Source organism: Bacillus cereus group sp. MYBK5-2, assembly GCF_051915685.1.
Taxonomy (GTDB): Bacteria; Bacillota; Bacilli; order Bacillales; family Bacillaceae_G; genus Bacillus_A; species Bacillus_A cereus.
Genome location: NZ_JBQAFE010000009.1, coordinates 115343 through 214481 on the forward strand (window position 1 = coordinate 115343; position 99139 = coordinate 214481).

Consider the following 99139-nt stretch of genomic DNA (forward strand, 5'->3'; position numbering starts at 1 on the left):
ACCAAACTCATCCATAATATCTTGATAATCACTAATATCATAACCATTATCATCATTAGGTGACTTATACATTGGACAAATCCAAATTACATCTATACCTAAATCTTTTAAATAATCCAGTTTTGCAATAATACCTTGTAAATCTCCAATACCATCACCATTTGAATCCATAAAGCTTCGTGGATAAATTTGATAAGCAACCGCTTCTTTCCACCATGTCTTATTCATAGTCATTCTCTCCTTTTGCATCCCATCGGAATTTTATGCAAACGTTTTCGTAACACTATCATAACAAAATATGAACAGTTTGCAACTGTTTTCATTGAACTCTATGTAGATTCTTTATTCTTATGCTTTATTTATTTCTCACAAAGGTAAATCTCATTCTCCACCTCTCCTTGTCCACGCGTATTACAGACATTTTTCATATATTAATAAAAAGCTCTGATTATTTTAGAAAGGAGTAATAAATTGAAACAAACAAAATTAACAGGTCGTATCGTTGTTCCCACAGATCCTGACTACGACGTAGCCCGAATGAATTTAAATTTAAGTATTCCAAAACTCCCTTGTATTATTGTTTTTTGTCAAAATAACAAGGATATCTGTAACGCCTTAAAATGGGCACGTGAACGTCATATACCATTTCGGTTAAGAAGTGGACGTCATAGCTATGAAAATTTTTCTCTTTTAAATAGAGGACTTATTATTGATGTGAGTGAAATGCATCGCATTACTGTTAATACAGAGAAATTAACAGCAACAATTGAGGCTGGTGCAAATCTTGGCACTGTTTATAAAGAACTTTGGAATTACGGTGTTACAATTCCTGCTGGTACAAGTGCAAGCGTTGGAATTGTTGGATTAGCACTTGGCGGTGGTATTGGTATGCTTTCACGCTTATTTGGATTAACATGTGATCAATTAATGGAAGTGGAAATGGTACAAGCATGTGGAAAATTTGGTGCAAAACTCATTCGTGCAAATGAACAAGAAAACTCTAACCTTTTTTGGGCATGCCGTGGTGGCGGTGGTGGAAACTTCGGAATTATCACTTCCTTAACTTTTCGAGTCCACCCCGTAAAAAATGTATCAATTTTCTCAATTACATGGGAATGGGAAGACTTTATTGCTGCATTTCAAGCGTGGCAAAACTGGGCACCTTATATAGATGAACGTCTCACTTCATCGATCGAATTATTCGCCAAGCAACGAAATAAAATCGAAGCACAAGGCGAGTTTGTCGGTTCTCCCTCTGAACTCCATTCCCTATTATCCCCTCTTCTTGAAACTGGTAGCCCCTCTCTCTTTATAGAAGAAGTTCCTTATATAAAGGCTGTCGAATTTTTTAATGGCGGTAACATCCCTGAAAATTTCAAGCGCTCTGGTTCCTATGTCTATAAACCTATTCCCCTTAAAGGCATTCAACTCATGCAATCCTTTCTTTCTCATGCCCCAAATAAAGATGCTAGTATTTGGCATCAATCGCTCATAGGTGCTGTTGAAAATATTTCGCCGAATGAAACGGCTTATTTTCATCGTAAAGCAATTATTGCCCAAGAATACATTACCTCTTGGAAATGCGATGATGAAGAAAATCGAAATATACGCTGGGTTAAAGATTTACGAGAAAGCTTAGATCCTTATACACTAGGTGACTATGTGAACTGGCCCGATATCGACATTAAAAATTGGCAAACTAGTTATTATGGCTCTAACTTTCACAGATTGCGTAAAGTAAAAACTATGTATGATCCTTGTGATGTTTTTCATTTCCAACAAAGTATTCCTCCTTTTCATACGTGAAAAAAGGGGATAACATAAAAAAATCATCCAATATACCGTTACCTCGCAGTATGTTGGATGATTCAAGTTGATTTTCTATATCGTTTCAAATTCTTGCTCCTACTCATAAACTTTTACTTACAGATTAATTGTATTTCGTATCATTTTCATGCAATGAATGTAATTTAATATTTGGTACTTTATCTTTTTCAATACCTCTATTATAAGAAACAGGAACTTGAAATTCGAATTGCTTTGTCTCATGTTTTTGTAAATAGACTGGTTTCGGTACTGGATAGCTTTTTGAATTCTCGTTTGCATTATCATATAAAACAACTTTTAATGCTTGTGAATGATTACGATAATTTTTTAAAGTAACAATGCACTTCGGTTGGATATTATCTCCATTTTTCTCCATTCTACACTGGCTGTCTTCTTTTTTATATTCTATTGCTTCTACCCCTGTTTTTCCTGCGTAATACCATGTTTTATTCAATGTTTGAAGGATTGTATTTAAAATAAACGGCATCATTACAATCAAAATACTAGTACCTACTACTTTTATCTTATTCATTTTTCTAAATGTACTAGACTCCTTTTTTCCTAGCCATTTTAAAAATAATATAAATGCAATTACATGTAGTATGAAAGAAACAATCAATATATTTGAGACTTTATAATCCATATAAACATACGTATGTATCGGAACCTTATAGACATTGAATAGTTTTTCCCCAATTAATTCATTATCATTTGGAATTTTTAATAATAACAAAACCCCTATACTGTAACAAATAGCTACTAATCGATCATACTCAATACGAATCATTCTTTCTCCCCTTCACTTTGTATTTTATTATCGATTTTAGCTATTATTACCATACTATACAATCTTTTTATAGAGGATAACGTAAAAAAGTTCCTTATAAATATATAAAGAACCTTATTAATATACACTATGAATTAAAAAATCAATATACAATTTTCACATAGAGATTTCTTCAAAATATGTTGGATCATGTATTGTAATTTTTTTATCTAAAATTGTAACAATGCTATCATTTTTTAATTGTTTTAATACGCTGCTAACTGTCTCTCGAGATGTTCCAGATATTTTGGATATTTCAATTGTTGTAAGTGGACATGAAATTACAATCTTTTCTCCACTCTGTTCTCCTAAATCCTGCATTAAATAATTTAACGTTTGGATAACACGATCTTGTGCATTAGGAATTGTAATATTTTGCACTCGATTTTCGTTCAATTTTAATATAGATGATAATTGCTGAACAACGTACATCAATTGCGTTCTGCTGGACTTTACCATATCTTCAAAGATTACCGTTGGAATATAATATACCTCCACATCCGTCATTGCTTCTGCTGTATAGTTATATCCTCTGTCTGTAAACATACCACCATAAGGAAAAATAGAATACCGCTTTACATAGTCATCGTATAATAAGTTCCCATTTTGATTAACCCGCTCTAACTTTACAAAACCATCTAACATGAAGTAAATTCTTTCCCTTGAATCCCCTTCTAAAAATAAAAATTGACCTTTTTTATAAGTTCGCCAATAAACAAACTCTGTTAAGCCTTTCAATTTTTTTTCTGTTAAATGAGCAAATAATTCGAACTGCTTTAAGTCTTTCACTACGTTCCGTCTATTCATAAAATTCCCTCTCTCTTGCTGTATGTTGGAGCGAAAAATCAAGAAAGCGTATTCAATTTGAATTTTATCATAATTAACTTGTATATTCAGATTTCATCATGAAAACTTTATGAACAATGAATACAAAAAATATTAATAAATAAAAAGAATGAAGTTACTAACTCCATTCTTTTTTACTACTAAGTAGCGTACACAATAATTTTAAACACACATGCATACATTCTGTTTTGAAATAATAGTACCGGCTTTTTCTTCTAGTGCTTCATATACTTTTTCTAAAGACGTAATAATTGTTTTTCTTTTTGGATTTGTATTAACAAAATTAATAGCAGCTTCGATTTTTGGAAGCATGCTTCCCGCAGCAAATTGTTGTTCTTCAATATATTTTTCTAATTGATTCACTGTGACATGCTCTAATTTTTTTTGATTCGGTTGATTATAATTTACATACACATAATCAACTGCAGTTAAAATAACGAGCGTATCGGCATCTACTAATTCTGCTAATTTCTGCGCAGCGAAATCTTTATCGATAACCGCTTCAGTTCCTTTTAACCCTTCTTCAGAATCAATTACTGGAATTCCACCTCCGCCAACAGCTATCACTATGTTTCCATCTTCGACCAAAGAATTAATCACTTTATGTTCATGAATACTTACAGGCTTCGGTGATGGAACAACACGTCTCCATCCTCTACCAGCATCTTCTTTAAACACTGCTTTTGTTTCATCCATTAATTTTCTGGCCTCTTCTTCTGTATAAAAAGGACCAATTGGTTTAGTTGGATTTTTAAATGCCTCATCTTTTTTATCCACAACAACACGTGTTATAACCGTTGCTACATCTTTGTTTATATTCCGTTTTTTCAATGCCTTTTCAATTGCATTTTCCATCCAATATCCAATCATCCCTTGGCTCATTGCCCCACAAGTATCTAATGGCATTGCAGGTGTCTTTTCCGTTTCTGCAGCTTTTTGCTGTAATAAAATATTCCCCACTTGTGGGCCATTTCCATGCGCAATTACTATATCCACATCATTTTCCATTATTTTCACAAGTTGTTCTGCCGTTTTTTCCAACGCTTCTTGCTGCGCTCCCGCAGTAGCTTCTCCAGACTGTATCGCATTTCCCCCTAGTGCAACTACAATTTTTCTTCGTGCCATATTCCAGCCCTCCAGTTGATTTCGCTTTCACAGCGCTTTATAAAGTAATACTGCCTGTAATTAATCCATAAATCGCAAAGAATGCTAAAGCACCAATTGCTACGGATGATGCTAATTCCACTCGAGTAAATATTTGCTTCGAACTCTTTTGCTTTTGAACATTGTAAAAAATAAAAATACCTGGCGCATATAAAGTCATTGTTAATAATAAATACTCTAAACCGGCTGCATAAACTAACCACACGCCATAAATACTTGCGAGCAAGCCAATTATTATATTTTTATTTCGATCTGCTTCTTCAGACTTTAAGCTATGCTTCAGTTGATAAAATGCTGAAAAAGCATATGGGATTAAAATAGCTGAAGATGCTAAAGAGAATGCAAAGTTATACGCCTGATCAGAAACGACGAATGTTAACAAGAATATTTGTATTAAACCATTTGTTATCCATAATGAATTTACTGGAGCCTTATTTTTATTTTCTTTTGCGAACCATTTTGGAAATACTCCATCTTTAGCCGCTAAATATGGAATTTCAGAAGCGAGCAAAGTCCAACCTAACCAAGCACCTAATACAGAGATGACTAAACCTAAATTAATAAAGATAGCACCCCATTTTCCAACAACACTTTCAAATAAATAAGCCATAGCCGGATTTTTCAAACCTGCAATGTCTGCTTGCTGCATAAGTCCAAGAGACAATAATGTGATTAAAATGTAAATGATGAGTGTACCAATTAAGCCAATAACGGTTGCTTTCCCTACATCACTTCTATTTTTTGCTCGACTGGATAAAACAACAGCCCCTTCTACCCCAATAAATACCCATAAAGTTACAAGCATTGTACTTTTAACTTGGCTGCCAACTGCTCCCCATGAAAAAGAACCAGTTTGCCCCCAAAATCCATCTAAGAACGTATCAATATGAAACGCAAAGATTCCTATGACAATAAATACAAATACAGGTACTAATTTTGCGATTGTAGTTACTAAATTCACAAGGGCTGCTGATTGAACTCCACGTAAAATTAACATGTGAACACACCATAATAATACGCTTGCACCAATAATGGATTCTACATTTTGACCGCCTTCAAAGATCGGGAAGAAATATCCTAATGAAGAAAACAATAATGTACCGTAAGCTACATTCCCAAGCCAAGCAGATAGCCAGTATCCCCACGCACTATTAAACCCCATAAAATTACCAAACCCTGCTTTTGCATAGCTAAAAATACCACCATCTAAATCTGGCCGTTTTACAGTTAGATTTTGAAAAGATAATCCGAGTGCAATCATCCCAATTCCTGTTATAACCCAGCCAATAATAATGGCTCCAGCACCAGCACCTTTTGCCATATCACTCGCTAAATTAAAGGCTCCACCGCCAATCATAGACCCAACTACAAGAGCCGTTAGTGTAAACAACCCTAATTTCTTATCTTCACCCATTCCACTCACCTCTCTTAAATTGCAATAACAATACAAAAGCAATAGTGAATGATCGTGTCTAAAGGAGGAGAAAGAAGAAAGGAAGACTCCCTTTCTTCTTTACTCCATGTTTCCTAAAGTAGCTGCCATAACCGCTTTAATTGTATGCATTCTATTTTCAGCTTGATCAAATACTTTTGAATGTTTACTGCGGAATACTTCGTCAGTTACCTCCATTTCTTTCAACCCATATTTCTCATAAACTTCTTCGCCATACATCGTTTCAACATCATGAAATGCAGGTAAACAATGTAAGAAAATCACGTTTTCATTCCCTGTTGCTTTAATCATTTTCATATTTACTTGATAAGGTTTCAATAACTCGACACGTTCAGCAAATTTTTCTTCTTCCCCCATAGACACCCATACATCTGTATAAATTACATCTGCACTTGCAACAGCTTCTTCCACATTACTTGTTATCATTACTTGTTCATTATATTTTTTTGCTAAATCAATTACTTCTTGTGCAGGCCATAAAGATTCCGGTGTACAAATACGTACATCCATTCCAACGATTGCTCCACCAACTAGTAAGCTATTAGCAACATTATTTCGCCCATCGCCAACGTAAACGAGCTTCACATTTTTCAATTTCCCTATATGTTCTCTAATTGTTAATAAATCTGCTAGTGTTTGTGTTGGATGCCACATATCTGTTAATCCATTCCAAACTGGCACACCAGAATTTTGTGCTAAAGATTCTACGGTTTCATGATTAAATCCACGAAACTCAATTCCGTCAAACATACGCCCTAACACTTTTGCTGTATCCTCTACAGATTCTTTTTTCCCAAGTTGAATATCACCTTTCCCTAAATATTCAGGATTTGCCCCTAAATCTGTACATGCTACTGTAAATGCACAACGCGTACGAGTAGAAGTTTTTTCAAATAAGAGCGCTACATTTTTACCTTCTAAATAATGATGCGGGATACCATTTTTCTTTTTCTCTTTTAATTCTGCTGCCAAATCTAGAAAATATAACAATTCTTCTTGTGTAAAATCTTTTTCTGCTAGAAAGCTTCTTCCTTTTAAATTTGGTCTAGTCATTAACATAATTCATCCCTACTTTCTCCGTTATTTATACTAAATATCTTTACGAACAATTGGCATACTCATGCAACGTGGACCCCCACGACCACGAGATAATTCCGAACTTAGCACCTCAATCACTTCTATACCGTGTTCACGTAATAACGTATTAGATACATAGTTGCGATCATATGTAACAACTACACCTGGCGCAATTGCTAATGTGTTCGAGCCATCATTCCATTGTTCACGAGCAGAAGCAATTACATCTCCTCCTCCACATGGAATAAGAACTAATTCACTTAAGCCTAATACCTCTTTTAATGCTTCCATTAAAGAAGTACGATGTGTAATTTTAAGAGTTTCCTCATCTGATCTTTTTTCTAAAATATAAATATTCATATTCCCTTTTGGCCCTTGAATGGCTGGGTGAATTGTAAACTTGTCATAATCAACCATTGTAAATACTGTATCTAAATGCATAAATGCTCGACATTTTGGAATTTCTATTGCTAACACTTTCTTAATTTTATTTTGTCGGCTAAAGAGATTTTTAGCTAAACGTTCAATTGCTTTAGCTGAAGTACGAGCAGATACTCCAATCGCAATTGTTTCTTCATTTAAAATTAGCTCGTCGCCACCTTCAATTGGAAATTTATAATCACGATCTAACCAGATTGGTACATTATGCTTTGCAAATCTTGGATGATATTTAATGATGTACTCCATGAATAATGATTCACGTCTACGCGCTGGTTCTCTCATCTTATTTATCGTTAAGCCATCGCCCACGCTAGCTGCTGGATCACGAGTAAAATATAAATTAGGCATTGGATCTAAGTAAAACGGATAGTGATCTTCCATTAATTCATATAAATGTGTCTTCTTACTTGTTTCAATTTCGTTTTTCCGTACACCGCCCATAATTTTTTGAATTAATTCTTCATTTGAAAAGGAAAGTAAATATTCTTTTAAAGTTTGATGTGCAACATTTACGTCGGCCTGTCCTTCTTTTAAAATACGATCAACAAATTCTTCTCGAAGTTTTTTATCTACTAACGCCTCAGCGGCTAGTTTTTCTAAATAAAGAACTTCAACACCCCGATTGCGTAACGTTTGTGCAAAATAATCATGCTCTTTTTGAATAATTGGTAAGTATGGAATATCGTCAAATAATAATTGCTGCAAATAATCTGGCGTCAAGTTTTCCACTTCTTTACCCGGTCGTTTTAATAAAACCGTTTGTAATTCCCCAATTTCTGAAGTAACATGTATCGGATGTTTCATTTGTTGTACCTCCTTTTAAATATGTTTGATGTCTTACAAGTACATAATAAATGCTCTGTACTTTCATCTTTGTGAAAGCATCCACATTATCATTGTGAAATATTAAACAAGTTATTTTTTTAAAATCATACGAATATGTATTTTTATAACAAACTATCTTGCTTTCTCAATAAAAAATACATATATTACGCATATATGTTGAATATTTAACTTCCGTATTTAAACAAAAATCCTGTTTTTACTTTTATTAAAAACAGGATTTTTGCATCTAAATAATTAAATTTAATCTTTCTTCTATAATCTCCCTATCTGATTTCGACTGTGAAATTATAAGGCATGTATCATTTCCACATATACATCCTATTTTTTCTTTCCAATCTAACTCATCAAATAAAACACCAATAACATGTGCATTACCAGGTAATGTTTTAATAACCATTAATTGATCTACACAATCAATTTTTACAACAACTTCTCGTAATTTTTTCTTTAACTTTATATCAGTTTGTAAATGCTCTTCTGAGAAAACTTTATATATCATTAATCCTTCTTGAGAAGGTACCTTCGTTAAGTTTAACTCACGAATATCGCGAGAAACCGTAGCTTGTGTTACTAATACATCTTTTTTTGCTAACAATTCTACTAATCTTTCTTGCTTATCTATTTCATACTCCTTTACAAATTGTTTAATTAACCGTTGTCTTTTTTCTTTTTTCATAAAAGACACCCCTTTTAATATTATAGCTCGCTATAATTTTCATCCGAAAGGGACAGAAAAGAATGTTGCGGAAACGTTCATAGTTTAACTGTAAATATTAAATCAAGCTAAATAAAAAAGAGAAGAACAATATTCTGTTCTTCCTTTTACATTGAAAATCGTTCAATTGTTTGTTTCAAATCAGTTGCTTGCTTCTCTAAATCCTTTAATAATTGATCGATTACTATCATATTTTTAGACTGTTGTAGCGTCACACGTGCCACTTCTTGCGAACCAGCTGACGTTTCTTCAGCAATTGCTGCTACAGCTTTTGTTTGTGCTCCTGTTTGATGAATGTGGCTCACTTGTTCATTCATATAACTACTAATTTGCTGAGTTGCATCGGCTACTTCCATAACACTTGATGACATTTCTTTTAAAATTAATTCCGTAGCTTCCCCACGTTTCGCCTCTTCTTTAGCTATTTTCACTTGTTCTGTCATTTTCATTGCAACTTGTTGTACTTCATCTTGCATATTCCGTAATAACTGCGATATGTTTCTTGCAGAATGATCACTTTCATCAGCAAGTTTACGTACTTCTTCCGCAACAACCGCAAAGCCTCTTCCATGCTCTCCTGCACGAGCTGCCTCAATAGAAGCATTTAGTGCTAATAAATTCGTTTGGCTAGCAATCGCACTCACAACAGACACAATATGCTCTACTTGTTTCATTCGTTCTTCTAACTTCTGTACATTTTGCATTGAATCTTCATTTTCTTTTGCCAATGTTTGAATACCTTGAATTAAAGACGTAAAGACACGAGTACTATGCCCTAAAGCTTGAACCATTTCTGAAGACAACGTATCAGACTGCTTCGCTTTTTCTTCTACTTCACTTGCAATAGAAGTCGTTGTATCAACAGCAGAAACAATTGCTTGAATTGATGCCGCTGATTGCTCAGCGCCTGAAGAAATCTCTGCAAGTGTCTCAGATACACCTTGCGCTTGTCTCGTTGCTTCGCCTGTTTGTTTTCTAATCTGCTGTACTTGATTATTTGTATACGAAAATGTTGTATCAATATTTTTTACCATGCCCCTTAAGTTTCCTAACATCATATTAAATGCAACACTTAAAGATTTAATTTCATCATCTGTCTTCGGTAATGGAACATCTTCACGAATATCACCCTCAGCTGCTTTTCTTGCCGCTTCCTCTAACTTGCGAAGCGGTTTAATTAAAAATACGGCTGCTCCATATGCTAAAATTCCAGACCATACTACCCCTAATAACATAACGATAATATTATATACAGTTTGACTTACATAACTTTGAAAATAATCGTATATCACGTAAATAAAAAATATACTTGTTGAATATGTAATGAAAGCTAAAACTGTAGTGAATAGCATAAGTTGTGTACGTAATCCAAAAGAAAATGTTTTTCTTTCTTTTTCCATCTTCCCTTTCCCCCTTTTTATAAGCAATATAAATACTACCTATATATTATTATCCATATTTTCATTATAGAAGGATATAGAGATTTTAAAAAATATTATTTCTTTGAATATCAAATTGCACGAAAAAAATAAAGGATTCTGACAATTTATGACTAATAACAGAAATACGGGGCAACATTTGTAAAATATATTTTTAACTGGGGGTTTTGTATGATTCAAGTTCGAAATCTAGTAAAATCATTCGGTTCACTTGATGTGTTAAAAGGAATTGATTTAGAAGTAAAAGAAAAAGAAGTTGTTGTTTTAATTGGTGCCAGTGGTTCTGGTAAAAGTACATTACTTCGCTGTCTTAACTTTTTAGAAATGTACGATGAAGGCGAAATTCACTTACAAGGTGAGCGAATTGACCCAAAGCATTCAAATTTAAATAAAGTCCGTGAAAATGTCGGTATGGTTTTTCAGCACTTTAACCTCTTTCCTCATATGACCTCACTAGAAAACATCATAGAAGCACCTATTCACGTAAAAAAATTAGAGAAAGCAAATGCAAAGGATATTGGAACTCAACTTCTCCAAAAAGTCGGCCTTCAAGATAAAGCGGATGTAACTCCTCATCTTCTTTCAGGTGGTCAAAAACAGCGCATTGCCATTGCACGAGCTCTTGCAATGAGCCCTAAGATTATGCTATTTGATGAGCCTACCTCAGCTTTAGACCCTGAACTTGTTGGAGAAGTATTGCAAGTTATGAAAGAACTTGCTGAAGAAGGGATGACAATGGTTATTGTTACTCATGAAATGAATTTCGCAAAAGATGTAGCTGATCGCGTCATCTTTATGGATGATGGAAAGATTGTAGAAGATGCTCCGCCAGCACAATTCTTTTCAGCTCCATCACATGAACGGGCAAAACAATTTTTACGCAACGTTTTATAATGTAACTTTTGTTTCAAACGAAAAGGAATACATTCATACGGTGCACAACCAATCATCCAAATAAAATATTTCAATAACATACTAAAAAACCATCCGTATGATCAATATATAGGAGGGGTTTTATGAAAAGAAAACTATTAACCATTGTTGCTAGCATTACACTATGTACATCTTTCATACTAGGAGCTTGTAGCAAAGAAAGCTCTACTACTTCATCAAATGGTGAAAAAGAATTTCGCTATGCGATGAGTGGATTATACAAACCTTTTAACTATAAAGAAAATGACGGCAAACTTGTCGGCTTTGATGTAGAAATCGGTGAAGCTCTTGCTAAAAAGATGAACATGAAGGCTACGCCCGTTACAAACCCATGGGAAACGCTGATTCAAGGTCTTCAAGCGAAGAAATATGATGTAATACTGGGTAGTATGGCAATTACAGAGGAGCGCTTAAAAGCTGTTAGTTTCTCAAATCCGTACTATCGCTCTGGCGCCCAAATTTTTGTAGCTAAAAAGAATAACGCTATCTCTTCTCCAGAAGATTTAAAAGGTAAGAAAATTGGTGTTGTAAAAGCTAGTACCTTTAAAAATCTTGTTGCAAAATATACAGATCAAATCACAGAATATGACAGCGATATTACTGCTCTTATGGATTTAGAGCCTGGGCGTGTTGACGCAGTAATTACGGATCAAATGGTTGGTCTACGTATGATAAAAGAAGGAAAATCGAATATAAAAGAAGCCGGAAAACCATTAAATCTTGATGAAATGGGAATTGCTATTCGCAAAGATGATAAAGAAATGGTTGAGAAAGTAAATAAAGCGTTAGATGAAATCATTAAAGATGGTACGTATGAAAAGATCAGTAAAAAATGGTTCGGGCGTAATATTCTCGGTGAAGAGGAAAAAACGAAGTAAGTTAGCCATTCAAAAGATTCATAAACAATGCCCCACTGATTAAATGTTCATTTTATGTGGGGCATTTCATTCTCTACTAAAATCTATACAATATGAGGTGAAACGCATGTTTGAAATTTTTATCTCTTCCTATCCCACACTCTTAAAGGCTACTATTGTCACATTACAATTAACATTAACTTCCCTAGTACTCGGTTCATTAATTGGATTATTATTCGCTTTCTTTCGAATCTCTAACAATAAAGTTTTAAATAGTATCGCTCATGTCTACATTGCTATTATTCGTGGTACACCTTTAATTGTTCAAATTGCCATTCTATATTTTGGAATTACATCCGTTGTTGTTTTCACCCCTTTTTGGGCAGGTGCAATCGCTTTAGCAATTCATAACGGTGCATATATTACGGAAATTTTCCGTGGATCTATTCAATCCGTTGACCGGGGACAATTAGAAGCAGCTCGCTCTTTAGGCATGCCTTATCCTTTAGCTATGCGACGAATTATATTACCACAAGCATTTCGTCTGTCTCTTCCTCCTCTAGGAAACCAATTTATTATCGGATTAAAAGATTCTTCACTTGTTGCTTATGTAGGAATGTCCGAATTATGGGGTTCAGGTTTATCAATTGCAGCAGGTAACTTCCAACAATTAGATACTTACATAATCGTTGGTGCATACTATCTCGTACTTGTTCTTCTATTTACTTATTTTGTTAATCTTTTAGAAAAACGATTACAACGAAAAGAAACTAACTCCGTCCAAGTCCGTAAAAGGAACAAAAAGGAAGTTTCTTTATAAGAAAAAGCAAGCCTGAGATGGCTTGCTTTTTCATTGCAAAAATATATTAATTTTTACTGATTTACTTTTTTAATACTCTTTTCTTCTTCTATATGTTCCTCACGATATGAAATATTATGAGGATCTAGTCCATTTCCTAAAGAACCATAGAAATGCTCTCTATGCGGATCCACTAATTCACTTCCTTGATAATACACACGTGGTGTATTCCATAGCGCTGCCAAAGCTTTTGTCATCGGCATCTCATGATAGCGTTCCGGCCACATTTCTTTAATCTTCTCTTTTACTAACGGATAGTATTTAGAACTCATAGCAGGAAACAGATGATGTTCTGTATGATATGAGAAATTGAAATGTAAAACGTCTACCCAGCGCGGCACTGTTACTGACAAACAGTTTGCTAACGGATCATTTACTGGAACAATTGGATTTAAGCGGTGATTTGTTGCGATATATGCCATTACAATAAAGTTAGCAATTAACAACGGAATGACATATGCAAATAACCATTTTCCAGGTCCCATAATAAACAATAAACTAATCCAAACTGTCCAAGGCAAAAGAAGTTGAAGCCATACAGATTTTTGATTGGATGACTTGAACTCTTTTATAAAATGAAAGAACATTCGAGTCGAATGCAATGTAAATTGAATTGTTAGTGACAGAAAACTAAAGAATGAACGTACATGTAAAGGCATACGATATACCCAACTCAAAAACTTACTCTTCTTAAGTTTCTCAAGTGTCGGCCATGCATCTGGATCATTCTCTTCATGCTGTGTATGAACATGATGCGTTGCATTATGCCACTTTCTCCAAAGCTTTGGCCCTGTTGATAATGGCATAAATGCAATCGCGCCTAAGAAGTCACGAAGCCATGCCTTTCTTACAACAGTTCCATGTAAAATTTCATGCCCTAAAAATCCTAGTGAAGCAAAACATAATCCAAGAACAATCGCAATTCCTAGATTCGCCCACACATTCAATTCAAATACACCAATCGATATTAACCCCGCCAATGCCACAAGCAAATAAGCCAGTCCACCAAATAAACGAGTAGGCACTGGTTTAAATGCTTTTTTCGGCAAATGTGGTGATACACGTGCTGCATACCACCCAAACGTATGAAGCTCCTTCATCCTTTTGCTCCTTTCTTATGCCGCGCCTTGCGCAACTTACATATATCAATTCTTGCTTCCAGATTGATTTTACTAGATGATCCAAAAAGCATCTATTATAAGGAAAATATACTCACTCTATCGTCACTTATTTTTCGCTTTTATTATCAATGAAAAACATTTCTCTTTTTACTCTCTATCAACCTTTCCACATGATGAATCATAACAATAGAATTTCTATATTGTCAACACCTTTTATGACCTAGTAATAAAAGGTGGTTATATTTTTATAATCATACTTTATTTCACTAAAGAAAATGTATAGATTCCATAAGGATTTACCCACTATATATAGACATTTTCTTAAACGCCATAGACTCTATCCCATTCAATAACTCCCTATGTAATCAACAAACAGAATCCCTTGAATTTAGTTTTATATAAATCCTACCACTTCATAATGCCCCATCTAATTAATTATATTAAAATAATTTATAACCTCTTTTAATAAAAATAGACTACTTCTAAAACAACACACATGAATTTCATATAATATGGAAATATTAAAAGGAAAATTGTTCTAAAATCAGGAGGTTTCCGCAATGACAAGTGATACATTTCCACAACTGCCGCTATCTTATTGGATTGAATCTACTCAGTTTCCTACTTTCCCTCGTTTATCCGAAAATATAAAGACGAAAGTTGCTATTATCGGTGCTGGTATTACAGGTATTACTACCGCCTATTTACTTGCAAAAGAAGGCATCGATGTTGTTTTAATTGATTCTGGTCTTATTTTAAATGGAACAACTGGGCATACAACAGCGAAAGTAACAGCACAACATGATCTTATTTATGATGAATTAATAAATCATTTCGGTGTAGAAAAGGCCGGGCTTTACTATGAATCAAATAATCAGGCTCTACAATTCATAAATGAAACTGTTCAAACATATAAAATCGACTGTAATTTCTCAAATGAAGATTCATATTTATATACAACTACCGATAACGGATTAAAAAATTTAACGAAAGAATATGAAGCTTATCAAAAATTAAATATACCTTGTGACTATGTTCAATCTCTATCGATTCCTATTCCAGTACAATCTGCACTTGTAATGAAAAATCAAGCACAATTCCATCCCCTTCTTTATTTAAAAACACTTTTAGAAAAGTTTGTGGAGATGGGCGGAAAGCTCTACGAACAAACAACAGCTATGGATGTGGAAAAGGGAGATTATCCACAAATAATTACAAAAGAGGGCCATCATATCACTTGTGAATATGTCGTCTCTTGTTCACATTTTCCTTTTTATGATGCGAATAGCTTTTTCTTTACGCGAATGTACGCAGAACGCTCCTACGCTCTTGCAATAAAAGCAAAAACAGATTATCCAGGTGGCATGTATTTAAGTATTGATGATCCAAAGCGCTCCTTACGCTATATAACAAACAATGGAGAAAAATTAATTTTGATTGGCGGAGAGAGTCATAAAACAGGACAAGGAATAAATACGATGCTTCATTATGAAGCACTCTATTCTTTTGCTGAAGCAACTTTTGGAATAGACGAAGTTCCTTATAGATGGTCAGCACAAGATTTAATCACTCTAGATAAGCTTCCTTATATCGGACATATTAACGAAAGAAATCCAAATATATTTGTTGCAACTGGATATCGCAAATGGGGAATGACAACTGGAACTGCTGCCGCTCACCTACTGAAGGACTCCATCCTAAAAGTTCACAGTCCCTATAAAGAACTGTATGCACCATCACGCTTCCATGCAAATCCAGATATAAAAACGTTCCTCTCCCAAAACATTGATGTTGCGAAACATTTAATTGCAGGAAAGATTGAAACCGCATTACGTAAGCCAGAAGATCTCGAAGTTGGTGAAGGATCTGTCGTACATGTTAACGGTAAACGAGCAGGTGCTTATAAGGACAAAGAAGGAAAATTACATATCGTCGATACAACTTGTACACATCTCGGCTGTGAAGTTGAATGGAATAATGGTGATTGTACTTGGGATTGCCCTTGCCATGGTTCTCGTTTTTCAATTGAGGGAGACGTTCTTGAAGGCCCAGCAGATCAACCGTTAAAACGAGTTGATAATGAGTAAACAAATAAAGAAGTTCAACAAAATTACTGTTGAACTTCTTTATTTGTTATAAACCCTTTTCAGATAAAATTCGACACAAGGAGGAAAATATTAACATTAAATAAAATAATATATTCATCTACAAATTAAAAGGGGTGAATATTATGCAACCTTCAGCTCCACCTCATCTAGAATCTACAGAAACTATCTTTCCAAGCTCTATTACAAAACTTGTTGTTTTTATTTGTTGGCTAGCCATTTTAGCTGATGGATATGATTTAGGTATTTACGGTGCCGTTCTACCAAAGCTCCTAGAAGACAAAAGCTGGGCGCTATCACCAGCGCATGCTGGTACAATTGCAAGCTATGCTTTATTTGGGATGTTTATTGGAGCTATTCTAGTTGGAACGATTACAGATCTAATTGGGCGTAAATGGACGCTTATATGCTGTTTAGCACTTTTTTCTATCACAATGGGTTTAGCGGCTATCGCTCCTTCTCCTGAGTTATTTGGATTATCTCGATTTATAGGAGGAATCGGATTAGGCGGTGTTATCCCTACGGCTTCAGCACTCACTGTTGAATATTCACCCAAAAAAAGGCAATCTTTTATTTATGCTCTTATGTTTACTGGCTATCCTTTAGGTATCGTGTTAGGTGCTATTTTGTCCATGCTTATGTTAGAAGATTTCGGATGGAGAATTATGTTTGGTATCGGAATGATTCCACTACTCCTCATTCCTTTCATTATTCGCTATTTACCCGAGTCCATTCAATTTTTATTATCACGTAATCGCCAAGAAGAAGTGAACCAAATTCTTAATCGTTTTCAAATTGAATTTCATATAAAAAATAAAACTCATCAAGCTCCATCTACTATACGAAAGAAAAATGGATTTTTCACTTTATTCTCAAAAGAATATATAAAAGCAACACTACTTTTTTGGATCACTTATATAATGGGAATGTTTTTAATATATGGTTTAAACACTTGGTTACCACAGATGATGCGCCAGGCGGGATATCCTCTTGGATCTAGTCTGTCTTTTCTACTTATGCTAAATATTACCGCAGCTATCGGCGCATTATTTGCTGGAGCAATTGCTGATCGTATAGGCGCAAAAATTGTTATTAGCATCTCTTATCTTATGGCAGCCATATGTATCGGACTATTAACAATCAAACCATCTGTTACAATCATTTATCTTTTAATTGGCCTTGCTGGTATTGGATCAGTCGGTATTACTCAAATATTAAATGCATATGTAACACAATACTTCCCATCACATATCCGAGCTACCTCCTTAGGCTGGGGACTGGGGCTTGGCCGAGTTGGTGCAATTGCTGGCCCAATTCTCGTCGGTATTATTATGACAATGCAATATGACTTAGCATGGAATTTTTACTTATTCTCCTTTGCAGGTCTTATCGCAGCTATATCTGTTTTCTTCATTCCTACAAAATAAAAAGAGCACAAACTTACTTGTGCTCTTTTTCATATGCTTCAAACAACATATCTCGAAACAATGTATTTAAACTCTCAATATCGATTCCTGATCCCTTTTCAATTCCTTTTACATATTGCTGATAGTAATGAATTTGTTCTTCTAAAAATTGATTTAGCACCTTAATTTTCAATCCAACATCTAATTCAGTACCTGCTTTTTTCTTTATTAACAACTTTTCAATTTCATCTAATACGCTACGTTCTAATGATAATTCTGTAATTAATCGGTCAAACTCTACAGGAGGTAAAGTCGTTTTCTCTTCTAGCCACTTACAAGCTAAAATGGGACGTAATACATAAAAGTACTTTTTCAGCTTTACATTCTCACCTTGCAAAAATTCACGATAATTTTTCGACGCCATATGTAAATAATGATATATCGTTGCTTTTGGATCAAAATTCTTCTCACTCATCTGTTGAAGTAGTTCTGGAAAATTAGAGTTTTTCGAATAAAAAATTGGTGATCGAATCCACTCAAGTAAAGCTGGGTTCGACTTCGCGAATAGTTGCAACGCCTTTTTAATATCCCAACCACTTATATCTAAATCATCACTAATTGGATATTCAATTACATCTCGTTTGTCATGAATTGATAAATACCATTCTACCGGATGTATATAAACAAACCTAACATCATAATCGCTATCTTTCGATGGAAACCCCCAAGCACGACTCCCTGATTCCACCGCAAATAAAATTTTTACATCATTCTCTTTTTCAATTCTTTCTAACTCCAACTCGATTTTCTCTCTCATTTCATAACATCTCCATTTTTTGATTATTTCCTTGGAAATTCGACAATACACTATTAATTTTACTACATACTAAAAAAACTGTCAGAAATTACTGACAGCCTAATGAAACGCCTATTGTTGCTTTTCAATTACAGTAGCAGCAATTCGTTCAAACTCTTTTTGAATCTCCTCTTTATATGCATCTACTATTGAAAAATCCATAGCAGCAATATAAATTCGTTCTAATTTATCACGAATCGATTTTGCTTTCGCTAAGAAAGACATCGCCTCATTCATTTTTGCTTTATATTGAATGGAAACATCACGAATTTCCTTCGCATATTTCTCATCCGTCCCTGGCGTAACAATAAGGGCATACATATCAATAATTTCATCACCCTCGCGACTTGGAAAATATTCATGTGGTGCGGTGCTATCAAAAATTGCAAAACCTAATTCTCTTACGATAACCATATCAAGACTATTCGGGTCAAATCCGCAATGATATACTTCAACTTCAAACCCTTTTTCTTCAGCTGCCTTAGCTAACTTTTTGAGCATCGTCGATTTTCCAGAGCCTGGGCGCCCTTTTATAAAATAACGATGTGGTAACCCTTCTGTTAAATTAGGAACAAAATCAACTGCTCCTTTCGGTGTAGCAGCTCCTAAAAAACGATGTTTTACAAGCGATTGTCTCCCGCTTTTATCTGCAAATAATTTCTGGATTAGCTGATTGGTTAGTTCATTTGCTTTATTAAAATCTATATTATCAATATATATCTTCTCCCACTCATCATGTATAACCAATGCCTCTTTAAAACGTGCGTAAGCAGACTGAAAAGCTTTGCTTGCTTCTGAAACAAATCTTTCAATTTCTAACTTCTGCTTTCTTAGTTTATCTGAGTCCCAAGCAATTCCTAAATTTATATACTCTTCAACAACTCCTGGCATTTTTGGCTCAATAACATGCGGCGATGTCCCATCAACAATTCCTACTTTTAATTGTGGGATAATTACACCATCAACCGATTTATTATCAGAAGAACAATGTAAAAATTCAATATCATATCCTTTTTCAATCCATTCACGACCTATTGCCTTTATTAAAGAAGATTTTCCCGTTCCTGGGCCACCCTTTAAGATAAATAATCTGTCTAATCCTTTTAAATTCTCTTCGTATAAATTGTGAAATCCCCTAGCTGTATTACCACCAGCATAATAATTTAATACATTTCCTGTCACTGCACTCACTCCTTCGCAGCATTCTATTTACATAAGCTACAATATGCGAGCAGCTTTATTTGGGTGAATACCTATTTTGTATTGCACGCAAAAAGGAAATGAATTACAATTTAACTATCGGAAAATTCCGATTTTAAAAACTGAATACTTCTTTATCAAGAGAGGCAGAGGGACCGGCCCTTTGAAGCCCAGCAACCTCAGTTTATACAAACTGAATAGGTGCTAATTCCTGCAAAATGCAATGCATTTTGGAAGATAAAACTCAACTAGCATGTAAAGCTCATCTTTCTTGATACTGAAGGATGAGCTTTTTATTATTTGAAAAACATATATTGGAGGTATGTAAAATGAAAGTAATTGATTTATCACAAACATTTGAAAATAATATGTCTCAATTTCCTGGAACACCTAAAATACAACTAGAAGCTGTTACAAGTGTTGAAGAATCAGGATATCAAGTTACAGATTTTCATTCTGTCGTTCATGTTGGCACGCATTGTGATGCTCCTGCGCATTTTATTTCAGGCGCAACGACCATCGATCAATTACCGCTGGATCGATTTGTAGGTGAAGCTGTTCTTATAGATGTAACACATATTCAAGAGCGAAAATTACCTAAGACAGTATTGCATAATACTGACATAAAAGAAGGTGATATTGTTATTTTTCATTCTAATCTATCCACAAAATGGAATACAGAAGCTTATGAGAAGGAAGCATTTTATCTTTCTGAAGAATTAGCTAAAGAACTAGTGCGATTAAAAGTAAAATCTATCGGTTTAGATTTCATTTCTCCTGATGAAGTCACAACAGAAACATCACCGATTCATCACATATTACTAGGGAATGATATTTACTTAATTGAAAACTTAACAAATCTAGATGCTATCGAAGCAAAACGTTTCTTTTTCTCAGCAGCACCTTTAAAAATTAAAAATAGTGACGGTGCTTTCGCAAGAGCATTTGCTGTTATTTTTTAAACACAGCCTATAAAAAAAAAGCAAAGGCCACTACTGGTCTTTGCTTCTATATTTTCTATTTAAATTAAGAAAGAATTGTTCCACACGAGGACGCACCCAAGCTAAACAATCTATCTCTTTCTTCTTTGTGCAAGCTATCTCTTCTCCATCTACCATTTCAACAAGTTCTAGTTCTAACAGTTGCCTCGTGAATGCTAACATATTCACTTCTTCGGATGGATACTCTTCTTTTAATTTCTCTTCAATTTCCCCCAATAAAAAACCGTCACGCATCATTGCCAATGCATCAATCCAAAGTGGCGGCATTTCATATTTTTCTCCTGTAATTGTATCTTTTACAATATAATTCTTTTGCTCTTTTCGAAATTGAATCGTGTGTAAACATACAGTCGAATTTAATGTTAATTCCATCATACCACCTCTTTCATAATATCTGCATAGAAAAAAGGATGCGTGTGCACCCCTTCTTATCTTTTCATAACACTACTGAACCGCTACATGAGCAATCAATCTCATGTCGATATTTTCCTCCATTATAAACGAAGTATTTTATAAAAAAAACCCTTCTTGAAACATTTTATAAAATGTTTATATTTACACAACAAGAACACTTTTCTGAAAAATCTTTTCTCCCAATACATTAAAAGGTAGGCAAAAAAATTTCTACTTTCGTTCCTACTCCTACACTACTTTGGATCGTGATACTCCCTTGATGTTCCTTAATAATTTTATATGTAATCATTAATCCAAGTCCTGTACCAGTCTCCTTTGTTGTGTAAAACGCCTTGCCGATTTTTTCTAACTTCTCATTCTCTATACCAAATCCTTGGTCTTCAACAGAAATACACAAATGTCCTTGCGTTTTTTGATATGCACGGATATGAATTTCTCCACCCTCTGGCATTGATTCTATTCCATTTTTAATGATATTTAATAACACTTGTTTTAATTGCTTATCATCACCGTTTATAGCCGGTAAATTCCCATCTACTTGTAAATGACATTTAACTCTATATTGCGTTGCATAACTTTCCATTAGATGCACAACATATAGAAGGATGTCTCGTATATTACACCTTTCATAATTTGTTGGCTTTGGTTTTCCTAACAACATCAATTCACTAACAAATCCATTGACTCTTTCAATTTCTTGTAGCATAATGTCGTAGCTCATCGTATCAGTTGGGTTTCTTTCTTTTTGCATTTGCGTAAACCCTTTTAACGCTGTTAACGGATTTCGAATTTCATGGGCAATTGTTGTAGACATAGTCCCAATCACAGCTAAATTTTCCGTCTCTTTCATATTGTTCATCATTTCAACCACTGTTCTTACATAAGATTGAAATCGTTTTAATAAAGAATGTGAAATAATGAAATAAAATACACATAAAACAAGTGGAATTATCACTTTTAAATCTTGTAATAGCAATGTGAAAAATACGTACTTTCCAATTACACTAAAGGACACTAAATAAAAGTATTTTTTATTCACGAAAACTGGGGCAAATAAAATTAATAACATTTCTACCATACTGCCATGTTCAAAAGGTCTATCCGTTCGCAAATAAATCATTAAATTATTCACAAGATTGATAAACATGTACCCAAATAAAAATAAATATTTTACAGAATATACATACCCTCTTTTTTGAAGATATATAGAAATAGGAAATAATGCTATTACAAATATAGGCACACCTACCCCAAGACCACCTTCTGGCCACCCTACCGCTGTTCCACTAATATTCATAGCAGGATATACAAAATAATATATAGCGTCATATAAAAAGAATATAATATAAAATAATAATATAAATACCTTTAAGGCTCTTCTTTCTTCATAAATCAAGCTCTTGTATTTATTCATATAAAAACTCCCCTTGATCGATACAAAAAACTTTCATTGTTATCTCCTTAAAGTATAAATATGAAATTGCTTTCAGGGCAATATTTAACCTTATAATACTGAAAGGAAGGAGATTTCTCCTTCCTTTTGGTAACAACTTACATCCATCTTACCCTGTCATGTAACAATCCATCCGTAAAATTATTATGCCCCATTACAAAATCCTTCATATATAAATTTAAATACTCACCGTACTTACTTTCTGTATTTAATAACAACTCCTCGACGTAATAAGCACCTTGTTCGAATTGATCTAAAAGTAAACTGGACAAGCCCGCATAAATCCCGCACCCTACCTGAAAATACGTTGCATTCGTTTTATATTTACGAAAAACTTGGCTACTATTCATCACATTATACATATATGTCTCACTATTTTCATAAACGAGTAACACACCGACCAAGTCCTCTCCAGCAACCTCTTCTTCCGCTGGATTAAACACTTTACGATTCCAGTTCCATAAATCTTCTACTTGATCTAAGTTCTGTCTAATTATATTTGTTGTATACTCATTAATTCGATAAAGAAAACCAACTTCCATATTGAAGTTTTTCCCTAAAATTAATACTTCCTCATGTGGCATTAAACAACCATAGAATTCTTTTTCTCCTAACTTCACTTTATACTCTGAAGAATATACATCTTCATAAAAGTAAAGAGGACGATGATGACTCATATACATCGGATAGCTCCAGATCGCTTCATCTAAAAATCGCTCTACTGCCCATGAAGCATACAGTGTATGTGGCTTTATAAGTGCTGTATCATTCAAAAATGATGTGTCATGTTCTACAATATAACATGCTCTTGGCCTTTCATTTGGTCGTTCCTTCATAAGCTCAACAACCATCCATTGAACAACACCTGGATTCATACCTGAACCTATAATCGCTTTTGTATTTGTAAATTTCTCTTTCTCCTTCTCAAACCTTGTATATCTTTCCGTAAGCTGAAAACCGATTAAGCTATCGTCCTGATCTACTGCCTCATTTTCCAAGGCTGAATTAATATAACAAATTCCTAGTTCATTACAGCAGCTTAATACTCTAATTGTATCTGCCCCTGAAACATCAATCACAACACTCGTTCTTTTTTCTTTTAAATGTTTTTTAAATTCCACTACATTTTGAAGGTTTATTTCATATAAATATAATTGATCTTTCAAATTCGAAAACAACTCATCGTAATAATTCCTATCTTTTTGTTTTATATCCACCAAATGAAATTTAGCATTCTTTAATACTTCATAAATTGGATCTTTTTCATTTGCTATCGCTTGATTTAAAATTGCTAAAACTGCTTTTGCTGCTCCACCAGCACTACCAAGCAATGTAATTGATAACGAATTCGGAAACTGCTCCACAAACAAAACCCCTTTAATAAATTAGTTGAGCAGCTCCTCCTCAAAAAATAAATTGAATATATAATAAGATAGCTCGTACACAATGTTTATAAGTTAGTGCAAAGTTACCTTTTAAAAAATCACACTATACTATGCTTATATTCAATTCATTTTCCCCTCATCTCCAAATTAAACTAAAACAAATAGGCTCGACCTTTTCTTCTGCATATAAAAGAAAAAGCCAGCCCTTTCAACTAGCTTACGGACAATGGACAGATTTTACATGTTGAATATTTACATACATTTTCGCATCACGTGCTTTTGATATTTCAATATGACCTTCATCAATTTTCGCCATTTTTCCAATTTTATTGGACTCCTCACCTAAATCGAACACCATAATTTTCCCAGCCATTTTAATAAGCTGTTCTTCAAACGTTCGAGCTAACGTAATATTTAACGGATTCACGGGGAGTTCATTTTTATTGAGGGCATAAGGCACTTGATTTTCTTTATACGGAATTAACCATTTCAAGTGTTTTAAAGATATATATACAGTTTTATAAACTGGACTATAAAAAACAATATAATCGTTCATCACACTTGTAACATAACCATGTATTGGAGCATTTCCGGCTACATAAATTTCCGTAAAAATCCCTTTAGATGTACTTAATACTTTCCTCAAAGAAATTGAAGGAGACTCTCTCTTAATTACAGAATCCACATCTGGTTTTGAGATTTCTTCATCATTTGATCTTAAAAACTTATAATATTGTACATGATATAAAGATATATATACGTAGTCTTGTCCATTGTAAAGAACAACGATATCATTTCCTACATCAATTAATACACCTTTAAATCTTTTTTCACCGATTAATTTAACATATATATTTTCTCCAATACTTTTGTTTAACTCATTCATCTATATCCTCCTTCCTACGAATTTCTTCTTATCTGTCTTCCATTTCTAAAAAAATAATCAGGGCAAAGTTCTGTTTTAATAGTAAGTAATTCCTTTTCATACTATCGAAATAAGAAATTGTTCTTCTCTTTCCCTCATAATGCCCCTCTTATTTATTAAACATTATTCATCTTCATTCTTTTTACATTTAACTACTTGACTCACACTCTTAATATGAGACTTAATTACATAAATAACTTCATCACCGTTTACTAGTGTAATACAGCCATGGTGTACCTCACTTAATAAACCTTCCACACACTCTGGACCGCCACGATTAATTTTTACCCACTTATACTTCAAGTCTTTTAATATATCTAAAAAAGTATCCTCATCAGAGCAGAAACATGAACTATAGCAATCACCACATTTACTTTCTTTCACTTTCTTCACTAGACTCTTCACATGTTTCAACTGATAATATACTAATTCACCATGAGGTAACTGTAACGTTAGATAATCTTTTCCTAACGATACGAGCTCACCAACTCGACTTTCTGGTCCACGAAGGTTTACTTTTACAGTCTCACCAACTAAACATTTAATTTGGTCACAGCATAATACATTCTCCAATTTCGTATCCCCCTTTCTTATTATCTTCCTCTACTTGATTGTCTTTGTGCACGAGCACGACCTGAATTATCGCTACTTTCCTTACTATCGTCGCTCTCATCGCTCTCTCCGCATGCTAAAGCATTATAGTTAACACTTTTAATATGCTTTATTGCAATTAATATAATTTCTTCTTTTACGATTAATGTTACGAAGTCACAAGAAACATCTTGCAAAATGCCTTCCACTTTCTCTGGACCGCCGCGATTAATTTTCACCCAGCAATATTTGAAACTTTCAAGTAGTGCTTCAAAATCTTCTGCACAGGCGCAATCTTCCCACTCACAATCACTTGATCCACATTCTTTCGCATTTTTTGTAATACTTTTTAGATGTTTAAGTTGATAGTAATAAAGCTCACCTTTTTCATTCTTCAATACGAAGTAGTCCTGACATACTGATATTATTGTTCCTTTTTGAGATTCTGGACCACCCCTGTTTACTCTCACAAAAGATCCAATTAAGTCTTTCAGAAAATCACAATGAAATAAACTCACGAGAAAACCCCTTCCATTAATTTATAAGCTTTTGCACTGATAGTATATGTATCTGTACAGGTTACGTTCTCTATGTTTGTCCTAGCTAGAAAAAAATATGCTTTTAACATGGTAGACTACTACCTATCAAAATTTGAAGAAAGGCTAAGAACTCCTTATGTTTTTGATATCTTCAAACAAAAAATCCCTTATGAAGATACATTTCTGCATATCTTCATAAGGGATTTCCCATAGTTTAATCTTCGTCTTTAACATCCATATCTTCTGGAATTGGTTCGTTCAATATTTCTTCCACTAATTGCTTATATTTCTCCATTTGTTCTAAATGCGTATTGAATTGTTCTTTATTTACTAAATATTGCTCTCCATCGAATAGCGCACGAATTTTCTTTTGCTGAATTAACTCTTCAATATACGATTTTGGTAAATTCAAATACTCCGCAGTCTCTTCTATTGTTATATACAATGCGTTCATTCCTTTATTATTTTTTCATCTATACTGTATCTTACTTTACTTTATTTTTGTAAACAAATAAAAAAGATTTTGTAAATGCAGTTCAAAAAGCAGGTAGATGCATTCCATATATTGTATAGTATTATATAGTAAGAATTTTTTAAATATAGAATGGTATTACCCATTTACACAAAGGAGAGTTAACATATGGCTACTCGTCACATCATTACAATGTTAGAAAAAACACTACAAGTTGAAACAGAAAACACAATTTCTCATTTGAATGTATCTTTATCTGATCGTTTTCTTTCTCAAAGCACAGCAATACATGAAAACAATTGTTATCATACAATTGGTGAATGGTACAAAAATCATTTCTTATTCCAACAAGATGATTTCCTTTGGGCTAAATATGCCTTCTATGACGCATATTGTGAAGCCATCCAAAAACAAGGTCATCTTACAAAACGCGTCCGTCAAATATTAGAATCATTGGCTCGAAAACACGGAAAACAGTATATTGCTTCTATACTAAATATGCCATTTCCTAATAAACGCGCTAAAGGGACAGCGTAATTTAGCCATGTTCTGTGTAAGCAAAACATAGCTAAATTGTTTTCTAGGATGCTTTACCAATAAAATGTTCATATCATATGAACTGATGAAACCGGTGTCATTATAATGATAGAAAATATAGTAAACAGGAAAACCCCCACGTACATCTCTCATTCACTTGAATAGAGAAATACGTGGGGGTATACTTGTTCCTTATTATTTCATCATCTGCTTAATCAGTTCGCGATTTCTCTTCTTAAATACTTCATTATGAGAAGAAACCATTCCGTACTCACTTGCATCTGGTTGGATAAATTGTTTTGCTTTATTCACAGCATTTCCAGCATCTTGGAATGCACCTGCAATTAAGTGTAGTTTCCCTTCGTGCTTTAAAATATCTCCAGCAGCATATAATCCATCTACTGAAGACTCACTATTTGCATTACCTGCAATATAATAATTATCTATAATTGCAACGTCTAACTCACTATTTTCTAATAATGTAATGTCGCGTTCATATCCATGATTAATAATAACTTCATCAATAGGTAAATGAGAAACCTCACCTGTTTCATGATTTGTTAATTCTACATATTCGATCGCTTCATGATTATCACCGGCAATTAATTTTGTAATCGATGTATTAAAGAAACACTCCGCTGAGCTGTTCATAAGTTGTTTTACTTGTGCTTCATGACCAGATAATTCTTCTTTTCTATAAGTTACATACACTTTTTTCGCAATTGGTTCCAATTCATTTGCCCAATCAACAGCAGAATTGCCTCCACCGGAAATAATAACTGTTTTACCTTTAAAACGCTTTAAAGATTTAACTGTATAATTTAAATTCGATACTTCAAATCGCTCAGCACCTTCAATAGATAACTTTTGTGGTTTCAATATACCACTTCCTGTTGCGACGATAACTGTTTTTGAAAAGTGTTCTTCGCCAGTACTTGTTTTTAATGTAAAAGTACCATCTTGATTGCGAATAATCGATTCTACTTTTGTATCTAATACAACTTCCGGCTTAAATGTTAACCCTTGCTGTACAAGTTGTTCAATTAACTTATCACCTGTAACTGGCAATAGTCCTCCTACATCCCAAATCATTTTTTCCGGATACACATGTATTTTTCCACCTAAATGTGGTTGAAATTCTATTATTTTCGTTCTCATTTCTCTGAGTCCACTATAAAAAGCTGAATAAAGCCCTGCAGGTCCTCCGCCTATCACGGTTACATCAAACAATTCTTCTCGATTCATTCGTGCTCACTCCTCAGCTATTAATCATTGATTATCATTCTCAATAAAATATAACCTGTTTCCGCAAAATTTACAATCAAAATTACTATTGACAATACACCTATATAAAATTATATTATTTAAAGAATCAATAGTGATAATCATTATCATTTTGTTAATAATTAGCAAATTTGAGATTACATCTTCTTTCATTAATATGGTTATTACTATATTATAAAATCTCATATTCAAGATTTTTAATAAATTATTTTGCATTACCACTACTATTTCAAAAAGATTGCAGTTAAACAAATTATTGTATACACATATCATCTATGTTAAAGGAGAAAGACGATGAAAAAGTTATTTATTTCACTAACAGTCCTTTTCGTTCTTGTTATGAGCGCTTGTAGCAATAGCTCTACAGACAAAAAGAACGATGCAAAAGGTAGCAAATCAGAAACAATTACATACCAATCTGAAGATGGTAAAAAAGTAGAAGTTCCTGCAAATCCAAAACGCGTTGTTGTATTATCATCATTCGCTGGTAACGTAATGTCATTAGGTGTAAATCTTGTTGGGGTAGATTCATGGTCTAAACAAAACCCACGTTTTGATAGCAAACTTAAAGATGTTGCTGAAGTATCTGATGAAAATGTTGAAAAAATCGCTGAACTAAATCCAGATTTAATCATCGGTTTATCAAATGTTAAAAATGTCGATAAGTTAAAGAAAATCGCGCCTACTGTAACATACACTTACGGAAAAGTTGATTACTTAACACAGCATTTAGAAATCGGTAAGTTATTAAATAAAGAAAAAGAAGCAAAAACTTGGGTTGATGACTTCAAGAAACGTGCACAAGAAGCTGGTAAAGAAATTAAAGCAAAAATCGGTGAAGATGCAACAGTTTCTGTTGTAGAAAACTTCAACAAACAGCTTTATGTATACGGCGAGAACTGGGGCCGTGGAACAGAAATCCTGTACCAAGAAATGAAATTAAAAATGCCTGAAAAAGTAAAAGAAAAAGCATTAAAAGAAGGTTACTACGCATTATCTACTGAGGTATTACCTGAATTTGCTGGTGATTACTTAATCGTAAGTAAAAACAAAGATACTGATAACTCATTCCAAGAGACAGAATCATATAAAAACATCCCAGCAGTAAAAAATAATCGCGTATATGAAGCAAACATGATGGAATTCTATTTCAATGATCCACTTACATTAGATTTCCAACTAGACTTCTTCAAGAAGAGCTTTCTTGGTAAATAATACAAACATGAGGAATTCTTAATTTAAGAATTCCTCTTCCTTTATTCTATGAACAGAAAAGATGTGAAACGAATGACAAAAGATCATGACAATCCACGTTCTATAGCTTTTACATACAAACTAATTTTAAGCTTAATTGCATTCTTTCTTATTTTTATGGTTGCAATGGTATTAGGTGCTGCAGATACTTCGATAAAAGATGTATGGTTAGCACTCACTTCCTCCGCTAAAGGAGACAAAATATCTATTATTCGAGAAATACGTTTACCACGTGAAGTTGCTGCTATTTTTGTAGGAGCTGGATTAGCCGTTTCTGGGGCAATTATGCAAGGATTAACACGAAATCCACTTGCGGATCCTGGATTATTAGGGCTATCTGGTGGAGCAAATGCTGCGCTTGCACTGACACTTGCTTTCAACCCTTCCATCAGCTATCTTTACTTAACATTAGCTTGCTTTATCGGTGCGGCAATTGGCGCAATTATGGTATTTGGAATTGGTATGGTGAAAAAAGGCGGCCTTTCTCCTCTTCGAATTGTATTAGCAGGCGCTGCAGTTTCAGCATTTCTACTCGCAATTTCAGAAGGAATCGGCATTTACTTTAAAATTTCACAAGATGTATCACTTTGGACTGCTGGGGGCGTAATTGGAACAACTTGGAGCCAATTAAAAATTATTATTCCAGTCATTTCAATTAGTATCTTTATCGCTATCTTACTAGCAAAAAAATTAACAGTTCTTAGTTTCAGTGAGGAAGTGGCTATTGGACTAGGTCAAAAAATTATTGTTATTAAAACTATTTTATTTATCATTATTATCTTACTTGCAGGTGCATCTGTAGCGCTTGTTGGAAATATGGCATTTATCGGCTTAATGGTACCTCACATGGTACGCCCAATTGTCGGTCCAGATTACCGATTTGTTATACCGATGTCAGCAATTGCTGGAGCTTCCTTTATGCTACTTGCAGATACAATCGGACGTACTATTAACGCTCCATACGAAACACCAGTTGCGGCAATTGTCGCGATTGTAGGGTTACCATTCTTCCTATTCATTGTACGTAAAGGAGGAAAAACATTCTCATGATGCAATCTATTTTAAGAAAACAGCGTCTCATTATACTCGCTTTACTTATAGTAATCATCACAACCATTGTAGTTGGAATGGGACTTGGTTCAGCATCTTTATCTTATGATCGACTACTCCCAACATTAATGGGGCAAGGGACTTTTAAAGAGGAGTTTGTTTTATACTCTTTAAGACTACCTAGAATTGTCATTACATTATTAGCTGGTATGGCTCTCGCTTTATCAGGGGCTATTCTGCAAGGAATTACCCGAAATGATTTAGCTGAACCTGGTATTCTTGGTATTAACTCTGGGGCCGGTGTTGCTGTTGCTATTTTCTTTTTATACTTTCCAATAGATGTAGGTTCATTTCTTTACTTACTACCTGTAGTTGGATTTATCGGAGCATTTCTGACAGCTGTTCTAATTTACGTATTTTCATATAGTAAATCAACTGGACTTCAACCAATCCGATTAACATTAACCGGTATCGGTTTTGCATTTGCACTATCTGGAACGATGATTGTCCTTATTTCATCCGCGGATCGTATGAAAGTAGACTTTATTTCAAAATGGATTGCCGGAAATATTTGGGGAGATGACTGGATCTTCGTTTTAGCAATGCTCCCATGGTTAATCGTATTCATTCCGTTTATTTTCTATAAAGCAAATCGATTAAACATTTTAGCATTAAACGAACCAGTCGCAATTGGCGTTGGAATTGAAATTGAAAAAGAACGCAGGTACTTATTAGTTGCAGCCGTTGCACTTGCAGCTGCAGCTGTTTCCGTAACAGGAGGAATTAGCTTTATCGGATTAATGGCTCCTCATATTGCGAAATCTTTAGTAGGTCCAAGACATCAAATTTTCATGCCTATCGCCCTTTTAATCGGCGGATGGCTATTATTATTAGCAGATACAATCGGACGAAATATCGTTGATCCTAATGGCATTCCAGCAGGTATTGTCGTTGCTTTAATTGGGGCTCCTTACTTTATGTATTTGTTGCTTAAAAAAGCGTAAAAGACACCCTCAAGATCTTTTCTTGAGGGTGTCTTTGTTTCATTCTACTGCTGCCCATACCCTTCAAACTTCTTCGCCAAATTCTCCATCTCATCTTCTGGCAATAGCTTTGGTTCCCCAATGCTTTTCGTTTGATAATAAATTTGAGCACAAAACTCAATCTCTTCTGCAACAGTAAACGCCATTTTTATATTATTTGCACCAGCAATTAAACCGTGATTTGCAAGTAGCACAGCTCGGCGATCAATCATGCCTTCAAAAGCAGCATCCGCTAATTGCTTCGTACCAAATGTTTCATACGGCGCACAGCGGACATTCGGGCCTGCAAAAGCAATTAAATATGACACAGCCGGAAGCTCCCATCCTAATGACGCAATCGTCTTCGCGTAAGGAGAATGTGTATGCACAAGCGCATTTATATCTTCACGCTTCCTATAGTAAATAAGGTGCATATCTAATTCACTTGATGGTTTTCTCTCTCCTTCTACTACTTCACCATCTAGGTTTAATATAACTACATCTTCAGGCTTTGTTTCATAATACTCTAAACCACTTGGGCTAATCGCAACAAGACCTTGTTCACGATTAAAGATACTAATATTACCGCCCGTTCCCTTTGTTAAACCACTAGAAATCATTTTCTTTCCATACGCTACAATTTCTTCTCTTTCTTTTTGTAATAACATATACATCCCCCTAAGTATGAAGCTTATGATGACTGACTTTTACATTTATCTACTTATTGAAATAGCTTTTTTAAATTCTCCGTAAACGGTGCCTTTACAATCCCTTTTTCTGTAATAATCGCTGTTACATTTTCATGTGGAGTAACATCAAATGCCGGATTATATACTTTACTTTCTGTCGGAGCTGAATATTGTCCGAAACGATTAATCACTTCAGAAGCATCTCTTTCTTCAATCGGAATTTCTTTTCCTGTCGATGTCTTTAAATCAATTGTCGGCGTTGGTGCCGCTACATAAAACGGAATGTTGTAGTATTTCGCTAAAATAGATACGCCTAATGTTCCAATTTTATTTGCTATATCACCGTTCGCTGCCACACGGTCGCATCCAACAATTACAGCGTCAATCTTCCCTTGTGACATGACCATAGCCGCCATATTATCCGTAATGACAGTAACATCAATTCCCGCTCGCTGTAGTTCTAATGCCGTTAACGTTGACCCTTGTAATCTTGGACGTGTTTCATCAGAATAGATTTTTAAGTCCCATCCTTTTTCTTTCGCTAAGTACATTGGAGCCGTCGCAGTACCATACTTAGTCGTCGCTAACGCACCAGCATTACAATGTGTTAATACTCCCATTCCATCATGGAATAATGTTAATGCATGTTCTCCAATTTGACGGTTAATTTCTTCATCTTCTCTATGAATCTCTTTTGCCTCTTCTAGTAATCTATTTTTCAGCTGTGAGATTGATAAATGAATATTATCTGTCGCTACACTTTCCATTCTTTCAAGTGCCCAAAATAAATTTACGGCAGTCGGTCTTGATGTCGCCAAGTATGTACATACCTTTCTTACTTCATCCATAAATCCTTCTTCCGTACCTTCAGCAAATTCCTTTATCCCTAAATACACTCCATAAGCTGCTGAAACACCAATCGCTGGTGCACCTCGTACTTTCATTACTTGAATGGCATCCCACACACTTTCAGCTGTTTTAAAAGATTCATAAACAATTTCATTCGGTAATAACGTTTGATCTAACAAAACTAAAGCATCATCTTTCCACTGAATTGGTATTAATTGCTCTTCCATCATATTCTCCCCTTACTCCGCGTAGTGCATTGACTGTTCTTTTAACGTTTCTACAAAACTTGTACCCGTTCTATATTGATTCGCTCGTAAAATAAAACTCTTCGCTACTTTAAGACAAATTCGCTCCGCTCTAGCACGTGCTTCCTCATTCTCAATACAAGTAATATCTTTTACTTTCGCTAATCCAACAATACGGCGGATTAATTCAAGACCTGTCACTGCAGCTGTATCCTCTAATACAGATTGCAAATAGGCTTCGTTAAAGCCTTCTTCCTTCGCCATAATCTCGGTCACATGAATATCCCAAGCATCTAAAAACTTCTTCTTAAATAAATCAATTACCTCTACCATCGTAGTTTGTAACCAATCCATATACGTATCTTTCTCAGCTCCAGGTAGCATCGTTGCATCTGCATTCACCCAAGCAAACATTAAATTCGCCATTACATTCCCGACGTCATATCCCATAGGTCCATAAAAAGCAAACTCAGGATCAATAACCTTTGTAGAATCATCTCTTACAAAAACAGAACCAGTATGTAAATCACCATGAATAAGCGCCTGTGCATTCGTCATAAAAGAAAATTTACGTTTCGCTACTTCCATACGAAGCTCTTTATCACTATAAATATGCTCCCTAATCCATCCCTCATTTAAAGGAAATAACTCATTACGCTTATTATGATTTGTAAATGGTTCTGAATATACGAGGTCCTCTGTAATCTCACATAATTCAGGATTTATATAATTCTTCACAAGTTCCTTCTTCTCTTTATGATTCATTACAACATCCGATGTTAATAAAAGTGTATTTACCATAAAAGTAGTTAAGTCGTCAGCAAGCCGCGGAAATATTTGATGATTTATAAGTGCTGTACGTAATATTGTGTGATTCGATAAATCTTCCATTACGCAACAGTTCATCACACTATCAAATAAATACACCTTAGGAACAAGTCCAGGTGCTAACTCATCCTCTAACTGCAAAACATCTGATTCTATGCGAATACGATTCGTCGACAACTTAAACTCATCTGAAATGCGAGCTGTATCCCCAGCTTGCTTTACGATGACAGACATGTTCTCTTTTTCATCCCAAACGCGGAACACATAATTTAAATTGCCATCACCTATTTCTTTACACTTTAGCCCCTTTGCATGTTCAAACTTAGATAATTTCTCTTTCACATATGCAATCACATCTTTAGCTTCCATTAAAAAATACTTTGTGAACTTAGACATGGTTTCCCCTCCACACTAATTGTAAGCGTTTTCTAAAAGCTATAAAAAATAATAGGTTGAATTTTTTCATCCTATAAATATGTATTCTTCTTTTTGAAAGGTATATCTAGGTTTTATTATATCTCGTTAGCACTTTGAGTCAATATTTCTAACTATCAGCGTAATATACTTCCTAATTATATATTCGAGATGACAAAAATTGTTCAAAAAGATTTCGATTCATTTTATTTTATTTATCGCACAATTCTTTGTAAAATAGAAATAAGCAGTTCCTTTTCAAATACATAACTTCTAAGAAATATTTCCTTCCTAAGAATTTACACTTACACCATATCTCTAACATACACACTACTCTTTCAAACAATCATTGAAAATTTATAAACTTAAAGTTACCTTTCCATTCTCTGTTAGCCTTAATTGAGAATAAATATTAATTAAATCGGTATAAAGTTGGTTTATTCTCTTGACAAAATAACCACTTCTATATGATAATTAATATCGAATTAGAATTATTATAGTTAATTAAAAAATATATTTTATGAGCACACTATTTTTTGATGCTCAAAACCAACATTTAGGAGGAATTTTAATATGTTATTAATCGGCACAGAAGTAAAACCGTTTAAAGCTAATGCTTACCATAATGGAGAATTTATCCAAGTTACTGACGAAAGTTTAAAAGGAAAATGGAGTGTAGTTTGTTTCTACCCAGCTGACTTCACATTCGTTTGCCCAACTGAACTTGAAGACTTACAAAACCAATACGCAACTCTAAAAGACTTAGGCGTTGAAGTATACTCTGTATCTACAGACACTCACTTCACTCACAAAGCATGGCATGATAGCTCAGAAACTATCGGCAAAATCGAGTACATCATGATCGGTGACCCAACTCGCACAATCACTACAAACTTCAACGTTTTAATGGAAGAAGAAGGTCTTGCTGCTCGTGGTACATTCATCATCGATCCAGACGGCGTTATCCAATCTATGGAAATCAATGCTGATGGTATCGGCCGTGACGCAAGCATTCTTGTTAACAAAATTAAAGCTGCTCAATACGTACGTAACAACCCAGGTGAAGTTTGCCCAGCTAAATGGCAAGAGGGTTCTGCAACACTTAAACCAAGCCTTGACCTTGTAGGCAAAATCTAAGGAGTTCGATCAAAATGATACTAGATGCAGATATAAAAACACAACTATCCCAATACCTTCAATTAATGGAGAACGATATTTTACTTAAGGTAAGCGCAGGAGACGATAACGTATCTAAAGATATGTTAGCTCTAGTAGACGAATTAGCTACTATGTCATCTAAGATTACAGTAGAAAAAGTTGAATTAGAGAGAACACCAAGCTTTAGCGTAAACCGCCCTGGTGAAGACACTGGTGTCGTATTCGCTGGTATTCCATTAGGACACGAATTTACATCATTAGTGTTAGCTTTACTACAAGTAAGTGGACGCGCTCCAAAAGTTGAACAAAAATTAATCGATCAAATTAAAAACATTCAAGGCGAATATCATTTTGAATCTTATATCAGCCTAAGTTGTCATAATTGTCCTGATGTTGTACAAGCTCTTAACGTAATGAGCGTTCTTAACCCTGGTATTACACATACTATGATTGATGGCGCTGCATTCAAAGAGGAAGTAGAAAGCAAAGACATCATGGCAGTACCAACTGTTTACCTAAACGGCGAATCTTTCGGAAGCGGTCGTATGACACTTGAAGAAATTTTAGCTAAAATGGGTAACGGTCCAGATGCATCAGAGCTTTCTGATAAAGATCCATACGATGTTCTTGTTGTTGGTGGCGGCCCTGCTGGTGCAAGTGCAGCAATTTACGCAGCACGTAAAGGCATCCGCACTGGTATCGTTGCTGAGCGCTTCGGTGGTCAAGTAATGGATACTATGGGCATTGAGAACTTCATCAGCGTGAAAAAGACTGAAGGTCCTAAGCTAGTAGCAAGCCTTGAAGAACACGTAAAAGAATACGACATCGATGTAATGAATCTACAACGTGCGAAACGTTTAGAGAAAAAAGAACTTATTGAAGTGGAACTTGAAAACGGCGCTATTCTGAAAAGTAAGAGCGTAATCGTTTCTACAGGTGCTCGCTGGCGTAATGTTGGCGTACCAGGTGAAGCTGAGTTCAAAAATAAAGGTGTAGCATATTGCCCACACTGTGACGGTCCATTATTCACTGGAAAAGACGTAGCAGTTATCGGTGGAGGTAACTCTGGTATTGAAGCAGCTATCGACTTAGCAGGTATCGTTAAGCACGTAACTGTTCTTGAATTCATGCCAGAATTAAAAGCTGATGCTGTATTACAAGAGCGTCTTAACAGCTTACCAAACGTAACTGTTCTGAAAAACGTTCAAACGAAAGAAATCACTGGTACTGATAAAGTAAACGGTATTTCTTACATCGATCGTGAAACTGAAGAAGTTCATCACGTTGAGTTACAAGGTGTATTCGTACAAATCGGTCTTGTGCCAAACACAGACTGGTTAGGCGAAACAGTTGAACGCGTTCGCGGTGAAATCGTAACAGACAAGCACGGCGCTACAAACGTACCAGGAGTGTTTGCTGCAGGTGACTGTACAAATAATCCGTACAAACAAATCATCATCTCTATGGGTTCAGGTGCAAACGCAGCTTTAGGTGCATTTGATTACTTAATCCGTAACTAATAAAAAAACAGGTGCCTTGGCACCTGTTTTTTTATTACCCTAATGTATAAACTAAAAACCTCTCATTCCCATTCTTCTCATAAGCACCTGACAATCTAACTTCTTTCTTCAGCTCAAACGCAGTCTGATTTTCTAAGAAGAAAATATAGTCCTCAGAAGGATAATATAAAATAATATCTACTTCTCTCCCCGTTTCTTCTACTGAAAGCAAAATGTTATTTACTACATTCATAAACACTTGCACAGAAAACGGATTAAAGAAATAAAACCTATTATCATGTGGATCAATCTCATATTCCTGCGCTAAACAACATTGGAATTGAATTTTCCCCTTACTGTTTCGTGCCTTTCGTGCATAACGATCTCGATTATCCATCGCTTCTTTATAAAACTCTTCATTCATTTCAATTCCAACTGCTGAAGCACCACATTTATGATGCATATAAAAGTTTAATCGCCCTTTTCCGCACCCAAAGTCTACAATTCGGTCGCTACTTCGTATTTCATATTGATTCAATAACTCATCTAACCCGCTATACGGTGTCGGTTCATAGCGATGATAATGCATAGACTTGTTAAACCCTTTTTGCTCACCGACTGTTTTTATATGTAAAACTGCATCGTAATATTGTTCGTTCATTCGTTTTCTCCTATTAAAAAATGATACTTATTATTATACACCATGTACTGGAGGCTCATTTTTCATCAAATTAATAGGTACGTGAAATTATATTAACGATTTTCTCAATATATCTATCGTAACTTCAAATATATCAACGATTTTCTCAATATATCTATCATAACTCAAAATATATCAACGGTTTTTCAAATATATCGATTTGCCGACAATTCACGACAAAAAAACAGGAGCTCTCTAGCCCCTGTCTTCTAACACTTTCAATACAGTTTGTTTCAATATTTCTACCCCATCCATAATACAACTATGATCAAACCTCATATACGGATGGTGTAATCCAGGTTGTAGGTCTGCTCCTAGTCCAAGCATGACAGCTTTTAAATGTGGTCTTTTCACTGTATAGTAATGGAAATCATCGCTTCCTGTCGTATAGAGAGGCCCTGTGCATCTCTCTTCCCCATACACTTCGAGAATACCTTTACGCATAAAGCGCTCTGCTTCTTCGGAAACCTCTGCTCCTGGTGCAAGATCCATCCATTCGTATGAAGTTTTTGATCCCATCGATGCAGCTGATTCTATTACATGCTCAATCTTTTTCTTTAATTCTTCTAATAGTATATTACTCTCTGCTCTTACATCTAAACTGAAATGACCATTTCCCGGAATAATATTTAAATTATCACCACCAGCTTGGCATCTCGTCATTTTTACTGAATAAGAACTTTGCGGTGGCAGCCAGATATTTTTCAAACCGATATTAATCATGGAAATGACATCAATTGCATTCACACCTTGATGTGGTCTTGCCCCGTGTGCATCCTCCCCATGAATCATACCCTCTAAAAATCCTGCTGCTCCATGACGAATAGATGGGGCTGCTTGTTTCAAAGATAGTTCTTCAATTGGTCTTAGATGGACGCCAAATAAGAAATCAGCATCATCTACAGCACCTTTCTCCACCATCTTCAAAGCACCATTCCCCTTCTCTTCTGCTGGCTGAAAAATAAATCTAACCGTACCACTTTTCCATCTCATATTTTTCAATTGTAAAATAAGTCCCATTACAATGGTCATATGAGCATCATGGCCACATGAATGGTTCGCTTTAAATTCTCCATTTACTTCTTGCCAAAGTGCATCCATATCAGCACGAATCGCAATAACTGGATTCCCGCCTCCAATCTCAGCAATTACACCTGGACAATCATCAAATGTTCTATATGAAATTCCTTCTTCTTTTAAAAAGTCAGTAATATACGCTGTCGTTTCATATTCTTTCCAACTTACTTCAGGGTTTTCGTGTAAATGCTGAAAAATCTCCGTTAAGCGCTCTTGTAGTTCTAATGTTTTCAACGTTCCAGTCTCCTTCCCACATTACAAACGATTCGGGTTAATTATACTTATGAAAAACAGATGTTTTTATGAACATATTGAATTTTAAGAAAAAAGTCAATTATTTATTTTTAAATACTTAAAAAGCTTACTCTGCACTTATATTACAAACTAAACAAACAACTAGAACATTCCTTATTTTCTGTTTTTTATGTTGACGCTTACATAAACTTTTAGTTATCATAACCTAATAAACGTCTATTTTACGACAATTCTAAAAATACAAACAAACATACGTAACAAGGAGGAACTTTATGAAAAAAGAAATACCTTTTGGAATAGCGATTATCCCTATTATCATTACCGTTGCAGTTATGATGGTTACAATTGTTGTATTAAAACAAACCCCTCACGTTCCACTTATTATTGGTACAACCGTTGCTTCTATTGTCGCTTGGCGTTACGGTTACAAATGGAATGATCTTGAAGAAGCAATGTATAAAGGGATTCGTCTTGCATTACCCGCTATCGTCATTATTATTCTTGTTGGCTTAACAATTGGTGCTTGGATTGGCGGTGGAATCGTCGCAACGATGATTTATTACGGTTTAAAACTTTTAACTCCATCACTATTTTTAGTTTCCATTACCGTCATTTGTTCTATCGTAGCATTAGCAATTGGTAGCTCTTGGTCTACAATGGGCACAATTGGTGTTGCTGGAATGGGAATTGGCCTAAGTATGGGAATTCCAGCTCCAATGGTTGCTGGTGCCATTATTTCAGGCTCTTATTTTGGCGATAAAATGTCACCGCTTTCAGACACAACTAACTTAGCCGCAGGATTAACAAATACAGATTTATTCGCACACATTCGTCATATGTTATTTACTACAGTTCCAGGTTTAATTATTACTCTTATCGTCTACGCGGTCTTAGGAAGAAGCTTCGGCGCTAACAATATTGATGCGAAGAGCATCGATCAAACGTTACAAGTATTGCAACAAAACTTTGTTATCTCACCTTTCCTACTCATTATACCCGTAGTCGTTATGGTATTGGTCGCTAAAAAGGTCCCTGCTATACCAGCGATTCTCGTCGGTATTATTTTAGGATTTTTATCACAAGTCTTTATTCAAGGTGGTTCTGTCTCAGCATCTGTCGGTGCACTCCAAGCTGGATTTGTTATAGACACTGGAAACAAGCTAGTAGACGAACTATTTAACCGCGGTGGCTTAGATTCGATGATGAATACAGTCTCGATGACAATTGTCGCTATGACTTTCGGAGGAGTATTAGAACATACAGGTATTCTTCGCTCAATTGTAAATCAAATTTTAAAGTTAGCGACATCAGCAAAAGGGCTTATCGCTTCTACTATCGCATCTTGTTTTGCAACAAACCTTACTTGCTCTGAACAATATATTTCAATTGTTGTCCCTTCAAGAATGTACGCAAATGCATACACGGAAAAAGGACTACATTCAAAAAACTTATCCAGAGCATTAGAAGATGGCGGAACATTAACTTCTGTCTTCGTTCCTTGGAATACGTGCGGTGTATTTATTCTCGCTACACTTGGCGTAGGTGCATTTGAATATGCCCCTTATGCTATTTTGAATTTCATCGTACCTATTATCTCAATCATTTATGGTATAACAGGCTTCACAATTGTAAAACTATCAGACATTGAAAAAGCAGAACTACTAAAGAAACAAAAAGCTCAACTAGAAGCTTAAAAATAGCGGTAAATTCAGTTCATATAGTGCGCGAGGTCGCCCTTGTTGATAGGGCATTTCCTCGCCGCAAATATGAGCATACCCGTAATCAACTAATTTCTTTAACAACCTTTCTGTCGATCTTCGAGTCACTTGTAAATACTCAGAAAGGTCAGCTGCTGTAAACTTCAATGACGGGTGCGATTGACTAAATTGAATGATTTTTGACAAGTTGGCCGGACTAAGCTTCGTTTCCTTCGCTATTTTCATTAGTTCCGGATTATCATTTTTCAAACTTTGTACTCTCTGTTCTTTCGGGAACGGACCAAACAAATCTTTATCACTTGTTAGTATATAAAAACAACGATCTATTGGATTGTTCTTTGCAAAACTTTGAGCAATTTTTGCATTTTGCTCCGCTTCTTTCACGGTTTTCCCATAACCAAATCCAATAGCTATCGTTCCTTCTACGCTCGCAAACAAGTTATCTATCTCATTTGTTTTAATAATCGATTCGATATCACCACGAGTTGTATACAAAATGCATGTCATTTCATCCACTTGTTTAAATGAACCACGTAGTTCTTTTGAAATGACATCTAGTTTTTCAAGCAAACTCGTTCGTAATTCTAGGGAAGAAATAATACAAGCACCAACAGTAGCTGAATAGCTTTTTGCTAACTCAGCTTTTATTTTTGCATCTTTTAGCCCATGTATAATGGATTGTGTTGGATCAATCATACGCTCTGAAGGAACACCTATTTTTTGAAGCTCGTCGTAAACAGCGTGAATACTAGTTAAAGCTAAATGAGCCTCTCCAGATTGATATTTAGCTACATGAAAATCGATAACTCTATTTATCTCATCTTTACTCCACAGCATATTTTCATAATCCAACACTTGCGGGCTTTCTTTTATACCGATATCATGGAACACATTTGTAATAAAAGAGCGGTCTACTAAATCGATGGAAATGTTATGTGGTTGAATACTTTGATGATACATGATAGAAAGAATTGAAGATGCGACAGTTGTCTCGTCTTGCTGTAAGTATATACTTGGAATTCGTAATTGTTCTCTTATTTCTTTTGCCATATAATAAGGTAAAGCACCTGAGAAAAAGATGACATCACAAGGCTTTAAACACTTTAATAGTTCAGAAGATTCCGCCGGATGAAGGTAAATATATGGATCAATTTCTATTCCTTCTAATTTTTGAGCAATGGGAAAAAGGTTGTCCATAAATTCCTTTGAACCGACAACTGCAATTTTTATCATCATTTTCTCTAACTCCTTATCATTAATTAACGACTATTTAACGTCAACTATATCAAATGTATAAAACTATTGTAAACAGGAAGGGGTTTCTATTCAATGAAAATTACAGCTATTCATCTTTACGCAATTCGTTTACCACTTCGCAATCCGTTTGTTATTAGTTATGGCTCTTATTCTGATATGCCCTCTATTATCGTCAAAATGGAAACGGATGAAGGTATTATCGGTTACGGTGAAGGCGTTGCTGATGATCACGTCACAGGTGAATCATGGGAAAGTACTTTCCATACTTTAAAACATACGCTAACCCCTGCTCTAATCGGGCAAAATCCAATGAATATCGAAAAAATACACGACATGATGGACAATACAATTTACGGTGTTCCAACAGCGAAAGCCGCAATTGATATTGCTTGTTTTGATATAATGGGCAAAAAACTAAATCAACCTGTATATCAATTAATTGGCGGGCGCTACCATGAAGAATTCCCTGTCACTCACGTTTTAAGTATTGCCGATCCAGAAAACATGGCTGAAGAAGCTGCTTCTATGATTCAAAAAGGTTACCAATCTTTCAAAATGAAAGTTGGTACAAATGTAAAAGAAGATGTAAAACGTATTGAAGCTGTACGAGAACGTGTAGGAAATGACATCGCTATTCGCGTTGATGTAAACCAAGGCTGGAAAAATAGCGCAAACACATTAACAGCACTACGTTCATTAGGACATTTAAACATTGACTGGATTGAACAACCTGTTATCGCGGACAATATTGATGCCATGGCCCATATTCGTTCTAAAACAGACCTCCCGCTTATGATTGATGAAGGATTAAAAAGTTCTCGTGAAATGCGCCAAATTATTAAATTAGAAGCTGCTGATAAAGTAAATATAAAACTAATGAAATGCGGCGGCATATATCCAGCTGTAAAGCTCGCTCATCAAGCTGAAATGGCCGGCATTGAATGCCAAGTAGGATCAATGGTCGAATCATCTGTTGCCTCTTCCGCAGGATTCCATGTCGCTTTCTCAAAGAAAATCATTACGAGCGTAGAGCTAACAGGACCATTAAAATTCACAAAAGACATTGGAAACTTACATTACGATGTACCATTCATTCGCTTAAACGAAAAGCCGGGACTCGGCATTGAAATAAACGAAGATACATTACAAGAACTAACCGTCTTTCAAGACGTTGTACGCTAAAGGAGGACTATCATATGACGGTTCTATACGAAGGAACATTAAAACAAAATAACGAATCATTTCACGTTACATTACTATCACTAGAGCACATCGAACAAATTTTATCACTACAAAACATCGTAGTTGAAGCACTAGAAGATAAAAGTCGTTTACAACCACTCTCACAAGAAGAATTTCAATACATTCTAGAAGGAAACGGCATGATGATCGGTGCTTTTATCGAAAACGAACTCATCGCATTTCGCGCTCTACTCGTCCCTCCTATCGATGATGAACATTTAGGGCTCGATATTGGTTTGCCAGAAAGTGAGCTACACCGCGTCATCTATCAAGAAATCTCAAACGTTCATCCGAACTGCCGAGGAAATGGGATGCAAAAAATATTAGCAAACGTCATCATGGACGAATTACAAAAAGAAGATAGCAAATATGATTATGTATGCTGCACCGTTGCTCCTTTTAACATCCCGAGTTTGAAGGATAAGTTTGCGCAAGGGATGGCGATTGCTGCGCTAAAGGAGAAGTATGGTGGTAGTCTGCGGTATGTTTTTGTGAAGAAATTGCGCGGAGATAAAGAAAGCGATTGGACGGATATTCAAAGTATTCTAATGAGTGATGCTAGTGGACAGCAGGCTTTGCTTTCGGAGGGGTATCTTGGGTATGAGATGGAGAAAACAGCAGATACTTTCATTGTGAAGTTTGGGCGATAATCTATATGGTCGAAAAGAGGAGATGTCTGCTGTGACCTCTTCTCTTTTCGATTTGTTGAACAATCCTGTGGTAAATGAAATTATATCAACGATTTTTCGAATATATCTATCATAACTTACAATATATCAACGATTTTTAAAATATATCTATCAAAACTCACAATATATCAACGATTCGACAAGAAATATCGATTTACAGACAAAAATCGATATCCCTTCCTAAACCGTCATCTTCCAACTAGATAACGCTAACCAATTCTCCATTTCTTTATAATCAGGCATTATCTTCCCGACAAGACGCCAAAAAGAGCGATCATGATTTAAATGAACCATATGACACATTTCATGAACGACTACATAGTCAATTACTCGCTGTGGTGCCATTGCTAGCTTCCAATTGAATGTTAGTTGTAAATTTGAATCGCAAGTACCCCAAGTACGACTACTATCTGTAATACGAATAGAACGTGGTTTTGTTTTGAAATTACTTTGATGCGCTTTAATACTCTTCTCTACTAAAGATTTACACTGCTTATAGTAAAATCGTTTTAAAGCTTGTTGTATTTTCTCATCCTTAAGCTCTTTCACATAAATATGTAACTTATCCCCTTCAAAAATCGCATTGTCTTGCTCAATGCTTGCATCTTGGGAAATCTGTATCGGATACGTACTTCCTAAATATAGAAAGCCCTCTCCTTGATCATAGTCCTTTTCCTGTGGTCCAAGCGCTCTCTCCTGCATTTCCTTACGTGTTGCCTGAATCCAATCCCACTTCTCCTCTAGCAACTGGACTAAGTATTCAACAGGTGTTCCTTTCGGAGCTTGCACTTCCACATTTCCATACGAATCCACAAAAAGACGCACGGACTTTTTCTTCTTATAAGTTATATGAAAATTAATTGTCTCACCTAAATATGTATGTACCATTTCATCACCTAGCATAGTATTTTTACAAATAAAAAAGAGTAGGATACGAACGTCCTACTCTACCTATTATATCATTTACTGCTTTAGCAAGCTTATTATCCTCTATACTTTACACCTAATCCCTTAATGAAATTCCTTGCGTATCTATCGCCGCACTCTTTGTAATTTTTATGGCCTTTCTTTCTTAATAGAGCGCCTAACTCTCCTTTTGTTACCGTAACGCCTACGCTATCTAATATATCAAGTACATCCTCACTCGTTAAAGATAGTGCGATTTTCATTTTCTTTAGAAGAAGGTTATTGGCACTCTCCTTGCTCTGTACAGGTGCAGGCTGCCCTGGTTTCGGATCTTGCTTTCCTCTTTTTAAAGTAATAAATCCATTTAAAAATGCCTCTAACATCATCATATCGCATGTTTTTACGTACTCATCTTCAGCTACCTCATCATTTTCAGCTTCATGCTGAGGAGCTCTCTTTATTTTTGTAAGCATATCAACTACGTCTTCTTTCGTTACTTCCATCCCGCCAAGTTTAAAGATTTCTACCATATCTATGTCTTTTATATCTAAAGCGTATCGTACTCTTTTTAATATATCGTTGTTGCTCATTGCCATTGGGTTTCCCTCCTGAAATGTTGATTATTTATTCAGCGGTTAAAGTTTATGCTATAACCTACTTTAAATTATCATGTTTAATCTAACCTTTTAATTATTGTCCGCTAAATTAATACTTTAACATTTTAAAGATATGTTTTATAGTCTTACCCGAACTTTTCTCTATCATTGTATCTACAGCGCTCTTACATGTTTTTTATATGCCTATAAAAGGATTTCTCTCTTAACATTAACTAAAAGAAAAAAAACAGTGTTTTGATTTCTCAAATACACTGTTCTTTTCCAGCTCTGCACTTATTTTCAACTCACTCATGTCATGCACTACATATGAAATGATTTAACTGCTTAAAAGTTAAACCGTCTCACCATTCTGTGCCTCACCAACACTAGCCTCAAACTTATCAAGCAATCCACGCACCTCATCAGTCGATTTCGTACTCATCAATTGATTTCTCAATTCAGCAGCTCCAGGGAAGCCTTTTACATAAATTTTGAAGAAGCGGTGAAGCCCTGTGATTGAGCGTGGCAGTACTTCTGCATATTGATCTTGAAGATCAAGTTGTAGTCTTAAAAGATCTAGGTGCTCTTTACTGCTATGCTCTCTTGGCTCTTTTTCAAAAGCAAATGGATTTTTGAAGATGCCTCGTCCGATCATTACGCCATCAATGCCGTATTTTTCAGCAAGTTCCAGCCCCATTTTACGATCAAGGATGTCTCCATTGATTGTTATTAACGTATTTGGTGCGATACGGTCACGTAATTTTTTAATTTCCGGAATTAGTTCCCAATGCGCATCTACTTGGCTCATTTCTTCTCTTGTACGTAAGTGAATAGAAAGGTTTGCAATATCTTGTTTGAAAATGTGCGTTAACCAATCTTCCCACTCGCTTAACTCTTTAAAGCCAAGTCGTGTTTTTACGCTGACAGGTAGTCCGCCCGCTTTTGCTGCTTGGATAAGTTCTGCCGCAACGTCTGGACGTAGAATAAGGCCACTACCTTTTCCTCTTGATGCAACGTTCGGTACTGGGCAACCCATGTTAATATCGATGCCTTTAAATCCTAGTTCTGCCATACCAATACTCATTTGACGGAAGTATTCGGGATTGTCTCCCCAAATATGTGCCACCATCGGCTGTTCGTCTTCTGTAAAAATTAAACGGCCACGTACACTTTTCATACCTTCTGGATGACAATAGCTATCCGAGTTTGTAAACTCTGTGAAGAATACGTCCGGACGACCTGCTTCACTTACTACGTGACGGAAAACAACGTCTGTCACATCTTCCATTGGTGCAAGTACGAAAAATGGTCGTGGTAATTCACGCCAAAAATTATCTATCATTTCAAATTCAAATCCTCTCACTATGAATACAATTTCAAAATCTCAATTTATAATTTGTGAAAATCAGCAATATTTATTTTAACTAAAATCGCTTATGAATGGTATTTTTGTAAACCAAAAAGCAGGTGGTATAGATTTCCCCTATATCAACTGCTTTCCTATTATACCAACTTAAGCCAAGCCACACACTCTACGTGAGTCGTATGCGGGAACATATCAACAGGTTGTACTTCCTGTGTTTTATATCCGCCTTCTTCTAGTACTTTTAAATCACGTGCTAATGTTGCTGGGTTACACGATACGTATACGACGCGGTTTGGCTTCATGTCGATGATTGTATTTAGTAATGCTTCGTCACAGCCTTTACGCGGTGGGTCTACGACCATTGTGTCGGCGATTACGCCTTCTTTGTACCATTTTGGAATGACTACTTCTGCTTCTCCTACGCCAAATTCAGCGTTTGTCATGTTGTTTAGTGCTGCGTTTCGGTTTGCGTCTTCGATTGCTTCTGGGACGATTTCAACGCCGTACACTTTTTTCGCTTTTTGCGCTAGGAATAACGAGATTGATCCGATTCCGCAATAGGCATCGATTACTGTTTCGTTACCATTTAATTTTGCGTATTCTAACGTTTTATCGTAAAGCACTTTCGTTTGCTCTGGGTTTACTTGATAGAATGAACGTGCTGAAATCGCAAATTTAATGTCACCGATAAAGTCATAAATGTATTCTGATCCGTACAGTACTGTCGTTTTGTCTCCGAAAATTACATTCGTACGCTTCGTATTTACGTTTTGAACAATTGATTTTACTTCTGGGAATTTCGCTGCAATTTCTTCAATAATTGCTTTTTTGTTCGGCAATTCTGCTGTACGCGTAATGAAGACAAGCATAATTTCCCCTGTTACTTGTCCGTAACGAGCCATTACGTGACGAAGTGTTCCTTTGTTACGCTCTTCGTTGTACGCAGTGATACCGTGCTTTTCACAAATACGTTTTACTTCTTGGATTAATGTATCGTTTTCTTCTGCCTGAATTAAGCATGATTCCATATTAATGATGTCATGCGTTCCTTGGCGATAAAAACCAGCTACAAGTCCGCCTTCACGTTCTCCGATTGGTACTTGTGCTTTATTACGGTATACCCACGGATTCTTCATGCCAAGTACAGGATGAACAGGAACATCAGCTAGTCCTCCGATACGCTGCATAACGTCACGTACTTGTTTTTCTTTCGCTTGTAATTGTCCTTCATAAGTTAAGTGCTGAAGCTGACAACCGCCGCACTGATTATATACTGGGCATTCAGCATCTTTACGATATGGACTTTCTGTATGAAGCTTCATTAAACGACCAAATGCGAAGTTTTTCTTCACTTTAATAATTTTAATTTGCGCTTTTTCACCTGGTAATCCGTTTTTAACGAAAATAGGATAGCCCTTTACTTTCGCAACACCGGCACCATCATGTGTTAAATCTTCAAATACTACATCTATAAACTCGTTTTTCTCAACTGGTGGCGTCATTTTAGTACTCATTTTCCGACCTCTCTTTTTCATAACACTGCGTTACATTTTATCATACTTATATGGTCTTTTTCTATTGGAAGAAAAAAAGCTATTGACGATACTTCTCTGTTAATGTTACGCTACTACTAATTTAATACGGACGATGTTACCTCATATATACTTGATAATATGGATCGAGAGTTTCTACCCGGCAACCTTAAATTGCTGGACTATGGGGAAAACTAATGAATATTAGCCTATGCGCAAAAAAGGACTCATATTGATTAGCTTTCTCTCATAGATGAAAGTGAATCCATATGGGTCTTTTTTTATTTTTATTTTTCTAAAAGGTCAGACATCTTACGTATGACATAAAACCTCATTCCTTTATTTTTAGTAATATAACGAGCGTTTTATGTACAAACTTTATACGAACTTCTGAAAGGGGCAACTACATGCAATATGTAATGAGCATTATCGGTATTATTGCCGTGTTAGGTTTATGTTTTGCTTTGTCAAACAACAAAAGTAAAATCAACTTCCGTGCAATTGCAATTATGATTGGTTTCCAAATTTTAATCGGTTGGTTTATGTTTGCTACAAAGATTGGTCAACAAATCATTATTTTCATTAGTAAAGTTTTCAACAAACTAATTAAACTTGGTACGACAGGTGTCGATTTTCTCTTTAATGGAATTCACAGAGATTTTGTCTTTTTCTTAAACGTATTATTAATTATCGTATTTTTCTCAGCACTACTTTCAATCTTTAGTTATTTAGGTGTTTTACCATTCATCGTTCGCGTTGTCGGCGGTGCTATTTCAAAAATTACTGGTTTACCACGTGTTGAGTCATTCCACGCAGTAAACTCTGTATTCTTCGGTTCAAGTGAAGCGTTAATCGTTATTAAAAACGATTTACAGCATTTCAATAAAAACCGTATGTTTATCATTTGTTGTTCTGCGATGAGCTCCGTTTCTGCTTCTGTTACAGCATCATACGTAATGATGTTAGATGCAAAATACGTACTGGCAGCTCTTCCGCTAAACTTATTCTCAAGCTTAATCGTTTGTTCGTTATTAACACCAGTTGATACGAAGAAAGAAGATGAAGTGATTCAAAAATTTGATAGAACTCTATTCGGAGACAGCTTTATCGGCGCAATGATTAACGGTGCGCTTGATGGTTTAAAAGTAGCTGGTATCGTTGCCGCATTAATGATCGCCTTTATCGGTGTGATGGAAGTTGTAAACTACGTAATTAGTGCAGCTTCAGGCGCAATGGGACATGCTGTTACTTTACAACAAATCTTCGGTTACGTACTTTCTCCATTCGCATTCTTAATGGGCATTCCAACTCAAGATATTATCCCAGCTGGTGGTATTATGGGTACGAAGATTGTTTTAAACGAGTTTGTAGCAATCCTTGATTTAAAAGACACAGCTACAACATTAGCTCCACGTACAGTTGGAATCGTTACAGTATTCTTAATTAGCTTCGCAAGTATTAGCCAAATTGGTGCAATCGTTGGTACAATCCGTGCCCTTTCTGAAAAGCAAGGAAGCGTTGTTTCTAAATTTGGTTGGAAAATGCTATTTGCATCAACACTTGCTTCTATTTTATCTGCGACAATCGCTGGATTGTTTATTTAATAAAAAAACACCTTACTTTAACAAGTAAGGTGTTTTTTTGATTCTTTATGAAACCGAGTGAAATTCAACTGCTTCTTCTGTATTGATAATCCTATCTTTATATATACCTTTTATTGAAATGTAAATGATAGATTTGTTTATGTTTTTTAACTTTCCTAATGAAAAATGATAAAGTAATCCATCGCTTTTTAAAGTCCACATCTTCCCACTCCATGGACCAGTAGCTTTTTGTTCATCCGACGCCTTTATTTCACCTTCATATTCGCATTCTCCTAAAGGAGTTTTAATTATATTCTTCTCTGTATCAATTCGAATATTTTTAATTAGCTTCAAATTTTCATCAGAGAGAATTTGAATTTCATGATCTTTCTGTTTAAAAAAGAGTTTTCCGTCTTTGGTATTTACATATTCTGCATTATTCATTTTATCTATCATAAAATCATATTCTTCTTTTGTAATACCTAAGTTTTGATGATAAGGAAACGTTTTTTTCGGTATAATTTCTTCTTCGGCATACTTCAAATACCAATCTAAATTATTTGTAATACTATCGCTCATTTTATTTCCTATTTTCTCTAATTTCTCTTTTATCTCATAAGGAAATTCTAGTGTCATAATATCCGCCGTCACTTCCGCATTCATAAGATGCGATGGAATATACTCTTCCACGCTATTCGCTTTACTCACTTCACTTTGACAACCAACTATAAATAGCGATATGAAAAAGATATATATTATTTTTTTATATTTCATTTCTATTCTCCACTCCATACATTATTCTTACTTAGTTTTATAGCGGTTTTCATTATAGTATAAAATCTTTATATTTTAATTAAATACATATCCTTATGCAAAATTGCATATTAATATGTCTTCTTCTTACTTTAAAATTAGCTTAAATAACTTTCCAAATTATACAAATAATAAGCGTTAAATGTTATAATTTGTAAAAAACATTGGAGGACCTTATGAAAATTCACGCCCTTTTCGATTTCTTACATTTACTAGTCTTAACGCTGAAAAGCTATTATGTATGGGGAATGCCTATCTATGTCTTCATTATTCCTCTTATCTTTGTAGTCGGTTATATTATTATTAATTCTAATAAGAAACAAAAAAATACATCTATTCAAAGTCACTAATCTATTACCTTAATAGCCTCCTAAAAATCATATTCCCCTCATTTTCTTCAAATGATATGATGAACAAGGGTATATCCCCACCACTCTTATAGCGGTGGGGATTTTAATGTCAATATGCAACATACTACACAATAGAAGGTGATTTTTATGAGAAAATACGCAGCAATTGCTTTATGTACGTCTGCCATTCTAGCAGGCTGCAATACTAGCAATGTAAGCCAAGAACCTAAAAAAGAGAAAAAGGTTCAAGAAGTAGCTATACAAAAAGAGACTCTACCAGAACAAGGTAAAATTTCTTATACTCCCATCACACACGAATCTACAAACACAAGTATTCATATTACAGACTTAAAAGATTCTTTAAATGAAGTACAATATAAAATTTGGCGCACAGCTGATGGAAAGGAACGTGCTAAATCTTTTTCTTCTAAAGAAAAGGAGAAACAATTTACAATTCCTTTTGACATAAAAGAATTTGAAGGAAAACGCGGTGAGTTCCAAATTGAAGCAACAGGAATGAAAGAAGATGGGAAAACAATCCCGCTTACGAAATCTACTATTACTTTCGAACAAAAGGTTCCTGTTCTTATGTATCACGCAATCGATGATTATCATGGTCAAGGTATTAAAGACTTATTCGTATCACCAGCTAACTTTGAAGCACAAATGAAACATTTAAAAGACAATGGTTATACGCTTTTAACGTTTGAACGCTGGAGCGATATAAATAAAGTAAATAAGCCGATTTTCGTTACATTTGATGACGGTATGAAAAATAATATGAATGCATTTCGCGTTTTACAAAAGCTAAAAGATGATACTTTTAAACCGGCAGCAACAGAATATATGATTGTTGATAACGTTGATGTAGAAGGAGCATTGTCTACTTCTGAAATAAAAGAAATGGTTGATTCCGGCATTTTCTCGGTGCAATCTCATACTGCAGCACATGCAGACTTACCGAAAATTACAAACTATGAGGAAGAGTTAAAAGGTTCAAAAGAAAAACTAGAAAAAATAACAGGTAAGCCTGTTATCGCGATTGCTTATCCATTCGGTCATGTAGATGATAAGGTTGTTACAGAAACGAAGAAGTATTATCAATTTGCGACGACGACAAAGCCTGGGCAATTCATTACGAAGGGTGAACCTGATGAATTGTTAAAGATGAAGCGCGTTCGTATACACCATACAACGACTGTAGAGCAGTTTGCTTCTTCAATTAAGTAAATATAAGGGCTCAATACATTTTGAGCTCTCTTTTTACTTTATATTTATATATATTTTTAGAATTTTCTTGTATTATATATAGTAAGAAATCTTTCAAATTAAAGGAGATTATACATATGTCATTTGAACAAACGTTAGAGAAATATGCTGCTCTTGCAGTTAATGTTGGTGTTAATATTCAACCTGGACAAACTTTATCAATTAGTGCACCTCTTGAAGCTGTACAATTTGTACGCCTCGTTACAGAAAAAGCATATAAATCTGGTGCAAAACACGTATATGTAGATTGGAATGATGAGACGTTAACACGCTTAAAGTTCGATCTAGCTCCTGAAGAAGCTTTCGCTGAATTTCCATCTTGGAAAGCACATGCTCGTGAAGAATTAGCAAAAGAAGGCGCTGCATTTATGTCTATCTATGCAGAAAACCCTGATTTATTAAAAGGTGTAGAAGCATCGCGTATTGCAACAGCTCATAAAGTAGCTGGAGAAGCAATGAAAGTATACCGTGATTACGTACAAGCAGATAAAGTAAGCTGGTGTGTCATTTCTGTTCCTACGAAAGAATGGGCTGCGAAAGTATTCCCTGACGTAGCGCCAGAAGAACAAGAAGCAAAGTTATGGGATGCTATTTTCAAAGCTACTCGTGCTGATTTAGAAAATCCTGTAGAAGCATGGAAAGAACATGATGAAACATTACATACAAAAGTGGATTACTTAAACGAAAAGCATTATAAAGCTCTTCACTATACAGGTCCTGGAACAGATTTAACAATCGAACTTCCAGAAAAACATGTATGGGCTGGTGCTGGTAGCTTAAATGAAAAGAACGTACCATTTATGGCTAATATTCCAACTGAAGAAGTATTTACAATGCCACTTAAAACAGGTGTAAACGGCCAAGTTTCTAGTACAAAACCGTTAGTATTTGCAGGTAATATTATCGATAATTTCACGTTAACATTTGAAAACGGGCGTATCGTAGACTATAAAGCTGAAGCTGGTGAAGAAGCTTTAAAACATTTAGTAGAAACAGATGAAGGTTCTCACTTCTTAGGAGAAGTAGCTTTAGTACCTCATGACTCACCAATTTCAAACACAAATGTTTTATTCTACAATACACTATTTGACGAAAATGCATCTTGCCACCTTGCAATCGGAAATGCTTATGCATTTAACTTAGTTGGCGGAAAAACAATGTCTAAAGAAGAACTTGCTGAAAACGGCGCAAACGCTAGTATCACACACAACGACTTCATGATTGGATCAGCTGAGCTTGATATTGACGGTATTACTGCTGATGGCAGACATGAGCCTATCTTCCGTAAAGGTAACTGGGCGTTTTAAATTTATTACCATAAAGAAACACATTGGATAATCCAATGTGTTTCTTTATTTATTTGGTTTCAATTCAAATTTTATCGTTCTATTTTCATGCGTAAACTCCGGTCTATACGTAGCGATATACGTATTTTCTTTCGCTACGTCAAATAGCATGATATCTTGAATTTTTTCATCTGGTGCTAACTTTTTACTAATAAAGCTATCAGGGTTATTATATTCTTTAAATCTTGTACCTTTCTTATCGGTAATCTCAAATTCATAAAATGCAAAAGGTATTTCCTTTTTACTATTATTTTCTACTTTGAAAATAATCCCCAAAATCTCCTCTTTCTTTTTATTCTCATCATAATCCGGATATCCTAATTTAACTGAATCGATAGTTACTTGCAAACCATCTACGTCTACTGTCTCCCCTATTTTATACACTTTATCTTGAACATCTTCTTGTTTACTTTCATTACTATCTTTAGTCTCAGTGCAAGCACTTAAACTAAAAGCTATGCCAAAAATTAAAACAATTTGACTTACCTTTTTTAACATACTCTTTCCTCCACATAAGACAATATTTCATATGTATCATAACAAAACGCTTTACTCTTTCTTGTCATATTTTGTCGTATTAATTGCTAACTGCACAAATAGAAAAAAGCTATCTTCTACAAAAGATAGCTTTCATGATGCCGATGAAACCTTAAGCCCAATGACACCCAAAACAATAAAAAGAATACAAAATGCTTGAAATAAACTAATATGCTCTTTAAAAAAGTACACACTAATGATTGTAATAAGTAATGTTCCAACGCCAGACCAAATAGCATAAGCAATACTTAAATGAATCTTTTTCACAACGATGGCAAACACGCTGAAACAAATCCCATAAAACACGAAAATCAGTACACTTGGAACAAGCTTTGTTAAACCATTTGATAGTTTCATCGCAATTGTTCCAGCTACTTCAAAAATAATTGTAACAAGTAATAATAGCCAATATACCATACTAGAATCTCCTTCTCTGTTACCTTATAGAGATTCTAGTATACTACTTATAGTCCCAATGAAATATATTTAATTTCTAAATATTCCTCGATGCCGAAATGGCCTCCTTCACGACCGATACCACTTTCTTTAAATCCACCAAATGGTGCTTGTGCAACTGATGGAAGACCATCGTTTAGACCGATAATACCGTACTCTAACGCTTCACTAATTTGGAATGCTTGGCTAATGTCTTTCGTGAAAATATACGCAGCTAAACCGTATGGTGTATTGTTTGCACGTTCGATTACTTCATCAACTGTTTTAAATTTCGCAACTGGTGCCACTGGCCCAAATGTTTCTTCATTCATACAAAGCATCGTATCATTTGCCAACCCAATTACAGTCGGTTGAATGAAATGTCCCTCTAACTCCGCGACCTTTTGACCACCATATAAAACTGTTCCACCTTTTTGAATAGCATCTTCAATATGTTCTTGTACTTTTGAAACTGCATTCTCATCAATAAGTGGCCCGACAGTCGTTCCGTCACCGAAACCGTCTCCTACTTTCAACTGCCCTACTGCCTTTTCGAACTTCTCTACAAATACTTCGTATACTTCTTCTTGAACGAATACTCGGTTTGTACATATACACGTTTGTCCTGCGTTACGGAATTTCGAACCAATCACCGCTTCTACTGCTTTATCTAAATCTGCATCATTCATTACGATAAACGGAGCGTGACCCCCTAACTCAAGCGAAACTTTTTTCATCGTTTGCGCCGCACTAGCCATTAACTCTTTCCCGATTTCCGTTGACCCTGTAAAGGACACTTTTCGAACGCGACTATCTTCCATCCATGTATCAGCAATTGCTTTTGCACTACCTGTTACGATATTGATTACGCCCTTTGGAATATCTGCTTCATGGGCTAATTCAGCTAATTTCAATGCAGTTAATGGCGTTTGACTCGCCGGTTTCACAACGGCTGTACAGCCTGCTGCAAGCGCTGGGGCTACCTTTCTCGTAATCATCGCTGCCGGGAAGTTCCAAGGGGTAATAGCTGCCATAACGCCAACTGGTTGCTTCATAACTAAAATGCGCTTATTCGGATGAGAAGCAGGAATCATTTCACCATATACACGTTTCCCCTCTTCTGCATACCATTCAACAAAACTATTTGCATAATTTACTTCACCAAGCGCTTCTGCAAACGGCTTTCCTTGTTCCTTCGTCATAATCGCTGCGATCTCTTCTTTATTTTTATCAATAAGCATGAACCACTTTTTTAACTTCGTGGCACGATCTGCTGCCGTTAACTTAGACCACGTTTTAAAAGCTTCATGTGCAGCATCAACAGCTTGCTTTGCCTCTGTTACTCCGCCTTTTGGTACAGTTGCAAATATTTCCTTCGTCGCAGGATTATTTACTTCAATTTGTTCTTGTAGTGTAATCCACTCACCATTTATATACATCGCCTTTTTATCTATACTTACGAAAGTCGCCTTTTTATCCAATGTTTTCTTCCTCCTCTATGAACTTCTTAATTTTTCTAGTAGCAGCAGATTGACTAATTTGCAAAAACTCAGCCACTTTATAACTTGATCCATACGTTTTATACGCTTTAAGAATTATATTTCTCTCTACCTCTTCCAGCATTTTATAAAGGCTTTGCCCCGATTGTTCAACTGCAGCCTCTTGCATAGAGAGTGGCAAATCCTCTACCGTTACAACATCATCAACAGTAATAACAATTCTCTCAATTACATTCTCTATTTCTCTATTGTTCCCTTCCCACGGATATCCAACAAACATTTGTAACGTACTCGGCGCTAGTTTCACATCACGTCCGTACTTTTTATTAAAGTGCTGCAAGTAATGATAAATAAGCGGCAAAATATCTTCTGTTCTTTCCCTAAGCGGGGGAATTGCAATTGGAATGACATTCAAACGATAGTATAAATCTTTCCGAAATGTTCCTTGTTTCACCATCTCGCTTAAATCTCTATTTGTTGCCGCCACAATTCGAACATCCACTTTTTTTAATTCTCTTCCGCCTATAGGACGAAATGTTTTTTCTTGCAATACTTGCAAAAGCTTCGCTTGAATTTCAAGCGGCATTTCACCGATTTCATCTAAAAAAAGAGTTCCTTTATGCGCGGATTCTAATAGTCCCTTTTTCCCTTCACGATTCGCACCTGTAAAAGATCCACCTGAATATCCAAAAAGCTCCGATTCAATTAAATTAGTTGGCAATGCCGCACAATTAATTTCATAGAAACTTTCATGCTTACGGTGACTCACTTCATGTAAATGGCGTACTAATCGACTTTTTCCTACTCCAGTCTCGCCTAAAACGAGAACAGTACTATCCACTACAGATACTTTTTTGATTGTATCGACTATTTTTTGCATAGCTAGACTTTTAAAAATAAGTCCTTCATGCTCATATGTTTCTCTTAATTCTTTTTTATATGTTTTTAGCTGATTATCCATTTCCTCTACCTTTTGACGTAATTGATAGAGTTCAGTAAGGTCGCGAGAATAACTAATCACTCTTCTTAAATTTCCCTCATCATCAAAAACAGGCCTTGTACGAACGTGTAAATACTCTCCTGATTTTGTAGTTTGAACGAGTTCAATTGGCCTCTTTTTTTCAATCACTTCTAATGTCGCTGATGGATAAAAGATTCCATCCTTTTGTAGTTCTTTTACATGCTTACCAACTAACTCTTCTGCAGCTAGTTGGTAGTGCCTTTCACATGTACTATTTACACGTACAACGATCCCTTGCTCATCTGTAACAAAAATTTCGTCAAACGCATATTCAAATACATCTTTTAAATCCATTAACACTCGTTCCTTTTCTGCAACCATCCTAGCCACCCCTAACTTCAAATCCATCGATCCACTTCACTACCTTTATTATAAAGTGAATTTTCTGCATTTAATATAGAGTCAGCTAGAATGTTTGCTATTTATACTTCAGTTTTTAAACGCGAGCGATGTTTGTTTGCTCATAACAAGCTTGCAATGATTCTGCAATTATTGTTAAACCTTCTTCAAGTTGCTCATCTGTAATAACTAAAGGCATTAACACACGGATAACATTTCCATATGTCCCTGCTGATAATAACAGTAACCCACGCTTATTTGCTTCTGCACATAGATTAGCCGTTAACGTTTTGTCAGGTGCTTTCGTCTTACGATCTTGAACAACCTCAAATGCACACATTGCGCCTAACCCACGCACATCACCGATGCAATGATATTTATTTTTCATCTCTTCGAATCGGTTCATTACGACTTTTCCTAATTCTATCGCTCTATCATTTAATTTCTCATTTTCTATTACATCGAGAACAGCTAATGCAGCCGCACATCCTAGTGGACTTCCTGCATACGTTCCACCAAGTTCACCTGGTGCAGACTCATTCATAATTTCTTTACGTCCAATGACACCACTTATCGGTACACCAGCACCTAACGATTTAGACACTGTAATTAAATCTGGAACGACATCATAGTGATCAATTGCAAAATATTTTCCTGTACGACTAAAGCCTGTTTGTATTTCATCCGCTACAAATAAGATGCCGTTCTCTGAACAAATGCGGCGTACTTCTTGAACAAATTTCTTACTTGGGACGATAAATCCACCTTCCCCTTGAACAGGTTCCATTACAACAGCTGCAATTGTTTCTGGTGCTACTTCCGATATGAAGAAGTTCTTAAACTCTTCAATAATAAAATCATCATACTGCTCTTCCGTTAATCCCTCTGGGCGACGGTATTCGTATGGAAATGGCGCTTTATATACTTCTGGAGCAAAGGGACCAAACCCGAATTTATATGGCTTCACTTTACTTGTCATCGTCATTGTCATTAATGTACGCCCGTGGAAACCTTTAGAAAATGCGATAATACCAGGTCTCTTCGTATATTTACGAGCGATTTTCACCGCGTTCTCAACTGCTTCTGCACCACTATTTAAAAACAGGACTTGCTTATCGAAACTTCCTGGTGCCAATGCCGCAAGCTTTTCTGCTAATTCAATATATGGCTCATACATCATGACGTTAAATCCAGTATGAATGTATTGATCGACTTGTTTATGGAGCGCTTCTTTAACCGTTGGATGACAATGCCCTACGTTAATTGTCCCGATTGCTCCTGCAAAATCAATGTACTGATTGCCATCAACATCTGTTACAAGAGCACCATTGGCAGATTGTACAAACGTTGGGATGCCGTTACTTACTCCTTTTGGTACTATATTTTGACGGCGTTCTAATAAAGATGCCGCTTTCGGTCCTGGAATTTGTTCATTTACTTTAGCAAATTTTTTTGTGTTCATTGCGTACCCCATCCTTTTCTTTACATTGTTTTCTCTTTTTATTGCAAAATATATGCCAACTTTCTTTTCTAGCATTTATCCTATATTCTTTGTATCCAGGCATAAAAAATAAGTCTATAAAGACTCATTAAGAGTCTTTATAGACTTATTTTCCTTACACATTAGACTTTTCTTTCTCCCAGAAAAACTCACCCGATTGAGAAATAAACTCTCCAACAGAATCTAACACTAAATCAGCAAGTGGTTCTAATGTTGGACGGTCTCCTGTACCAGATAGCACCCCAATTGCATAGCAATCGCCATTTTTAGCTAAATGTAAATCAGTTGGCGTATCTCCAACAACCGCAACCTCGCATGATTCTAAATTAAATTTCTCACAAAACACTTCTATAATCTTTTTATCTGGTTTTTGCGCAGGGAATGTATCCGAGGCTATAATATAATCAAAAAAGTTCTCCAACTTATATTGTTTTAAAAATAATTCTGTTGGTGCGAAATCATCCGCCGTGACAACCCCTAATATAAATCCTTTATCTTTTAATGCCTGTAACACTTTCGGTAAGTCTGCTGTCATTTTCATATGCGAACGATGCTCATACATAAGGGAAAATAACTTCTCACTTACCCACTGATGCATCTCTTCTTCTCTAGCAGACTCAATATAATTACAAAGCCCCTTCGCTACATCAAGGCTTGTTCCAGCAGCTATTGCACTCCTTGGATTAACAAATGCTCCCTCTACACCAATCTCTTCTAATAAGGTCTGCCGCATTGTACTTGGTAAATGATATAAACTTATACATTCAGCTACAAGTTCTTCAGCTACTTTTATCCATATTGAATGAAAATCCATTAATGTCCCATCTTTATCAAATAATATTGCTTTTACCTTCTCCATAGCACCGATACGATAAACTTAACTAAATCTATACAATTCAATCAAATTCACACAAGTTAGTGCTTCATCGTGTTCTCGCAGCCCCAAAGGGACGAGGGGTATAACACTCCACACGAGGCAGTATCGTTACCTCCTATTATCAAGCTTTTATTTTACCCATCTTGATAAATTTATCGAAGCATTTAAATCTCTATCGTGATGGCTATTACATGAAGCACAACGCCACTCACGTATTTTTAAACTCCACTGTCCTTCTGGTTGAACTGAATGGTCGTATTTTACTCTGCAACATGAGCAAATCTTGCTTGAAGCGAACCATTTATCAGCTTTTACATACGCAATGCCGTACTTCTCGCACTTGTATGACAGACATTGAAAGAAGAAGTGTAATTTTTGAAATGAAAATGCTTTCGATAGTTTTTTGTTTTTTAACAGGTTTGAGATAGATAAGTCTTCCACAACAATTCTCATTGGTTTGGTTTTCACCAATCTAGCTGTTGCTTGATGGATATGGTTATTTCGGATATTCGTAATTTTCCTAGATAACCGCAGGTGCTCAGCTTTCGCTTTTTCATATCCGGCAGATTGAATTTTTACACCTTTTTTAAATCTCCTAGACATATCTCTTTGTGCTGACTTTTTCCTTTTCAAAAGTTTTTTAACCTTAGCATCTTTGTTTATATTTCGTTCTTTCGTACCATTAGAAGCTACAAACAGCTCTTTTAAACCAACATCCACACCAATCGACTCATTGGTTAGTTCTTGTGATTCAAAGTCTTCTTGGAACCCTACACTAATCCACCAGTGACGACCATCAAAGGTAACTCTTGGATTGGATGGCTTTTTGTTTCTTGGTAGTTGTTGGCTTGTTTTCACTTCTCCAATAGACTGAATATCAACTACTTTCTTTCCTATAATCAGTCTTTCATAATTGGCATAAAACCCTTGAATTAAATCTTTTTTGGATTTATAAGAAGTGTGATAACCATTTTTGTACTTTTTGAACGAATGTTTTCGCGCCTTGTCAAAATCTTTTGAAGCCTGTTTAGGAACTTGTGCGTTGATGTCATGTAACCACTCATATCTCTTTCGCTTCTTGATCTTTGTAAATCGTTTCTGTAAAGCTAACTGTGAAACAGATTTTCCAAATAGCTTATAATATCTATCACTTATTCTTTTACAATAGTTATAAGCAAATCTTCCAGCACCAGCATGGTTTCTAAGCACTTTTTCTTGTTCAGGCGTTGGAATCAGTCTAACTTTCTTCGCCAATATCATCAGAATGTAACTCCTTTAATGAAAGATTTGTTCTTCTGAATCGTAGCGTGTTCCACCAGCATTCTCCTGAGACCACTCGGATGCAAACCTGTTAATTCCGATACTTGACTAACTCGTGAAAATTTCATTATTATTCTCACCTCATCGAACCAAACATAGCACGTACGTTCGATGAAATCGATAAAGTTTGATAGATTCAATAAAATTTATCTTGTTCAACTAAGGGCGCAATTCCTTAGCCAGTTCTCTTATGAACTTCTCATGTTTTCACATGAGCGCAGACTATATGTTTATCTCTTTAGAGATAGAGGATTTTTCCACCACCATAGGCTTGTGATGTACTCTCGTCAGTTATACGAGATAGTCGTTGAACGTTCATCCTATCAATTTTGACTTAGATGATTCGAGGCGGAAGACCCATTGTTCTAGTGTTTAGGATTTAACCTTGCACCATCTGATTGATTTTTTCTGCTTTCGCAACATTCACGCTCGCTATTTCTAGCCACGTTGTAGTTCAATCAGCTTTAGGGATTGCCCGCAGTTAACCCTCACTACTAGCCAATCACTTGACTAGCAGGGCTTACTGATATATTTAATTAACATTGGTTATAATCGGTTAAATAAATCGTAACAGTTAGTTACCCTACCTCTCATTTCTTATCTCTTCCAGTGTATCAATAAAGTATGGATGTAAAATAAAAGAATTGTAAAAATACCATAAAAATCAAACTAACTCCCAATTTACAATTCATTTTAACAAAGTAAAAAAGGATGCCTTTACAGGGCATCCTCTTGATGTTCAGGAACAAATAGTTCTAAACAATGATATATATTTTCGAATTCCATCGGTGCATCTCCACCATACTCACCATCTAAATTAATCATTAGTTTATCTGGTGAATGTACTTTAATTCGGTTCGCTTGTGTATATAACACTTTTGGATTATTAATATGTTCACCACGTTGTGCTTGTGTTGCTGCTTTAATTAAATCAGCGATAGAACCTTTTTTCAGTACTAATAGGTCAAATAACCCATCGTTAATAGATGCATACGGTGCTACTTTTTCAAATCCACCTACTGAACGAGTATTCGTAATTAAAAACATCGTAATTTCTTCTTGTAGTAACTTTCCATCATACTCAATTTCAACATATGTCGGATGCAATGATGGTAACATCTCGATACCTTTTAGGTAATAAGCAAGCTGCCCTAATACTGTCTTTAACTTACTCGGTACTTCGTATGTTAATTCTGTAATACGACCGCCACCAGCGATGTTAATAAAATATGTATCGTTCGCTCTACCAAGGTCTAATGGCACTGTTTTTCCTTCGCAAATAATATCTGCTGCCTCTTCAATAGAACGAGGTACACCAATTGCACGTGCAAAGTCATTTGTCGTTCCAACTGGAATAATTCCAAATTTCGGACGGAATTCATGCCCAACTAAACCGTTTACTACTTCATTTAATGTACCGTCGCCACCAGCCGCAATAACAACATCAAACTTACGATCCGCAGCTTGCCTCGCCGCCACAGTAGCGTCTCCAGGACCCGTTGTCGCATGACAAGATGTCTCATAGCCAGCTTGTTCTAATTTTTGTAATACTTCTGGTAAGCTCTTCTTAAATAGCTCACGCCCAGAAGTAGGATTATAAATAATTCTTGCTCGCTTCATCATTTATTAGCACAGGAAATTTCTTTATGTATCGTAAAAGAACATACTGAACTTCTATTCAGTATTCCCATGCCTACCTCCTCTCATCTTGCTATCCTTCTTTTATCCCGCTCAAACAGGCAGTAAGAACCCGATTCGTGTAGTCCATCAAAAGTAAATATTCATTTCAATGGTTTTTTATTTGACCCCAAAATTTATCCCGCTATTTGCGGGCAGTAAATGCCCGATTGGTGAGGGCTAATAATCAGCTTTGGATGAACCTCCCACTGATTAAAGTTTCACTTTATGTCTATCCATTCTTCCATAAAAATTTACATATAACGAATAATAACTATCTATTATTTCATGAGATGAAAAAAAACCTCTATGTTTAGATTTATCATTATTCCCACCTTTTTGCAACTATCATACCATAGTTGCTATACAAACATTTTTCCACTTTTGACAGTTAATCAAACGTTTGTTTAAACGATTTTGTCTCATTTAAACAAACGTTTGATTAACCTAGAAAAACACCCATGTACGGGTGTTTTTCTGCTTAATCTTTAAAAGTTACTACTATTATCGCTTATTAATCTCTTCAAGTAAGATTTTGTTAACAAGCGGTGGATTTGCTTGTCCTTTTGTAGCTTTCATAATTTGACCAACTAAGAAGCCAATTGCACGGTCTTTACCGTTTTTAAAGTCTTCGATAGATTGCTCATTATTATCAAGAATTTCTGTTACAACTTTACGAAGTGTACCCTCGTCAGAAATTTGAACAAGACCTTTCGCTTTAACGATTTCTTCTGGGTCTCCACCTTTTTCAATTAATTCATTAAATACTTTCTTCGCGATTTTAGAAGAAATTGTACCTTTTTCAATTAATTGAACCATTTTAGATAAACCAGCAGGCGTTAATGCAACGTCTTTTAATTCTTTTTGTTGTTTGTTTAAGTATGCAAGTACTTCACCCATTAACCAGTTCGATGTTAATTTCGCATCAGCACCGTCTGCAACAGTTGCTTCAAAGAAATCAGACATCTCTTTCGTTAATGTTAACACGTGTGCATCATAAGCTGGTAAGCCTAGTTCTGCAACGTAGCGAGCTTTACGTGCATCTGGAAGTTCTGGAATAGAAGCTCGAACTGCTTCTTTCCACTCATCATCGATGTAAAGTTCAACTAAGTCTGGCTCCGGGAAGTAACGGTAATCGTCAGATCCTTCTTTCACACGCATTAAGATTGTTTTCTTCGTTGCTTCATCATAACGACGTGTTTCTTGTTGGATGATACCACCAGATAACAGTTCTTTTTCTTGGCGCACTTGCTCGTGCTCAAGACCTTTTTGTACGTAAGTGAATGAGTTTAAGTTTTTCAGTTCCGCTTTTGTACCGAACTTCTCTTGTCCAACTGGACGAAGAGAAATGTTCGCATCACAACGTAAGGAACCTTCTTCCATCTTACAATCAGATACACCAGTGTATTGAATGATTGATTTTAACTTCTCTAAGTATGCATATGCTTCTTCTGGCGTACGCATATCTGGCTCAGATACGATCTCGATTAAAGGCATACCTTGACGGTTGTAGTCTACTAATGAACCATCAGCTGTATGCGTTGATTTACCAGCATCTTCTTCTAAATGAAGACGTGTAATACCGATACGTTTCTTTTTACCGTCTACTTCGATTTCAATCCAACCATTTTCACCAATTGGCTTATCAAATTGAGAGATTTGGTAAGCTTTCGGGTTATCTGGATAGAAATAGTTTTTACGGTCAAACTTCGTTTCCGTTGCGATTTCACAGTTTAATGCCATTGCAGCTTTCATCGCAAAGTTAACTGCTTCTTTATTTAAAGTAGGAAGTACCCCTGGGTATCCTAAGTCAATTACACTTGTTTGTGTATTTGGCTCCGCTCCGAATTCTGTTGGACTCGCAGAGAAAATTTTCGAATTTGTTTTTAACTCAACGTGAACCTCTAAACCAATAATTGTTTCTAAATTCATCTATGCTCGCCTCCTTACAGACTTGCTTTTTTTGTATGATAGTCTGTTGCTTGCTCAAACGCATGTGCAACGCGGTAAATTGTCGCTTCATCGAAGTGTTTACCAATGATTTGTAGACCAAGTGGCATGTTGTTAGCACCGAATCCACATGGAACTGAAATCGCTGGAACACCCGCTAAGTTTACTGGGATTGTTAAAATGTCATTTGCATACATTGTCATTGGATCGTCAACTTTTTCTCCCACTTTAAATGCCGGAGTTGGTGTTGTTGGTCCAATAATAACATCATAGTTAGCAAATACATTTTCAAAGTCGTTCTTAATTAATGTACGTACTTGTTGTGCTTTTTTGTAATATGCATCATAGTAACCAGAGCTAAGAGCAAATGTACCAAGCATAATACGACGTTTAACTTCATCACCGAAACCTTCACTACGTGTGTTTTTGTAAAGATCTAATAAGTTATTTACATTATCAGAACGAACACCGTAACGCACGCCATCAAAGCGTGAAAGGTTAGCAGATGCTTCAGAAGAAGATAGTAAGTAATACGTTGCTAGAGCGTATTTAGAGTGTGGAAGAGATACTTCCTCCCAAGTTGCGCCCATACCTTCTAATACTTTTAAAGCAGCTAGTACTGACTCACGAGCTTCTTCGCCAACACCTTCGCCTAAGTATTCTTTCGGTACAGCAATGCGTAAACCTTTAACATCGCCTGTTAAACCAGCTAAATAGTTTCCAACTTCAACGTTTGCAGAAGTTGCATCCATGCGGTCAATACCTGAAATAGCTTGTAATAAGTATGCATTGTCTTCTACTGTACGTGTAATCGGTCCGATTTGGTCAAGTGAAGATGCGAATGCTACTAATCCGTAACGAGATACGCGTCCGTAAGTTGGTTTTAAACCTACAACACCGCAATATGCAGCTGGCTGACGGATAGAACCACCCGTATCAGAACCTAGAGAGAATAGTACTTCTCCTGCTGCTACAGCTGCTGCAGAACCACCACTAGATCCGCCTGGAACGTAATCTAAGTTCCATGGGTTTTTCGTAGCGTAGAATCCTGAGTTTTCATTTGAAGAACCCATTGCGAACTCGTCCATGTTTAATTTACCGATTGTAATTGTGTCAGCAGCTTTTAGCTTTTGCACAACTGTCGCATCATAAATTGGATCGAAGTTTGCTAATATTTTGCTTGCACAAGTTGTACGAAGACCGTTAGTTACAATGTTATCTTTTACACCAATTGGCATACCGAATAATAAACCATTATCTTCAGCGCCGATTTTTGCATCTAATTCTTTCGCTTTTGCGCGTGCATTTTCTTCATCTAATGTAAGAAAAGCTTTTACGTTATCTTCAACATCCGCAATACGTTTGTAAGATTCTTCTACTAAATCCGTAACGGAAATTTCTTTGTTGTTTAACTTCTTATGTAACTCTGATACTGAATGATCAAATAATGACATCGAAATTCCCCTCCTCTATTCTAATACTGCTGGAACACGGATTTGATTATCTTTGTGATCCGGTGCATTTTTTAATACTTCTTCAACTGGCAAACCTTTTTCTGGTACATCTTCACGCATAACATTTTTCATAGTTAATACATGAGTTGTTGGTTTTACATCTGTTGTATCTAATTCATTTAACTGTTCTGCAAATGTAACAATTGCATCTAGTTGTTTTTGAAATTTTTCTGCTTCTTGATCAGTAATTGCAAGACGTGCTAAATGTGCTACGTGCTTTACATTCTCAACGGAAATTCTTGACACGGCTAGGCCACCTCCATAATATATCGTTCAATCTACAATACTATTGATGATACCAAATTTTCAGTACTTCAAGCAAGTCAACACAGAGTACTTACGCCATTTTTACATAAAAAAAGAAAGGCAAATGCCTTTCTTTACAATTTACTCTTTATCTAACGGTTTATTTTTTGGAAATCTCTCGTTATCTTCTTCATTATCACGAATTGTTTTTTGTAATACAAAACAAGACATCGTTAAAAATAATGTTCCAATTAAATAGTATCCTTTTACACTAAGCGTTTCATCTAACGTATAAATCCCAATTAGCATACCTGAAAGCGCACAAACAAATGAAGTCCATGCTAAAAATGTGAACGCTTGCGTATTACGTCTTCTCATCGTTCTCCCCCTCGTTAGCTGTATACCCATTATAGATAAGTATATTTACCATGATGGATTTTTATGTAAATTCTAGTTTTATATTTATAAATCTATCATAAAAGAATACTATTTTAAAGAAAGTTTTCTGTCTAATCTGAAAAAATAATTAAAATCATTGACAATTTTTTCTATTCTACATAAAATAAAAATAAATATTACGAACCTCGAAATATACGGGAGTGGAATTAATTGTTGCAATATGAACATTTTTTAGACTTACTGCTAGATAACGCCAAGAAACTTTTCTATCCTGAAGAATGGGTAAGCCTAGATTTAACACTTTCTAAAACAGAAGTATTTTGTTTACTTTGGATGGAACGAAATACAGATATTACAATGACGAAAATTGCTGACCTTCTTGATATACCGATGAGTACAACGACGGGCGTTGTAAATCGCCTTGTAAAAAAGGGATATATTGAGCGCTACCGTGATGAAAACGACCGACGTATTGTATTAATTCGGTTAACAGAAAACGGCGTAATGCTCGTTCAAGAAGTAAAACAAAATGCAGCCCACTACTTTAGCTTAGTGACAGAAGCATTGTCAGAAGAAGAAAAAGCATTCTTACTACAAATCTTCCAAAAGATTATGAATCACATTGCTACGTCACAGCAAAAAACAGAAGAAAAAGTTTCTACACCTAAAATGAAAAACATTCCGATTGAATAAAACCCTATCTGGGTTTTTATTCAATCATTTACTTCGACACTCGTAATATTCGATATTCGAAACAAAGGAGATATGAATGATGAGAATTATTTTGTATACAGGTAAAGGCGGCGTAGGAAAAACTAGCATTTCAGCAGCAACAGCAATTCAAAGCGCAAAACAAGGATTAAAAACTTTAGTCATGAGTACAGATCCCGCTCATAGTTTAGGAGATTCATTTGGTATAAAGCTATCTTCTGAGCCATTAGAAATTCGTGAAAATTTGTGGGCACAAGAAATTAATACGATTTATGAGATGGAAAAAGGATGGGGAAAATTACAGAAATATATTACACTACTCTTCACTTCCAAAGCAGCCGATGATATTACAACAGAAGAATTAACGATGTTTCCTGGTATGGAAGATTTAATTAGCTTACTTCGCGTACTCGATTATTATAAACAAAACACATATGATGTTATCATTATTGATTGTGCTCCAACAGGAGAAACATTAGCAATGCTAAGCTTTCCAGACATGCTCGGCTGGTGGATGGAAAAATTGTTTCCTATTAAAAGAAAAGTTTTAAAAGTCGTTCGTCCTGTAGCTCAACCACTCCTTGGTGTCCCTCTTCCAACCGATGATATTATGGACGAATTAACAAATACACTTGAACAGCTCGGAGAAATGAGAGATATTTTATCAAACCGAGAAGTAACAAGTATCCGCATCGTTGTAAATCCTGAAAAAATGGTCATTAAAGAAGCTCAGCGTAGCTTTACTTATTTAAATTTATACGATTATAACGTAGATGCCATTATGATTAATCGCGTCATCCCTAACACCGTCACCGATCCTTATTTTCAAGCATGGAAAGATACGCAAAAGAAATATAAAACATTAATTCAAAATAGTTTTGATCCACTTCCTATTTACGAAGCTCCAATGTTTGAACAAGAAGTTGTTGGTTTACCTATGTTAGAGCGTGTAGGAGATGCTTTATTTAAAACTGATCATTGTCCTACTGAAGTGAAATTTAACGGCCGCACACAATATGTAAGAAAAGATGGCGATGATTATATTTTCATTCTTTCTATTCCCTTCTCAAACAAAAGTGAACTTTCATTAAATCAAAAAGGTGATGAGCTAATTATTCGAGCTGGCTCTGTGAAACGAAATATTACATTGCCAAAAACGTTAACACACCTTTCTATTCAAGGGGCAAAATTTGAAGAAGATATACTAAACATTCGGTTTGGAGGTGTAGTGCATGCATGAGGAACTACTACGAAGGGTAATTCGTACAAAAGTAAAAGTCGGGATGCATATATTAGAAGAGCTACCTAATCCAATCCAGCAATCAGCTAAGCAAATATTAAATATTTTGCAAGAGGAGCTAGCTGCTTATCCGAAAGAACGAGATCATCATGAAGTTAATTTAAAAAATATCATAATTGAATAACTATCTCTGTATAGAGGGCCTTTTTTAGGCTTTCTATACTTTATTGGAGTGATGTAAGTTGATGAAAAAGCATTCCACTACTATACTCTGGATCATTCCCTTATTATTTTTCATTCATAACCTTGAAGAAGCTTTCCAAATGCCACAATATCTTGCTAATCAATTTTCAATCCGTCTTATAACTAGCCAACAATTTTTCATTGCCATTTCCGTATTAACAATCTTTGTATTACTTATCGTCTTTCTATATCAACTTAACTTCTTGTCTTCTATATGCTGGATTATTTTTATACAAGGGGCCATCTTCTTTAACTCTGTTCAACATATTATTTTGTTTTTCATTTATCGCTCCTATAACCCCGGCGTAATATCAGCATTTTTCATTACTCTCTTTTCTATTTTCTTTTTTTTATCCAAAAAACACTTAATTCATCAAAAGCAATTCGTAATTACACTCCTTTTCAGCTTATTTTCTTATCCCATTATAATTTGGATTACCTTACTGTTCGCTAGCTATTTTCATTCATAAAAAAAGACCAGGAAAACTCCTGGTCCATTACTCTACTTAACAAACATTGGATTCTACGTTATACAAAATTGGAAGGTACAGAATTAGGGTTTGTTTGTTAAGTTTATATGTTGAACGAACTAACAGCGGAGGGGTTCCTTCTGTTAGTCCATTAAACCCAATCATTATTTTACGATTTTTTTAAGCTCCTCAAGTGAAAGATCTACTGAAATTGAACCATCATTTGTTTCTTTCTTAATTGCATCTGTTACTTCTTTTGAATGGTATAATTCAATTACTTTTTTCAGTGTTGGATCATCTTTATCTTTCGTACGAGCTGCGAAAATATTAATATAAGGCTTCGCATTTTCATTCTTTGGATCTTCTAAGAAAATAGGATCCTTCGCTGGATCTAATCCAGCTTGACCAGCAACACCGTTATTAATAACTGATGCCGCTACATCTTTTAACACACGAGGTGTTTGCTGTGCGATAACCGGTGTAATTTTTAATTTCTTCGGATTTTCAGCAATACCACTTGGATCTCCAAATAGACCAAAATCCTTTTTCAGCTTTAATAATCCAGCTGCATCAAGAAGTTTTAATGCACGTGCTTGGTTCGTTGGATCGTTTGGAATTGCAATTTCTGAACCATCTGGGATTTCATTTGATTTCTTATATTTTTCAGAGTATAAACCCATTGGTGCAATTTGTGTTGTACCAACAGCTGTAATATCTAACTTATGTTCCTTTTTAAATTGCTCTAAGAACGCAATATGTTGGAATGAGTTTAGTTCAATATCTCCATCAGCTAACGCTTTATTTGGCGTTGTGTAATCAGAGAACTCAATCAGTTTAACTTTAATCCCTTCTTTTTCAGCTTTTCCCTTTACAATTTCCCAAGCGTTTCCATCCGTTCCAGTTACACCAATGCGAACTGTTTTCTCTTTTGCTCCTGCACCCGTGTCTCCACTTGAGCAGCCGCTTAATACTGAGACTCCTACAATCGCTGATAATGCAAATGCTAAAATTTTCTTCATTTTCTTTTCCTCTCTTCCTTTTTATGATCTGCGTAACAAGACTTTCGCAAAGTAATTTCCTAAATTTTGAGCTATCTGTACGAGAATAATAAGTAACACGACCGTTACGAACATAACTGATGTATCAAAACGTTGATAACCATATGTCATTGCTAAATCACCAAGACCGCCACCACCGACAAGCCCAGCAACTGCAGAAAATTCAATTAAACCAACTGTCATAAATGTGACACCTAAGATTAATGGCGCTAACGCTTCTGGTACAAGGATTTCAAAAACGATTCTAATTGGCGAGGCGCCCATTGCTTGTGCTGCCTCAATTACTCCTTTCGGAACGGAAACAAGGTTTGTTTCAACCATTCTAGCAATACCAATTGATGCGACTAACGTCATCGGGAAAATTGCCGCTGCTGTTCCAATCGTCGTTCCGATAACACTTCTCGTTAGTGGACTTAAAGCTACTAAAAAGATAATGAATGGTACCGGACGAATTGTATTAATTATGATGTTAAGAATAGAAAAGACCCATTTATTTTCTAAAAAGTTTCCTTTTCTCGTTACATATAAAAGTAAACCTAGAGGTATACCAAGAATTGTAGCGAATATAAGGGTTACAATTACCATTAAGAGGGTATCCCCCGTCGCATCTAGTATGCGCGGCCAAAATATACTCCAATCAACTCGCATGAGCTTCTACCTCCTTCAGCTGCACTTGCAGTCTTAGATGTTGTAATGCTTTTTGAATTTCCCTCTGCTCCCCTTGCAACTCTACAAGAAGATTTCCAAATAGCACATTTTGAAGTTCAATAATATTTCCGTACAGTACATTTACATCGACGTTATAGTTTTTTGCGATATATGATAGTACCGGCTGTCCTGTCTCCTCACCAGTAAATGTTAGACGATAAATTTGACCACCATTTTGAATTTTCGCTAGAACACTTTCCGGTAAATGATCATTAATGACAGAACGTACAAAGTTTTGAGTCGTCTTTGTTTTTGGTTGCGTGAAAACATCAAACAGTTTTCCTTCTTCAATAACTTTTCCCTTCTCCATTACAGCTACACGGTGACAAATTTCTTTCACAACATGCATTTCATGTGTAATAAGAAGAATTGTTAAATTGTATTCTCTATTTACTTTCTTTAATAAGTTTAGAATTTCTGTCGTTGTTTCTGGATCTAAGGCTGATGTTGCCTCATCACATATAAGAATATCTGGCGATGTCGCAAGTGCTCTAGCAATGCCCACACGCTGCTTTTGTCCACCTGATAGCTGCTCTGGGTAATAGTTTGCTTTATCTTCTAACCCTACAAACTTCAGCAGTTCATTTACTCTTTCTTTTATCTCATTCTTTGGCACTTTCGCTAACTTTAATGGATAAGCAATATTTCCAAATACTGTTCTTGAATTAAATAAATTAAAACTTTGAAAAATCATTCCAATTCTTTGTCTCAGTTTACGTAATTCTTTCGTCGATAATGATGTAATGTCTTTATCATCTATTGAAATCGTTCCTGCCGTCGGTCTCTCTAACATATTTACTAAGCGTAATAACGTACTCTTTCCAGCGCCACTAAAACCGATAATGCCAAAAATTTCGCCTTTCTCAACTGATAATGTTACATCCTTCACCGCATGAACAGATTGCCCAGCTGATTCATACACTTTACTTACATTGTTAAAAGAAATCATTTTTTCCCCTCCTATATGCTGTAAAAACTTGAAGTAGAGCTTTCGAGGTAAAATAAAAAGTGCTCTCCTTCTTATCAACCATAAAGATAAGAAGGAGAGCACTTATATGTACTCGTTCACATCTTCTCATCTTCCAAGCCTTTATATGGCTTGCTGGAGTTAGCACGGTATTAAAAAAACCCGTTGCTGAGGTATCGTAGGGCCAGTCCCTCCACCTCTCTGGATAAGAATGTATCGATTTAATTGTCGTTTAATTAATTCTCATTATAGAACTCAGAATAATAAGAGTCAATACATTTTTTAGAAAAATATTAATTATTCCTTTATTAAAATTTTCAGATGAAAATTCATGAGAAAATAGTAACTTTCAAGGTTATTTAAAATTCTTCTTCCTCATATTTTTAAACAGGAGAATCCTCTCTACGAATTGAATAAATTTATTTGAATATGAAACTCGGAGGAAGATAAATATATGAAAACAGCTCTTTTACTCGTCGATATTCAAAACGATTATTTTCCAAATGGAAAGATGGAATTGCGTAATCCAGTAGAAGCAAGCGAATATGCTAATCAGTTATTACAACACTTTAGAACAAACAGCGAACCTATTCTTCATATCCAACACGTAGCTATAAAAGATGACGCTACTTTTTTCCTACCTAATACAGAAGGTGTACATATTCACGAAAGCGTACGTCCACTTAGAGAAGAAACAGTTATAGTCAAACATTATCCAAATAGCTTCCGAGAAACTAATCTTCTAGAGCAATTAAAACGTTTAAATATTGAACATGTCGTTGTATGTGGGATGATGACTCATATGTGTATCGATGCTACAGTAAGGGCTGCATTCGATTTTGGCTTTCAATGTACCGTTATACATGATGCTTGTGCTACAAAAGACCTTTCTTTTAAGAACGCTACTATACCAGCTGTTTACATTCACAATACAATTTTAGCTAGTTTAAATGGCGTATATGCAAATGTAATAAGCACGCAAGAATTTTTAGCTACATAAAAAACACTCCTTTCAGTGAGCAAAACCGAAAGGAGTGTTCCTTGTCGAACCATAGATTTTCTTTCAAATTGTATTATACAGGAAATTCTCAAAATGAATACTAAAAAATATGACTAATAAGTCAACTTTTCTCATCATTTTATCTCTGTTCACATGTTTATCCCGCTATTAATAGGTTTTAGCTCATTCCCTTCGAACGATGGTAGTATATAGGATTTCAATTTTAAAAGGAGCTCTTCACATTCTGTGAAGAGCTCCTCTACTATTTCTTATAAAGTTTCAGAAGTAGTTTTTGCTTGCATGTGAAGTGCTAAGTAATCAGGTCCACCAGCTTTAGAGTCTGTACCAGACATGTTAAAGCCACCGAATGGTTGGTAACCTACGATTGCACCAGTACATCCACGGTTGAAGTATAAGTTACCAACGTGGAAGTCTTCGCGTGCTTTTTCAATATGGTCACGGTTGTTAGTAATAACAGCACCTGTTAAACCGTATTCCGTATTATTTGCAATTGCAAGTGCATGATCGAAGTCTTTCGCTTTACAGAATGCTACTACTGGTCCGAAGATTTCTTCTTTCATTAAGCGAGCATCTTCTGCAACGTCAGCAACGATTGTTGGTTGGATGAACCAGCCTTTAGAATCGTCTCCTTCGCCACCTGCTAAGATTCTACCTTCTTCTTTACCAATTGCAACATAGCTCATTACTTTATCGAATGCAGCTTGGTCATTAACAGGACCCATGTTTGTACCTAATACTGCTGGGTTAGCAACTGTTAATTCTTTTGTTAATTCAACAGCACGATTTAATACATGATCATATACATCTTCATGGATTACTGCACGAGAACATGCAGAACATTTTTGTCCTGAGAATCCGAATGCTGATGCAACGATAGACTTAGCTGCTAATTCAAGATCTGCTTCTTTATCAACAACGATTGTATCTTTACCGCCCATTTCAGCGATAACGCGTTTTAACCAAATTTGTCCTGGGTTTACTTTCGCTGCACGCTCATAGATGCGGATACCTACATCACGAGATCCCGTGAAGCTTACGAAACGTGTACGAGGATGATCTACTAAGTAGTCACCAACTTCAGAACCGTTACCTGGAACGAAGTTTACTACGCCAGCTGGTAAGCCAGCTTCTTCTAATACTTCCATAAATTTCGCTGCTACTACAGGAGTTGTACTAGCTGGTTTTAGTAATACTGTGTTACCAGAAACTAAAGCAGCTGTTGTCATACCTGCCATAATTGCGAATGGGAAGTTCCAAGGAGAAATGATAACACCTACTCCTAATGGAATGTAAGAGAAACGATTATATTCAATTGGACGGCTTTCTACTGGAATACCGTCTTTTAATTTTAACATTTGACGACCATAATATTCCATAAAATCGATTGCTTCTGCTGTATCAGCATCTGCCTCATTCCATGGCTTACCTGCTTCTTTTACAAGAATAGCAGAGAATTCATGTTTTCTGCGACGAACGATTGCTGCAGCACGGAATAAAATATCTGCACGCATTTCTGGCTTTGATTTTCTCCAAGTTTGGAATGTTTCATCCGCTACTTGCATTGCTTTTTCAGCTAACTCACGGCTTGCTTTTGAAACACGACCAACAAGTTCCTCTTTATTTGCAGGGTTTACAGAAACAATTTTGTCTTCTGTAGTGATTTTTTCTCCCCCAATAATTAATGGATAGTCTTGTCCAAGATAAGATTCTACTTTCTTTAAACCTTCTTCAAACGCTAATTTGTTAGCCTCCACTGAAAAATCTGTAAATGGCTCATGTTTGTATGCTACTACCATTTTTTTTAGCCTCCCCTTAGAAAAACGTTTACATTTTACAACATTATTCTACACGATAATTTAGATTTATTCAAATATTCCTAGACTTATATTTTAAAAATTAATAAATTTTTAAAATATAATAAAAAAAAGAGATTCATACATGCGTATGAATCTACAAAATATGAGTATATTCCAAAACATTTTTCCCGATCAATAATATAGTAACCAATAAAAATAAAGTCCTTACATATCCAACACCTTTTTGAACCGCAAACTTCGATCCAAAATAAGCACCTAAGATCATTGATAATCCCATGATAATACCATATTCAAAATGAATTATATCTAAAAATAAAAAAGTAATTAAAGATACAATATTACTAACAAAGTTCAAAAGTTTTCCAGATGCTGCCGCTTGAATAAAATCCAAGCCAATTAATAAAAATGCAAAAATTAAAAACGACCCTGTCCCTGGTCCAAAAAATCCATCATAAAATCCTATCATTAAAATAGCAAAGAAAAATATTAATGTTTTTCTTTGCGTCATCTTCTTATAGGTAGACACACTTCCCCAATTCTTTTTTGCAATAATATAAATAGCAATAAATACCAACATTACAAGTACTAATGGGCGTAAAATATCCGGTGGAATAAATTTTACTACTAAAGCACCTGCAACAGCTCCAACAATAGTTAACGGGATTAACTTTCCTACAATTTTAAAATCAACTTTTCCTGATCGAATGAAATACATCGCACTCGTAAACGTCCCCATTGTTGCCGCTAATTTATTCGTTGCAATTGCCGAAGCTGGCGATAAGCCAACAAACATAAGTGCAGGAAGCGAAATTAACCCTCCTCCTCCAACAACGGAATCAATAAAAGCTGCTAAAAAACCGAATGCAATTAATAAAATAATGACTTGAAAACTTAATTCTTCCATGAGATTTACCCCTTACCCCTATTTTTTACAACATTTTAAATTATAACAAAATTACATAAGAAAAAAAGCTGTTCCATAGAGGAACAGCCTTCATATTTAATCTAAAATCTTCACAAGTGGTTCATCTTGTTTTGCTTCACGTATAATAATAGCTTCTGGGCGTTCTACAGATTTAATCGTTACTTGTACTTTCATATAATTCGGGAAGTATTCCATAACAAGCCCTGCCACATATTGTGTAAACCCAACTATTTCAGCTTTTCCATTAAACTGGACAGGAATATCAAGCTTCATTTCTCTTAATTCATCATCTCTATACATACCAGTACCAATAACAGCTGTATAGTCGCCTTGGAAATAATCGCTTAGTTTTGCCTTAAAGTTGGATACTCTTGCAAGGTCTTCACGTTTATTATCTGTTTTCGCTTGCTCTGATGGGAACAAATAATATTTTTCATTAATTTGTTTCCAATCTTCAACCGTTTCACTACCTTTTTCAACATTCGCATAAGAAACAAAATTACCTGGCACGAGCGAAGACTTTGGAGCTTGGCGATAAATCGCAAATGTTATTGGAATATTTTTGGTTTCAGGTTCTTTTTGATGTATGACTTTCAAAATTTCTTGCGCCATTTTTTTCCCTTCAGCTAACATCTTTTCATCCGGGATCGCAGCTTCACGTGGATAACCATGCTCTTCGTTAAAATATTGAACAGAATTCATCGCTAATCCAACTACCATACCAACGCGTTCCTCGTCGTTATCGCCTTTTTTCACATAATAATCATGCTCTAAAATATTCGAAATATATATTGGATTTTTTTTATTTTTCACTTCTAGTGATTCGGATCCTGTTCCTAATGCAGGGTTTAATCCTATATTAGGAAATTTAACTGCATCTTTTTTTAATTTGTCCTCTAGTTCCTTTTGTTCAGCATCTGTACGTTTTCTTTTAACAAGCATCTGTATAGTTTGAGTATCTAGAGCTTTTCCGCCTTTTAAAAAATTATCTTTCGTACTAAATGATTCTTTTGCAATTCGCATTAACCCTGTTTCAAATTCATCTATATCAAGACGACTATTTAACCCTTGCACGACTAAACCACGTGCCTTTCCACCATCAAATGGAATAGTCGTCTTATAATATTCATCCGAAATAGCGTATTTTGGAACAACTGATTGTTCTTTTGCTTTCCCCGATTTCTCAGCCACTTTTTCATCTTTGTCGGCACCTGCACTACACCCACTTACAAGTAGGCCAAGGCTTAATACCGCTAATGCTATTTTTTTCATGGTAAGTTTGCACCTCTTACTTATTTAGCTCTTGTAAGAACCTCTCTTCATTCCAAACCTCAACATTATGTTTCTCCGCTTGTGCTAATTTCGAACCAGCCGCTTCACCTGCAACAACTAAATCCGTACTCTTACTAACACTTCCCGTTACTTTTCCACCTAATGCCTCAATCTTCTTCTTCGCTTCACTTCGCCCCATAACTTCTAGCTTACCTGTTAAAACAACCGTTTTTCCTGCGAAGTAAGATTCAACATTTTGTAAATCTGCAATTTTTATACCTTTGTATGTCATATTCACGCCATACTCTTTAAACTGCTGTAATAACTCTAATACATCTTCATTATCAAAATATGTCACAACAGATTGAGCCATTTTTTCGCCAATTTCATTAATTGCTTTTAGTTCTTCTTCCGTTGCTTTTACAAGCTCATCCATCGTTTCAAAGTGCTCTGCAAATGTACGTGCTGCTTTCGCTCCAACGTGGCGAATTCCAAGACCAAATAATAATCGCTCTAACGAGTTTTCTTTAGAATTTTCAATTGCTTGTATTAAGTTTGTTGCTGATTTTTCACCAAAACGTTCTAACTGTAATAATTGCTCTTTCGTCAATGCATATAAATCAGCAAATGTACGAATGTAATCAGCATCAAAGAGTTGTGTAATGACACGTTCCCCAAGTCCATCAATATTCATTGCATTTCTTGAAACGAAATGGATTAACCCTTCTCGAATTTGAGCAGGACAAGTTGGATTTATACAACGAAGTGCTACTTCTTCTTCTAAACGAACAAGTTCACTCTCACATGCTGGACAAAGAGTTGGCATGCGGTATTCTTCTTCCTCACCAGTACGCTTATCAAAAATAACGTTCACAACTTCAGGAATAATATCTCCAGCCTTCTTCACAACAACGTAGTCACCAATTCGAATGTCTTTTTCACGAATTAAATCTTCGTTATGTAAAGAAGCACGACGAACAATTGTACCAGCAACTCTCACTGGCTCTAGTTCTGCAGTCGGTGTTACAACTCCTGTTCGGCCAACACTTAATTCAATGCCTGTTAATCTCGTTACAACTTCTTCAGCCGGGAATTTATAAGCAATCGCCCATCTTGGACTCTTCGCTGTAGTTCCTAAACTTTCTTGAAGGGCAACATCATCTACTTTTATAACGATTCCATCAATCTCATAATCAAGATGCGGACGTTTTTCTTGCCATTCTTCTACATAAGCTATAACTTCTTCAATTGTTTCACATGTACGGCGATTCGGATTTGTCTTAAATCCAAGTTCACCTAAGAAATCAAGCGATTCACTATGTGATGGAATTGTTTTTTCTTCTACATTCGCAAGACCGTACACAAACATAGATAAGTTACGCTTCGCTGCAATTTTCGGATCAAGTTGACGTATTGAACCTGCTGCTGCATTACGCGGATTCGCAAATACATCTTCTCCATTTTGCTCTTTTTCTTCATTTAGTTTAACGAATGAACGCTTCGGCATATAAGCTTCGCCTCGTGCTTCTAACGTTACTTCTTCATTTAAACGAAGTGGGATAGCTTTAATCGTTTTTAAATTTTGAGTAATATCTTCACCCGTTACACCATCACCACGTGTCGCCCCTTGAATGAAGCGTCCTTTTTCATAATGAAGCGAAACGGCAAGCCCGTCAATTTTTAATTCACATATATATCTTACATTCGCACCATCAATTCCTTGACGTACTCTTCTGTCGAAATCACGTAAATCTCCTTCGTTAAATGCATTTCCTAAACTTAACATTGGTGACTTATGTGTTACTTTTTCAAATATATCAAGAACAGTCCCCCCAACGCGAACGGAGGGAGAATCTTCACTCATAAACTCTGGGTTCTCTGCTTCTAATTTTATAAGCTCCTGCATATTACGGTCATATTCCGCATCAGAAACAGAAGGATTGTCTAATACGTGATATTGATAGTTAAATGTATTTAATAAATCACGCAGTTCTTCTATACGTTTTTTTGCTATCTCTTTTGACATATCCTCATTCCTTTCTATTGTTTCGTCACAGGTGCAAATTTTGCTAACAAACGTTTAACACCAATTGGGCTTGGGAATGCAATATCTAATTCTTTTGCATCACCTTCACCTTTTACACTTACAACTGTACCGACTCCCCATTTTTGGTGGGAAGCTTTATCTCCTACTGCCCAGCCAATTTGTTCGCCGCCTGTCGTCTTAGCTGCAGGGCGCGCGAAAGCTGAACGAGAGCGTGTTGTCGTTGTGATTGTCGTTTTGCCGCTACTTGCCGTTCTGCCTTTTGCACCAAACGATGTTTCACGCTTTGGCGCTGTTTCATTTAATGATTCCACTAGTTCTGTCGGGATTTCTGTAATGAATCGAGACGCAGCGTTCATACTTGTTCTACCAAATAATGTACGCATTTGCGCGTTAGATAAATATAGCTCTTCTTCTGCACGAGTAATACCTACATAAGCAAGACGACGTTCTTCTTGCATTTCATCCTCTTCCATAAGAGAACGAGTATGAGGGAATATCCCTTCCTCTAAGCCAACAATAAAGACAACCGGGAACTCTAATCCTTTCGCTGAGTGCATCGTCATTAAAATAACTTCTTCACCAGCAGTTGGGTCTTCATCTACACGATCAATATCAGCAACAAGTGCTAAATCTGTTAAGAATGCAACAAGGCTCTTATCTTCGCTTTGAGATTCAAATGTTTGCGTAACAGATAAGAACTCGTCTAAGTTTTCTAAACGGCCTTCCGCTTCTAAAGAACGTTCATTTTTCAACATATCGCGATAGCCTGTTTTTTCAATAACTTCTTCTACTAATTCTGTAACAGATAAATACTCTTGCATATTTACCCAGTTATTTAATAAATTCGCAAATTCTTTTACTGCCTTTGTAATTTTTGCACTTACTCCAACATGCTCAATTTCATCAAATACAGCAGTTAATGAAATTCCGTTTTGCACACCGTAATTAATAATTTTATCGATAGAAGTCGCACCAATACCACGCTTTGGCATGTTAATAATACGTGCAAAACTAATTTCATCATCTGGATTACCGATTAAACGTAAGTACGCCAAAATATCTTTAATCTCTTTACGATCGTAGAACTTCGTACCCCCGACAATTTTGTACGGAATGTTAGATTTAAGGAAAATCTCCTCGACCATACGAGACTGAGCATTCGTACGATATAACACTGCAAAATCAGTATATTTTCGTTTCCCCATTTGAATATCGTCACGAATTTTTTTCGCAACAAAATACGCCTCGTCCTTTTCAGTTGCAGCACGATAATACGAGATTTTACTTCCAACTTGATTGTCTGTCCATAATTTCTTCGGCTTACGATTTGTATTTTTTTCAATAACAGCATTCGCTGCATTTAAAATATTTTGTGACGAACGATAGTTTTGTTCTAACAAAATTACTTGTGCATTCTCATAGTCTTTTTCGAACGACAAAATATTAGAAATATCTGCACCACGCCAGCGATAAATAGACTGGTCAGAGTCACCTACAACGCAAAGATTTTTAAAACGCGCTGCCAAATGTTTAACAAGAAGATATTGCGCTTTGTTCGTATCTTGATACTCATCAACGTGAATATATTGGAACTTACGCTGATAAAACTCTAATACTTCTGGAACACGTTCAAATAACTGAATCGTGGTCATAATTAAATCATCAAAGTCTAATGAATTATTTTTCAAAAGACGTTTTTGATACTCTGTGTATACATCGCTCGTTAATTTTTCATATGGATCAGCCATTGTAATTTTTTTTGCATATTTATCCGCAGATAACAGTTCATTTTTCGCATTACTAATACCCGCTAAAATAGAGCGCGGCTCAAATTTCTTCGGATCAATATTGCGCTCTTTCATAATTTTTTTGACTACAGTTAGCTGATCGCCTGAATCTAAGATTGTAAAGTTACGATTAATACCAATACGATCGATATCCCGTCGTAAAATACGTACACACATAGAGTGGAACGTCGAAATCCAAATATCTTCTGCTTCTGGTCCCACAAGTGTATCAATACGCTCACGCATTTCACGAGCTGCTTTATTTGTGAAGGTAATAGCTAGTACATTCCATGGTGCTACACCTTTTTCACCAAGTAAATACGCAATACGATGTGTTAACACACGTGTCTTACCACTACCTGCACCTGCCATTAATAGAAGTGGTCCATTCGTTGTTTGGACTGCTTTTTGTTGCTGTGGATTTAAACCGTTTAATAATCTATCTGTCATACTCATATACGCCTGCACCTACTCTCCTTTTACTGCTTTAACTGTTTTTAACGCCGATTTTATATCATCATAAATAATATTTCCAACAACTACTGTATCAGCATATTGTGCCATGTCTTTCGCCTGTTCTGCATTAGAAATACCACCGCCATAGTATAACTTAGCTTGTTTCAATTCTGCTTTTACATTTTTAACAAGTTCAACATCTCCATACGTACCGCTATATTCTAAATAAAATATCGGTAAATGTAATAACTTGTCTGCTAAACGAGCATATGCAATAACGTCATCTTCTGTTAAATCACATTTCGCTTCTGTAAGCTGGGCTACTTTCGCTTCTGGATTTAAAACACAATACCCTTCCATAAAAATTTCGTCCCAGTCCATAATATCCCCAAATTCTTTCAATGCCTCATGATGAACACCTGTTACCCATTCTACTTTTCGGCTATTTAAAACACTTGGGATGTAATAAAAATCAAATCCTGGTGTAATTGCTTCTACATCAGAAACCTCTAATACACAAGGAACTGCATATCTACGAATGCTAACTAGCATGTGTAATACGTTATCAATTGTAACTCCATCACTTCCGCCTACAATAACCGCATCAGTTCCAGACTCACAAATCATTTCTAAATGTTCATCGCTTAACTCCTTATTTGGATCAAGCTTAAATACATGTTTCCATCCGGAAATATCGTACATGAAAACACCCTTCCTTTTCTCTAGTTATATATATTTCTGTTCAAAATAACAGTTTATTTTCATCATTATTGTTTTAACTTCATCTTAAATATTTGTTTAAAACGGAGAATTAAGTTTGGAATTACCTCTTCCATATTTTTTAAACTAGAGGATTTAATTTTGAAGTTCCTTTTATGCATTCTTTCATTATAACAAAAAAAGTTACTTACACACACGCACATTCCAACATCTTTTTCCACGTCAAATGTTGGATTACATATCCCAAAAATCAAACGGGATACTAATAAAAGAAATAGTATTATCTATTTCAACTTTCATAAAAAGGAGTGTTTTTCTAATGAAGCAAAATATCGGGACAATAAACGCTCTAATTCGAATTACACTTGGGCTTGTCCTCTTCGGATGTAGTGCAACTAAACTTGTACGCAAGCCGTGGTGCACTTGGTCTAACATTTTTCTATGGATTGGTGCAATGAAAGTTGCAGAAGGAATTGTTCGTTTCTGCCCTGTTGTTGAAATGTGGAAATTCGGAAAATACATGAATATGGGGGCATTTAAAATGCCTAGCATGAATTTTGCTGAAAAAGGACATGCTAAAGAAGAAGTGAATCAAACTTCCACTCATGACAAACCAAAGTCAAAAGGAAGTTATGACGCTTCTGACAAAGAGATTGAGTCAGCGATTGAAAATATAATCCTGGCAAAACCGCTTTGAATCATTTGTCACGATGCAAGATGCTCTCAAAGGGACTTAGCTGCTGCAGTGGGCGGTTAAGTCTTCTTTATTTTACCATAAAACAGAACGTACATTCTCTTTTTTGACCTTAAAATGTATATAAAAGATATCAATCAATAAAATTCAGAAAATTAGGTGCATACCTCTTGCTTAAAATGATATAAAAGTGATATCATTTTTATATCAGGAGGCGATCATATGAAAGAAAAACAAGTATTTTATGTAAATGGTTTTCTCGGTATTATTGGAATTTTGATTTTAGCTGCTATCGGTGTATTTTTCCTTGCACAAGAAATTTTCATAGGAGCGGCACTAACTATTATATTAGCCGCAGTTCTCGCTACAGGTATCGGTATTGTTCAACCGAATCAAGCGAAGGTTATTACGTTCTTCGGTAATTATTTAGGAACAATTCGTCAAAACGGTTTATTTTTAACGATTCCGTTCGCATTCCGTCAAACTGTATCTTTACGTGTTGAAAACTTTAACAGTAAAAAATTAAAAGTAAATGACGTTGATGGAAATCCAATTGAAATTGCAGCTGTTATCGTATATAAAGTTGTTGATTCTGCAAAAGCAATGTTTGGTGTTGAACATTATGATCGATTTGTAGAAATTCAAAGCGAAACGGCAATCCGCCATGTTGCAACAAAATATCCTTATGACAATTTCCAAGATGAAACCTGCGTTACGTTACGCGGAAATACTGAAGAAATCTCTGAAGAATTAAAACGTGAGTTAGAGGCGCGTCTTGAAATTGCTGGTGTAGAAGTATTAGAAACTCGTTTAACGCACTTAGCTTACGCAACAGAAATTGCCCATGCAATGCTACAACGCCAGCAAGCAAAAGCAGTATTAGCTGCTAGAAAAGAAATTGTTGAAGGTGCTGTGAAGATGGCGAAAGATTCCATCCATATGTTAGATGAAGAAGGCGTACTAGAACTCGATGACGAGCGTAAAGCAAATATGGTAAACAACTTATTAGTTGCCATCGTTTCAGATAAAGGTGCGCAACCAGTTATTAATACAGGAAGCCTATACTAAGGGCTATAAGTAATTATGGCTAAAAAGAAAAGCTTTCCATTACGTATTGATCCTGAATTACACGCAGTCATCGAAAAATGGGCAAATGATGAATTTCGTAGCGTCAATGCACACATCGAGTATTTACTTCGAGAAATGGCAAAGCAAAAAGGGAAATTAAAAAAAGATAAAGATGCATAAAAAATCCCGCTGATTCCTCAGCGGGATTTTTACATATTAACTTTTCGTCATCTCATGCCCAATTGCACGATATCCTATATCACTTCGATAAAATAGACCATCACTCTCAATTTTACCGATTTCTTTATATACTTTATCTTTTGCTTCTTGTAAACTATTTGCCTTACAAGCAACAAATAATACACGGCCACCGTTCGTTACAAAGTCCCCATGTTTCATTGCTGTACCTGCATGGAAAACAATCACATCTTGCAGTGCATCTAGTCCGCTAATAATATCACCTTTTTTATATGCTTCTGGATATCCTTTAGAAGCAAGTACAACACCGATTACCGCTTCTTCTGACCATTGTAACGTTAGTTCACTTTCATCTAATACAGCGTTACATACATCAACTAAATCGTTTTCTAATCGAGGTAATACAACTTCTGTTTCAGGATCACCGAAGCGTGCATTAAATTCAATTACCTTCGGACCATCATTTGTTAAAATAAGACCTGCGTATAAAATACCTGTAAACGAACGGTTTTCTTCAATCATCGCCTTAGCAGTTGGATGCAATACGGTTTGAATCGCTTCTTGAACTGCTGATTCTGGAATTTGTGGTACTGGAGAATATGCACCCATTCCACCCGTATTTGGACCTTTATCACCATCAAAAGCTCTTTTATGATCTTGGGCGATTACCATTGGATGTACAGTTGTTCCATTCACGAATGCCATTAATGAAAATTCTTGTCCATCTAAAAACTCTTCAATAACAACCTTCTTACTTGCCGCGCCGAATTTCACATCTTGCAGCATTTCTTTCACAGCTTGTAATGCCTCTTCAAGCGTCATCGCTACCGTTACACCTTTACCAGCAGCTAGGCCGTCAGCTTTAATAACGATTGGTGCACCAACTTTTTGAATGTACTGTACTGCTTCTTCATAATCTGTAAAAGTTTCGTACGCCGCAGTTGGAATATCATACTTTTTCATAAGCTCTTTTGTAAAAGCTTTACTACCTTCAATAACAGCAGCCGCTTTATTCGGACCAAATATGCGAAGTCCCTCTTCTTTAAAACGATCAACAATTCCATTCATAAGCGGAATTTCTGGTCCAACGAAAGTTAACTCAACATTATTCTCTTTTGCAAATAAAACTAATGCATCAAAATCATTTTCATCAATATCAACTGGTGTTGCAACATCTCTCATACCTTCATTACCTGGTGCTACATATACCTTTTCTACTTTTTCAGATTGTGCAAACTTCCAAGCTAAAGCATGCTCACGCCCACCGCGGCCAATTACTAAAACATTCATATTTCATCCCCCAATAATTAAATAAGTACAAACTAGAAGCTATGCTCCTAGTTTGCTTTTTCATATCAATAAAAGGTTATCTCGACCGGACTTTTTAAACATCCATATTAATAAAGGTTTAAAAAGGAGGATTAAGAGAACCGAGCAGGTCTAGGCGCATTTGCCAGGAGGACACGGAGTGTAGCTTTCCTACATGAGTACCGCACTGGCGATGCAACGACGACATGCGAAGGTTATCTTAACCGGACTTTTTAAACATCCTCTATTAGTGTTTGAAATGACGTACGCCAGTGAACACCATAGCAATCCCATAAGTATCTGCCACTTTAATAGAATCTTCATCACGGATTGATCCGCCCGGTTGAATGATTGCTGTAATTCCTGCTTTTGCTGCTTCTTCTAATGTATCTGGCATTGGGAAGAAAGCATCAGATGCAAGCGCGCTACCTTGTGCTTTTTCACCAGCTTGTGTAATTGCGATTTTTGCAGAACCTACACGGTTCATCTGTCCCGCACCGACACCAATTGTCATGTCATCTTTCGCTAAAACAATTGCGTTTGATTTCACATGTTTTACAACTTTCCAAGCTAGTTTTAAATCTTTCCATTCTTGCTCTGAAGGTTCACGTTTCGTTGGAATTGAAATTGTACTTTCATCTAATGATAACGTATCTTCCTCTTGAACGAGAAGTCCACCTTGTACAGAAGTTAGTTTTTTGCTTGCACTTGTCGCTTTTTCAATATTTATAGTTAATAAACGTAAGTTCTTCTTACTTTGCAACACTTCTAAAGCTTCTTGCGAGAACGAAGGTGCGATAACAATTTCTAAGAAAATTTCATGTAACTTTTCTGCTGTAGCTTTATCAATTTCACGATTTGCTGCAATAATACCGCCGAAGATTGATACTGGATCTGCTTCATAAGCACGAGTATATGCTTCGTGAATATTAGTTCCTACTCCAACACCACATGGATTCATATGCTTTACTGCTACTACTGCTGGTTCTGTAAATTCTTTTACGATGCTAAGCGCTGCGTCTGCATCATTAATATTGTTATACGATAATTCCTTACCGTGTAATTGTTCTGCGTATGCAACAGAAGACGTTGCTGCGAATGGCGCTTTATAGAAAGTTGCTTTTTGATGTGGGTTCTCGCCATAGCGTAAGTCTTGCTTTTTCTCAAATGTCACAGTTAATGTTTCTGGACTTTCTTCACCCATTTGCTCTGTTAAGTAGTTAGAAATTAACGCATCATACGCTGCTGTATGACGGAATACTTTCGCTGCTAGTTTACGTTTTGTTTCCTCTGCTACTTCACCGTTCTCTTTCAGTTCTGCTAACACAATATCATAATCTACTGGATCTACAATTACCGATACGAATTTATGATTTTTCGCAGCAGAGCGAATCATTGTTGGGCCACCGATATCAATATTTTCAATTGCATCAGCAAATGTTACATCAGGCTTAGCGATTGTTTCTTTAAATGGGTATAAGTTAACAACAACAAAGTCAATTGGCTCTATACCTAACTCATTCATTTGTGTTACATGTGTTTCATTATCACGAACTGCTAATAGACCACCATGAATATTTGGATGTAATGTTTTCACACGGCCATCCATAATTTCAGGGAAACCAGTTACTTCAGAAATGCCGATTACTTGTAAGCCATTTTCTTCTAGTAACTTTTTCGTACCACCTGTTGAAATAACTTCAATCCCTTGTTCTAGTAACCCTTTAACAAATTCTACTACTCCTGTTTTATCTGAAACACTTACTAATGCACGCTTTTTCATTTATCCTTCACCCCTGGTTGTATGTTAGTTAACAGTTGATTCTTTCACAGACTGAACAATTTGATTCACTGTATTTACGTATAATTTATGTTCAACTTGTTGAATTTTCTTTTGTAAGCTTTCTCTCGTATCCCCTTCAGAAACAACCACTGCTTCTTGTGCAATAATTGGCCCTGTATCCATACCTGCATCTACATAATGAATTGTTACTCCAGTTACTTTCACACCTGCTTCTAACGCTTGACCGACAGCATCTTTACCCGGAAAGCTCGGTAGTAATGATGGATGAATATTAATAATCTTCCCGCCGTATGCTTCTAGTAACGTCGGCCCGATTAAACGCATATATCCAGCTAAAATAACATAATCAATTTCATATTCTTCTAGCTTCTTTAATATCTCTTTTTCAAACGCTTCTTTTGACTCATATGCTTTCGCTGAAAAAGCAAAACACGGAATATGATGATAATTTGCCCGTCCAACAGCTCGTGCTTCTGGTTTATCACATACTAATAAACTAATTTCTGCATCCAATCTTTTTTCTTCTACCGCATTAACGAGAGATTGAAAGTTAGATCCACTTCCAGAAGCAAAAACTGCTAATCTACTCATAGTGCTGTGCCCCCATTAAAAGTAACGCCAGCTCCTTGTATAGTACGTCCAATAATACGAGCCATTTCTCCTTGCTCTTCAAGAAGACGAACAACATCTTTTGCATCTTCTTCCTTCACTGCTACTACCATACCAATACCCATGTTAAAAATATTGAACATTTCTTTCTCTTCCAGTTTTCCAACTTCTTGAAGCAAACTAAAGATCGGCTGAATTTCCCAAGATCCTAGTTCAATCTCAGCACCGATTCCTTCTGGCAACATGCGTGGAATATTTTCAATAAATCCACCACCTGTAATATGCGCCATACCGTATACTTCATGTTTCTTCAATAGTTCTAAAATAGGTTTGACATAAATTTTCGTTGGTTTTAATAATTCTTCACCAAGAGGTAGTTCTAAGCGGCCATAAATACGCTCTAAAGATAGTTCCCCATCTTCTAATAACACTTTTCGTACTAAAGAGTAACCATTGCTATGAATACCGCTAGATGCTAAGCCAATTAGCACGTGACCAGCTTCAATCTTTTCACCTGTTACAATTTTCTTTTTATCAACAATCCCAACTGTAAAACCAGCTAAATCATATTCTTCCGTAGAATACATTCCTGGCATTTCAGCTGTTTCTCCACCGATTAATGCACAACCAGCTTGACGACAGCCCTCTGATATACCTTTGACGATGTTTTCAATTTTACTAGGTTCAGCTTTACCACAAGCAATATAATCAAGGAAGAAAAGCGGCTCTGCTCCTTGGACAACAATATCATTTACACACATTGCTACTGCATCAATACCAATTGTGTCATGTTTATCTGCCATAAAAGCGAGCATCAATTTCGTTCCCACGCCATCTGTTCCAGATACTAATACAGGTTCTTCTAATGCAAATTTTGATAGATCAAACATACCTCCAAAACCGCCTAAACCGCCTAGTACTTCTTTTCTCATAGTTGTTTGTACGTGTTTTTTCATGCGAGATACCGCTTCATATCCAGCTTCAATATCTACTCCTGCTTGCTTATATGCATTCGCCATCGTTATTTACACCTCGTCTTTTAATTTCTCCCCATCCAGGGCGGGCTATTTTAAGAAAGGATCTAGCTCCTACATCAAAAGAAGTAGAAGCTTTTCTCACTTTTCTTATTTCATGCTTTCTAAAAGCTCTTGCTCATAATCATAAAGAGCTGTTGGATAGTCCCCATTAAAGTAAGCCATGCATAGGCCGCCATATTTCCCTTCATATGGACGTCCAATTGCATCTACTAATCCATCTTCACTTAAAAATGTTAAAGAATCTGCTCCGATCATTTCACGGATTTCTTCTACTGTATGATTTGCTGCAATTAATTCTTTTCTCGTTTGAATATCAATGCCATAGAAACATGGATATTTCAGAGGTGGTGAAGCAATTCTTACGTGAACTTCTGTCGCTCCAGCCTCACGAAGCATACGAACAATTCGTTTACTTGTCGTTCCTCTTACGATAGAGTCATCAATCATAACAACTCGTTTCCCTTCAACTACACCTCTTACTGCGGAAAGCTTCATCTTAACCCCTTGCTCTCGCAGTTCCTGAGAAGGTTGAATAAACGTACGTCCAACGTAACGATTTTTAATTAATCCTAACTCATATGGAATACCTGTCGCCTCCGCATAGCCAATCGCAGCTGAAATACTAGAGTCTGGTACACCAGTAACAACATCTGCTTCAATAGGAGCTTCTGCCGCTAAACGTTTCCCCATATTCTTACGTGCTGCATGAACGTTAACGCCTGCAATATTAGAATCTGGTCGTGCAAAGTAAATGTATTCCATACTACAAATTGCATGTTCTACATCATTTGTGAAACGATCTACGTGAATTCCTTCATCATTAATGATAAGTAATTCACCCGGTTCTACATCACGAATGTATGTTGCACCTACTACATCAAAAGCACATGTTTCAGATGCTACAACGTAAGCATCCCCCATCTTTCCAATTGAAAGCGGACGGAACCCATTCGGATCTAATGCAACGATCATTTCATTTCCAGTTAGTAAAAGATACGCAAACGCACCTTTCACTTTGTTTAAAGCTTCTTTTACACTTTCAATTAAAGAATCTTTCGTACTACGTTTAATAAGATGTAAAAGTACTTCTGTATCTGAACTAGTTTGAAAAATACTGCCCTCTGCTTCTAATTCACGACGAAGCATTTTTGCGTTAATTAAATTTCCGTTATGAGCTAACGCCATACTATGATCGGAAAAACGGAACAACAATGGTTGAACGTTAGCAACTTCACTTCCACCAGCTGTTGCATATCGTACATGTCCGATTGCTGATTTTCCATTTAATCCTTCTAGCTCACCTCTTGAAAACACTTCTGATATTAAACCTAACCCCTTGTGACCGACGATTTTTTCCCCATTATTTACGACAATGCCTGCGCCTTCTTGCCCACGGTGCTGTAAACTGTGCAATCCGTAGTATGAAACTTGTGCTGCATTTTCATGCCCCCAAATTCCGAAAACGCCACATTCTTCGTTTAACCCCTTTATTTCAGCAAGCATGGGATTGCCCCTTTCCAAGCCTTTCTCATTTCATCTACATTTGCTGTAAGTAATACTTCATTTTCTTCATTATGAATTGTTACTTCATTTGTACTTGTTACTTCTCCAACTTGGATTGCTTCTACCACTTTCTCAAACGCCTCTTTATTTTCACGTTTTACAGTTATCACGAAGCGAGACTGTGATTCAGCGAATAATGCTGCTGTTGCTTCTCCATCTAATTTCACAGTAGCACCTAAGCCTTTAGCACCAATTGCACTTTCTGAAATCGCAACTGCTAAACCACCTTCAGCAACATCATGTGCAGATTGAACAAGACCAGCTTGAATTGCTTCTAATACTTGTTTTTGGCGTTTTAATTCTACATCTAAATCGATACTTGGTGATTGACCGAAAATTTTGCCGTGAATCATTTTCTGTAATTCACTTCCGCCAAACTCAGCTTTCGTCTCACCAATTACATACACTAAATCACCAGCTTGCTTAAACTCTTGTGTTGTTACATGTTTTAAGTCATGCACAAGTCCGACCATCCCAACAGTTGGTGTTGGATATACAGCTTCACCACTACGCTCGTTATACATCGATACGTTTCCGCCGATAACTGGTGTTTGTAATGTGCGACAAGCTTCACTCATACCGTCTACTGATTTCTCAATCTGCCAGAAGATTTCTGGTTTTTCTGGGTTACCGAAGTTTAAGCAATCTGTAATTGCAAGTGGCTCTCCGCCAGAACATACGATATTACGCGCTGCCTCTGCTACTGCAATTTTACCGCCCATCTCTGGGTCTAGATAAATGTAGCGAGAGTTACAATCTGTCGTCATTGCTAATCCTTTTTCTGTACCGCGTACACGTACAACTGCAGCATCTGAACCTGGCGTAACAACTGTGCTTGTGCGAACTTGGTAATCGTATTGATCGTATACCCACTCTTTACTTGCAATTGTTGGTTGCTGTAATAAAGCGAATAACGTTTCTTTATAATTTTCTACTTTTGGCGTTTCCATTTTCATTGCTTGGAATTCAGCAAAGTATGCTGCTTCTTTTGATGGCTTATGATAAATTGGTGCTTCTTCTGCTAAAGCATCTGCTGGAACTTCAGCTACCTTTTCACCTTTATGGAATAAACGAAGCATTTTATCTTCTGTTACTTTCCCCATCGTAACCGCTGCAAGACCATACTTCTCAAATAAATCTACTATTTCTTGTTCTCTACCTTTTTTCACGACAATTAACATACGCTCTTGTGATTCAGATAGCATCATTTCATATGGTGTCATTCCTGTTTCACGCTGTGGTACATCATCTAAGTACATTTCAATACCCATTCCTGCTTTACTTGCCATTTCTGCAGAAGATGATGTTAAACCAGCCGCACCCATATCTTGAATTCCAACAAGTGCATCAGATTGAATTAATTCTAAACACGCTTCAATAAGAAGTTTTTCCATAAATGGATCCCCTACTTGAACCGCTGGACGTTTCGCTTCTGAGCTTTCAGATAGTTCTTCCGACGCGAATGTTGCACCGTGAATACCGTCACGACCAGTTGATGCTCCTACGTACATTACTGTGTTACCAGCACCATGTGCTTGTCCCTTTTTAATGTCTTCGTGGTTAATCAAACCTACGCACATTGCATTTACAAGTGGATTTCCTTCGTAACATGGATCAAATTGTACTTCGCCGCCAACAGTCGGAATACCGATGCAGTTACCGTATCCTGCAATTCCTGCTACTACTTCTTCGAATAAATATTTCACACGTGGTGACTGTAATTCACCGAAACGAAGTGAGTTTAATAGAGCTACCGGACGTGCTCCCATAGAGAATACGTCACGAATAATACCACCAACACCTGTTGCAGCTCCTTGATATGGTTCAATAGCTGAAGGATGGTTATGACTTTCCATTTTAAATACAACTGCTTGATTATCACCGATATCTACAATTCCAGCACCTTCTCCAGGTCCTTGCAGAACGCGCTCACCTGTCGTTGGAAACTTACGAAGAACTGGTTTTGAATTTTTATAACTACAATGTTCAGACCACATTACAGAGAATAACCCTGTTTCTGTATAATTTGGCAGACGACCTAAAATCTTTTCAACCATGGCAAACTCTTCGTCTGTTAGCCCCATTTCCGCATATATACGCTCTTCTTTAATTTGTGTTGGATTTGGTTCAAGCATTAACGACATATGTTTCCCTCCACTGTTTTAAGATAGATTGAAAGACTTTTAACCCTTCAGCACCGCCAAGTAATTCATCTACAGCACGCTCTGGGTGTGGCATCATACCAAGTACATTTCCTTTTTCATTTACAATACCAGCAATATCTGAAACGCTACCGTTAGGGTTTTCTACGTAACGGAATGCGATTTGATTGTTCTCTTCTAATTGTTTAAGAGTCGCTTCATCACAATAGTAATTCCCCTCACCATGCGCGATTGGAATATTAATTATTTCATCTTTTCCATATTGTGATGTAAACATCGTTTCATTATTTTCAACACGTAACTGAACAGTGCGACACATAAATTTTAAGTTTTCGTTTCTCATTAACGCTCCTGGTAGTAATCCTGATTCAACAAGAATCTGGAATCCATTACATACACCTAAAATCGGCTTTCCTTGCTCAGCAGCTTTTTGCACTGCTTTCATTGCATTAGCAAAGCGAGAGATAGCACCGCAGCGTAAGTAGTCACCATAAGAAAATCCACCTGGTAGTAGAATTGCGTCATATTCATCTAAATTCTCTGTATCGTGCCAAACGTAATCTACTTCTTCGCCAAGCTCATCTTTAATTGCATGGAACATATCGACATCACAGTTCGAACCCGGAAATACTATTACGGCAAATTTCACTGTGCGACAACCTCCTCAACTTCATAACGGAAGTCTTCCATTACAACGTTCGCTAATAGTTTTTCACACATTTCTTTTACCTTGCTATCTAAATCAGATACAGATTTATCAATTGTTAGTTCCATGTACTTTCCGATTCGAACGTCTTGTACTTCTGTGAATGAAAGACTATGAAGTGCTCCTTTTACTGCTGTTCCTTGTGGATCTAATACGCTTTCTCTTAATGTTACATATACCTTAACTTTATACATGTGAAATTCCCCCTAAACGTTTTAAAATCTCTTCATAAGCATCTGTTAAATTTCCAAGATCACGACGGAATACATCTTTATCAAACTTTTCATTGCTCGTTTCATCCCATAAACGGCAAGTATCTGGTGAAATTTCATCCGCTAAAATGATTTCTCCTTCTTCCGTTACACCAAACTCTAATTTGAAATCTACTAATCTTACACGACAGCTTGCGAAATGATCAATCAACACTTGATTGATTTGTAGAGCCATATCTCGTAATACACTTACTTGCTCTGGCGATGCAACGTTTAATACACGAATATGATCTTCCGTTACAAGCGGATCTCCTAAATCATCATCTTTGAAGTAAAATTCTACGATTGGTTCTGCAAGTACAGTTCCCTCTTCCATTCCTAATCGTTTTGAAAGACTTCCTGCAATTACATTTCTTGTGACAACTTCTAAAGGAATAATACTCACTTTTTTAACAAGTTGTTCTGTTTCAGATAACTTCTCAACAAAATGTGTTTTAATTCCCACTTCTTGTAACTTTCTGAACAATAAAGTTGTAATTTCATTGTTCAAACGACCTTTTCCTGTAATCGTCTCTTTTTTCTCCCCATTGAAAGCAGTCGCACTATCTTTGTACTCTACCCAAACCATATCTGCTGATTCTGTACGATAAATTCTTTTTGCCTTACCTTCATACAGCAATTCTAGCTTTTGCATTTCGCAAGCCCCCTGTAGTTTGAAAAATGTGAATAATATTTTTATAAAGAATGGCACAGAATGACTCTATTCTGTGCCATATGAAATTTTACGCTTCGTTTAATCCAAGGCGTTCAAAGATTGTATCAACGTGTTGCATATGATGCTCATAGTTGAAGCATTCATTAATTTCTTCTTGTGTTAACTTGCTTGTAATACGCTCATCAGCTTCTACAAGCTCTTTAAATTGTACTTGTGTTTCCCAAGCTTCCATCGCTTTAGGCTGTACGATATCATAAGCTTCTTCACGTACCATACCTTTGTCGATTAGTGTAAGCATTACGCGCTGAGAATAAATTAAGCCGTATGTTCTTGTCATATTACGTTTCATATTCTCTGGGTATACAGTTAAGTTTTTAACGATATTACCAAAGCGATTTAACATGTAATTTAATGCGATTGTAGCATCTGGTAAAATTACGCGTTCTGCCGAAGAGTGAGAAATGTCACGCTCATGCCATAATGGAACATTTTCGTAAGCTGTCATCATATAACCGCGGATAACACGAGCTAAACCAGTCATATTTTCAGAACCAATTGGATTACGTTTATGTGGCATTGCAGAAGAACCCTTTTGACCTTTTGCGAAAGCTTCTTCAACTTCACGTGTTTCACTCTTTTGTAAACCACGAATCTCAACTGCCATCTTTTCGATAGATGTTGCAATTAGTGCAAGTGTTGACATGTAGTGTGCGTGACGATCACGTTGCAATGTTTGTGTTGAAATTGGTGCTGCTTCTAATCCTAAATTTTCACAAACATATTTTTCTACGAATGGATCGATATTTGCATATGTACCAACCGCACCAGATAGTTTACCAACACGAACTGTATCAGCAGCTTGTTTGAAACGCTCTACGTTACGTTTCATCTCTTCATACCAAAGACCAAGTTTTAAACCAAATGTCGTTGGTTCTGCATGAACACCGTGTGTTCTTCCCATCATGATTGTGTATTTATGCTCTTTCGCTTTGTTAGCTAAAATGCTTACAAAGTTCTCTAAGTCTTTTAATATAATTTCATTCGCTTGTTTTAAGATGTAAGATAATGCTGTATCTACTACATCTGTAGATGTTAAACCGTAATGAACCCATTTACGTTCTTCGCCTAATGCTGGCGTTTCTGATACAGCACGAGTGAATGCAACTACGTCATGACGTGTTTCTTTTTCAATTTCATAAATACGATCAATATCAAATGATGCATGTTCACGAATTTTTTTAACATCTTCTTTTGGAATATCGCCAAGCTCAGCCCATGCTTCACAAGCTAAAATCTCAACTTCTAACCACGCTTTAAATTTGTTCTCTTCCGTCCAAATCGCACCCATTTCAGGGCGTGTATAACGACTAATCATCTTTTTCCCTCCAACAGTTGTTCTTGATGGTCCCAAATATGCAAACTCTTCGCTTTTTCTAGAGCGACTTCAATATTATCATTTAAAATATTAACATGCCCCATTTTTCGCTGTGCTTTTGCTTCTTCTTTTCCATACAAGTGTAAATAGCACCCGGTTAATCTATTCACTTGTCTTAGGACCCCTTCTATATGTTCGCCTAAAATGTTTACCATGACAACTGGTTTTAACAAATTTGTTTCTCCTAGAGGTAAATTACAGATTGCTCGAATATGTTGACCAAATTGACTCGTTTCACATGCATCCTGTGTATAGTGTCCTGAATTGTGAGGTCTTGGCGCTAATTCATTAATATAAATCTCACCATTATCTGTAGCAAACATCTCTACAGCTAGTGTTCCCACAAGTTCTAATTCATCCGCAAGTACCTTTGCATACGCAATTGCTTTTTGAGAAAGCTCTTCTGTAATGCGAGCTGGAACGATAGATTCATGTAAAATGTTATTTACATGAATATTTTCTGCTACTGGAAACACTTTTGTTTCACCACTTACACTACGAATCACAATAACTGATACTTCTTTTTCAAAAGGCACCCATTTCTCTAAAATACATTCTGCTTTATCCACAAGATTTCTTGCTGCCTCAACATCAGCTTCACTTCTTAAAACAACTTGCCCTTTCCCATCATATCCACCTGTCGTCGTTTTTAAGACGGAAGGGAATGATAACCCAGCAATTGCTTCTGTAAGCTGATCTTGATTTTGAACTAATCTATACGTTGCTACTGGTAACCCAGCCTTCTCAATCGCATTCTTTTCTGTAAAACGATTTTGCGTTGTATTTAACAACTGACTACCTTGTGGTAAGTACGCATGTTTTTCAAGCCATTGTAAACATCTATAATCAATATTCTCAAATTCATATGTGACAACATCACTTATCTCTGCTAAATGCTGAATTGCTTTTAAATCATCATATGGTGCAACAATTTCAATATCAGCAACTTGTGCACATGGCGAATGCTTTGTAGGATCTAAAACAGCAATTTTATATCCCATCTCCTTAGCTGCCAATGCCATCATTCTTCCTAGCTGGCCGCCTCCAATAATACCGATTGTTTTTCCAGGTAAAATGATTCTCGTCATACTAGCTCACTACCTTCACGCACATCTTTTTCAATCGCTTCTCGTCTCAATTCTAATGCATCATGTATATCATCATGAAATGATCCAAGTATTTGTGCGGCAAGTAATCCAGCATTCGTTGAACCGGCTTTACCAATTGCAACAGTTGCAACTGGAACACCTCCTGGCATTTGGGCGATGGATAATAATGAATCTAAGCCGTTTAATGCTTTTGATTGAACTGGAACTCCAATTACAGGAAGATTTGTCTTCGCTGCAACCATTCCTGGTAAATGTGCTGCTCCACCAGCTCCAGCAATAATAACTTTCAATCCACGTTCACGAGCCGTCTCTGCATATTCAAACATATAATCCGGAGTCCGATGAGCGGATACAACTTTTTTCTCATACGGTATATTTAATTCATCTAAAATGTCACAAGCATATTTCATTGTTTCCCAGTCTGACGTACTTCCCATTATGACTCCAACTAGTGATTTCATATTAGAATCCCCCCGATTCAAATAAAAAAAGCCTGAAATAGAACAGTTTCTCTTTTACTATGAGAGAAAGCGCTCTACTCAGGCATACGTATCCCTTGTGAATAGAAAAATACCGAGTGACTTTCCCTCATAGTCTAACGAATAACGGTCGTTAGGTAGAGACTTGCAGGCCATATCCCCGCGATTATATGAGGTCTTATATTATTGTTTCTATGGCTATATTAACAATATTTCATAAACAATGTCAATAAATAATCGAATGTTTTTTTATTAGCAGTCAATAACGTTCGTGTTTTAGTTATATTCAAAAGAAGAATTGCAACTATATACAAGAAGAAAAGGGAATTAGAATATATATTTCTAGAGATCTATTTTATGTATTTATCGTTTAAATAGCACTTCAGTATGTTTTTAATCAAAATATATACACTCTTGTATTATTATAACGATTTAATTTCTAAGGAGGATAACTGTTAAAGAAAGAACTATGCTATTATCCTATTTATTTTTCTCTATTGCAGTAATTTCTGTAATTATTAAATATTTATAGCATCTCATTATTTAAAATATATACTTATGATAGAAATAATGTGTCCTATTTTAAGTATTACTTTAGCGACATTAGGAAAATCAGGAACACAAAAAATCATTACTATTATTTTAAAGAGTCTCTACTTCATTCTTTTTTCGTCTGTAGCTTTATTAAATTTACGGATTATAGCATTCGGTAAATAAAAATAAACACAAAAAAACCTAAGTCAAAATAACTTAGGTTCTTGCTTGGCGACGTCCTACTCTCACAGGGACAAGGTCCCAACTACCATCGGCGCTAGAGAGCTTAACTTCCGTGTTCGGTATGGGAACGGGTGTGACCTCTCTGCCATCATCACCAAACTATGAAGGCATATTCCTTCAAAACTAGATAACATTGCTACATATTATATGGTTAAGTCCTCGATCTATTAGTATTCGTCAGCTCCACATGTCACCATGCTTCCACCTCGAACCTATCAACCTGATCA

At 35.9% G+C, this 99139-nt stretch carries 90 protein-coding genes, 1 rRNA gene, 4 pseudogenes and 4 riboswitches (1 of these 99 only partly in view); of the genes and pseudogenes, 29 read left to right on the plus strand and 66 right to left on the minus strand.

Going from position 1 to position 99139, the window contains the following annotated elements; translation table 11 throughout:
- Positions 1-228 carry the 5' end (the start) of a glycoside hydrolase family 13 protein gene (locus ACTFP3_RS24295; RefSeq protein WP_001044710.1) on the minus strand. It extends 1437 nt beyond the left edge of the window, so only the first 228 of its 1665 coding nucleotides appear in the window; its start codon is at positions 226-228; its stop codon lies off the left edge, out of view.
- A gap of 243 nt (positions 229-471) precedes the next feature.
- On the opposite strand from ACTFP3_RS24295, the gene ACTFP3_RS24300 reads away from it, so the two are divergent.
- Entirely contained in the window at positions 472-1806 is a 1335-nt protein-coding gene (locus ACTFP3_RS24300; RefSeq protein ID WP_440011455.1) for an FAD-dependent oxidoreductase, read from the plus strand.
- Positions 1807-1930: 124 nt separating this feature from the next.
- Here ACTFP3_RS24300 and ACTFP3_RS24305 read toward each other — a convergent pair whose 3' ends face one another.
- From ACTFP3_RS24305 to ACTFP3_RS24345, 9 genes and pseudogenes are all read right to left on the minus strand, one after another.
- Entirely contained in the window at positions 1931-2614 is a 684-nt protein-coding gene (locus ACTFP3_RS24305) for an ABC transporter permease (protein WP_098955595.1), read from the minus strand.
- A gap of 156 nt (positions 2615-2770) precedes the next feature.
- A complete protein-coding gene (locus tag ACTFP3_RS24310) occupies positions 2771-3460 on the minus strand; it encodes a Crp/Fnr family transcriptional regulator (RefSeq protein ID WP_001081905.1) in 690 nt (229 codons plus the stop codon).
- A gap of 201 nt (positions 3461-3661) precedes the next feature.
- Positions 3662-4624: a carbamate kinase gene (gene arcC, locus ACTFP3_RS24315; RefSeq protein WP_440011456.1), complete on the minus strand. Its 963-nt coding sequence runs from the start codon at positions 4622-4624 to the stop codon at positions 3662-3664.
- Positions 4625-4661: 37 nt separating this feature from the next.
- On the minus strand, positions 4662-6077 hold the full coding sequence (gene arcD / locus ACTFP3_RS24320; RefSeq protein WP_256424441.1) for an arginine-ornithine antiporter: 1416 nt from the start codon (positions 6075-6077) through the stop codon (positions 4662-4664).
- A gap of 99 nt (positions 6078-6176) precedes the next feature.
- Positions 6177-7175 carry an ornithine carbamoyltransferase gene (gene argF, locus ACTFP3_RS24325; protein WP_000930291.1) on the minus strand — a complete coding sequence of 333 codons (999 nt, stop codon included), beginning with the start codon at positions 7173-7175 and terminating at the stop codon, positions 6177-6179.
- Positions 7176-7205: 30 nt separating this feature from the next.
- A complete protein-coding gene (arcA, locus tag ACTFP3_RS24330; RefSeq protein ID WP_065481855.1) occupies positions 7206-8438 on the minus strand; it encodes an arginine deiminase in 1233 nt (410 codons plus the stop codon).
- A gap of 268 nt (positions 8439-8706) precedes the next feature.
- Positions 8707-9156, minus strand: a complete 450-nt coding sequence (argR, locus tag ACTFP3_RS24335) for an arginine repressor (protein ID WP_000711826.1) — start codon at positions 9154-9156, stop codon at positions 8707-8709.
- A 146-nt stretch (positions 9157-9302) separates the two neighbouring features.
- Positions 9303-9875: pseudogene (locus tag ACTFP3_RS24340) on the minus strand (methyl-accepting chemotaxis protein); the annotation flags it as partial.
- Positions 9876-10244: 369 nt separating this feature from the next.
- Positions 10245-10595, minus strand: a pseudogene (locus ACTFP3_RS24345) (HAMP domain-containing protein); the annotation flags it as partial.
- Between the two features lie 210 nt (positions 10596-10805).
- Between ACTFP3_RS24345 and ACTFP3_RS24350 the strand changes: the two are divergent.
- From ACTFP3_RS24350 to ACTFP3_RS24360, 3 genes are all read left to right on the plus strand, one after another.
- The gene (locus ACTFP3_RS24350; RefSeq protein WP_000616923.1) at positions 10806-11528 is read left to right on the plus strand and encodes an amino acid ABC transporter ATP-binding protein; all 723 of its coding nucleotides are present in this window, start codon (positions 10806-10808) and stop codon (positions 11526-11528) included.
- Positions 11529-11650: 122 nt separating this feature from the next.
- Positions 11651-12445: an ABC transporter substrate-binding protein gene (locus ACTFP3_RS24355; RefSeq protein WP_000823753.1), complete on the plus strand. Its 795-nt coding sequence runs from the start codon at positions 11651-11653 to the stop codon at positions 12443-12445.
- Positions 12446-12488: 43 nt separating this feature from the next.
- Entirely contained in the window at positions 12489-13244 is a 756-nt protein-coding gene (locus tag ACTFP3_RS24360; protein WP_326036191.1) for an amino acid ABC transporter permease, read from the plus strand.
- 53 nt (positions 13245-13297) lie between these two features.
- Here the strand turns inward: ACTFP3_RS24360 and ACTFP3_RS24365 are convergent, their stop codons facing one another.
- On the minus strand, positions 13298-14383 hold the full coding sequence (locus ACTFP3_RS24365; RefSeq protein WP_000661226.1) for a fatty acid desaturase family protein: 1086 nt from the start codon (positions 14381-14383) through the stop codon (positions 13298-13300).
- Positions 14384-14964: 581 nt separating this feature from the next.
- Between ACTFP3_RS24365 and ACTFP3_RS24370 the strand changes: the two genes are divergently transcribed.
- The gene (locus tag ACTFP3_RS24370; protein ID WP_440011459.1) at positions 14965-16491 is read left to right on the plus strand and encodes an FAD-dependent oxidoreductase; all 1527 of its coding nucleotides are present in this window, start codon (positions 14965-14967) and stop codon (positions 16489-16491) included.
- Positions 16492-16634: 143 nt separating this feature from the next.
- Positions 16635-17936, plus strand: a complete 1302-nt coding sequence (locus tag ACTFP3_RS24375; RefSeq protein WP_025710042.1) for an MFS transporter — start codon at positions 16635-16637, stop codon at positions 17934-17936.
- 13 nt (positions 17937-17949) lie between these two features.
- On the opposite strand, the gene ACTFP3_RS24380 is transcribed toward ACTFP3_RS24375, so the two are convergent.
- Positions 17950-18732, minus strand: coding sequence for a nucleotidyltransferase domain-containing protein (locus tag ACTFP3_RS24380; protein ID WP_001208237.1), 783 nt, complete (start codon positions 18730-18732; stop codon positions 17950-17952).
- A gap of 111 nt (positions 18733-18843) precedes the next feature.
- Positions 18844-19953, minus strand: coding sequence for a PRK06851 family protein (locus ACTFP3_RS24385; RefSeq protein ID WP_006926177.1), 1110 nt, complete (start codon positions 19951-19953; stop codon positions 18844-18846).
- Between the two features lie 149 nt (positions 19954-20102).
- Positions 20103-20215: riboswitch (SAM riboswitch) on the plus strand.
- An 85-nt stretch (positions 20216-20300) separates the two neighbouring features.
- Between ACTFP3_RS24385 and ACTFP3_RS24390 the strand changes: the two genes are divergently transcribed.
- Positions 20301-20933: a cyclase family protein gene (locus tag ACTFP3_RS24390; protein ID WP_440011461.1), complete on the plus strand. Its 633-nt coding sequence runs from the start codon at positions 20301-20303 to the stop codon at positions 20931-20933.
- A gap of 30 nt (positions 20934-20963) precedes the next feature.
- Here the strand turns inward: ACTFP3_RS24390 and ACTFP3_RS24395 are convergent, their stop codons facing one another.
- The 7 genes from ACTFP3_RS24395 to ACTFP3_RS24425 all read right to left on the minus strand — a co-directional run bounded on the left by ACTFP3_RS24395 (position 20964) and on the right by ACTFP3_RS24425 (position 26733).
- Positions 20964-21344, minus strand: coding sequence for a hypothetical protein (locus tag ACTFP3_RS24395; protein WP_000424116.1), 381 nt, complete (start codon positions 21342-21344; stop codon positions 20964-20966).
- A gap of 229 nt (positions 21345-21573) precedes the next feature.
- Entirely contained in the window at positions 21574-22800 is a 1227-nt protein-coding gene (locus ACTFP3_RS24400) for an ATP-binding protein (protein ID WP_001046095.1), read from the minus strand.
- A 137-nt stretch (positions 22801-22937) separates the two neighbouring features.
- Entirely contained in the window at positions 22938-24203 is a 1266-nt protein-coding gene (locus ACTFP3_RS24405; RefSeq protein WP_000434716.1) for a hypothetical protein, read from the minus strand.
- Between the two features lie 238 nt (positions 24204-24441).
- Positions 24442-25110, minus strand: coding sequence for a hypothetical protein (locus ACTFP3_RS24410; RefSeq protein ID WP_001004284.1), 669 nt, complete (start codon positions 25108-25110; stop codon positions 24442-24444).
- A gap of 162 nt (positions 25111-25272) precedes the next feature.
- Positions 25273-25722 (minus strand): spore coat protein B, encoded by a 450-nt coding sequence (locus ACTFP3_RS24415; protein WP_000432509.1) that lies wholly within the window; start codon positions 25720-25722, stop codon positions 25273-25275.
- Positions 25723-25742: 20 nt separating this feature from the next.
- Positions 25743-26258, minus strand: a complete 516-nt coding sequence (locus ACTFP3_RS24420; protein WP_000051525.1) for a spore coat protein B — start codon at positions 26256-26258, stop codon at positions 25743-25745.
- Between the two features lie 235 nt (positions 26259-26493).
- Positions 26494-26733, minus strand: a complete 240-nt coding sequence (locus ACTFP3_RS24425) for a helix-turn-helix domain-containing protein (protein ID WP_002025240.1) — start codon at positions 26731-26733, stop codon at positions 26494-26496.
- A 186-nt stretch (positions 26734-26919) separates the two neighbouring features.
- Between ACTFP3_RS24425 and ACTFP3_RS24430 the strand changes: the two genes are divergently transcribed.
- Positions 26920-27288 carry a hypothetical protein gene (locus ACTFP3_RS24430; RefSeq protein ID WP_000235476.1) on the plus strand — a complete coding sequence of 123 codons (369 nt, stop codon included), beginning with the start codon at positions 26920-26922 and terminating at the stop codon, positions 27286-27288.
- Positions 27289-27483: 195 nt separating this feature from the next.
- Here ACTFP3_RS24430 and ACTFP3_RS24435 read toward each other — a convergent pair whose 3' ends face one another.
- Complete coding sequence (locus ACTFP3_RS24435) at positions 27484-28533, minus strand: NAD(P)/FAD-dependent oxidoreductase (protein WP_001078299.1); 1050 nt, start codon at positions 28531-28533, stop codon at positions 27484-27486.
- Positions 28534-28866: 333 nt separating this feature from the next.
- Between ACTFP3_RS24435 and ACTFP3_RS24440 the strand changes: the two genes are divergently transcribed.
- Genes ACTFP3_RS24440 through ACTFP3_RS24450 form a run of 3 tightly spaced genes read left to right on the plus strand, consistent with a single transcriptional unit; the run spans position 28867 to position 31880 of the window.
- Positions 28867-29787, plus strand: coding sequence for an iron-hydroxamate ABC transporter substrate-binding protein (locus tag ACTFP3_RS24440; RefSeq protein ID WP_000732597.1), 921 nt, complete (start codon positions 28867-28869; stop codon positions 29785-29787).
- A gap of 48 nt (positions 29788-29835) precedes the next feature.
- A complete protein-coding gene (locus ACTFP3_RS24445) occupies positions 29836-30876 on the plus strand; it encodes a FecCD family ABC transporter permease (protein ID WP_002025239.1) in 1041 nt (346 codons plus the stop codon).
- Complete coding sequence (locus ACTFP3_RS24450) at positions 30873-31880, plus strand: FecCD family ABC transporter permease (RefSeq protein WP_000983753.1); 1008 nt, start codon at positions 30873-30875, stop codon at positions 31878-31880. The genes ACTFP3_RS24445 and ACTFP3_RS24450 overlap by 4 nt, the downstream gene beginning before the upstream one ends.
- Positions 31881-31924: 44 nt before the next feature.
- On the opposite strand, the gene ACTFP3_RS24455 is transcribed toward ACTFP3_RS24450, so the two are convergent.
- From ACTFP3_RS24455 to mtnK, 3 genes are read right to left on the minus strand one after another with little or no spacing between them, the layout of a single operon-like run.
- Positions 31925-32566, minus strand: coding sequence for an L-fuculose-phosphate aldolase (locus ACTFP3_RS24455; RefSeq protein WP_000926554.1), 642 nt, complete (start codon positions 32564-32566; stop codon positions 31925-31927).
- 53 nt (positions 32567-32619) lie between these two features.
- On the minus strand, positions 32620-33666 hold the full coding sequence (gene mtnA, locus ACTFP3_RS24460) for an S-methyl-5-thioribose-1-phosphate isomerase (RefSeq protein WP_440011464.1): 1047 nt from the start codon (positions 33664-33666) through the stop codon (positions 32620-32622).
- 9 nt (positions 33667-33675) lie between these two features.
- Entirely contained in the window at positions 33676-34905 is a 1230-nt protein-coding gene (gene mtnK / locus ACTFP3_RS24465) for an S-methyl-5-thioribose kinase (RefSeq protein ID WP_000033223.1), read from the minus strand.
- Positions 34906-35496: 591 nt separating this feature from the next.
- On the opposite strand from mtnK, the gene ahpC reads away from it, so the two are divergent.
- A complete protein-coding gene (gene ahpC, locus ACTFP3_RS24470; RefSeq protein WP_000924420.1) occupies positions 35497-36060 on the plus strand; it encodes an alkyl hydroperoxide reductase subunit C in 564 nt (187 codons plus the stop codon).
- Positions 36061-36074: 14 nt separating this feature from the next.
- A complete protein-coding gene (gene ahpF, locus ACTFP3_RS24475) occupies positions 36075-37601 on the plus strand; it encodes an alkyl hydroperoxide reductase subunit F (RefSeq protein WP_000599501.1) in 1527 nt (508 codons plus the stop codon).
- Between the two features lie 34 nt (positions 37602-37635).
- On the opposite strand, the gene ACTFP3_RS24480 is transcribed toward ahpF, so the two are convergent.
- Both ACTFP3_RS24480 and ACTFP3_RS24485 read right to left on the minus strand, forming a co-directional pair.
- Positions 37636-38241 (minus strand): SAM-dependent methyltransferase, encoded by a 606-nt coding sequence (locus ACTFP3_RS24480; protein WP_001005627.1) that lies wholly within the window; start codon positions 38239-38241, stop codon positions 37636-37638.
- Between the two features lie 234 nt (positions 38242-38475).
- Positions 38476-39591: a M20 peptidase aminoacylase family protein gene (locus ACTFP3_RS24485; RefSeq protein ID WP_000853516.1), complete on the minus strand. Its 1116-nt coding sequence runs from the start codon at positions 39589-39591 to the stop codon at positions 38476-38478.
- A 293-nt stretch (positions 39592-39884) separates the two neighbouring features.
- On the opposite strand from ACTFP3_RS24485, the gene nhaC reads away from it, so the two are divergent.
- Positions 39885-41306 carry a Na+/H+ antiporter NhaC gene (nhaC, locus tag ACTFP3_RS24490; RefSeq protein ID WP_017657392.1) on the plus strand — a complete coding sequence of 474 codons (1422 nt, stop codon included), beginning with the start codon at positions 39885-39887 and terminating at the stop codon, positions 41304-41306.
- Here the strand turns inward: nhaC and ACTFP3_RS24495 are convergent.
- Complete coding sequence (locus ACTFP3_RS24495) at positions 41295-42566, minus strand: transcriptional regulator (protein WP_440011466.1); 1272 nt, start codon at positions 42564-42566, stop codon at positions 41295-41297. The genes nhaC and ACTFP3_RS24495 overlap by 12 nt on opposite strands.
- A 93-nt stretch (positions 42567-42659) precedes the next feature.
- Here ACTFP3_RS24495 and ACTFP3_RS24500 point away from each other — a divergent pair, with 93 nt between their 5' ends.
- Positions 42660-43769: a mandelate racemase/muconate lactonizing enzyme family protein gene (locus ACTFP3_RS24500; protein ID WP_440011468.1), complete on the plus strand. Its 1110-nt coding sequence runs from the start codon at positions 42660-42662 to the stop codon at positions 43767-43769.
- Positions 43770-43783: 14 nt separating this feature from the next.
- The gene (locus ACTFP3_RS24505; protein WP_000217549.1) at positions 43784-44479 is read left to right on the plus strand and encodes a hypothetical protein; all 696 of its coding nucleotides are present in this window, start codon (positions 43784-43786) and stop codon (positions 44477-44479) included.
- Between the two features lie 219 nt (positions 44480-44698).
- On the opposite strand, the gene ACTFP3_RS24510 is transcribed toward ACTFP3_RS24505, so the two are convergent.
- From ACTFP3_RS24510 to rlmD, 4 genes are all read right to left on the minus strand, one after another.
- Positions 44699-45406: a M48 family metallopeptidase gene (locus tag ACTFP3_RS24510; protein ID WP_000233742.1), complete on the minus strand. Its 708-nt coding sequence runs from the start codon at positions 45404-45406 to the stop codon at positions 44699-44701.
- Between the two features lie 95 nt (positions 45407-45501).
- Entirely contained in the window at positions 45502-46020 is a 519-nt protein-coding gene (locus ACTFP3_RS24515; RefSeq protein WP_001251702.1) for a DUF1456 family protein, read from the minus strand.
- A 352-nt stretch (positions 46021-46372) separates the two neighbouring features.
- Positions 46373-47362, minus strand: a complete 990-nt coding sequence (locus ACTFP3_RS24520) for a tRNA dihydrouridine synthase (protein WP_000566710.1) — start codon at positions 47360-47362, stop codon at positions 46373-46375.
- A 161-nt stretch (positions 47363-47523) separates the two neighbouring features.
- Positions 47524-48900, minus strand: coding sequence for a 23S rRNA (uracil(1939)-C(5))-methyltransferase RlmD (gene rlmD, locus ACTFP3_RS24525; RefSeq protein WP_326036201.1), 1377 nt, complete (start codon positions 48898-48900; stop codon positions 47524-47526).
- 121 nt (positions 48901-49021) lie between these two features.
- Positions 49022-49123: riboswitch (purine riboswitch) on the plus strand.
- A gap of 202 nt (positions 49124-49325) precedes the next feature.
- On the opposite strand from rlmD, the gene ACTFP3_RS24530 reads away from it, so the two are divergent.
- Positions 49326-50522, plus strand: coding sequence for a NupC/NupG family nucleoside CNT transporter (locus ACTFP3_RS24530; protein WP_001200484.1), 1197 nt, complete (start codon positions 49326-49328; stop codon positions 50520-50522).
- A gap of 45 nt (positions 50523-50567) precedes the next feature.
- Here ACTFP3_RS24530 and ACTFP3_RS24535 read toward each other — a convergent pair whose 3' ends face one another.
- Complete coding sequence (locus tag ACTFP3_RS24535) at positions 50568-51275, minus strand: hypothetical protein (protein WP_000875597.1); 708 nt, start codon at positions 51273-51275, stop codon at positions 50568-50570.
- A 215-nt stretch (positions 51276-51490) separates the two neighbouring features.
- Between ACTFP3_RS24535 and ACTFP3_RS24540 the strand changes: the two genes are divergently transcribed.
- From ACTFP3_RS24540 to ACTFP3_RS24550, 3 genes are all read left to right on the plus strand, one after another.
- Entirely contained in the window at positions 51491-51664 is a 174-nt protein-coding gene (locus tag ACTFP3_RS24540; protein ID WP_000690673.1) for a hypothetical protein, read from the plus strand.
- 147 nt (positions 51665-51811) lie between these two features.
- Positions 51812-52894 (plus strand): polysaccharide deacetylase family protein, encoded by a 1083-nt coding sequence (locus ACTFP3_RS24545; protein ID WP_326036202.1) that lies wholly within the window; start codon positions 51812-51814, stop codon positions 52892-52894.
- 116 nt (positions 52895-53010) lie between these two features.
- Positions 53011-54240 carry an aminopeptidase gene (locus tag ACTFP3_RS24550; protein ID WP_000007349.1) on the plus strand — a complete coding sequence of 410 codons (1230 nt, stop codon included), beginning with the start codon at positions 53011-53013 and terminating at the stop codon, positions 54238-54240.
- 45 nt (positions 54241-54285) lie between these two features.
- Here the strand turns inward: ACTFP3_RS24550 and ACTFP3_RS24555 are convergent, their stop codons facing one another.
- The 12 genes from ACTFP3_RS24555 to ACTFP3_RS24610 form a co-directional block, all read right to left on the minus strand.
- Positions 54286-54777, minus strand: coding sequence for a DUF4352 domain-containing protein (locus ACTFP3_RS24555; RefSeq protein ID WP_000915109.1), 492 nt, complete (start codon positions 54775-54777; stop codon positions 54286-54288).
- Positions 54778-54909: 132 nt separating this feature from the next.
- A complete protein-coding gene (locus tag ACTFP3_RS24560; RefSeq protein WP_000263262.1) occupies positions 54910-55233 on the minus strand; it encodes a DMT family transporter in 324 nt (107 codons plus the stop codon).
- A 47-nt stretch (positions 55234-55280) separates the two neighbouring features.
- Positions 55281-56732 carry an NADP-dependent succinate-semialdehyde dehydrogenase gene (gene gabD, locus ACTFP3_RS24565; RefSeq protein WP_000358126.1) on the minus strand — a complete coding sequence of 484 codons (1452 nt, stop codon included), beginning with the start codon at positions 56730-56732 and terminating at the stop codon, positions 55281-55283.
- Positions 56725-58092: a sigma-54 interaction domain-containing protein gene (locus ACTFP3_RS24570; protein WP_000225136.1), complete on the minus strand. Its 1368-nt coding sequence runs from the start codon at positions 58090-58092 to the stop codon at positions 56725-56727. The genes gabD and ACTFP3_RS24570 overlap by 8 nt, the downstream gene beginning before the upstream one ends.
- Positions 58093-58207: 115 nt before the next feature.
- Positions 58208-59572, minus strand: coding sequence for a 4-aminobutyrate--2-oxoglutarate transaminase (gene gabT, locus ACTFP3_RS24575; RefSeq protein ID WP_440011472.1), 1365 nt, complete (start codon positions 59570-59572; stop codon positions 58208-58210).
- A 154-nt stretch (positions 59573-59726) separates the two neighbouring features.
- Positions 59727-60470, minus strand: a complete 744-nt coding sequence (locus tag ACTFP3_RS24580; RefSeq protein WP_000416672.1) for an HAD family hydrolase — start codon at positions 60468-60470, stop codon at positions 59727-59729.
- A 147-nt stretch (positions 60471-60617) separates the two neighbouring features.
- Positions 60618-61748, minus strand: a complete 1131-nt coding sequence (locus ACTFP3_RS24585) for an RNA-guided endonuclease InsQ/TnpB family protein (protein ID WP_440011473.1) — start codon at positions 61746-61748, stop codon at positions 60618-60620.
- A gap of 777 nt (positions 61749-62525) precedes the next feature.
- Positions 62526-63431, minus strand: coding sequence for a diacylglycerol kinase (locus tag ACTFP3_RS24590; protein ID WP_000977679.1), 906 nt, complete (start codon positions 63429-63431; stop codon positions 62526-62528).
- Positions 63432-63989: 558 nt separating this feature from the next.
- The gene (gene gatB / locus ACTFP3_RS24595; protein WP_001047685.1) at positions 63990-65417 is read right to left on the minus strand and encodes an Asp-tRNA(Asn)/Glu-tRNA(Gln) amidotransferase subunit GatB; all 1428 of its coding nucleotides are present in this window, start codon (positions 65415-65417) and stop codon (positions 63990-63992) included.
- Between the two features lie 14 nt (positions 65418-65431).
- On the minus strand, positions 65432-66889 hold the full coding sequence (gene gatA / locus ACTFP3_RS24600) for an Asp-tRNA(Asn)/Glu-tRNA(Gln) amidotransferase subunit GatA (RefSeq protein WP_000051433.1): 1458 nt from the start codon (positions 66887-66889) through the stop codon (positions 65432-65434).
- Positions 66890-66904: 15 nt separating this feature from the next.
- Positions 66905-67195: an Asp-tRNA(Asn)/Glu-tRNA(Gln) amidotransferase subunit GatC gene (gene gatC, locus ACTFP3_RS24605; RefSeq protein ID WP_000086999.1), complete on the minus strand. Its 291-nt coding sequence runs from the start codon at positions 67193-67195 to the stop codon at positions 66905-66907.
- Between the two features lie 141 nt (positions 67196-67336).
- On the minus strand, positions 67337-67573 hold the full coding sequence (locus ACTFP3_RS24610; protein ID WP_001254393.1) for a YiaA/YiaB family inner membrane protein: 237 nt from the start codon (positions 67571-67573) through the stop codon (positions 67337-67339).
- Positions 67574-67804: 231 nt separating this feature from the next.
- Between ACTFP3_RS24610 and ACTFP3_RS24615 the strand changes: the two genes are divergently transcribed.
- From ACTFP3_RS24615 to ACTFP3_RS24630, 4 genes are all read left to right on the plus strand, one after another.
- Complete coding sequence (locus tag ACTFP3_RS24615; protein WP_000942482.1) at positions 67805-68287, plus strand: MarR family winged helix-turn-helix transcriptional regulator; 483 nt, start codon at positions 67805-67807, stop codon at positions 68285-68287.
- 76 nt (positions 68288-68363) lie between these two features.
- The gene (locus ACTFP3_RS24620) at positions 68364-69545 is read left to right on the plus strand and encodes an ArsA family ATPase (RefSeq protein WP_002182396.1); all 1182 of its coding nucleotides are present in this window, start codon (positions 68364-68366) and stop codon (positions 69543-69545) included.
- Positions 69538-69729 (plus strand): DUF3926 domain-containing protein, encoded by a 192-nt coding sequence (locus ACTFP3_RS24625; RefSeq protein ID WP_000544106.1) that lies wholly within the window; start codon positions 69538-69540, stop codon positions 69727-69729. Before ACTFP3_RS24620 ends, ACTFP3_RS24625 begins: the two co-directional genes overlap by 8 nt.
- 61 nt (positions 69730-69790) lie before the next feature.
- Positions 69791-70258: an HXXEE domain-containing protein gene (locus tag ACTFP3_RS24630; protein ID WP_002182395.1), complete on the plus strand. Its 468-nt coding sequence runs from the start codon at positions 69791-69793 to the stop codon at positions 70256-70258.
- A 164-nt stretch (positions 70259-70422) separates the two neighbouring features.
- Here ACTFP3_RS24630 and ACTFP3_RS24635 read toward each other — a convergent pair whose 3' ends face one another.
- From ACTFP3_RS24635 to ACTFP3_RS24645, 3 genes are read right to left on the minus strand one after another with little or no spacing between them, the layout of a single operon-like run.
- Positions 70423-71277, minus strand: coding sequence for a MetQ/NlpA family ABC transporter substrate-binding protein (locus ACTFP3_RS24635; RefSeq protein WP_326036205.1), 855 nt, complete (start codon positions 71275-71277; stop codon positions 70423-70425).
- Positions 71278-71298: 21 nt separating this feature from the next.
- On the minus strand, positions 71299-71964 hold the full coding sequence (locus ACTFP3_RS24640) for a methionine ABC transporter permease (RefSeq protein WP_001261865.1): 666 nt from the start codon (positions 71962-71964) through the stop codon (positions 71299-71301).
- Positions 71954-72973: a methionine ABC transporter ATP-binding protein gene (locus ACTFP3_RS24645; protein ID WP_074618900.1), complete on the minus strand. Its 1020-nt coding sequence runs from the start codon at positions 72971-72973 to the stop codon at positions 71954-71956. Before ACTFP3_RS24645 ends, ACTFP3_RS24640 begins: the two co-directional genes overlap by 11 nt.
- A gap of 123 nt (positions 72974-73096) precedes the next feature.
- Positions 73097-73203: riboswitch (SAM riboswitch) on the minus strand.
- 242 nt (positions 73204-73445) lie between these two features.
- Between ACTFP3_RS24645 and ACTFP3_RS24650 the strand changes: the two are divergent.
- A pseudogene (locus tag ACTFP3_RS24650) lies at positions 73446-74010 on the plus strand (cysteine hydrolase family protein).
- A gap of 250 nt (positions 74011-74260) precedes the next feature.
- On the opposite strand, the gene pruA reads toward ACTFP3_RS24650, so the two are convergent.
- From pruA to ACTFP3_RS24680, 6 genes are all read right to left on the minus strand, one after another.
- The gene (pruA, locus tag ACTFP3_RS24655; RefSeq protein WP_000259555.1) at positions 74261-75808 is read right to left on the minus strand and encodes an L-glutamate gamma-semialdehyde dehydrogenase; all 1548 of its coding nucleotides are present in this window, start codon (positions 75806-75808) and stop codon (positions 74261-74263) included.
- Between the two features lie 154 nt (positions 75809-75962).
- Positions 75963-76733, minus strand: coding sequence for a TSUP family transporter (locus tag ACTFP3_RS24660; protein WP_000391974.1), 771 nt, complete (start codon positions 76731-76733; stop codon positions 75963-75965).
- 96 nt (positions 76734-76829) lie between these two features.
- The gene (locus tag ACTFP3_RS24665) at positions 76830-78026 is read right to left on the minus strand and encodes a CamS family sex pheromone protein (RefSeq protein WP_000717027.1); all 1197 of its coding nucleotides are present in this window, start codon (positions 78024-78026) and stop codon (positions 76830-76832) included.
- 16 nt (positions 78027-78042) lie between these two features.
- A complete protein-coding gene (gene ligA / locus ACTFP3_RS24670) occupies positions 78043-80052 on the minus strand; it encodes an NAD-dependent DNA ligase LigA (RefSeq protein ID WP_440011475.1) in 2010 nt (669 codons plus the stop codon).
- 14 nt (positions 80053-80066) lie between these two features.
- Complete coding sequence (gene pcrA, locus ACTFP3_RS24675; RefSeq protein WP_002164784.1) at positions 80067-82316, minus strand: DNA helicase PcrA; 2250 nt, start codon at positions 82314-82316, stop codon at positions 80067-80069.
- A 12-nt stretch (positions 82317-82328) separates the two neighbouring features.
- Entirely contained in the window at positions 82329-83018 is a 690-nt protein-coding gene (locus ACTFP3_RS24680; RefSeq protein ID WP_000272097.1) for a heptaprenylglyceryl phosphate synthase, read from the minus strand.
- Positions 83019-83355: 337 nt separating this feature from the next.
- Here ACTFP3_RS24680 and ACTFP3_RS24685 point away from each other — a divergent pair, with 337 nt between their 5' ends.
- The 3 genes from ACTFP3_RS24685 to ACTFP3_RS24695 all read left to right on the plus strand — a co-directional run bounded on the left by ACTFP3_RS24685 (position 83356) and on the right by ACTFP3_RS24695 (position 84978).
- Positions 83356-83733, plus strand: coding sequence for a YgaP family membrane protein (locus ACTFP3_RS24685; RefSeq protein WP_000812346.1), 378 nt, complete (start codon positions 83356-83358; stop codon positions 83731-83733).
- Positions 83734-83952: 219 nt separating this feature from the next.
- Positions 83953-84798 (plus strand): SPFH domain-containing protein, encoded by an 846-nt coding sequence (locus ACTFP3_RS24690; RefSeq protein ID WP_000660669.1) that lies wholly within the window; start codon positions 83953-83955, stop codon positions 84796-84798.
- A gap of 15 nt (positions 84799-84813) precedes the next feature.
- Complete coding sequence (locus tag ACTFP3_RS24695; protein ID WP_001085171.1) at positions 84814-84978, plus strand: toxin-antitoxin system HicB family antitoxin; 165 nt, start codon at positions 84814-84816, stop codon at positions 84976-84978.
- A 36-nt stretch (positions 84979-85014) separates the two neighbouring features.
- Here ACTFP3_RS24695 and purD read toward each other — a convergent pair whose 3' ends face one another.
- The 12 genes from purD to purE all read right to left on the minus strand — a co-directional run bounded on the left by purD (position 85015) and on the right by purE (position 98117).
- Positions 85015-86286, minus strand: a complete 1272-nt coding sequence (purD, locus tag ACTFP3_RS24700; RefSeq protein ID WP_440011478.1) for a phosphoribosylamine--glycine ligase — start codon at positions 86284-86286, stop codon at positions 85015-85017.
- Between the two features lie 265 nt (positions 86287-86551).
- A complete protein-coding gene (gene purH, locus ACTFP3_RS24705) occupies positions 86552-88087 on the minus strand; it encodes a bifunctional phosphoribosylaminoimidazolecarboxamide formyltransferase/IMP cyclohydrolase (protein WP_000745434.1) in 1536 nt (511 codons plus the stop codon).
- Between the two features lie 24 nt (positions 88088-88111).
- Positions 88112-88699, minus strand: coding sequence for a phosphoribosylglycinamide formyltransferase (gene purN / locus ACTFP3_RS24710; RefSeq protein ID WP_000088589.1), 588 nt, complete (start codon positions 88697-88699; stop codon positions 88112-88114).
- Entirely contained in the window at positions 88696-89736 is a 1041-nt protein-coding gene (gene purM, locus ACTFP3_RS24715) for a phosphoribosylformylglycinamidine cyclo-ligase (protein WP_001262439.1), read from the minus strand. The genes purN and purM overlap by 4 nt, the downstream gene beginning before the upstream one ends.
- Positions 89737-89841: 105 nt before the next feature.
- On the minus strand, positions 89842-91257 hold the full coding sequence (purF, locus tag ACTFP3_RS24720; protein WP_000879025.1) for an amidophosphoribosyltransferase: 1416 nt from the start codon (positions 91255-91257) through the stop codon (positions 89842-89844).
- The gene (purL, locus tag ACTFP3_RS24725; protein ID WP_000055564.1) at positions 91242-93461 is read right to left on the minus strand and encodes a phosphoribosylformylglycinamidine synthase II; all 2220 of its coding nucleotides are present in this window, start codon (positions 93459-93461) and stop codon (positions 91242-91244) included. Before purL ends, purF begins: the two co-directional genes overlap by 16 nt.
- Positions 93445-94128 carry a phosphoribosylformylglycinamidine synthase subunit PurQ gene (gene purQ / locus ACTFP3_RS24730; protein ID WP_000666786.1) on the minus strand — a complete coding sequence of 228 codons (684 nt, stop codon included), beginning with the start codon at positions 94126-94128 and terminating at the stop codon, positions 93445-93447. The genes purL and purQ overlap by 17 nt, the downstream gene beginning before the upstream one ends.
- Positions 94125-94379, minus strand: a complete 255-nt coding sequence (gene purS / locus ACTFP3_RS24735; protein WP_000278823.1) for a phosphoribosylformylglycinamidine synthase subunit PurS — start codon at positions 94377-94379, stop codon at positions 94125-94127. The genes purQ and purS overlap by 4 nt, the downstream gene beginning before the upstream one ends.
- A complete protein-coding gene (purC, locus tag ACTFP3_RS24740; RefSeq protein WP_001170544.1) occupies positions 94372-95091 on the minus strand; it encodes a phosphoribosylaminoimidazolesuccinocarboxamide synthase in 720 nt (239 codons plus the stop codon). The genes purS and purC overlap by 8 nt, the downstream gene beginning before the upstream one ends.
- An 88-nt stretch (positions 95092-95179) precedes the next feature.
- Positions 95180-96487 carry an adenylosuccinate lyase gene (purB, locus tag ACTFP3_RS24745; RefSeq protein WP_000625682.1) on the minus strand — a complete coding sequence of 436 codons (1308 nt, stop codon included), beginning with the start codon at positions 96485-96487 and terminating at the stop codon, positions 95180-95182.
- On the minus strand, positions 96484-97635 hold the full coding sequence (purK, locus tag ACTFP3_RS24750) for a 5-(carboxyamino)imidazole ribonucleotide synthase (protein WP_000196774.1): 1152 nt from the start codon (positions 97633-97635) through the stop codon (positions 96484-96486). The genes purB and purK overlap by 4 nt, the downstream gene beginning before the upstream one ends.
- Complete coding sequence (purE, locus tag ACTFP3_RS24755) at positions 97632-98117, minus strand: 5-(carboxyamino)imidazole ribonucleotide mutase (RefSeq protein ID WP_000839365.1); 486 nt, start codon at positions 98115-98117, stop codon at positions 97632-97634. Before purE ends, purK begins: the two co-directional genes overlap by 4 nt.
- A 110-nt stretch (positions 98118-98227) precedes the next feature.
- Positions 98228-98329, minus strand: a riboswitch (purine riboswitch).
- A 275-nt stretch (positions 98330-98604) separates the two neighbouring features.
- Here purE and ACTFP3_RS24760 point away from each other — a divergent pair.
- A pseudogene (locus ACTFP3_RS24760) lies at positions 98605-98852 on the plus strand (hypothetical protein).
- Between the two features lie 43 nt (positions 98853-98895).
- Here ACTFP3_RS24760 and rrf read toward each other — a convergent pair.
- A 5S ribosomal RNA gene (gene rrf / locus ACTFP3_RS24765) occupies positions 98896-99011 on the minus strand.
- Positions 99012-99139: the final 128 nt, after the last annotated feature.

Excerpts from the sequence above, each read along its gene's own strand:
- ACTFP3_RS24305 (WP_098955595.1), bottom strand. The coding sequence starts at position 2,614 with ATGATTCGTATTGAGTATGATCGATTAGTAGCTATTTGTTACAGTATA.
- ACTFP3_RS24310 (WP_001081905.1), bottom strand. The coding sequence starts at position 3,460 with ATGAATAGACGGAACGTAGTGAAAGACTTAAAGCAGTTCGAATTATTT.
- arcC (WP_440011456.1), bottom strand. The coding sequence starts at position 4,624 with ATGGCACGAAGAAAAATTGTAGTTGCACTAGGGGGAAATGCGATACAG.
- arcD (WP_256424441.1), bottom strand. The coding sequence starts at position 6,077 with ATGGGTGAAGATAAGAAATTAGGGTTGTTTACACTAACGGCTCTTGTA.
- argF (WP_000930291.1), bottom strand. The coding sequence starts at position 7,175 with ATGTTAATGACTAGACCAAATTTAAAAGGAAGAAGCTTTCTAGCAGAA.
- arcA (WP_065481855.1), bottom strand. The coding sequence starts at position 8,438 with ATGAAACATCCGATACATGTTACTTCAGAAATTGGGGAATTACAAACG.
- argR (WP_000711826.1), bottom strand. The coding sequence starts at position 9,156 with ATGAAAAAAGAAAAAAGACAACGGTTAATTAAACAATTTGTAAAGGAG.
- ACTFP3_RS24350 (WP_000616923.1), top strand. The coding sequence starts at position 10,806 with ATGATTCAAGTTCGAAATCTAGTAAAATCATTCGGTTCACTTGATGTG.
- ACTFP3_RS24355 (WP_000823753.1), top strand. The coding sequence starts at position 11,651 with ATGAAAAGAAAACTATTAACCATTGTTGCTAGCATTACACTATGTACA.
- ACTFP3_RS24360 (WP_326036191.1), top strand. The coding sequence starts at position 12,489 with ATGTTCATTTTATGTGGGGCATTTCATTCTCTACTAAAATCTATACAA.
- ACTFP3_RS24365 (WP_000661226.1), bottom strand. The coding sequence starts at position 14,383 with ATGAAGGAGCTTCATACGTTTGGGTGGTATGCAGCACGTGTATCACCA.
- ACTFP3_RS24370 (WP_440011459.1), top strand. The coding sequence starts at position 14,965 with ATGACAAGTGATACATTTCCACAACTGCCGCTATCTTATTGGATTGAA.
- ACTFP3_RS24375 (WP_025710042.1), top strand. The coding sequence starts at position 16,635 with ATGCAACCTTCAGCTCCACCTCATCTAGAATCTACAGAAACTATCTTT.
- ACTFP3_RS24380 (WP_001208237.1), bottom strand. The coding sequence starts at position 18,732 with ATGAGAGAGAAAATCGAGTTGGAGTTAGAAAGAATTGAAAAAGAGAAT.
- ACTFP3_RS24390 (WP_440011461.1), top strand. The coding sequence starts at position 20,301 with ATGAAAGTAATTGATTTATCACAAACATTTGAAAATAATATGTCTCAA.
- ACTFP3_RS24395 (WP_000424116.1), bottom strand. The coding sequence starts at position 21,344 with ATGGAATTAACATTAAATTCGACTGTATGTTTACACACGATTCAATTT.
- ACTFP3_RS24400 (WP_001046095.1), bottom strand. The coding sequence starts at position 22,800 with ATGAATAAATACAAGAGCTTGATTTATGAAGAAAGAAGAGCCTTAAAG.
- ACTFP3_RS24410 (WP_001004284.1), bottom strand. The coding sequence starts at position 25,110 with ATGAATGAGTTAAACAAAAGTATTGGAGAAAATATATATGTTAAATTA.
- ACTFP3_RS24425 (WP_002025240.1), bottom strand. The coding sequence starts at position 26,733 with ATGAACGCATTGTATATAACAATAGAAGAGACTGCGGAGTATTTGAAT.
- ACTFP3_RS24430 (WP_000235476.1), top strand. The coding sequence starts at position 26,920 with ATGGCTACTCGTCACATCATTACAATGTTAGAAAAAACACTACAAGTT.
- ACTFP3_RS24435 (WP_001078299.1), bottom strand. The coding sequence starts at position 28,533 with ATGAATCGAGAAGAATTGTTTGATGTAACCGTGATAGGCGGAGGACCT.
- ACTFP3_RS24440 (WP_000732597.1), top strand. The coding sequence starts at position 28,867 with ATGAAAAAGTTATTTATTTCACTAACAGTCCTTTTCGTTCTTGTTATG.
- ACTFP3_RS24445 (WP_002025239.1), top strand. The coding sequence starts at position 29,836 with ATGAACAGAAAAGATGTGAAACGAATGACAAAAGATCATGACAATCCA.
- ACTFP3_RS24450 (WP_000983753.1), top strand. The coding sequence starts at position 30,873 with ATGATGCAATCTATTTTAAGAAAACAGCGTCTCATTATACTCGCTTTA.
- ACTFP3_RS24455 (WP_000926554.1), bottom strand. The coding sequence starts at position 32,566 with ATGTTATTACAAAAAGAAAGAGAAGAAATTGTAGCGTATGGAAAGAAA.
- mtnA (WP_440011464.1), bottom strand. The coding sequence starts at position 33,666 with ATGATGGAAGAGCAATTAATACCAATTCAGTGGAAAGATGATGCTTTA.
- mtnK (WP_000033223.1), bottom strand. The coding sequence starts at position 34,905 with ATGTCTAAGTTCACAAAGTATTTTTTAATGGAAGCTAAAGATGTGATT.
- ahpC (WP_000924420.1), top strand. The coding sequence starts at position 35,497 with ATGTTATTAATCGGCACAGAAGTAAAACCGTTTAAAGCTAATGCTTAC.
- ahpF (WP_000599501.1), top strand. The coding sequence starts at position 36,075 with ATGATACTAGATGCAGATATAAAAACACAACTATCCCAATACCTTCAA.
- ACTFP3_RS24480 (WP_001005627.1), bottom strand. The coding sequence starts at position 38,241 with ATGAACGAACAATATTACGATGCAGTTTTACATATAAAAACAGTCGGT.
- nhaC (WP_017657392.1), top strand. The coding sequence starts at position 39,885 with ATGAAAAAAGAAATACCTTTTGGAATAGCGATTATCCCTATTATCATT.
- ACTFP3_RS24495 (WP_440011466.1), bottom strand. The coding sequence starts at position 42,566 with ATGATGATAAAAATTGCAGTTGTCGGTTCAAAGGAATTTATGGACAAC.
- ACTFP3_RS24500 (WP_440011468.1), top strand. The coding sequence starts at position 42,660 with ATGAAAATTACAGCTATTCATCTTTACGCAATTCGTTTACCACTTCGC.
- ACTFP3_RS24505 (WP_000217549.1), top strand. The coding sequence starts at position 43,784 with ATGACGGTTCTATACGAAGGAACATTAAAACAAAATAACGAATCATTT.
- ACTFP3_RS24510 (WP_000233742.1), bottom strand. The coding sequence starts at position 45,406 with ATGGTACATACATATTTAGGTGAGACAATTAATTTTCATATAACTTAT.
- ACTFP3_RS24515 (WP_001251702.1), bottom strand. The coding sequence starts at position 46,020 with ATGGCAATGAGCAACAACGATATATTAAAAAGAGTACGATACGCTTTA.
- ACTFP3_RS24520 (WP_000566710.1), bottom strand. The coding sequence starts at position 47,362 with ATGATAGATAATTTTTGGCGTGAATTACCACGACCATTTTTCGTACTT.
- rlmD (WP_326036201.1), bottom strand. The coding sequence starts at position 48,900 with ATGAGTACTAAAATGACGCCACCAGTTGAGAAAAACGAGTTTATAGAT.
- ACTFP3_RS24530 (WP_001200484.1), top strand. The coding sequence starts at position 49,326 with ATGCAATATGTAATGAGCATTATCGGTATTATTGCCGTGTTAGGTTTA.
- ACTFP3_RS24535 (WP_000875597.1), bottom strand. The coding sequence starts at position 51,275 with ATGAAATATAAAAAAATAATATATATCTTTTTCATATCGCTATTTATA.
- ACTFP3_RS24540 (WP_000690673.1), top strand. The coding sequence starts at position 51,491 with ATGAAAATTCACGCCCTTTTCGATTTCTTACATTTACTAGTCTTAACG.
- ACTFP3_RS24545 (WP_326036202.1), top strand. The coding sequence starts at position 51,812 with ATGAGAAAATACGCAGCAATTGCTTTATGTACGTCTGCCATTCTAGCA.
- ACTFP3_RS24550 (WP_000007349.1), top strand. The coding sequence starts at position 53,011 with ATGTCATTTGAACAAACGTTAGAGAAATATGCTGCTCTTGCAGTTAAT.
- ACTFP3_RS24555 (WP_000915109.1), bottom strand. The coding sequence starts at position 54,777 with ATGTTAAAAAAGGTAAGTCAAATTGTTTTAATTTTTGGCATAGCTTTT.
- ACTFP3_RS24560 (WP_000263262.1), bottom strand. The coding sequence starts at position 55,233 with ATGGTATATTGGCTATTATTACTTGTTACAATTATTTTTGAAGTAGCT.
- ACTFP3_RS24570 (WP_000225136.1), bottom strand. The coding sequence starts at position 58,092 with ATGGTTGCAGAAAAGGAACGAGTGTTAATGGATTTAAAAGATGTATTT.
- gabT (WP_440011472.1), bottom strand. The coding sequence starts at position 59,572 with ATGAACACAAAAAAATTTGCTAAAGTAAATGAACAAATTCCAGGACCG.
- ACTFP3_RS24580 (WP_000416672.1), bottom strand. The coding sequence starts at position 60,470 with ATGGAGAAGGTAAAAGCAATATTATTTGATAAAGATGGGACATTAATG.
- ACTFP3_RS24585 (WP_440011473.1), bottom strand. The coding sequence starts at position 61,748 with ATGATATTGGCGAAGAAAGTTAGACTGATTCCAACGCCTGAACAAGAA.
- ACTFP3_RS24590 (WP_000977679.1), bottom strand. The coding sequence starts at position 63,431 with ATGATGAAGCGAGCAAGAATTATTTATAATCCTACTTCTGGGCGTGAG.
- gatB (WP_001047685.1), bottom strand. The coding sequence starts at position 65,417 with ATGAATTTAGAAACAATTATTGGTTTAGAGGTTCACGTTGAGTTAAAA.
- gatA (WP_000051433.1), bottom strand. The coding sequence starts at position 66,889 with ATGTCATTATTTGATCATTCAGTATCAGAGTTACATAAGAAGTTAAAC.
- ACTFP3_RS24610 (WP_001254393.1), bottom strand. The coding sequence starts at position 67,573 with ATGAGAAGACGTAATACGCAAGCGTTCACATTTTTAGCATGGACTTCA.
- ACTFP3_RS24620 (WP_002182396.1), top strand. The coding sequence starts at position 68,364 with ATGATGAGAATTATTTTGTATACAGGTAAAGGCGGCGTAGGAAAAACT.
- ACTFP3_RS24625 (WP_000544106.1), top strand. The coding sequence starts at position 69,538 with ATGCATGAGGAACTACTACGAAGGGTAATTCGTACAAAAGTAAAAGTC.
- ACTFP3_RS24630 (WP_002182395.1), top strand. The coding sequence starts at position 69,791 with ATGAAAAAGCATTCCACTACTATACTCTGGATCATTCCCTTATTATTT.
- ACTFP3_RS24635 (WP_326036205.1), bottom strand. The coding sequence starts at position 71,277 with ATGAAGAAAATTTTAGCATTTGCATTATCAGCGATTGTAGGAGTCTCA.
- ACTFP3_RS24640 (WP_001261865.1), bottom strand. The coding sequence starts at position 71,964 with ATGCGAGTTGATTGGAGTATATTTTGGCCGCGCATACTAGATGCGACG.
- ACTFP3_RS24645 (WP_074618900.1), bottom strand. The coding sequence starts at position 72,973 with ATGATTTCTTTTAACAATGTAAGTAAAGTGTATGAATCAGCTGGGCAA.
- pruA (WP_000259555.1), bottom strand. The coding sequence starts at position 75,808 with ATGGTAGTAGCATACAAACATGAGCCATTTACAGATTTTTCAGTGGAG.
- ACTFP3_RS24660 (WP_000391974.1), bottom strand. The coding sequence starts at position 76,733 with ATGGAAGAATTAAGTTTTCAAGTCATTATTTTATTAATTGCATTCGGT.
- ACTFP3_RS24665 (WP_000717027.1), bottom strand. The coding sequence starts at position 78,026 with ATGAAAAAAATAGCATTAGCGGTATTAAGCCTTGGCCTACTTGTAAGT.
- ligA (WP_440011475.1), bottom strand. The coding sequence starts at position 80,052 with ATGTCAAAAGAGATAGCAAAAAAACGTATAGAAGAACTGCGTGATTTA.
- pcrA (WP_002164784.1), bottom strand. The coding sequence starts at position 82,316 with ATGAGTATGACAGATAGATTATTAAACGGTTTAAATCCACAGCAACAA.
- ACTFP3_RS24680 (WP_000272097.1), bottom strand. The coding sequence starts at position 83,018 with ATGTACGATATTTCCGGATGGAAACATGTATTTAAGCTTGATCCAAAT.
- ACTFP3_RS24685 (WP_000812346.1), top strand. The coding sequence starts at position 83,356 with ATGAAGCAAAATATCGGGACAATAAACGCTCTAATTCGAATTACACTT.
- ACTFP3_RS24690 (WP_000660669.1), top strand. The coding sequence starts at position 83,953 with ATGAAAGAAAAACAAGTATTTTATGTAAATGGTTTTCTCGGTATTATT.
- ACTFP3_RS24695 (WP_001085171.1), top strand. The coding sequence starts at position 84,814 with ATGGCTAAAAAGAAAAGCTTTCCATTACGTATTGATCCTGAATTACAC.
- purD (WP_440011478.1), bottom strand. The coding sequence starts at position 86,286 with ATGAATGTTTTAGTAATTGGCCGCGGTGGGCGTGAGCATGCTTTAGCT.
- purH (WP_000745434.1), bottom strand. The coding sequence starts at position 88,087 with ATGAAAAAGCGTGCATTAGTAAGTGTTTCAGATAAAACAGGAGTAGTA.
- purN (WP_000088589.1), bottom strand. The coding sequence starts at position 88,699 with ATGAGTAGATTAGCAGTTTTTGCTTCTGGAAGTGGATCTAACTTTCAA.
- purM (WP_001262439.1), bottom strand. The coding sequence starts at position 89,736 with ATGGCGAATGCATATAAGCAAGCAGGAGTAGATATTGAAGCTGGATAT.
- purF (WP_000879025.1), bottom strand. The coding sequence starts at position 91,257 with ATGCTTGCTGAAATAAAGGGGTTAAACGAAGAATGTGGCGTTTTCGGA.
- purL (WP_000055564.1), bottom strand. The coding sequence starts at position 93,461 with ATGTCGTTAATGCTTGAACCAAATCCAACACAAATTAAAGAAGAGCGT.
- purS (WP_000278823.1), bottom strand. The coding sequence starts at position 94,379 with ATGTATAAAGTTAAGGTATATGTAACATTAAGAGAAAGCGTATTAGAT.
- purC (WP_001170544.1), bottom strand. The coding sequence starts at position 95,091 with ATGCAAAAGCTAGAATTGCTGTATGAAGGTAAGGCAAAAAGAATTTAT.
- purB (WP_000625682.1), bottom strand. The coding sequence starts at position 96,487 with ATGATTAGTCGTTATACACGCCCTGAAATGGGTGCGATTTGGACGGAA.
- purK (WP_000196774.1), bottom strand. The coding sequence starts at position 97,635 with ATGACGAGAATCATTTTACCTGGAAAAACAATCGGTATTATTGGAGGC.
- purE (WP_000839365.1), bottom strand. The coding sequence starts at position 98,117 with ATGAAATCACTAGTTGGAGTCATAATGGGAAGTACGTCAGACTGGGAA.